The sequence below is a fragment of the Tundrisphaera macrotermitis genome, from assembly GCF_051175315.1.
Taxonomy (GTDB): Bacteria; Planctomycetota; Planctomycetia; order Isosphaerales; family Isosphaeraceae; genus Tundrisphaera.
On sequence record NZ_CP195100.1, the window covers coordinates 1896385 to 2011727 of the forward strand.

A 115343-nucleotide genomic window follows, 5' to 3' on the forward strand; every position below is an offset into this window, starting at 1 on the left:
CCTGGGCGGGACAGCCGACCGGGTCGGTCCAGTTCCTCGTCGATGGCCAGCCCCTCGGCAGCCCGGTGGCGATCGCCGACGGGGTGGCGACCTCGCCGGCCATCGCGACCCTGGCCGCGGGCCTCCACTCGGTCGCCGCACGCTTCGCCGGCACGGGTCGGTTCCTGGCCAGCGAGGCGGGCCCGGCCGAGGCCTCGGTGGTCCGCTCGCTGGTCACCGCGTCGGTCGTGCCGCTGCCGGCCGAGGTCCGCGACAACCCGTTCGAGGTCCGCTGGACCGGCCAGTCCGACTCGGGCATCGCCGGGTACGACGTCTTCGTCTCGGTCGACGGCGGGCCGCTCGCCCCGTGGTTCGTCGCGACCCCCGGCACCGCCGCCACCTATCCCGGGGTCGAAGGTCACACCTACGGGTTCGCCGTCGTCGCGATCAACGGGCTCGGCGAACGCTCCGCCACGCCGCCCGGCCCGCAGTCCTCCACCCTGGTCCGGACGCGGGCGGCGACCGCGACGGCGGTCCTGCTCGGGTCGGGCAGGATCGCCTCGGGGGTGCCCTCGGGCATCGCCGCGATGGTGACCACGCCGGATGGGGCCTGGGCCGGGGTGCCGACCGGGACGGTCCAGTTCACCGTCGACGGCCAGCCCCTCGGCGGCCCGGTCGCGGTGGACGGCTCGGGCCTGGCGGCCCTGCCGGCCGGCGTGCCGATCCCGCCGGGCTTCCACTTCTTCGGTGCGTCGTTCTCCGGGACCGGCCGGTTCCTGCCGAGCCTGGCGACCGACCAGGCGCAGTCGATCAGCCTGGAACGGCCCACCGCGTTCGTGGATCCGCTCCCGGCCGTGTCGAACAGCCCCGCCATCCTGGTGTCCTGGGGCGGGGAGTCGCCCGCGGGGATCGCGGGGTATGACGTCTTCGTCTCGGTCGATGGCGGGCCGCTCACCCCCTGGCTGTCCGGGACGGCCGAGCGTCAGGCCGTCTATCCGGGCGAGGCTGGCCGTTCCTACGGCTTCGCGGCCGTGGCGATCGGCGGCGACGGCCAGGCGTCGATCGAGCCGACCGCGCCCATGGCCGCGACCCGGATCCAGATCGAGGCGGCCACCTCGATCATGGTCGAGGTCGCGTCGCCCCGCGTCGTCGCCGGCCAGCCGTTCGTCTTCACCGCCAGGGTCACCGCGGCGGTCGCCGGGGCCGGGACCCCCGGGGGCCTGGTCCAGTTCTATCTGGACGGCGCGCCGCTGGGCGGCCCGGTGCCGCTGGATGGCGGCGGGGTGGCGGCCTCACCGGTCACGACGCTGGCGGCCGGGCCCCACACGATCGCCGCCGGGTTCGTCGGCGGCGGTGCCTTCCTGTCCAGCGGCTCCGCCCCGATCGGCGTGACGGCGGAGTCGCCGATCCCGGTGCCGACGGTGCGGGCGGTGCGGGCGACGGCGGCGCGGAAGAAGGGGAAGCTCCTGGGCATCCAGGTGGGCTTCGATGGCGCCCTGGACCCGGCCTCGGCCGGCTCGACGGCGAACTATGTCCTGACGATGATGTCGGGGAAGAAAGGGAAGACGAGATCCGTCGCGGTGAGGTTGAAGGGGGTGACCTATGCCCCCGGGTCGACGACGGTCACGCTGACGCTGGGCAAGAAACCGAAGGCGGGCCGATACCAGTTGCAGGTCGCGTCCACCGCGGCGGGCGGGCTGCGCGGGGTGGCGGGGGCCCCGCTGGTCGGCGGCACCGCGACCTTGTCGCTGAAGCTCTGATGCCAGGCCGGCCCGGCCCTCACATGGCGGCTCCCCGCCGGGCCATCGGCTTGATATCCTGGGGTGCCCCGGCCCGCGAATCCGGGTCCGGGAACCCCCTCCTCGTCGCGGGTCCAGCCCGCGGCGAAGGGCTACTTCGGCGCCGGGGCCTGCGAGACGGGCGGTCACATCATGGGATCGAGCGACGAATTCACCAGCCCCTTCGACCGGCCCTGGGGAAGCCCGGATTGGGCCCCGCACGTCCCCGGTGAGGGCAGGCCGGCCCCGGCCGACCCGTTCCCGACCCGGACGTCTGCCGAGTTCGGCCCCGGTGCCGCCGATGCCCCGCCGACCGCCGCGGATCAGGCGAGGCCGAGCACGGGCCCCGGAGGCGCCTCGTCGCAACGAGATGCTCTCACACCGATCGGCCCGCTGGCCCCCGGGCAGGTGATCTTCGGCCGCTATCAGATCGAGAAAAAGCTGGGCGAGGGGGGCATGGGTTCGGTGTGGCTGGTCCGCCACCTGGCGCTGGACACCCACAGGGCCATCAAGCTGATCGTGCCCAGGCATGCCTTCGACCAGAACGCGCTGTCCCGGTTCCGGCGCGAGGCGCGGGTCATGGCCCGCCTCTCCCATCCCAACGCCGTGGCGGTCCACGATGCCCACGTCGCCCCGGATGCCGCCTTCATCGAGATGGCCTATGTCCAGGGGGAGAGCCTCGACCGCATCCTCAAGCCCGGCGTCCCCCAGGCGTTGGACTGGATCGCCCGGATCCTCGCGCAGCTCTGCGACGTCCTGCAGGCGGCCCACGACCTCTCGATCATCCATCGCGACCTCAAGCCCTCCAACCTGATCCTGGTCGCCGGCCGGCCCCCCGGGCGCGAGATCCTCAAGGTCCTCGACTTCGGCATCGCGAAGATCCTCGACTCCCAGGACCGCGAGGAATTCCAGACCGGGACCGGCGGGGCCGGCTTCACGCCCACCTACGCGAGCCCCCAGCAGGTGCTCGGGGAGTCGGTGGATGGGCGGAGCGATCTCTATTCGATCGGGGTGATCCTCTACGAGTTCCTCACCGGGCATCGACCGTTCGGCGGCCCGATCATCCGGCTCTACCACGACCTGATCAACACGCCCCCGCCCCCGTTCGCCGCCAAGGCGCCCGGCCTGGACCTGCCCAAGGGGCTGGAAGCGGTCGTCCTCCGCTGCCTGGCCAAGTCGCCCGAGGATCGGCCCCAATCCCCCCGCGCATTGTGGGAGGCATTCCTGGCCGCACTCCCCGCCTCGTTCGCGCCGACCGAGTCCTATGCGGCCTTGTCCGGGCTCGCCGCTCCCCCCGCATTCACGCCGCCGGAGACCGTGGACTCCCCGCCTCCCCGGCTGGAGACCACCCAAGGCGACGAGCCCGGCCGCCGGGACCCCTCGCCGACGACCCGGCCCGCGGAGGATCCGTCGACGGCGGTGCCCCCGACGCGGCCCGTGGAAGCCAAGCGGCATCGAAAACTCGTCCTGGGGCTGGCCTGCCTGGCGGCGCTCTTGATCTACCCCGTCTGGGTGATGTTCGGCCCGGGTTCCGGGGCGAAGCGGCCGAACGAAGCCAACACGACGATCAGCCCAGATGTGCTTTCCCCGCCCATCGAGATCACGTCGATCGATGGTCGTCCCGGCCCGGTCGGGCCCGCGGCCCCGGCACGCCCGGGCCCGGCCCGCGTCCGATACCGATCCGAAGACCGGGGGTTGATGCTCGCGAGCGAGGCCGGGAACGGGCTTCGCGAACCGGGATCGATCCGGCTGGCGCGGATCGAGGGCGGCGAGTTCGTCATGGGCGACTTCGCGGATTCCGGGCCGGACACCCGCGACGATCGCCCGGCGCACCGGGTCCGGCTGTCGCCGTTCTACTTGCAGACCACCGAGGTCACCTACGGACAGATGACGGCCTTCTTCCGCGAGCGGGGGATCGGCCCCGGCGACCAGCCCCCGGCCTGGCGCGACGGGTGGGCCGAGTTGACCGACAGGTCGCACCTGCCCGAATCGGAGGCCATGGAATACCCCGCCGTCGGGATCGACCGCCGGCTCGCCGAGGAATTCGCGGCCTGGGCGGGGGGCCGACTGCCGACCGAGGCCGAGTGGGAATACGCCGCCCGCTCGCTCGGGCAGGAGCGACGCTTCGTCTGGGGGGACGACGGTGCGGGGATCACCAGCCTGGCCCGGGTCGACAGCCTCGACGAGCCGGTCCCCACGGCGAAGCCGGGCAGCTATCGCGACGACCGCACGGCACAGGGGATCTTCGACCTGGCGGGCAACGTCCGCGAGTGGTGCTCGGACGCGTGGGGGCCTTACCTGGCCACTTCGAGCCGGGTCGACGACCCGAAAGGGCCGCGATGCGACGATTCCAACTGCCTGGGCGTCGTCCGCGGCGGCTCGTTCAAATCGGGCCAGGATCAGGCCGGCACGACCTTCCGCGCGTCCGAGCCCGCCGCGACGGCGGCCAATGACCTGGGGTTCCGGATCGTCGTGGATGCCCCGGCGGGCACGGCCTCCGGGCCCGGACTCCCCGATCGTCAAGATTGACCGACCCGACCGATACGCGGGAGGCTGGCTCGTGATGACGCCGTTCGCCCGGAACTCCGCACTCCCCCGGCTCATCTCGGCCCTGGCGGCTCTGGCCCTCCTGGCCGGGCCGACTCCGGCTAAGGGCCAGGAACCGCGCCCGCCCGAAGCCTGGGCGGTCCTGGTCGGGATCGACCGATATGAAGATCCGGCGATCCCCGGGTGCAACGCCGCGGTCCGCGACGCCCGCGAGGTCCGCCGATGGTTCCTGGAGGCGGGGTGGGGCGCCCGGAATCTTCTCCTGCTCCAGGATCAAGGTGTCGCCACGCCGGGCCGGGCCGAGGATCAGGTCGCCGACCTGGCCCCGACGGGGTCGAACCTGGCCTGGGCGACCCGGGACTGGCTGGGCGCGCGGGCACGCCCCGGCGACCTCGTGGTGATCTATTTCGCCGGGCAGGCGATCGGCGTCCCCCCGCCGCCCGGGGCCGCCCCGGGCACGCCCGGGCGCGAGTACCTCCTCCCGAGCGACGCCAGGCTCGCGAATCTCGACCGGACCGGATGGTCGATCGAGTCGACCATCGATGCCCTCGCGTCGGGCGGCCGGAACCCCGTCGTCTGCTGGCTCGACACGTCGCTCCAGGGCCGGACCGCCGACGAGCCCGACCGGAAGCGGGCCTCGGGGGCGGCTCCGACGGGCCGCACCCCGGGCAAGACGATGCTGGGCAAGCTGGCCCGATGGCCCGACGTGACGGCCTGGCTGGCCGCCGACGGGTCGCCCGCGAGCGAGGGGACCCCGGCCGGCGGCCGGAGCCGGTTCGTCGATGCCCTGATCCGCGGCCTGGGACGGCCCGACCGCCCCCGGAACCTGCTCGCCTGCCTGGACGCGATGAATCGGGACCCGGCGCTGGCCCGCCAGGGATTCCGGACGCTCGGCAACATCCCGCCGGATCGGACCCTGTGGGCCCGCGAGGTCCGGGTCCGCGCGGACCCGCCCGATCGATGGCTCCTCCCCACGGGGCACGGCGACCGGGTGACGGCCGCCGCGTTCACGGCCGACGGCGGGCGGCTGGCCACCGCCAGCATGGACTCGACCGTCAAGATCTGGCGGGCCGGGGACCGGACCCTCCTCCGGGGCCTGCCCGACTCGTCGCACATCCAGGGGATCGACTGCCTGGCCCTCGGCCCCGATGGCCGCTGGCTTGCGACCGGCGACGGCCGGGGCCAGGTCCGGTTCTGGGACCTCGCCGCCGGCGACGCGGCCGAGAAGCCCAGGGACGGCCCGCATCCGCACCGCAGCCGGATCACGTCCCTCACGCCGCTCCCCGACGCACGGCACTTCGTCTCGGCGGACAAGGACGGCCAGGCCTGGCTCTGGGAGATCGGCCCGCGGCCCCTCGCGCCCCGGCCCCTGGCCGCGGAGGTCACATCGGTCGCCGCCTGCGCCGGCGCGGAGGCCCGCGTCGTGCTGGCGGTCGCCGCGGAGCAGGAGCCGATCCGGCTCTTCGGGCCGTCGGGCGAGCCGGTCCGGGAACTCGAACCGCCCGGGGGCACCGCCATCCGGCTCGCGCTCTCTCCCGACGGGAACTGGTTGGCCGCGGGCATCGACGGCGGCGACCTCGCCGTCTGGGACCTAGCCCGGGAGGCCGACGCCCGCCGGGTTCGTTTGGGCGGTGAGGCCGACCGGCTCGCGATCTCGGCCTCGGGACGGCTCGCGGCGGCGGTCGGGGAGTCCGTCCTTCTCGTCGATCTCGGCCGCGAAGGGCCTCCGACGCCCCTCGCCGTCGCGGGCCGCCCCGAGCAGATGGGATTCTCCGCCGACGGGCGATACCTCGGCCTCTGCGACCGGGCGAGGGGGCGGGTCCAGATCTGGCGGATGGGCGACGGCCCCGGGGCCGTGCCGGTGACGCTGGAGGGGGCCGAGAGCGGCGGGCAGGCGACCTCGCTGGCCTTCGCCCCGGATGGGACGACGCTGGCGGCCGGCGACCAGGACGGCGGGATCCGGGCCTGGGATCTCCCGGCCGGGGACCTGCGGGGCCGGATCCCGGCGCGTCGCGGGCGGCTCGCGGGGGTCGGCCTGTCGGATGACTCCCGCATCATGCTCACGATCACCCGGGACCTCGACGCCCGGGTGTGGGACCTCAGGGACGGGGGCGGGTACGCCCCGATCGCGGGGCGATGGACCTCGGGGGCGATCGCGCCGGACGCCTCCTTCCTGGCCCTGGCGCGGTCCCCGGATGGCGAGGTCGTCGTGGTCGATCGCGCGAGCGGCCGGGCCCGGCCCACGCCGCTGGCCCGCCCCCTGGCCCGGGGCGGATCGGGGCCCGTGAGCTGGCAGTTCGGCGCCAGCACCGCGCTCGACGGCGACCAGATGGTCGCCATCTCCCCGGACGGCCGGCTGATCGCCGCGTGCAGTTCGGAAGGGCCTTTGGCCTGCGTGTGGGAGGCCGAGACCGGCCGCCTTCGGTTCACGATCGCGGCCCCGGACCACGAGGACAAGATGTCGGCGGTCGCGTTCTCGGCCGACAGCCGGTCCCTGGCCACGTCCGACGCCGGGGGGACGACCCGATTATGGGGCCTCGACGCGGCGGGGGAGCGTCCGCGGCCGTTGGCCTCGTTCGCCTCGCCGGGGGCGATGGTCACCGCCGTGCGGTTCGACCCCGGCGACCGGCGTCGCGTCGCGATCGGGTCGAGGGACGGCCGGATCCTGATCCGGGAAGAAGGCCGGGACGCCCCGGCGGATCGGCTCCGCGAATCCGGCCCGCCGGTCCGCGCGATCGTCTTCAGCCGGGATCGGTCCTGGATCGCCGCGTCCGGGGAGGACAAGTCGATCTGGGCCTGGCCGACGAGCAACCTTCGCAGGCCGATTCGGCTGGAGCCGGGCCACGGCGAGCAGGTCACCGCCCTCGCGGCGATGGGGGCCGGGCTGATCGCCAGCGGGAGCGACGACGCGACCGTGCGGTTCTGGAACCTGGCCGGGACGCCGCCCCGCCTTCTCGGCACCCTGGCCGCACTGCCGGCGATCGCTCCGCCTCCCGGGCCGCCCCGGGCCGCGTCGGAAGGCGGGTCCTGGGTGGTCTACACGCCCGAGGGCCTGTTCGATGGCTCGCCCGGCTCGGCGGACCGGGTGACCCTGCTCCGTCGCGATGAGGTCCTGCCCCTGGGGAACTTCTACGAGACCCACCACGCCCCCGGCCTGTCGGACCAGATCCGCCGGGGCCAGGCCCCCGGCCTGCCCAGGCCGGCGGCAAGCCGGGCGCCGCTCGTCGCCATCGATCCCCCGGCCCGGCCGGTCCAGCGGGGCCAGGACCGGGACGTCGTCCTGACGATCTCGCTCGGCGAGGCGGATGCCCGCGACGTCCGGCTCTACCAGAACGGGGTGCCGGTCCGCGACGAGTCGGGGCTCGATTTCGAGCCGGGGCGGCGGAGGATCCGCGCAACGGTCCGACTCCGGGGCGGGCCGAACCGGTTCTACCTGATGGCCGGCCGGCCGGGCTCGTCGGACGGCCGGTCCAATGAGGTCGAGGTCCGCTACGACGGGCCGGACAATCCCGGCCAGATGCACGTCCTGGCCATCGGCGTGAGCCGCTATCGGTCCAGCCCGCTCCGGTTCGCCCGCCGGGATGCCGAGGAGGTCGCCGCCCACCTGGGCCGCCACGGCTTCGCGGGCTCTGGGGCGGAGGGGGAGCGGATCGTCCTGGCGGATGGCGAGGTGAGTCAGGAGCGCGTCGAGGCGGCCTTCGGCCGGCTCAAGGAGCGTGCCCGCGGGCGGCCCCAGGACACCATCGTGGTCTTCCTCGCCGGGCATACCGGCATCATCGGGGATCGGTTCTGCCTGCTCCTGCCCGAGTATCCCTTCCCCGGCGGCCGGCCCGCCGCGACGACCCAGCTGGCGACCAGGGGCCCCCTTGCCGACGGCCCGGCCGCCCCCCCGGCCGATGCGGCCGGGCACGTGCTCCCCTATTCCCGGGTGTACGGCAACCTCGCCCGCATCGACGCCCTGAATCGCCTGGTCATCGTCGATGCCTGCCAGGCGGGGGCCCTGCTCGACGACGAGGGCGTCCTGATGGTGCGGAGGCGCCTGGACGACGGGGCACACCGCTCCCGGACGACCTATCTGCTGGCCGCCCGGCGGGGCGAGCCCGCCGGCGAGTCGGCCGCGCTGCAACATGGCCTGTTGACCTACGCGTTGCTGAAGGGCATGGGCGCCCCCGGCCTCGAACCGCTGCCGGGGGCCTCGCCCCTGGATCGCGCGGCCGGCGCGGACGCCGACCGGGACGGCGTGATCACCACGGCCGAGTTGCAGGCGTTCGCCGGGCTGGCCCTCCCCGAACTGGCCTCGCGGTTCCCGGCCCTGGCCCGCCGCGAGGGGCCCGGGCCGAACGCGGCCGATCCGCCCCCGCGGGTCCTCGCCGTCCCGGGCGACTCGTTCCCGCTCGTCGAGGTGCCGGGCGGGGAGCGGTGAGCCCGGGGGCCGGGCCCGCCGCCGGTCAGGGGCGGGTCGGGGGCGGTCCCGGGGCCGCCCCATCGCCGGCCCCCTCGGGCGGGGCCAGGATCGGCAGCCGGCTCGGGATCGTCTCCGGGATGTAGCAGGAGGCGACCTGGCGGCGGCTCGTCAGTTCGAGGACGCGCCCGACGACGACCTCCTGGAATTCACGCAGGCTGACGGGCCCATGCGGATCCGCGCCGGACCGGGACCGGGCCGCCAGATCGAACGAGTCCAGGATCGCCTGGGCGAACGCCCCGTGCCGGCCGTCCATGTCCCGTTCCCCGGGCCCCGAATTCGAAGCCACGAACGCGATCACGTCGCGCTTCCAGAGGTCGCGGACCCAGCCATCGGCCCGGCCCCGCCACTCCTTCGGGGCCGACGGGTGGACCCCGTCCAGCAGCAGCATGACGCGGCATCCGTCGTTGGCCAGCCCGGCGAGGCACTCCGTCACCCTCGACGCCGGGAGCGAGTCGGACGGCGGGAGGCCGTCCCCCGAGTCGGCCCCGACCAGGACCGGTTCGCCGTCGCCGCCCGCGATGTGGGCCTCCAGGGCCAGGATCACCACGTCGCCCCGGCCGATCTTGCCCGCTTCCCGATCCGAGTCCAGCCCGACCAGCAGTTCTCCCAGTTGCTTCGCCGTCGCCGCCTCGCCGACCAGGGGTTCCGGCCGGTCGATCCGGTCGAACCAACGCTTGCCGCCGGGCTCGGCGAAGAAGGCCGACAGGTCGCGGGCATCGCGGTCGGCGTAGCGGATCGATCGATCGGGGAGCCTGGCGAGGCGGTTGGTCCCGAACGCCCGGATGACCAGCCCCGGGGGCGCCGTCCGGGGCCGGTCGTAGGTCACGTCGAAGCCTTCCGACCGCTCCTTCCCGCGATCGTTGGCCGCCGTCACCGTCACCCGGTGGGGCCCCGGCGCGAGGGCGACCCGGATCGGCTCGGCCGCCTCGGCGCGGGGCGGGTCGAAGACGATCGGCGGCTCGCGACGGCCGTCGACCTGCACCCGGAGCGAGCGGATCGATGGCCCCCCGTCCGCCGCCACCCGGGCCAGGAAGGGCAACTCCCCGTCGCCGACCGCCAGGGGCCGATCGGCCCTCCGGCCCGGCACGTCGAGGCGGATCGTCGGCGGCCGGGCCTCGCCCACGACCGCCGCCCCGTCCCGATCCGGGGCGGCCACCAACGCGAGGGCCTGCGCCGGGTCGGCGGTCTCCAAGAGCCGGTCCAGGAGGGCCGGCCGGCGCAACTCGGCCTCGAATCGGTCGGCGGCGAAGTAGTCGGTCGGCTCGTCGGGCCGGGCCCGGTTCCGGTGCCATCCCAGGTGCCGCCGATCCCCCGCGATCGAGGTCTGGTAGTAGCCCTCGGGCATCCAGAGGATCCACTCCCGGTCCCGGCCCAGGAACAGGCTGAGCGCCGGCCCGTCGCGGCGGGTCGTGCCGACATTGACCAGCTCGGCCCCCCTGCGGACGCGGAACTGGACGGGGACGCCCGGCGGTGCCGAGCCGACCCGCCCGAGGAACGCCTCCGGGGCGAGGAACTCCTCCCCGATGACGAATCGGTCGATCAGGTCCCCCTCCCGGAGCCCGGCCGCCTCGGCGAAGCCTCGCGACTCGATCCCAGCGGCCTTCCAGCCCCCTTCCGGCGTCCGTTCGAACCGGGCGCCGAGGGGGGGCAGGGCATCGCACCCGGCCAGCCGCCAGAGCCGGACGGTCTGGTCGGACGACCCGGTGGCCAGCCAACGCCCGTCGGGAGAGGCGGCCAGGGAGTAGACCGGCCCTTCGTGCCCGGCGAAGATCCGCGTCCGCTCGCCGGTGTCGGCGCGGAAGAAGACGACGCCCGCCTCGCAGCCGATCGCCACCGTCCGGCGGGGATGCCCGGGGCCCGGGGGGATCAGCCCATACGACCACCACCGGCGATCCTGCGACGCATCGAGCCGGAGCCGGTGGCCCCGGCCCTGGGCATCGACCACGTCGAGTTCGTAAGGCCCGACCGGCCGGATCGTCAGCCCGCCGTCGGAGGCCAGCGCGCGGACGAGCCCGTCCCGGGGCAGCGTCGCCACGGCCCGGGTTCGGAAGTCGAACGAGGTGTACCGGTCGGGGGCATCGGCCCGGTCGGGCCGCCGATCCGACAGCCCGACCGTCGGGCCGTCGCCGCCGAAACCGACATCCCAGATGCTCGCGCCCACGCCGGCAAGCTCGACGGGGGCCGCCCGGTCGTCCCGGAGGTCCTTCAGGAAGACCGGCTGCGCGTCCCCCCCGGCGTAGGCCAGGGTCGAGCCATCGGGGCCGAACCGGAGGGCCTGGGCCAGGTCCGTCGTGGCGGCGACGAGCGACCGGACCGTGCCGAGGGGCATGTCGCGGAGTTCGATGTCGCAGCCGACTTCGGGGAGGTCCGAGGGGCGGCCGATCCGCCGGCTCACCAGGCTCGCGGCGAGCCGACTCCCGTCCGGGCTGAACGCCAGGGCCTCGACCGGGCCCTGCCGGGCGGTCGTGGGCAGGGCCTGCTCGCCCCCCAGGGTGGCCGCGTCGTAGCGGAACAGCCGGCCATCCTCCCGGCCGGCCACGACCCAACGCCCGTCGGGGCTGTGGGCCATCGCCAGCAGCACGCGGCCGCCGGGATCGCGGGCGTCCCAGGCCGGCGTGGCCCGGCCGATCGGGTTCCCGGTGGTCGCGTCCCAGAGGCGGATGACGCCATCAGCCCCGCCGGTCGCGATCCGTCCCCCGTCCGGGCTGAATGACAGGACGTTGACCGCATCGGCGTGCCCGCGGAGGATCGCCAGGGTCCGCACGGGCCTCGCCCCGACATCCCAGATCCGGGCGGTTTCGTCCAGGCCGGCGGTCGCCAATCGCTTCCCGTCGGGCGAGAAGGCCAGGCACATCACCGTGTCGGTGTGGCCTTGCGGGGCCGGATCCCCCCGCTGCCCGCTCGGGAGGAAGGCATCGACGTCGCCGGTGGCCTCGGGATGCGTCCCCGGGAAGCGGAACAGGGTGATGCCGCCGCCCCGACTCTCCACGCCGAGCCCGGCGACCGCCAGCATCCTCTGGCCGGCCGCATCCGCCGCCGGGGCGAGGTCCATCGCGTAGATCCGGCCCCGGGCCCCGCGCCAGATCGGCGGCCGGATCGTCCGCGCGAGTTGCGGCCGGCCCTCGCGGAGATTCCAGACGTGGATGACCTTGTCGAATCCGGCCGTCAGGAGTTGCGAGCCGTCCGGCGTGAAGGCGATGGCCCGGACCGGCGCGTGATGCCCCCCGGAGTTGAAGACCGGGATCGGCCGGGTGAAATCGCGGATCTCCGCCTGCCCTCGCGCCGCGACCGCGGCGATCCCCAGCCACCAGGCCACGGCCGCGAGGGAAACGATCGGGAGTCGCCCCGGTCCACGCCGCGAGGGATCGCCCGTCGCCCACGCCTCCGGCGATCCCTGCCGGGCCGAACGCGGGGGGGAACCGGGCGGGCGTGATCGGGGGGCCATCGTCGCATCCCTTCGCTTCGGAGGGCCCGACCTCCCCCGGAACCGGCGGTTCATGCCGATCCGCGCCGGCGGGTCGGGGGCGGGGCCGCGGCGTCATTGCTCCCCGGCCGGGCGATCGCGCCCGGCCGATCAGGACAAGTTATAGCGATCCCGCCCGCATGTTCACAGGGGGGAGGAGCACCGGCCCGGCCGGCGGCGGGACGCGAATCCCGATCGCCCCCTGAGCCCCGGCGGTGCGCCCCGCGAGCGGGGAATCCGCCGGGGTCGCGAGCCGACTCCCGAAGGCCAGCTCGATCAGGTCGCAGGCGACTTCGAGGCCGTTCGCCGCTTCGATCGCCGCCCGGAAGGACCGGGCCCGGTCGCGGTAGGCCGGGTCGCCGAGCACCTTGCGGATCACGGCGGCGAGGCCCTCCGGCGTGAGATCCTCCGGCTCGACGAACTCGCCCACGCGATGGTAGGCGATCCGGGCCGCGACGCCCGGCTGGTCGTAGCCGATCGGGATGGCGACCAGCGGGACCCCCTGGCCCAGGGCTTCGAGCGTCGTGTTCATCCCGGCGTGGGTGATGCAGAGCGCGGCCTTCTTGAGCAGGTCGATCTGGGGGGCGACCGGGACGACGATCGCGTCCGGCGGGATCGGGCCGAGATCGCCGGGGTCCGCGTTCTTGCCGACCGAGAAGACGAGCTGGACATCGTGCATCCCCGCCGTCGCGTCGAGGATGGCCCGGTGGATCGCATCCCGGCCGTTGACCAGCGTCCCCAGCGAGGCGTAGATGATCGGCCTGCCGTCCAGACGTCCCCAGGGGAACGGCACCGGCTCCCGGCCCTCGCCATCGTGGAACGGCCCGGCGAAGTAGAACTGGGCGGGCCATCCCACGCCCGGATAGTCGAATGCCTCGGGCGTCTGGACGATCTCGGCCAGCCGGGAGAACGTCGCGGTCGGATCCGACCAGTCGATGTCCAGGCCCACCGCCTCGGCGTAGGGGCGGGCGATGGCGGCCAGCGGTTCGAGCTGCGCCCCGAAGGCGGCCATCCCCTCGGCGTTCCTCGCGAGGGCCTCCGGGGTCGTGTCGTGCGGCCAGCTGACGAAGGCGGGCGGGGTGGCCGCGGCCGGGTGGATCGGCAGGATCGCCCAGGCCCTGACGAAGGGGATGCCCAGGCCCATCGGCACGAGCTGGGCGAAGAAGTAGACGCTGTCGATCACCATCGCATCGATGCCCGATCCCGCCAGCAACCCCGGCAGGTCCCGCAAGGCCACCTCCAAGAGGCCGGGGCTGATCGTCCGCAGCGTGTGGTCGAGCACCTCCATCCCGGCCATCCGCGAGACGGGCTCGAAGATCCGGGGGATCGAGCCCGGCGGGTAGCGATCCTCGCCGTAGGGGAGGAAGGCGAGCCCGGCGGCGCGGACGGCCGGCTCGGCGTCCGGCACGCCGAGGTAGATCACCTCGTGCCCGCGGGATTGGAGCCGGCGGGCGAGCGCGGTCATCGGGTTCAGGTGTCCCGAGGCGGGCAGGCTCAAGAAGCCAATCTTCATCGGAGTTCCCTTGTGATATCGAGGGGTGATGACGAATCAGGTTCAAGTCGGGCGCGCGGTCCCGCCGGCACGACGGGGGCCGTCGCGCATCACGGGCACATCGCGGCGAGTCGGGGTCAGTACGAGTCCGCGGAGATCGCCTCATTTCCCGCGCGGGTCGAGAGCATCTGATACACCCCCAGCCGGGTGCCTGGCTTCAGGTGGAAGGTCCCCTGGTCGTCCTCGGAGACGCCCAGCGGGTAGCCGGTGGCGTCGGTCGCCCACGAGTCGATCGAGTCCTTGAGGAACCGGACCGAGCCGTCGGCGAAGGCGAAGTAGGCCCCGTTGGCGTGGAAGCTCGACGCCGACGACGTGTAGGCGCTGCTGCGGGGCTCGGCGGTGTCGGGGATCCTGGAGAACGGATTCATCGGGAAGATGGTCCAGTAGAGGGTGTCCATCGACACGGAGTCGGCCCACCAGTGCCAGAACCGGAGGTCGTCCCCGGTCAGGAGCCCGTGCGCCCGCTCGCCCAGGAGCATCGTCTGGCCGGCCCCGTCGCTGATCTCCGCGAAGGAGACGCCCCGGTTCGTGATGAACATCCCGTTGATCTGCGCGGCCTGTTTGCAGGGGATGTGGCCGGGGGCGATGGACCGGTCGGCGTGCCATGTCCCCGTGCATCCGGCGTAGCTGGCGAACCGGATCGTCTCCTTGAGCGGGTCCTCGTACAGCGGGTACTCGACCGTCATCCGGATCGACGGGTCGCTGGGGCACCACAGGACCTCCAGGCCGGTGGCGTAGATGGTGGAGTTGGCCGAGGCGAAGATGCTCCGGCTGAAATTGGCCGAGTTGAAGAGCGATTGCTGGTCGAGCTGGGCCAGCATCGAGACGAACAGGCTTTGCGCCTCGCCGTAGAAGTTGAGCGCCGGATCGGGATCGAACATCATCGACTTGCCGATGGGGAACGCCCCATGAACGTCGGCATAATGGTGGCAGGCCAGCGCGAGTTGCTTGAGGTTCGCGGAGCAGCGCAGCCGGCGCGACGACTCGCGGGCCGCCTGGACCGCCGGGAGGAGCAGGGCGATCATGACGCCGATGATGGCCAGCGCGACCAACGCCTCGATCAACGTGAATCCGCCGCGTCCCGGGCCGGCCCCGGGGGGATGCCGTATCGTCATGGATGTGACCTCCGTCGGATCTGGTTGAATGTCGATCGTCATGAATGATCGGCCCGCGGATCACCGGCGGGCGGGGTCCGTCGGCCGGGCCGCCCGCCGCCTCGGGTCGCCGGTGCCCCGCAGGGCCCGCATCTCCTTGAGGCGGTCGCGGGCGACGCCCTTCCGGGCCGGGGCCCGCCCGGCCGGCGAGCAGCCCGTCGCCGCGGCCGCGAGGAGGGCCGCGGGGATCAGCCCCAGGGCGGCGCGTCGCGTGACGGCCGCGCATCGTTCGGGTCGGTCCATATTCGGCTCCTGATCAAGGGGGAAAATCGTCGAAATCGGCCCTCGCGCGGGGCCGCTCAAGGCCGCGGCCCTCCGCCCAGGATGCGGAGCCGGTCCCGCTTGGCATCCCAGGCCGGGGCGTCCAGGGCGCGGACCGTCCCGTTGGCGTCGATCTCGGCGCCGATGGCGACCTCGGCCCAGAGGGCGAACCGCTCGTCAGATCCCGTCACCTCCGCCGGCACGTCCCAGCGCCGGACCTGGCCATCCTCGGCCTTCGTCAGGGCGGACCGGCCGGCCGGGTCGAAGGCCACGGCCACCACCTCGGCGTCGTGGGCCAGGGGCTTCCCGATCGGCCTGGCCGTGCCGGCGTCCCAGAACCTCGCGACCCTGTCCCCGCCCGTCAGCAGGGTCCGGCCGTCGGGGCTGAACGCCACGGAGCGGACCGGCCCCCGATGGGGCAGGGGGCGGCCCAGCGGCTTGCGGGTGCGGGACGACCAGAGGACGGCGGTCCCGTCGACGCACCCGGTCAAAAGCCGGTCGCCGTCGGGGCTGATGGCCACCGAGAGGATGGCGTAGTCCTGCCGGAGCGGCGGCCCGACCGCCTGCCGGGTGGCCGCGTCCCGGACCTGGGCGGTCCCGTCGCCGTGCCCCATCAGGATCGTCGATCCGTCGGGCGAGCGGGCGATGTTCGGGAGTTCCGCGAGGTCGACCCCGGCCGCCGGCTCCCCGGCCGGCTCGGGGTCGGAAAACGTCCAGAGCCGGGCGTTGCCGTCCTCGCAGCCGGTGAGGGCCGCTCGGCCGTCGGGGCGGAAGGCCACGGACGTGACATGGTCCGGGTGATGCAAGGGATCGCCCACCGGCTCGCCGCCGGGCACCCTCCAGATCCGGGCGGTCCGGTCCTCGCTGCCGGTCAGCACGAGCGTGGCCGCCGGGTTCAGGGCCACGGCCAGCACCTGGCCCTGGTGCCGCAGGGGGCCGCAGAGGGGCCGGCCCTGCCGGGGGTCCCAGAGCCGGGCCGTGCGGTCGTTGCTCCCGGTCGCGGCGATGGAGCCGTCGCGGCTCAGGGCGAGGTCCCGGATGTCGCCGTCGTGGTACAGGGCGGGGCCCTGCGGCCGGCCGTCGGCCGCGTCCCACACCTGGGCGGACTTCCGGCGCCGCGGCCCCGACGAACCCGTGGACAGGACCGATCGGCCGTCGCCGGAGCAGACGAAGGTCCGGACCTCGCGATTGTCCCGTCGCCCCAGCTGGTACCTGATCGGCCGGCCGACGACCCGCCCGGTCGCCAGGTCCCAGAGCCGGATCTCGCCCTCGACCTGGCCGGTCGTGATCGCGACCTTCCCGTCGGGCCGGAAGGCCACCTGCTCGACCCAGCCCCCGTGGCGCAGGGGCTCGCCGAGCGGCTTCCGGGTGGCGACCTCCCAGACCTGGGCCACGCCGTCCTTGCTCCCGACCAGGACCGTCGCCCCGTCGGGGCTGAAGGCGACCGACCGGACCGGCCCGCGGTGCCGCAGCGGCGAGCCCACGGGCCGGCCGCCCTCGACCTCCCAGAGCCGGGCCGTCCAGTCCAGGCCGGCGGTGATCACCAGGCGGCTGTCGGGGCTGAAGGCCGCCTGCATGATGCCGCCGTCGTGGCGGAGCGGGGCGCCGCGGGGATCCCCCGTCGCGGCGTCCCAGAGCCGGGCCGTCCCGTCGGGGCTCGCCGTCACGGCGGAACGCCCGTCCGGGCTGAAGGCGACGAACTGGATCCGGTCCTCGTGGCGGAGCAGGTTGGTCAATCGCGTCTGGTGCCGCGACCACGCCGCGATGTTGGCGCGGATGGCCCGCTTCAGGTCGCCGGCACCGGCCGGGCCCGCCTTCAGGGCCTCGGCCAGCCGGAGCACCCCACGGCCGACATCCCCCTGGTCGCAGATGGCCAGGGCGTGGTCGATCGCCTGGCCGCCGGCCTCGCGCCGGGCCTGCAGGAGCAGGCCCTCGGCCCTCCACCACTGCCAGGTCGTCCCCAGGGCGAGCAGGACCATCGCCGCCAGCAGTCCGGAGACGATCGGGTTGCGGCGCGACCACATCCAGGCCCGACCCGCCGCGCCGACCGGCCGCGCCTCGATCGGCTCGCCGTCCAGCCAGCGCCGGAGGTCGTCGGCCACCGCCCCGGCCGACGCGTAGCGCCGCCAGGGGTCCTTCTCCAGGCACTTCAGGCAGATCGTCTCCAGGTCCCGGCCGACCCGGGGATTGGCCCGGGAAGGCGGCGCCGGCGACCGCGTCCTCACCGCCTCGATCGTCTCGATGATCGAGCCCGCGACGAACGGGGGACGGCCGCTGAGCAGGGCATAGAGCACCGCCCCCAGGCCATAGACGTCGGTCTGGGCCGTGATCTCGGCCGTCTGGCCCGAGGCCTGCTCCGGGGCCATGTAGCTCGGCGTCCCCACGATCGCGCCCGACTGGGTCAACCCGCTGTCGTCGCCCGACCGCTTCGCCAGGCCGAAGTCCGTCACCAGCGGCCGCCCCTCCTCGTCGAGGAGGATGTTGGACGGCTTCAGGTCGCGGTGGAGGATGCCCCGCTCGTGGGCGTGCTGGATTGCCCGGGCCACCTCGGCCGCCAGCCGGGCCGCGGCGCGGGGAGCGGCCGTGTATTCGGGCAGGCGGCGCTCCAGGCTCCCGCCGGGGATCAGCTTCATGCCGAAGTAATGGCAGCCATCGTGCTCCCAGACCCCATAGATCGGCACGATCCGGGGGTGATCCAGGTGCGCGACCGCCTCGGCCTCGAGGCGGAACCGCCGGAGGTCGGCCTCGCCCTGGAACAGCCCGGCGCGGGTCATCTTGATCGCGACCGTCCGGTTCAGGCTCAGCTGCCTCGCTTCGTAGACGATCCCCATCGCCCCCTCGCCCAGGCGCCGGATCAGCTCGAAATCGCCGAGGCGCGCCGGGGCCAGGCCGGACATCCCGTCGGGCGATCGCGGTGCCGCTCGGCCCATGGTCGATGCCGGATCGGTCGTCACGTCCACCGCCGTCGATCGCGGGGGGAGACCGGGGCGGCCCTCCCCCCGGATCGTCGCGGGCCTTTCGAGGAAGCTGCCGGCCCGTTCGACCGCGGCGAGCAGGGCCTCGACCCGAGCCCGGGCCGATGGCGATCCGGCGCACGCCCCGTCCAGGTAGGCCGCCCGACCGGCGTCGTCGGCCAGGTCCAGGGCTCCGGCGAAGATCGTCTTGATATCGAGTTCGGTGTCGGGCACGAGAGCGTCCTCGATTCGGGGCCTCAACCTCCCCATGCTCCGCCTCGGCCCGGGCTGCGCCAGCCCGGGGAAGATGTTTCAGGGTCGGGCATCGTGGGCCGAATCGCCGCGACGGAGGCGATCGTAGAGCCAGGCCCGAGCGTAGGCCCAGTGCCGGTCGGCGGTCCGACGGGCCAGGCCGAGGATCTCGGCCACCTCCCCCTGCGTGAGCCCGGCGAAATAGCGCAGGGCGACCAGGCGGGCGCAGAGGGGGTCCTCCCGGCCGAGTTCTTCGAGCGCCTCGTCGAGGTCGCTCAATTCCTCGCCCGGGGCGTCGATCGCCACGGAGCCGAGGTCGAGGTCGACGCGCCTCCGCCCCCCGCCTCGCTTGAGCCGGCGACGGTCCCGGGCGCGATCGACCAGGATGCGGCGCATCGCCTCGGCCGCGGCGGCGAAGAAGTGCCCCCGGCCGTCCCAGCGCCGGCCCGGATCCCCGCCGATCAGCCGCAGGTACGCCTCGTGCACCAGGCCCGTCGCCTGGAGCGACTGGCCGGGCGCCTCGCGCCCGAGCCTTTGGGCCGCCAGCCGGCGCAGCTCGTCGTAGACCAGCGGGAGCAGCCGGTCGGAGGGCAGGGGGCCAACCGTGCCTTGTCGGGCCGCCGGTTCCCATTCGAGCGTTTCATCCGTCGGGCCAACCGGGTCGAAACCCGGCCGCCTCGCGCTTGCTCCATGAGCCGACATGAAGGTCCATCCTCCCCGGAATGGAACGGGTCCCCGCCGGCCGCCGGCACGATCCGGGCAGGCCGCCGGGGACAATGCGACGGATCGGCCCGAAACCCCTCAGCCCTCCCGAAATTTTTCCCGGGCCGGGCGGGCATGTCTGGGCGTGGGCGTGCGATCGTCGCCCCGCGTCGCGCGAGGGACGGACGATCCAACTCGGCCGATCACCGCCCCGGCGGCCGGAGCCCCGTCCGCTCCTGGACGATCCGCTCGATCTGGCCGAGGTCGCCTTCCATCGGGGCGGAGGGGACGGGCCACTGCCAGACCGTCCCGTCCCTCGCGCCGGTCGCGACGCTCTGGCCGTCGGGGTGGAAGGCGACGCAGAGCACCGCGTCGGAGTGGCGCAGGGGCGGCCCGAGCTGGCGGCCCGTCGCGACGTCCCAGAACCGCGCCGCGGCGTCGACGCTCGCCGTGAGCAGGGTCGAGCCGTCGGGGCTGAAGGCGATGGCGGTGACCTCCCCCGCGTTGCCCCGCACGTCGCACAGCATGGCGCCGCTCGCGCTGTCCCAGAGGCGCACCGTGCCCGCATGGCAGCCGGTCACCAATCGCGGGGTCTTGGGATCGAACCCGACGGCCGTGATCGGGAAGGCGTGGAACGGGAGCGCGTCGGTCGAGACCTCGACGTCGCGGGCCACGTCCCAGAGCCTCGCCTTGCCGTCGCGGCAGCCGAGCAGGAGGGTCGTCCCGTCGGGGCTGAAGGCGGCGTTGAGGACGGCCGCCCCGAGCGATCGGGCGAGCGGGCGGGCCTCCGCCCCGGTCTCGACGCCCCGGAGCGAGACGGAACCGGGCTCGTTTCCCCAGGTCAGGATGGTCCGGGAGTCGGGGCTGAAGCAGAGGCCCGCCGGCGTCCCCGGCCATCCGGCCCGCGTCCCCAGGACCGCGCCGGTCTCGGCGTCCAGGAGGATGAGCCGCGCCCCCACCGGGCGGCCGTCGCCACCCGCGGACGCCGCGGCGATCAGCCGGCCGTCGGGGCTGACCGCCGTGACCCCGATGGGCTCGCCCCGGAAGGCGGGCAGGCGCCGGGGGCCGCAGGCCGAGCCGGGGCATCGCCGGCAGGGCCCGTCCGGACGCACGGCGCACCAACGCTCCGGCCCCCCGCCGCCCACCGCGACGAGGTCCGACCCGTCGCGGCTGAAACCGACGACCCGGACCGGCCCCGGGATCGCCTTCGGCGGGGCGATCGGGCCGGGCGGGGGGATCTCCCAGATCGGGATCGAGCCGTCCTCCAGCCCGACGGCCAGGGCCCGGCCGTCGGGCCGGAACGACAGCGACCTCACCGCCACGTCGAACTTGGAGGTCGGGCCTTCCTGGTGGAGCGTGGCGGAATCCCAGAGGCGGACGGTGCCGCCCTCGCTGCCGGTGGCGAACCACTCCCCACCGGGGGCGACGGCCAGGCCGACGACGGCCGACCCCTCGGAGGGGAGGGCGGAGACCCGCGAGGCCCGGTCCCACACGCGGACCCGGCCCTCTCCGGTGAGCACCGCGATCCTCCGGCCATCCCCGAGGAAAACGACCTGCCGGACGGCCGAGCCGTGAGGCAGGGCCGGGCCGATGGGCTGCCCCGTCAGGATGTCCCGTTCCGTCACGACCCCGTCCTCGCCCCCGGTGACCAGCCGCGAGCCGTCGGGGCTGACGGCGATCGCGGCGATGTCCCGCCCGACCGGCCCAGCCCGGCCGTCGGCCGGGAGCCCGGTGCCGGTGTCCCACCAGCGGAGGGCGCCATCGGATCCGCAGGTCACCAGCCGCCGGCCCCCTTCGAGATGGGCCGCCCCCCGGATCGGGGCTCGGATGGGGTGGGCCACGGCGGCCCCGCCGGTGAGGCCCCGGGCCGGGTCCCGGAATGCCCCCCGGCCCGCGCGGTCGAAGGCCACGAACGCCCCGTCCCCCCGAGGGTCGAACGCGATGGGCCCGGCGAGGCCGGCCTCCGCATCGGCGGGCGCGGGCGACAGATCCTGCCAGGATCGGGAGTCCCAGCCCCGCAAGACCCCATCTTCGCCCAGGACGACCAGGCCCCGGCCATCGGGCCGGAAGGCGACCTGGAGGGGCGGGGATGGTGCCACGAGCCGCGCCAGCCTGCGGCCGAGGCGGGCCGACCAATCGACCAGGTCGATGCGGGCGGCCCGGGCCAGGGGCGCATCGGACGCCTCGCCGGCCAGCCCCAGGCTCCGCGTCAGCCAGCCCATCCCCTGGGCGATCTCCCCCTGCTCGCAGAGGGCCTGCCCGTGGCCCATCGCCAGCTCGGCCTGCCCCCGGGCGGCCTCCCGACGGGCCTGCGCCGCCTCGTCCGCCCGTGCGGCCTCCGCCATCCGGGCCCGCCGCTCGTCCAGGGTGGCCCGGACCGCCCGGGCCCGCTCCGCGTCGGCCCGCAGCAGCCCCCAGCTCGTGCCGATGACGCCCACCAGGAGGGCCAGGAGCGTCAGGCCCCCCGCCAGGATCGGCCCGCGGTGGCGGTGGAATCGCTTCCGCAGCCGGTATCCGAGGTCCGGCGGTGCCGCCAGGACCGGCTCGCCGGCCAGGTGGCGCCGGATGTCGGCCGCCAGGTGGCCGACCGACTCGAACCGGCGATCCCGGTCCTTCTCAAGGGCCTTCATCACGATCCAGTCGAGTTCGCCGCGCACCGAGGCCGCCAGCCGCCTCGGCTCCGCCCCCCGGGCCGCGGCCAGGGACGGCAGGGCCGCCGACGCGCCGAGCTTCTGGCTCGGCCTGGGCGGCTCATCCTCCCGGACGGCCCTCAGCAACTCCAGCATCCCGCCCCGCCGCGATGCGTCGCGGGCGATCGGCGTGCTGCCGGTCAGGAGCTCGTACAGGAGCACTCCGAGGGAGTAGACGTCCGACCGGGTGTCCACATCCAGGTTGTCCAGGTCGGCCTGCTCCGGGCTCATGTATTCCGGGGTGCCGACCACGTCGCCGAACTCGGTGATCAGCGTCGTGCCGCCGAGCGACGGCCCGGTCGCCTTGGCGATGCCGAAGTCGATCACCTTCGGGACAGGGTGCCCGTCGTGGACCTCGATCAGGACGTTCCTGGGCTTGATGTCGCGGTGGATCACGCCCTTCTGGTGGGCGTGCTGGATCGCCCAGCAGACCGGGACGAAGAGTTCGAGACGCTCGCGCAGGGTCAGCTTCTGCCGGTCGCAGTACTCCGTGATCGGGACGCCATCGACCAGCTCCATGACGAAGAACGGACGGCCGTCGGGCGCCTCGCCGCCGTCGAAGACGCGGGCGATGTGCGAGTGGTCCATCAGGGCGAGCGCCTGCCGCTCGGCCTCGAAGCGGGCCAGGACGCGGCGGCCGTCCATGCCGGCCCTGATCAGCTTCACGGCGACGACCCGCCGGACCGGCTCGACCTGGCGGGCGGACCAGACCGCCCCCATCCCGCCCTCGCCGATGACCTCGATCAACTCGTACCGGCCGGCCAGGAGGGCCCCCGGGCCGAGGCCGGGCGTGCCCGCCGCCCCGGCCGACGCATCCTCGGTCGGCGCGACCGGATCGAGGAAGTCGCCCAGGTCCGCGTGCGCGGCCAGCAGCCGATCGACGGCGTCCCGCAGGGTCGCATCCCCGCGGCAGGCCCGGTCCAGGAAGGCCTCCCGCTCATCGGGATCGGCCAGGCGGAGGGCGGCGGTGAAGGCCGCTTCTGCGGCGGACAGGTCGAACATGGGATCCTCGCCGGCGGGGGTCGCTGGGTCGATGCGACGGGCGGTCGGCGGCCCGCTCACGCCGGCCGAGGGTCCGCCCCGGCCGGGCCGTTGATCTCGGCGTGCAGCCAGGCGCGGGAGAAGGCCCAACGCCGCTCGGCGGTGGCGACCGAGATGTCCAGGGCCGCCGCCGCCTGGGCGGTGGTCAGGCCGGCGAAGTAGCGGAGCTTGACCAGCGCGGCCTTGCCCGCGTCCCGCTCCTCCAGACGGGCCAACGCCTCGTCCAGTGCCAGCAGATCGTCATCCGGGATGGCGTCGGGGACGTCGTCCAGCTCGACCCGCCTGCGATCGCCGCCGTGGCGCAGGCGGCCCTTGCGGCGGGCGGCCTCGATCAGGATGCGGCGCATCGCCTCGGCCGCGGCGGCGAAGAAATGGCCCCGATCCTCCCATCGACGCCCGTCGGCCGGGCCGATCAGGCGGAGGTAGGCCTCGTGGACCAGGGCGGTCGGCTGGAGGGTCCGCCCCGGCGGCTCGACGGCCAGCCGCGCGGAGGCGAGCTTGCGCAGCTCCTCGTAGACCAGGGGCAGCAGATCGCCGGCGGCCTTCGGGACGTCGCGACGCCCGGGCGACTCGCCCGCGCCGGGGACGGCCGCGGTCGCATCGCCGCCGATCGCGGCAACCGAGGTGCGATCGGCCGATGCCACCCCGTTCGGAGACCCCATTTCCTGCGTCATCCGGTCGCCCCTCCCCGCCGACACGCCCCGGGGACCGCCGGCATCGAGGTCGCCGGGGCGATCCCTCGATCCTCGGGCGGGCGGGGCTGCGGCCCGAAACCTCGCCCCTCGGCGAAGGCCCGCGACGGGCGAACGGCCGGGGACGTCGCTCGCGGCGAGCCGCCCGGATCGATGCTCGACGCCCTCGGGCCCCGGCTGCGATCCGCCTGTCCTAATGTAAGAGGCATGTCAATGACGCCGGGTGCTTCACGTCCCGCTTCCTCGGCCGTTCCTGGGAACGCCCGGAGAAGTCACGGTTCGACGGACGTGGGGCGGGCAACGCATCCGTCAGGGCCCGCAACGTCGAAACGGGGGCAGGCCCTTCCTGGGCCGATTCAGGGGCGAGGAGATGCGGGCGATGATCTCGGGGTCGCGGCGGCTCGCCGCCCGGGCGGATCGGACGCGGGCGAAATACCCGTGAACGGCGATGTTCCCCCGGCTCCCGGTGGCCGCCAAAACTCCCACGCGGGCGTGAGGAATCTGAAGGTGGCCGGGACAAAGGTGGTCATCTCCCCGTCGACGATCGTCCCCCGCGATAGATAGAGTAACGCGTGCGATATGGAACCACGCTCCCTCATCTCCGGGTGGGGATGCGGGCAAACCCAGAGTGATGGAGCAACTTTCTTGGGATCGGCCGTTCCACAAAACTCCTCGGTGACGTACGACCTCGCCACCCTGACCTACAAGGAAATCCTCCGGGCAACCCTGCGTTTCCGCCACCCCAAACCCCGAAACCCGGTCGCAGTCTGGGTAGCCTCCGTCATTTACGTCCTGTTCGCCTGCGCCGTGATGGGTTTCTTCGTCGGCATGGCGACATGGCCCCGATTCAAGCCCGAGCCGCTTGCCGCCATCTTCGCCATGCTGGGGTTGGCGATGCCCTACCGCGTCCTCACGCAAGTCTCGCGTGCGGGCAAGGGCATCAGGGGCGAGGGGCTCTGCACGACGGAGTTCACCCCCGAAGGCGTGCTCCGAAGGACTTCGATCGTCGAGATCCGGTATCGCTGGGTGCCGGGCCAGCGATTCAGCCTCGTCGGCGACGACCTGCTCATCTTCGCCCACAAGGACCAGATGCTCTGGCTTCCACTCCGCGTCTTTTCATCGCCGAGTGAGGCGGAGGCGTTCCTGGAATCCGGCAGGATATTCCACGCGAAGGCGATGGCCGATGCGATGATCAAGCCCACCCGGTCACCCGCACAACCATGACGCTACCGCGACCGACCGTCCGACGCCTGATGCTCCTCATCGCGCTGGTCGCGATCACCTACACGGCGGCGCGACGCCTGATCGTCGGTGACGGGGGCGTCGACGTCGAGATCGTCAATGGCATGGGAGCTCACATCCACGACGTGAGGCTGATTTGCCGGGGACGGGAATCGGCGGCGAGATCCCTCGCCCCCGGAGCCTCGACGCGTTCGAGGCTCTGGCCGGGGGTCTATCGGAAGGGCGGCTCGATGGATGGATCCTTCGGGCTGGCGTACACGGCGGGCGGATCCGACCATCGTTGGAACCCGGGCTTCACCTTCGACCTGCTCAGGAACGAACCCGCGGTGCGGGTCGTCATCGCGGAGAGGGATGGCCAGGAGGCCTGGAACCTCACCTTCCCCGGAGCCAAGGTCTCCGACGGGAAGAGGAAGCTGCGGGAATGGTGGTTCTGGCTGCTCCCGCCGGGCCAGTGACCTCCAGGCGGCCGGAGGGCCTTCCGAAGGCCATGCCGGGGCCTGCCCGGATCGATGAGGGGATCGAGGCGGCGGGCCCAATCGCTGCACCGCCATCGGTCCCCAAGGAGGTGAACTCGATGGAACTCACACCGCCGTCGTCCGGGCCAACGCCGATCGGGCCGGAGCCTGACGGCGTGGTCAGGGTCGCCCTGGAGAGGCGATGGCTCGTTTCAGCAGGTTATCGGTGATTCGCTGCACGCGCCCGTCGGGCCCGTGCGGGCGTAGCCCTGCACGCCGAGGCCCAACCTGCGGGAGATCGATCCGCCACCGCGGAGCCTGGAGTGCGGGGGTGAGCAGGGGGGGCGGACGACCGCCCCCATCACTTCCGCCTCAGCCCCTCGCACTCGTCCCTCAAGACCTCGCCGATCACCTCCGGTGCCGGACGCCAGCCGTCGAGCGCCGGGTCGGTCAGGATCGGGTGAACCGAGGTGACGGCCCCGATGACCGGCGTCTCCTTGCCGTAGACGACCAGGCTGATGCGGAGTTGGCGAATCGCGTAGCCGCACATGAAGCACGGCTCGGCCGTGGTGTAGATCACCGCCCCGACGAGATCTTTCCGCCCCGTCGCGTCGAGCGCCGCCTGGCAGGCGAGCGTCTCGGAATGGCCGGTGATGGATCCGGTCTCGACTCCCTCCCCGATGATCACGCCGTCGAGCACGACGACGCTGCCGACCGGGGTGTCGCCCTGCTCCCGGGCCATGGCGGCGAGATCGAGGCACCGCCGCATGAAATGCTCGTGGTCGTCATGATCCGGCATACGGTGCTCCTGGCCGTCATCCCCCGACCGGCGACAGCGCATTCGCATCGCGGGCCAGAAGCCAGCGGCCGTCGGGCTGTTTGCGGTAGATCGTCAGGCGATCACCGGCGAGTCGGCTTTCTTCCCCGCCGGCACGCGGCGATACGGTGAGCGAGTCCCGGGCCCGCGTGTAGGCAACCTCGCCGACGACCACGACCTCCTCCAACTCGCTGACGCAGTGGATCCGGAACTGTTCTTGAGCCCCCGAGAACTTGGCGGCGTATTCATCCCGCCCGATGACCACCTCGCCCGGAATGATGAGCGCGACGTCGTCCGTCGTCATGGTGAGCAACGGGGCCAGGTCGCCCGCGTTGACGGCGTCGATCCACATCGAATGAATCTCGCGGATGGCCTGCTCATCAGATCGCATCGGTCACCTCCTGGGCCGCCCCAAACTGCCCGTCGAGCCCGACGATGATGCCCTCGGTCCCGCAGACCTCCGGCCCTTTGACCGTCGCTTCGCCCTTGATCGTGAGCCCCAGTGCGAGGAAGATCGCCCTGGCCGCATCGAAGCCTTCGACAACGAGCAGGACGTCGTCCATCCGCTTGTCAGACATGGTGTTCTCCCCTCAGCCTTGCTTCACGATCCGGTAATGCACGGCCGCATCCGAAGCTTCGAAGCCCGTCACCTCATAGCCCTCGATCCCGCCCAGCAGCCGCTCACCTTCGCCTACGAACACCGGGGCCATGGCCAGGTGGAGCTCGTCGATGAGGCGTGCCTGCCAGAAGGCCCGGACCGTGGCCGTACCGCCGTTGATCTTGACGTCCTTATCCCCGGCGGCGGCCTGGGCCTGCTTCAAGATTTCCTCCGGCGAGCCGCCGACGAAGTGGAAGGAGGTGCCGTTCCCGAACGCCAGGGTGGGCCGGGGATGGTGCGTCATCACGAAGACCGGATGCTTGAAGGGAGGGTTGTCCCCCCACCAGCCCTTCCAGTCCTCGTTCTCCCAAGGGCCTCGCAGCGGGCTAAACATGTTGCGGCCCATGATCGAGGCGCCGATGCCGTCGAAGGCCCTGGACGCGTAAGCATCGTCCAGCCCCGTGGTGCCGCCCTCACGCCCGATCATGGACTGGAAAGTTCGAGTGGGCTTGAACCAGTTCATGATCTGGAAGGCGTTCCTGCCGAAGGGTTCCTCGGCGGTTTGCCGGAGGCCAGCTCCGAAGCCATCCAGGGAGCAGGCAAAGCTGCGAACGACGACTTTGGGCATTCGGGTGTCTCCAGAGATCGACGAGCCGGGATCGGGGGATCAAACCAGTTATCGGCACGAAGTCAACGGACGTACAGTCCGTTTTGGCCGATCCCTTCGGGTCGGGCACGACTCGCTTCTCGCCTGGAGACCCTTCGGGCCTCCGCCATGCGGTGACAATTCTTGTCGAGGGCATACGGCCTGCCGGCCATGAGGCTCGCCTGCTGGCCCGCCTCCCATTCAGGGGATGGGTGGGTGTGTTTCCTAGGGAAACTGGGGGATCGGGGGTGGGGCAATTTCATTCCATGGAGCGTATTGATTCGCTTGACCGAAGATCGAAGCCGCTCCACGCGAGGCGGGCAAACGACGAAGAAAACCACGAGGCACAACCGACAAAATTACTATTTATCACATTACAATCATGATCAAACACGATTAGCAAATTTCCAGGCCAGCCAATCGGCCGGCAGCATGGCCCCGTACAACTACGATCGGCGCCCATTGGGCCGCCGTGCTGGCATTGCCACGAGGCCGCCCGGCCCTCCCAAGAGCGGCAACGTCGATGCCTCGCCTGCCGTCGCAAGTGGAGCTTCGAGCGGCGGCGTATCCGCTGGGAGTTGCTCAAGGCGTTCCACCTGTCGGCCGCCGCCCACCATGCCGCCCGCACCGTCGGCTGCTCCTACCCGGACTTCATGGGGTATCGCCTGGCGATGGCCGTCCTGGCCGCCGAGGAGAAGCGGCCCCTGCTCGGCGAGTTGGAGCCGGACGTGTCATATTTCGGCGGCAAGCGAGGGCAGGGTGGGGCGGGGACGGGCTCGTTGACGGGTGGGCAGGTCGCGGCCGGGGGATCGGATGCAAAAGACCGGCGAACCTCATCGGCTCGCCGGTCCCGGTGTCATCGCTCGCGAATCAACGATCGCCGCGGTTCGGTCAGTTGTCCTTCTTCTTGACGACCGCCTCGATCTTCGAGGCGACCTTGTCCTCGTGCGTCACCTTGTACATCGCGCCCTTCTTGCCGGCCTCCTTGTTCTTCTGAACGTTCTTGGCCAGCTTCTCCAGGTCGATCTTCGAGCTCTTCTTGGGCGTGATGAAGTCGGTATCGTCGGTGACGGTCACCTCGACATCCTTGTCCGTCCCCTTCTCGGCGACGGTGATCTTCTTGGCCGAGACGTCGACGCTCTTGATGGTGCCCAGCAGCTCGGCGGCGAGTGCCGGGCCGACCACCACGGCCATCCCGACCAACGCCGCTCCGAATGCCACGATGAGTTCACGGCGGTTCTTCATGCGATTCGCTCCCCCGAAGATATTCCCTGGCATGGCGACAGGCCCGGGGCGGCCCTCATCCCCGGATCGGGGATGAAGCCGCAGCCCAGGGTCGGCCGATGGTGCCGCGACTGCCCAAGTCGAACTGTCGAGATCGGGCATAGTCTACGATGCGCGGGGCTCCTCCGTTATTTCACCCCGGGAGACCATCTCCCGACGTGGGACGCGCGGGCCAAGTTGAGATCGGATCTCAGTGAGAATTGGTACACCACTTGCCACCGGTACCCATCCATGAGTTAATCCCCAACCCTGCTCATGCGAGGTGGATCATGTCGAACCAGAACTGGGGCGAGTGCAAGAGCTGTCGGCATTTCGAGATCGAGCCTGCCGCCTCGGCCGCCGCCAACACCATGGGCCTTTGCATCGTCCACGAGCACGAGATGCAACACCTCCGCGTCTCCGGCTCGTGTGGCTGCGACCTGCATGCGGACGGCCAGGCGGCCCACGCCAAGGGCGCAAGTCGCGTGCCCCCGGGCGATTCGCGTTGATTGGGGCCGCCGAGGCGAGTGCGATTCGTCTGATCCCGGGTTCACGCCAATCGTCATCGCCCAGATATGCGTCTGGGCGATGACGGCTCCTGAACCTCAGCGGCGAGCGCCTTGACCAACACCGACTCTCGGGAACGGCGAGACGGCTCGGGTCACTCGCCGACGATCCGGATGTCGTCGATCATCGAGGTGCTGTCGCCGCCGTTGGTGTTCAGGCCCTCGAAGGTGATCGTGTGCGCCCCGGCGCCGACCTCGAAGGCCGCCGTCGCGTACGCCCTGTAGCCCGAGGAGTCGGGCCGGAACCGGCCCACCTCCACGCCGTCCACCAGGACCCGGAAGTCCTGCTCGCCGGCGTACGACCGCTTGGCCGCCGAGAACGCGATGGTGTAGCGGCCGGCCGCCCAGCCGGCCACCGACTGGCTGAACGACCCCCGGTCCTGCAGGAAGGCGGCCTGGCCGCCGGAGGGCGTCGGCGACCCCGCGGAGATCGGCCCGCCCGAGGCCGACAGCCCGGCCGAGCCGGCGAAGGCCCAGGCGGTGCCGGCCGGCTGGTAGGCGTAGCCATTGGGCCCGGCCGGCGTCGCGTCGAAGCCCCCGTCCGACAGCGTCGGCGTCGTGCCGGCGGGCGGGGGCGGGGGCGTCGCGGCGACGACGGAGATCGAGTCGATCATCGAGGTGCTGTCGCCGCCGTTGGTGTTCAGGCCCTCGAAGGTGATCGTGTGCGCCCCGGCGCCGACCTCGAAGGCCGCCGTCGCGTACGCCCTGTAGCCCGAGGAGTCGGGCCGGAACCGGCCCACCTCCACGCCGTCCACCAGGACCCGGAAGTCCTGCTCGCCGGCGTACGACCGCTTGGCCGCCGAGAACGCGATGGTGTAGCGGCCGGCCGCCCAGCCGGCCACCGACTGGCTGAACGACCCCCGGTCCTGCAGGAAGGCGGCCTGGCCGCCGGAGGGCGTCGGCGACCCCGCGGAGATCGGCCCGCCCGAGGCCGACAGCCCGGCCGAGCCGGCGAAGGCCCAGGCGGTGCCGGCCGGCTGGTAGGCGTAGCCATTGGGCCCGGCCGGCGTCGCGTCGAAGCCCCAGTCCGACAGCGTCGGCGTCGTGCCGGCGGGCGGGGGCGGGGGCGTCGCGGCGACGACGGAGATCGAGTCGATCATCGAGGTGCTGTCGCCGCCGTTGGTGTTCAGGCCCTCGAAGGTGATCGTGTGCGCCCCGGCGCCGACCTCGAAGGCCGCCGTCGCGTACGCCCTGTAGCCCGAGGAGTCGGGCCGGAACCGGCCCACCTCCACGCCGTCCACCAGGACCCGGAAGTCCTGCTCGCCGGCGTACGACCGCTTGGCCGCCGAGAACGCGATGGTGTAGCGGCCGGCCGCCCAGCCGGCCACCGACTGGCTGAACGACCCCCGGTCCTGCAGGAAGGCGGCCTGGCCGCCGGAGGGCGTCGGCGACCCCGCGGAGATCGGCCCGCCCGAGGCCGACAGCCCGGCCGAGCCGGCGAAGGCCCAGGCGGTGCCGGCCGGCTGGTAGGCGTAGCCATTGGGCCCGGCCGGCGTCGCGTCGAAGCCCCAGTCCGACAGCGTCGGCGGGGCGCCGTCGGCGCGGTCCACCGTCACCGTGAAGGTGCGTTCAAAGAAGCCGACGCTCCAGGAGGCCGAGCCGGCGTTGTCGGTGACCCGGACGGTGATCGTCGCCGATCCGGTCGCACCGGCGGCCGGCGTGAAGGAGAGTGTCCCGACCGACGACCGCTCCGCGTAGACCACGATCGGGTTCGGGATCAGGCCGGGGTTGCTGGACGTCGCCGTGATCGTCACCGTTTGGGATGCGTCCTCGCCGGGTCCGGCCGAGATGCCCGTCAGGTCGATCGTCCTGGTCGGGTCGTTCTCCTTGAGGAGGACGTCGCCGATCGGGGCAAGCGTCGGCGCGTCGTTGACGTTGGTCACGGTGATGGTGAACACCCGCGGGGCCGACCGATCGACGCCCCCGTTCTCCGTCCCGCCGTCGTCGATCAGCGTCACGGAGATGATCGCCGATCCGAAGCTGTCGGGGGAGGTGGTGAAGGTCAGGGTCCCGGCCGGGCTGATCGCCGGGGCCTGGGAGAAGGTCAGGCCGTTCGAGTTGGCGATGGTCACCACGAAGGAGAGGGACTGTCCCGCCTCATCCGTGGAGTTGTAGGCGCCGGGCTGGATGTTCGTGGCGAAGGCGGTGCGGGTTTGGGCCCCGGCATCCTCGGCCAGGCTGACGTTCGTCGTCGGGAGGGTGAAGGAGGGGGCATCGTTGACCGGCGAGACCGTGATCGTCACCGTGGCCACGCCGATGGCCCCCCGGCTGTCGGCGACCCGATAGGTGAAGCTATCCGTGCCGACGTAGTTCGCGGCGGGCGTGTAGATGAGCACGCCGGCGGAATTCAGCGAGACGGTGCCGTGGGACGGCGCGGTGAAGGTGAGGATCTTGACCGCGCCCCCGTCCGGGTCCGAGTCGTTGGCGGCGGCGTCGATCGTCACCGGCTTGTCTTCCAGGGTCGTCGCGGCGTCGTCGGACGCGACGGGGCGCAGATTCGGCGTGCCGATGGCGAACGCCCGGACGAAGGAGTAGCTGCTCAGCAGGAGGTGGTCGCCGCCCAGCGCCATCCCCATGTAGCTGGCCCCCGAGGTGACGGCATTCGTGAAGCTCCAGACTTCCTGACCGGTGGCCAGGTCGATGGCGTGGACCCGGGCGACGTTGGTGGCGGTGGATTCCACGAACGCGAAGTCCGGGGTCAGCACGATCTCGCCCGCGAGCGAGGACGGGGCCTTCCAGCTTCGAATGCGCGCCCCGGTCGCCTCATCGAGCAGGAACAACTCGGTCCCGGAGGCGACGGCGACGATCCCGTTGCCGACGGCCTTGGCGGCCGGGGCGGCCGGCATCCGCGTCGACCAGAGGAGGGCGTGCGTGGTCCCATCGTAGGCCGCGACCGCGTCGTACCCGACGCCCGAATCCACCCCGACCACGTCGAACAGGACCCGCCCCGAGCCCGAGACCATCGCGGCGTTGACCGCCAACCCTTGCGGGTAGGTCATGTTGGGGAGCCGCAACCCGTCCGACCGGCGATAAACCTCGGAATTGTACGCATAGACGTAGTCTTTGCTGAGGGTCGAGTAGGGGGGATCGTAGGCCGCGGATCGCCCCTGGAACCACTGCCGGCTCAAGGTCGAGGCGGTGTACAGGCTGAGGCCCCCGTAGTAGCCGTCCTCGATCACGAGCTGGTTCGCGTCGATCACGGGCCGCTCATTCGACCCCCATTGGGCCGCGTACCGCTGCTCCAGCACGGTCGCCCCGGTCCTGGCGTCGAAGCCGTAGATGCGGGGCTTGTCGCTGTCGGGGCCGCTCGTGCCCGAGTGCCCCGCCGCGTTGACGTAGACGATTCCTCCCCAGACGGAGGGCTCGCCCACGCCCTCGTGGGAGATCGAGGTGAGGGTCCGCTGCCAGTCGATCCGGCCAGTTTGCAGGTCGAACGCGATCACACGGTAGGTGCTCGAATTGCCGGAGTCATCCTGGACCGTGGTGTAGACGTGCGTGGCATCGATGGCGGCCCCCCGCTCATACCACGACCCGGTCCCGCCTTGCGGTATAGTGACCGGGGTATTCCAGGCCTGGATCAGGGCGGCCGGGTCGAATTTGACGTTGATGTAGCCGGTGTGCCCGGCGTCGCCCCCTCGTTGCGTCCAGAGATTGGCCGCGATGCCGCTCGGCGAGACGAAGAGGGTCACCGTGGCGACGTCCGACGTCAGCTTCCCGTCGGAGATGCGATACGAGAAGCTGTCCGCGCCGCTGTAGTCCGCCGCGGGGGTGTAGGTGAACGAGCCGTTGGGCGAGAGGCTCAGGGTGCCGCGCTGCGGGCCGCCGACCAGGGTCGCGGTGAGCGGGTCGCCATCGGGGTCGGTGTCGTTGGCCAGCAACCCCGGCGCGGCGACCACCAGCGGGACGCCTTGGGGGGTGGAGTAGCTGTCCGCCCAGGCGACGGGGGGGTCATTGACGGGCGTGACGGTGATCGTGACGGTGGCGACGCTCGAGGTCGATTTGCCGTCGGAGGCGCGATACGAGAAGCTGTCCGCGCCGCTGTAGTCCGCCGCGGGGGTGTAGACGAACGAGCCATCGGGGAGCAGCCTCACGGTGCCATACCGCGGGCTGCCGACCAGGGTCGCGGTGAGCGGGTCGCCATCGGGGTCGGTGTCGTTGGCCAGCACCCCAGGCGCGGCGATCACCAGCGGGGTATCCTCGATCGTGGAGTAGGCGTCGGCCTTCGGTGCGGGCGGGTCGTTGACCGGATTGACGGTGATCATGACCGTGGCGATCGCCGAGTTCAGCTTCCCGTCATTGGCCTGGTAGGTGAAGCTGTCGGGCCCGTAATAGTTCGCGGCCGGGGTGTAGGTGAACGACCCGTTCGCGTTCAGGGTGACCGTGCCGTGGGCCGGCCACGAGGCGAGCACCGCATTGAGGGGGTCGCCCTCCGGGTCGGTGTCGTTGGCCAGCAGCCCCGGCGCGGCGACGACGAGGTTGGTGTCCTCATTGACCGAGTAGGCGTCCCCACCGGCCGTCGGCGCGGTGTTGACGATCTCGACCTCGGTCACCGTGAGCGAGGCGGAACCGGAGATCCTGGAGAAGGCCTGGTAGGATCGGAGGTAATTGGGCGACCCGGTGGACATGTTGGCGCCGGTCACGTAGAGGATCCCGTCGGATCGCACCGCGATGGCGGTGTTGCTCATGCCCGCGGGGCCGGTGACCGACGTGTCGAGCGTCCCGTCCGGGAGGTATCGGGCGACGATCGCGTTGGCCCCGGACCCGGCCTGGCCGACGAAGACGATCCGGCCGTCGGGCTGGACCGCCACGCCCGCCTCCTTGGCGCTGCCGTACTGGCTCGCGTTGCCGCCAAAGTCGTTGCGATAGACGACCCCGCCGCTCCCGAAGCTGGAGTCCAGGATGCCGGACGTCGTGTAGCGGGCCATCGCGATCCCGAATGCGACCGACGGGGACGACGCGACGCTCGTATATCCGGCGACGATCAGCTTGCCGTCGGGCTGGATCGCCAGGGCTTGCGCGGTCTCGTAGAAGCCGAAGATGTTGGTCTGCACCTTGCCAGCCACGCCGAACGTCGCGTCGAGCTGCCCGTCTGCCGTGAGCCGCATGACGGCGAATTGCGACGCGTCGTTGCCCCCGAAGCTCTCGCCGGCCAGGAGGATCTTCCCGTCCGGCTGGAGTTCCATCGCGAACCCGCGGTCGCTCCCCTGGCTGAAGCTGGTCGAGGCGACCCCGTTGGTGCCGAAGCCGGCATCGATCGAGCCGTCGGCGTTGAACCTCGCCACGGCGAAATCGCCATAAGTGGGTCCGCTGTTGGCGATATTGCCGCCGGCCAGGATCTTCCCGTCCGGCTGGATCTTCACCGACCAGATCTCGTTGTAGAATCCAGGCTGGGCCAGCAGGACCTTGCCGCCGGTGCCGAACGTCGCGTCCAGGGTGCCGTCGACCTTGTATCGCGTGAGGGCGAACTGCTGGGACGAGCCGGTATACTGGTAGCCGCCGACGACGGTCTTCCCGTCCGGCTGGACGGCGACACCCTGCGCATAGTAGCCGTTGGCGACGGAACCACTGCCCCCGAAGGTGGGGTCGGCGGCCGCGCTGGCGGTATGGCGGGTGATGAAATTCCCGGCCGTGGTCACCTTGCCGTCGGGGCCCAGGGCAACCGCGAATGAAATCCCCGGGTCGGAGACCTGGCCCAGCAGGGAGAGGGGCGTCGAGTCGACGGCGGATGCCGAGATCGTCACCGAGTGCGGCCCGGTGATGACGCCGTCGTTGACCGCGGCGACGACGAAACTTGCCGCCGTCTTCCCGGCGGGGATGACCACCGAGGCGGGCACGGTGGCATGCGCCGGGTTGCTGCTCGCCAGCGCGACCGTCAGCGGCATCTTGGTGTCCGTACCCAGCCGGGTGACCGTGCCGATGCCGGTGGTCGTGGCGCCGACCTCGGACAAGGTGCGCGAGAGCAAGGCCACCGACAGCGACGGGCCCGAATCCGCCAGCAGCGTGCGTTCTTCCAGGTATTCCAACCTCGGTCGTCGCCTCGCGACCCGACGGCTATTCCCGACCGGGCCCCGCGAGATCGACAGATTCCTTTGAATACCCATCGCTTGTGAAATCCTGGAAGGAGGGCGATCATGCCCGGGTTGACGAGCAAGCAGGTCGGCGTGCTCGCGGTGCGAGAGGAGGCAGTCGGCGAAATTTCGAGCGAACCGATCGGCATCGAAGGCGATGCGATCACGTCCGCACGCGTCGTGGATTGGATGGGAGATGCCGGCGGGCAACCCTCCGAGATCGAGAAATCTCCCGCGACAAGGCGGCTCGGCCAGATGGGTTTGCGATGCCCCTGGGAGATGACTCGAATCGGCGCGGTACCCCGCATTCCATCGGCGGAAAACCGCCCGGCCCGCAGCGTCATCGCCAATGGGCAGCCGCGATCGTCACCGTCTCGGGTGGTCCCGGCCCGGGCCTGGTCGGCGGAGATGCCAAGGGTAGACACCCCGGCTCGACTCGTCAAGCATTGACCATAAAAGTACGGAATGCCTGAAAGGATGATTGCCTTTTCGCGCCTTCGGCACGACTGATGCAGCAACCCAGGATCCGGGCTGCCGGGACCGTCGCGTGGAGAAAGATCGCCGGAGCGGCGCCGGAACCCGACGCGGCGGCACGCGCCGAGCATGAAGAACGGGGCGAGCATGCGCGGCCTGACGTCGGCGTGATTGCCCGGGGATGTTGACGGAGAGCCACGCGAGTCAACGATCGGTGATGTGTTGGCCCTTGCTTTCGGATCGGGCACGCACCAGAATCGGTCGGACATGCCCGCCGCACCACCCATCGGCGGAACGATCGCTTCGACTTCCCGGGAGCACCTCATGGCGAATTCCGGCTCGACCGGGGCGAACGATCCGGGCGGGAGATGGCCGCCCCGCCGCCGGCCACGCCCCGCGTGGCATCGCGACCGGGCGGGAGGCGTCGGCGGGCGATCGCGGCGGGCCGCGGGCCTCGCCGCTTCGGCCTCGGGGCATCCGCGCCGCGGGCCCGAAGCTGGCCCGGCGGCCGGCCCGGCATCCAGGCCCCCGGCCTCGCCCGCGGAGAGGTGGGCGAACCCCGGGGGGTGAGGGCCTCGACGCGGGCACGCCCCCCGAGTCCTCCCGGGCCAGGGCCGGGCGGGCCGGCGCGGGGGCGTGCCCGGTGGCGAGATCGACGAGGACGGGGCGATATACGCCGATTGGGGCGGTCGGATCGGCCGTCGCCGGGCCGTCTCGATGAGGCGGGTCGATCCGGGGGCGCGGGGGGGGTCATTTTCAACGATGTGGTCATTCGCGTGGAAGAATCTCGTGACCCGGCCGATGCGCACCGGCCTGGCGGTCGTCGGCCTGACGATCCCGGTCCTCGCGTTCCTCGGCCTCTTCAGCCTCTCGCGGGGCGTCCGCGACCTGATGGGCAGCACGCTCGGCTCGATGCAAAGCCTGATCGTGATGAGCGAGAACGCCCCGACCCCGATCTTCAGCGACCTGCCCGCCGACATGGAGGAGTCCTTGCGGGCGATCCCGGGCGTGGCGGTCGTGGGGCCGGAAGTCTGGAGGATCGCGCCGCCGATCGACGGCAAGGGCGGGCTCGCAGCCACCGCGCTCGGGGCGTTGGCACGGCCCCGGGCCAAGGGGCGCGGGGGCCTCTCGGGCATGGTCGTGATCGAGGGGCAGGACCTCCCCGAGCACCTCAAGCTGAAGGGCGCGATCTTCGACCTCGCGCTGCTCCCCCCCGAGCGGGGCGGCGGGCGGTTCCTCAACCTCGGCGACATCGGCAAGCCGAACGTCGTCATCTCGACCAAGATCGCCGGCGACTTCCCCAACGCCGACGGCACCCCCAGGCGGGTCGGGCAGGCGATGCGCATCGGCGACCGGGAATTCACCGTGGTCGGCCTCTACGAGACCGGCTCGCTCGTCACCGACGTGACCATCGTCATGGACATCGGCGTCGCCCGGCAGCTCTTCGGCGTGCCGGAGCACACGGTCTCGACCTTCGCCGTCGAGCCGACGAGGGTCGAGGACACCGACGCGATGATCCAGCGGATCGAGGAGGCCCTGCCGGGGGTCCGGGCGCAGCGGATCAGCCAGTTCAACCTCACCCTGGGGGCGGTCATGGGGAAGCTGGAGATCTTCCTCCTCCTGGCGGTCGCCCTGGCGACCCTGGTCGGGGGCGTCGGCATCGCCAACACGATGCTGATGAGCACGTCGGAGCGCTACGTCGACTTCGGGGTGATGCGGACCACCGGCTGGACGAGGAGGGACATCCTCGCCCTCGTCACGGCCGAGAGCTCGCTCCTGGGGCTGATCTCGGGCTCGATCGGGCTCGTCATGGCGATCGCCTCGGGCTTCATGGTGAACCGGTTCCTGGAGGGGTTCCGGCTGGAAATGGGCCTGCCCCTGATGGCGGCCGCGCTCGCCGGGGCGGTCACCATCTCGACCCTGTCCGGGCTCTATCCCGCCTGGCGGGCTTCGAAGATGACGCCGATGGACGCCATCCGCCGGGGGGGGACGACCTGAGATGGCCGACATCGAACGCCCCGCGGGGGACTCCATGATCGAAGGGGTCGACATCCACAAGAGGTTCGGCACCGGCGAAGAGTCGGTCGAGGCGCTGCGAGGCGTGACCTTCCGGGTCCCGCGCGGGGCCCATACGTTCATCGTCGGGCCTTCCGGCTCGGGCAAGAGCACGCTGCTCTACCTCCTCGGGGCCCTGGATCGGCCGACCTCGGGCAGGATCCGCGTCGACGGCGAGGACCTCACCGCGATGGGCGACGCCGAGTTGGACCGCTATCGGCGCGCGAAGGTCGGGTTCGTCTACCAATCATATAACCTGATCTCCAACCTCACCTGCGTGGAGAACGTGCTCCTCCCCTTCTTCCCGATCGGGGTCACACCCGCCCTGAAGGCGAAGGCGGAGGACCTGCTGCGCCAGCTGGGGATCGGGGGGCGGCTGGGGCATCGCCCGCGCCAGCTCTCCGGCGGCCAGCAGCAGCGGGTCGCGATCGCGAGGGCCCTGATCAACGACCCGGTCCTGATCCTGGCCGACGAGCCGACCGGCAACCTCGACCGGGCCGGCGGCGACGAGATCATCGGCCTCCTGCGGGAGCGGGGGAGCACCCTGGTCATCGTGACCCACGACCGCCGCTTCATCACCTCCGAGGACTTCGTCCTCGAGATCGAGGACGGCCGGATCAAGAATGGGCAGGAGGCCCCGGCGTCGTAGCGGTGGGGGCTTCGCACCGGCCGGGCGGATCGGCCTCCCGGCCGGTGCCGAATCGTGGCCCGACAACGCGTTCCGCACCGTGATGCCCCCGGGGCGTCACGCCGGGACCCGGCCGGGCCGAGGCCGATCGACGGGCTTCTTGCAGGGCGAGGACGCCCGGGGGCATCCCCCCCACTCAAGCCAACCCCCCGATCGGCACGCCCTGGTAGACCTGGTGAGGCCGTTCGAGTTCGTCCTGCCAGGTGGCCAGGGCCGGGATCCCCAGCGAGCGGTAGATCGTCGCCGCCAGGTTTTCCGGCGTCTGCGGATCGGACGCCGGATGGCCGCCGATCCGGTCGGACGAGCCGATCACCCGGCCGCCGACCACGCCGCCTCCCGCCAGGAACACCGTCTGCACCCGGCCCCAGTGGTCCCGGCCGGGCAGCTTATAGGCCGAGGGGAGCGTGGAGATCCGGGGCGTACGGCCGAACTCGCCGGCCATCACCACCAGGGTCGAGTCCAGCAGTCCGCTGCCGTGCAGGTCGTCCAGCAGGGCCGAGACCGCCCGGTCGGTCGGGGGCAGGAGCTTATCCTTCAGGTGCGGGAAGGCATTGCCGTGGGTGTCCCAGGTCTCATCGTTCCCCAGGTTCACCTGGACCAGGGAGACCCCCGCCTCGACCAGGCGCCGGGCCATGAGGAGCGACCACCCGAACGAGTTCCGCCCGTACTGGTCGAGCAGCCTGGGGTCGGCACCCGACACGTCGAAGGCCCGGCGGATACGCCCGTCCGTGAGCAGCGAGACGGCCGCCTGGCGCCGGGCGTCGAATCGCCCGACGATCGCCGCCCGGTCCAGGCCCGCCCTTTGGCGGTCGAGGTGGGCGAGCAGGTCGAGGCGGCCCGAGAGCCGGGAGTCGCCGAGCCCTTCGGGCAGGGTGAGGTCGGGGGCCTGGAACCCGGACCGCTTGGGCGCCCTGGGGCGTTGCTGATGGTCGAACTCGAACTCGGGGAAGGCGCCGTAGGCGGTGGGGTCGTAGGGGGACGCCTCGACGAACCAAGGATCCCGGTGCGCCCCCATCACCCCGGCGAACTGCCCGGGGATGACCCGCCCCGTCGAGTGGATCAGCCGCTCGGGCAGGACGATCGCGGGGGGGAGGTTGTTCCGGGACGCGGCCATCGCCCCGGCCACGGCGGCGATCGAGGGCCAGTCGGCCGGCCTCGGCCGGTTCGGGTCGAAGCCCGGGGGCAGGTCCGACCTCCCGGTGAGCATGATATGGTGCCCCGCCGAGTGGTCATTCGACGCGTGGGTCAGCGAGCGGACCATCGACCACAGGTGGCTGCGCGCGGCCAGGAGCGGGAGGTGCTCGCAGATGTGGACGCCCGGCGTCCGGGTGGCGATCGGCCGAAACTCCCCCCGGATGCCCTCCGGGGCGTCGGGCTTCGGGTCGAAGCTGTCGTGCTGGGCCAGCCCGCCCGACAGGAAGATGAAGATCACCGACCGGGCGGGGGCATCGCCGAAGGAGGCGGAGGCCGTCCGCAGGGCCGCCAAGTGTTCGGTCGCCAGCCCGAGCAGGCCGACCGCGCCGGCCTGGAGGGCGAAGCGGCGGGTGAACGCGGGATGGCGGGGCGTCCCGGAAGCCGGGCGATCGTGAGGATGGGGCACGGCAGCCCTCGGGATCGGGTAGGGCATCGGGCTGGGCCGACGCCGGGATGATAGCAGTGCAGGGACCTTGATTCCACCGCCGCGGCCCGGAGACCGGCAGGGCCCTTCGAGGACGCCAGGGCCTTCCGCGGCGGGGGGCCTCCGGGCCGGGCCTGGGCGTCGGGACTCAGGGCTTGCCGCCGATGGCCCGGCGGAGCAGGTTTTCGGTGATCCGCCGGACCCGGTCGTCGGGCCCGTGGGGGCGGGACCAGTGCGACCAGGGCAGGGTGTGGCCGGGCGGGGAGGAGAGCCCCTGGGCCCAGAAGATGGTCGATGCGTTGAAGACGAAGTTCCCCCTCGGCCCCGGGAAGACCGTGGCGGTCCAGGTCTGCGGGTTCACGCCGCCCTGGAAGGCGGTGCCGGTGGCGACGACGTCGAGGCCGGGGATCTTCGGCGGGTCGCCGTGGTATTCCCAACCGACCAGGCCGGGGATCCGGTCGCCGGCCTTGACGCCCGTCCCTTCGAAGATCCAGTGGTCGGGCTTGGAGATCACCCAGTCGCCGCCGCCGTTGACCGGGTGGATGTTCCTCGCCCCCATGAGCAGCCCCTCGTCGGGCCCACGCTCGGGGAACGGGCCGTTCTTCTCGTGCCGGTAGACCGCATAGTCGTTGTCGGCCCCGTAGGGACCGCCCCGGAAGATGATCCGGTTCGGCCGGCCGTCGTGGGAGGCCCGGAAGGGGGTGACCCAGCACATCGTGTTGCCCGACAGGAACAGGAGGTTCACCCCCGCGTCGCGCATGGCCTCGACGCTGCGGAACTGGCGGATGTCCCAGTATTCGTCATGGCCCACGCTGATGAACGCCTTGCACTTGAGCCCGCGGTCGGGCGTCAGCATGTCGCTGTTGGAACAGTACGAGACGTCGTAGCCGTGCTGCTCCAGCCAGTAGGCGAGCGGGAACTCGAACGGGAGGAACTCGCCCGAGCCCATGGTGAGCGGGTCGTTCACGATCCCGGTGTACTGGGACTCGCGCCCATACGGCCGGTCGAAGCTCACGTCGGCCCACGGTCCCTCGGTCCCCTTGGGGTGGGTGTAGACCGAGTAGTGGCTCGGCCAGCGGTTGTACGCCTGCCAGGTGTTGTCGGAGCACTGGAACAGGATGTCGGCCGGGCGGTCGTCGCGGACGATGAACACGACGTAGCTCTGCCAGTACGCCTCGCGTGCGGGGTCGTCGGGCAGGGTGGTGAGCCGGCCGAGGTAGACCCCGCTCACCCACTCGTCCGGGATCGTCAGGGTGGCCGAGGTCTCCCACCGGCATTCGTGGAGGTCCTTCGCCCCCGGCGTCGGGATGGGCTGGGCCTTGCCCTGCAGGGGGCCGAGCTTCGTCATCAGGCGGGCGCCCCGGCCCCCGTAGTAGCCCATCCGGAAAATCTCGACCTCGAACCGGCGGGCGGGGTCGGTGGAGACGTGGAGGTCGATCGACTCGCCCGCCTTCACGCTCTGCTTCGAGCAATACCCCTCGATCCACGGGGAGCGGAACCCGGCCGCGTCCGCCCGGACCCGGGTGAGCTGCCAGTCGGTCGCCCCCGGCTTTGCGTTCTCGGCGCGGATCGTGTCGTCGGCGCGGGATCCGACGGCCGCGAGCAGGACCAGGCAGGAGGCGAGGGCGAGGGCGGGATTCGTGGTTGGCGATCTCATGCGACGCATGACCTCGGTTCTGCCGGGGAGACCGGCGAGCGGGAAGGTTCAGGCCAGGAGCCCCTCGACCACGCGGGCCGGCTGGCCGTCGACGAGCGAGCCGTCGCCGCCCGGCCGCGTGAAGCTGAGCGTCTGGTGGTCGAGCCCGAAGAGTTTGAGCAGGGTCGCGTGGTAATCGCTGTGGGAGACCACGTCCTCGACCGCGCGGTGGCCCAGCTCGTCGGTGGCGCCGTGGGCGTGGCCGGCCTTGAAGCCGCCGCCGGCCATCCACATGCTGAAGCCGTAGGTGTTGTGGTCGCGGCCGACGTTCTTCTCGTTCTGGACGACCGGCAGCCGGCCCATCTCGCCGCCCCAGGCGACCACCGTGGAGTCGAGCAGGCCGATCCGTTTGAGGTCGGCGACCAGGGCGGCCGAGGGGCGGTCCACCTTGCGGCACATCTTCGGCAGCCCCTTGGCGATTCCTCCGTGGTGGTCCCATTCCTGGTTGCCGGTGCAGACCTGGACGAACCGCACCCCGCGTTCGACCAGGCGGCGGGCGATCAGGCAGCGGGTGCCGAACTCGCGGGTGTCGTCCTCGTCCAGCCCGTAGAGCGTGCGGACCTCATCGCTCTCGGACGCGATGTCGAGCGCCTCGCGGGCCGCGTGCTGCATCCGGGCGGCCAGCTCGTAGCTGGCGATCCGGGCGGCCAGGTCGTGCTCGCCGGGGTGCTCGGCCAGGTGATCGCGGTTGATCCGGTCGAGCAGGCGGAGCGAGCGGGCCTGGACCGCGCCGCCGAGCCCGGGGGGCGGGTCGAGGTTGAGGATGCGCGGCTCGCGGGGGCGGATCACCGTCCCCTGATAGAGCCCCGGGAGCCAGCCGCTCGACCAGTTGTCCACCCCCATCACGGGCACGCCGCCGGGGTCGCTCAGGACGCAATAGGCCGGCAGGTCGTCGCTCTCCGACCCGAGCGCGTAGGTGAGCCACGAGCCGACGACCGGCCGCCCGGAGACGATCCGCCCGGTGTTCAGGGCGTTGATCGACTGGCCGTGGTTGTTCACGCCGGTCTGCATGGAGCGGACCAGGCAGATGTCGTCGGCCACCGAGGCGAGGCCGGGCAGCAGCTCGCTCAATTCCAGGCCGCACGAGCCGTGCTTGCCGAACTTCCAGGGCGAGGCCAGCAGGCGGGCGCTGGCCTCCCCGGCGTTGTCGCGCTTGATCTCGCCGTCGTAGGTCTTGCCGTCGAGCTTCTGCAACACGGGCTTGGGGTCGAACAGGTCGTGATGGCTGGGCCCGCCCTGCATGAACAGCGAGATCATCGCCTTGGCCCGCGGCGCGTGCGGCGGGGCCTTGGGCTTGAGGTCGTAGACCGGCCGTTCCAGGGTTGGCTTGCGCGGGCCGGCCTTGTCGTCGGCCAGGGCCAGCCCGTCGCGGTGCAGCAGCCAGGCCAGGGCCAGGCCGCCCAGGCTCATCCCCTGCTGGGCGAGGAAGTGCCGGCGGCTAGCGTGCGAGCGCGGGTCGTGAGGGTGGGCCACGGCGAAGGACTCCGGGATCGGGCGCGGCGGATTCAATCGACGTAGAGGAACGCGTTCGAGCCGAACAGGGCCTGCCCCAGCGTCGCCAGCGCGGCGAGGTCGGGGTCGGGCCTGGGGGGGCTCGGCTTGCCCTTGGGCGCGGGCGGGGGAGCCGGCCGGTTGGCGAGTTCGGCCCGCTGCTCGGCCAGGAAGGCCACGGCGTCGGCCTTCTGCTCGGCCGAAGGCCCGCGACCGAGGGCGATCCGCCAGGCCAGGTCGGCCCGGGCCGCGGGGTCCGCGCCGGCGATCCGGATCACGCGGTCGGCGAAGGCCAGGGACTGCTCGACGACGAACTCGTTGTTCATCAGGGCCAGGGACTGGGTCGCCACGGTCGAGCTGGCGCGACGCTCGCAGTTGGGCGTCAGGGTGGGGGCGTCGAACGACTCCGAGAAGCTCAGCGGGAGGCTGCGTCGGGCCTGGATGTAGAGGCTGCGGCGGTTCTCCGCGCCGCCGAGCGAGCCCGGCTTGCCGCGCTGGCGGCCGGCGGTGTCGCGGGTGTCCATGCCGATCAGGACCTGCCCGGCCTCGTCGAGCGCGACCGGCAGCGGCGGGCCGAACATGGTCCGATCCAGCTTGCCCGAGGCTTCGAGGATCGCGTCCCGCACCGCCTCGGCCTCCAGGCGACGCACCGACATCCGGCCGACGAGGCGATTCTCCGGGTCGACCGCGTCGTACGCCGGGTCGCGCCGCGAGGACTGGCGATAGGCCGTCGAGGTCATGATCCGCCGGTGCAGCCGCTTGAGCCGCCAGCCCCCGGCGACGAAGTCGTCGGCCAGCCAGTCGAGCAATTCGGGGTGGGTGGGGCGCTCGCCCAGGGCGCCGAAGTCGGCCGGCGAGGCCACGATCCCCCGGCCGAAGTGGTGCATCCAGGCCCGATTGACCAGGACGCGGGCCACCAGCGGGTGCGTGCCGTCGGTGAGCCGGCGGGCATAGGCCAGGCGTCGGCCGGTGGTGGGCAGGCCCGGGTCGTCGACGGGGATTTCTCCCGGGCCGGCGGAGGAAGCCAGCACGGTCAGCTCGCCGGGCTTGACCTCGTGCGCCGGCTGCTTCGGGTCGCCCCGGACGTGCAGCCGGGTGGGCCGGGGCGGCCCGGGGACCTCGGTCGTCGCGTGGGCGAAGTCCTCGTCCGGGCGTCCGGCGCGGGCGTCGGCGGCCTTCTTGTCGAATTCGGTGGTGATCGCCTGGAACGACTTGCGGTCGTACAGGCTCACGTTGCCCGGGTTGACGATCAGCCTCGGGTACTGCTTCAAGAGGGCCTTCTGCTCGTCGGTCCGCTTGCCGGCCGGCGTGTCGAGCGCCTCGCGGGCCTTGGGACGCAGGTCTTCGGGCAGCGCCTCCATCTCGCGTTCGAGGGTGCTGGCGACCAGCTCCGCGACCTTCGCTTTCCTCTGGTCCGCGACCTCCTTGACCCGGGCGTCGACCTCGGCGGCCTTCGCCCGCTCGGCGGCCGTCCACAGGGAGACCAGGCGCGCCGCCGGGGACCGCCAGCGGGCGACGTCAAAGGCCGGGTCGAAGATCGCCCGGAACCGGAAGTAGTCGTCCTGGCTGATCGGGTCGTAGCGGTGGGCGTGGCACTGGGCGCAGCCGACGGTCAGCCCGAGCAACGAGGAGGAGACCACCTTGACCGCGTCGGCCACGACCTCGTTGCGGGCGATGTCGGCGTCCACGCCCGGCTCGGCGGTGGTGTCGGGCACCATGCGGAGGAAGCCGGTCGCGAACAGGCGGTCGCGGTCCTCGGGCGAGAGGTCCTGATACGGCGGCTTCACCATCTCGTCGCCGGCCAACTGCTCGCGGATCAGGGCATCCCAGGGCCGGTCGGCGTTCAGGGCCCGGATCACATAGTCGCGATAGTGATAGGCGTAGGGCCGGACGGTGTCCTTGCTAGGCTCGCCGTCGCTGTCGGCGTAGCCCACGACGTCCAGCCAGTGCCTCGCCCAACGCTCCCCGTACCGGGGGCTCGCCAGCAGGCGGTCTACCAGCCGGTCGTAGGCGTCGGGGGCGGTGTCGGCGAGGAACGCGTCGACTTCCTCCGGCGTGGGGGGCAGCCCGGTCAGGTCGAACGTGGCGCGGCGGATCAGGGTGGTTTTGTCGGCCTCGGGCGCGAATCCCAGCCCGTCCTGCTCCAATCGGGCCAGGAGGAAGGCGTCGATCGGGTCGCGGACGGCCTCGGGGCGGGCGACCCTGGGCACCTCGGGGCGGGCGACCGGGCGGAACGACCAGAAGGATCGTTCCTCGTCGGTCAGGACCGGGCCGGGGGGCGGGATCGTCTCGGGCTCGGGCCGGGCGGTGGGGGCCCCGGCGTCGATCCATTCGGCGAGGGCGGCCTTCTCGCGATCCGACAGCTTCTTGTCGCCCGGGGGCATGTCGCCGGCCTCGATGCGCTCCCAGAGAAGGCTCTGGTCGCGGTGTCCGGGCTCGACCGCCGGGCCGGACTCGCCCCCGGCGACCATCGCCCGGACCATGCGCAGGTCGAGCCCGCCCTTCGGCCCGGGGTTCTCGCCGTGGCAGTGGAAGCAGTGGGCCTTGAGGATCGGCCGGGCCGTGGCCTCGAATGACGGGGCCGCGGCCGTGGGCTCGGCGGCTTCGGATCGGGCCAGGCCGGATGCCAGGAGGGCGATCAGGGCGGCCAGGGGCACGGGGCGGGGCGGCACCATGGCAGGCTCACTCGGGCGGGGCGGGCGGGGCGGGGCGGGCCGCTCGTCGTCCGGCCCGATGTTGAACATATCGGGAATCCGACCCGGGGGCAACCGCGGTCAGGCCGACAGACCAAAAAGTTCGGACTCGGCCCGGCCGCGATCGTCGGCGGGTCGCCGTCCAGGGGGACGAGTTGTTGAGGGCGAACTGGAGCGGGCTGCGGACTTGACGCCTCGAAGATCGGGGCGGCCTGATGGGCCATTGGCATGAGGCGACGGGAGCATCCTTCGACGCCGGGCTGGGCCCGCTTCCGATCGGCGGTCCACCGGGGCTCGCGAACCGGGAGGTCGTCCGTCGTCACGCCGTTCATGCCCCCTTACAATCAAGGCCGGCGCCTCGTCGGCCCTTCCTCGGGAGGCGCTTCGCGGGGCATCACGGCGGACGCTCCGGGCCCACCGGCGAGAATCGAACCCCGGCTGTTTCTCCTTGCCATGAAACCGACATTCCTCACGACTGCCACGGCCCTGTTATTGTTGTTCCACCCCTCGCCCGCAGAGATCGTCGCGGCCGAGGACGGCTTGCTGCTCACGCGGACGATCCCGCCGAGGGGCGGGGACCGTTTCCAGCAGGCCGAATTCTCCTGCTGGATCCCCGATGCAAGCAGGCCGGTGCGTGGCGTGCTCGTCCACCAGCACGGGTGCACGAACGCCGCGCCCGAGCAGCATCCTCCGGTGACCGGGGATTTCCACTGGCGTGCGTTGGCGAGGAAGCACCAGTTCGCCATCGTGGTGCCCATGTACCGCGTCGCGGGAGGCTGCGACGAGTGGAACGATCCGGACAGCGGGTCGGAGCGAGCATTGCTGGCCGCACTCTCGGCCTTCTCCCGGGATGCGGGGCGAGCCGAACTGGCGGACGTGCCCTGGGCGTTCTGGGGGCACTCCGGCGGATCGAGTTGGTCCGCCCAGATGATCCTGCGGCATCCCGGCCGCGTGCTGGCGGCGTCGTTCCGCGGCGGCTGCCACAAGCAGTTCGGCTCGCCCGAGTTCCGAGCGAGGTTCCTCGCGACGGCGAGCGAACTGCCGCTGCTCTTCGTGTGGGGCAGGCGCGAGGCCGTGCCGAGTTCCAGCCACTTCGTCTCCTGGGGGCCGATGAACACGATGTACCGGGCACTCCGCTCCCAGGGAAGTCCCGTGGGGCGGGTGATCGACCCCCGCTCCGAGCACAACTGCGACGACTCGCGGCTGATCATCATCCCGTTCTTCGACGCGGTGCTCTCGGCCCGGGCCGCCGGCGAGAAGCCCGCCGGAGCCCTCGTCGACACCGCCACCCGCGAGCGCCGCGACGCCACCCCCGAGGCCCGATGCGACCCCGACCTGGCGTGGCTCCCCACCCCCGGCCTCGTGGAGCACTGGCGCGAGTTCTCGGAGCATGGCACGCTACGCCCGGTGGCCCCCAGGCTCGAACCGCCCGGGCTTTTCGTCGAACGGTCCATCGGGAAGCCGTCGCGGCTGGTCTGGCGGATCAGCCCGGCGCCCGATGGCGGCCTCCGCGTCGTCCGTCTCCATCGCGACGGCCGGCCCTGGAAGGAGTTCGGCCTCAAGCCATCGGACTTCCTCGCGACGGGCCGCGACTCCACGCCGGTGCCCTTGCGGGCCCACGGCCTCGAAGTCGACCCTGGCGAGCCTCACACCTATACGCTGACCTTCCTGGACACGGCCGGTAACGAGTCGCCCCCCAGCGAGGAGGTGCACGTCGGGCCGTAGCATGCATCGCCGGCTGTCCTCCGCGGGACCTGGCCCTTGATTTCGCTCATCATGATTGGGCCTCCGCCGGCTGTCGTTGCCCATCGTCCGCGCCACCCCGGCATGGCGACTGGATGCCCGACCTCGCCGCCCGGATGAAGGACCTCTGAGCCGCGTGATATCCCGAGGCCGAGACGGTCCGGGCGGTGCTGGGCAACCTGGACCCCACACCCTCGGGCCGCTGTTCTCCACCGAACCGCCCGAGGAGGCGAGACGGAAACGGCCGGGCGTACAGCCGGAAAAGGAGCTTCCGGGTGGCCGATGCCCTCCGAAAGCTCGATCATCTCCCCGACCCCAAACTTCGTCCGCGGTGGATCACTCGTCAGGTGATGCGTCGCCGGACCGACCCCGCTGCGCTTCCCGCCAATCCGGCGATGCCGGGCAGGCCCCGCAAGTCACCACCGGGGGCTTTCGTCCTTCGGGACCAGGAACGTCCGCTGACTGGTGACGCCATCGACGGTCGCCCCGGCATGGCTATAGGACGGTGCATGCGTGAGGAAGTCGGCGGGAAAGTTGAGTACCGGCTTCGAGACCTCGTCGAGCGAGGCCATCTGGTCGGGCGTGAGCGTCAGGTCGAGCGCACGGAGATTGGCGTCCAGTTGCTGAAGGGTTCGGGCGCCGATGATGGTGGAACCCACCCCCGGCTTGGCCTTCAGCCACGCGAGCGCCACGGTCGACGGATCCGCGCTGCATTCGGCGGCGACCCTGCCGACCGCATCGATGATGTCGTATTGCTTCTCGGAGAGGTCTCCGAGCCGCTGGCCCCGCAGCCCTTGCATCTTCACCCCGTTGGCTCGCGTGTACTTGCCCGTCAAGGCGCCGCTCTTGAGCGGCGACCAGGGCAGGACGCCGAGGCCGAGCTCGGAGGCCATGGGTGTCAGCTCGCCTTCGACCGTCCGTTCCATGAGGGAATATTCGATCTGGAGAGCGATCAGGGGGGCCCAGCCGCGGAAGTGGGCCATCACCTGCGCTTGGGCGACCTTCCACGCCGGGGCGTCGGAGATGCCGATGTAACGCACCTTCCCGGACCGGACCAGGTCGTCGAGCGCGCTCATCGTCTCCTCGATGGGCGTGAAGCGGTCCCAGTTGTGGAGGTAGTACAGGTCGATATAGTCGGTCTGCAGGCGTCGCAGCGACTCCTCGCACTGCGCCATGATGGCCTTCCTCCCGGCGCCGCCCCCGTTGGGGTCGCCCGCGAAGAGATTCATGAAGAACTTGGTCGCGATCACCACGCGGTCGCGCCGGCCCTTGCCCTGCCGGAAGAAGTCGCCGATGATCTTCTCGGAGTGCCCCCGGGTGTATCCGTTCGCCGTGTCGATGAAGTTCCCGCCCCGTTCCAGATAATGGGCGAGGATCGCTTCGGAGTCTTCCACGCTCGAGCCGAAGCCGGGCCCCCCGGGGCCGAAGTCCTCGCCGAAGGTCATGGCTCCGAGGCAGAATGGGCTGACGCGGAGCCCGGAGCGTCCGAGCGTGAGGTATGAGTTCAGCGACATTGGCTGGTCCTTTTCCTGATGGGAGTTTGCAGGCGTCGGCATCGTCCGGTCGTTCCGGGATCCATCACCACGGCAGCGGACCGGCCGAATTCGAGAACGTGCCCGTCGGGCCGTCCGGGCCGATCAGGGCCAATCTCACCGGCTCGCGGGCGCCTTCCTCGAGGGTCTGGGTGCCCGAATAGTTGTTGAGGTTCGTCCTGGTGTAGCCCGGGCAGGCGGCGTTGACCTTGATCCCGGTCGATTCCAGCTCGATGGCCATCGCGACGGTCATCGCGTTGAGGGCCGTCTTGGACGCCGCGTAGCCGGGTCCGAAGATCGCGCGGTACGGGTAGTCCGGTTCCGAAGTCCTGGTCAGCGAGCCGACGCCGCTCGACACGTTGACGATGCGGGCCGCCCGCGACTGGCGCAAGAGCGGGAGCATCGCTTGATAGACGGCGAGCGGGCCGTACACGTTGGTCTCCCAGATCGCGCGCACCTCATCGAGGGCGACGTTGCTCGCCGCGCTCGTCCTGGCGTACTCCTCGACGGTCATCCCGGTCGCCCGGCCCATGTTCGAGATGGCCGCGTTATTGACCAGCACATCGAGGCGGCCGAACTCCTCCCGGATCGACTCCGCCGCGGCCGCGATCGAAGCCTGGTCCGTCACGTCGAGCTGGATCGCGCGGGCGTCCGGGCCGATCTCCCTGGCCGCCTCCTCCCCGCGCTCGTGGTCGCGCGAGCCGACCAGCACCGTGAAACCGTGGCCCACGAGATCCTTCGCGATCTGGAAACCGATCCCCTGGTTGGCCCCGGTGACCAATGCGACGCGCCTGTCCGGCATGATCGTGCTCCCCTCGTGCGAGATGTGGCCATCGCCGCCGGTCTGTGCTAAAACAGAATCCAGGCGGAACCTTGTTCCGGTAATATTCGGAACGGCGTTCCACTTGTCAAGGGGGCCATCGTGAGCGGGAAGGCCGAAGGTCCGGGGTCGACCGGCCGATCGGAGCGACGGCTGCGTGCCGACGCCCGGCGTAACGTCGATGCGTTGCTCGAGGCGGCCAAGGCCGTGTTCCTCGCCTCGGGCGTGGACGCCCCGGTGCGCGAGATCGCCGAGAGGGCCGGCGTCGGCATCGGCACGATCTACCGGCATTTCCCGAGGCGATCCGACCTGATCGTGGCGGTCTTCCGACGCGAGGTCGACGCCTGCGCGGACGCCGCCCCGGCCCTGGCCGCCGAGCATGGGCCCGAGGAGGCGATGGTCCGATGGATCCGGCGATTCGTCGAGTTCATCTCCGCGAAACGCGGTCTCGCCGCGGCCTTGCACTCGGGGGACCCCGCTTACTGCGCCTTGCCGGCCTATTTCCAGGAGCGGCTGGTGCCTGCATTCCAGGGGTTGCTGGAAGCGGCGGCCGCGGCGGGCAAGATCCGAAGCGGCGTCGAGCCCTACGATTTCCTGCGGGCGGTCGCCAGCCTGAGCACGCCGGGCGCCGACGTGGGGCCCGACCACGCACGCCGCATGGTCGACCTGCTCATCGACGGCCTGCGATACGGGGCGTCGGCGCGGTGAGCCGGCGATCGCCGATCGGCCTGGAGAGGTTCGGCGATGGATCGAGCACGTCCTGGACTTCACCGGAGACGCAGGAAATGCCGCTGACCGGAGAACTGGCACGGATCGACGACGAACTCCGCCGCGCCTATGACGGCGAGTGCTGGCACGGGCCGCCCCTTCGGGCCGCGCTCGAGGGCGTGACGGCTCCGGTCGCCGCCACCCGGCACCCGCCCCTGGTCCACTCCGTCTGGGCGATGGTGAACCACCTCGCCGCGTGGGTCGAAGTCGTCGCCATCCGGATCACCGAGCGCAGGGCGGCCATCGAGCCCGAAGCCGGTGACTTTCCGCCCGCGACCGACACGTCCGAGGCGGCATGGGCGGCGGCACTCGACAACCTCGACCGGCAGCACCGGAAGTTGCTCGACGTGGTCGCGGGCCTGGATGCGGCCCGGCTGGACGAGATCGTGCCGGAGAAGCCCTACCCGGTCGCGGTCATGCTCCATGGGACGGCCCAGCACTACGCCTATCACGCCGGGCAGATCGCCCTTCACAAGAAGTTGGTGGGGTGAGCCGAGCGAGTCGAACCCCGTTGGGATGTAGCGTATTGCCCCAAGCCCCGGTTTCAGCCGGGGTCTTCCATTGGGTCATCCTTTCGGGCTGTCTGGGGCTCAGCCATGCCGATTCTTTCGCTTATCCTGACCGATGCAGGCCCGTCCCAAATCCGGGATCGCTCGCGTCCCAGGGGGACCGCATCAGCCCCGGCGATCGCAAATCGCCAGGATGCCCCTCCATTCGGATCGCGGTCGGCCCGGCTGGGATTCCCCGCGGTCCCGCTGCCTTCGAGGCGTTTTGCCCGCCGACGTGGGGCCCGAAGCTCCATGATGGGCAGGGGTGAAGAATGGGTCGGCTCGCCTCGGAAATCCGCCCTCATGATCGCTTCGCCCCAGCGTCGGGCCTGGTCTTTCGCCTTGAAAGGCAGCCCGGTGGCCTCCTCGGAAGAAGATCCGGATCCGGCCGAAACGTCGAAGTCTCGCAGGCAGCAGGCCGAACGGGATGAGGCCGATCGTCCTTGAGGGCAGACCACCGGTGTGGAAGCTAGGCAGATTCACGAAGGACTCCCGGCGCAACTTGCGACGTGGCCGGCCATGGTGGCAGTCTCGGTGACCACCCGCTACGCTTGGGACTCATGGCGGGCCGATCGGGATGACAGGGGCCCGGATCAGCGATCACCGCCCACTTCGAGCGAGCATCGACCTCGGCTCTTCACAGGAATCGTCCCATGAGCCTCCAGCGAGATGCGTCCGATCCTCACGGCGGCACGATCCGGGCCTCGGGCCGCACCGAGACGTCCGCCTTGATCCTGCTCCATGGGCGGGGGGCGTCCGCCGAGGACATCCCGGGACCTGGGCATGAGCGACGCATCGACGGGCTTGGACTGCTCGCGCCGCAGGCGGCCGGGGGCACGTGGTACCCTTCCTCGTTCCTCGCGCCGTTCGCGGACAACCAGCCCCATCTCGATTCCGCCCTGGCAGGGATCAAAACGATCGTCGCTTCCCTGATCGCCTGCGGCCTCGGCGCCGGGGTCGTCCACCACGTCGCCTCCCGCACGCCCGACGCCCAGCAGAAAGCATGGCGGAGCCAGATCGCGGGACGCGGCCTCGATGTCTCGCCGGTGATGGATCGGAACGACTTCCACTCGATCTACTTCCGCGAGCCGGGGGGCGTCCTGTTCGAGGTCGCCACCGCCCCCCCGGGATTTTCCTCCGACGAGTCGCCGGGGCAGATGGGGGCCCGGCTCATGCTCCCGGCCGAACTCGAAGCGAGGCGGTCGGAGCTGGAACAAGTCCCGCCCCGTCTTCGACTCCCGACCTGAATCGAAGGCCTCGCGGCCACGCTCACGCGACGCAACGAACCCGAGGTATGCCGGGCCTCCCGAGGGCCGCGCCGATCCCTCGGCCGAGGCAAGATTGCAGGAATCGTCGACTCCAGGGGCAACCGCGATGGATATCAAGAAGGCTCTCTCCTCGACGATCGGGACCAACTCCATCGAATCGCCGTTCGATGGCCATCTCCTCCTGGAACGCCCCCTGTTGAACAAGGGGACGGCCTTCACCCAGGAGGAACGGCGAGACTTCAAGCTGCTGGGCCTCCTCCCTCCCCATGTGGAGACGCTGGAGGAGCAGGTCGGGCGCGCCTACGAGGCCTACGGCGATAAGGCCACCGACCTGGAACGGCACATCTACCTGCGTGCGTTGCAGGACACCAACGAGACCCTCTTCTACAGGCTCGTCCTCGACCACCTGCCCGAGATGATGCCGATCATCTACACGCCGACGGTCGGCCTGGCCTGCGAACGGTTCAGCCACATCCTGAGGCGTCCCCGCGGCCTGTTCATCTCGTACCCCGAGCGCGATCGGATCGATACCATCCTGGAGAACGCCGCGTCGCCCCGGGTCGAGGTCATCGTCGTCACCGACGGCGAGCGCATCCTGGGCCTCGGCGATCAGGGGGCGGGGGGCATGGGGATCCCCATCGGCAAGCTTTCGCTCTACATCGCCTGCGGGGGCATCCACCCGGCCACGACCCTCCCCATCACCCTCGACGTCGGCACCAACAACCAGGAACGGCTCGACGACCCGATGTACCTCGGGTGGCGCAACCCCCGCATCGACGGGCCCGAGTACGACGCGTTCCTCGAGCGCTTCGTCCAGGCGGTCAAGCGGAGATTCCCGAACGTGCTGCTCCAGTGGGAGGATTTCGCGCAGTCGCACGCCGGCCCCTTGCTCGAACGCTACCGCGACCAACTCTGCACGTTCAACGACGACATCCAGGGGACGGCGGCCGTCACCACGGGGGCGTTGCTCGCCGGCATCCGGGGGAGCGGCGGGTCGTTGCAGGACCAGAGGGTGGCCATCTTCGGCGCCGGGTCGGCCGGTTGCGGAATCGCCGAGCAACTCGTCGCCGCGATGAAGGCGGAGGGGATGTCGGACCGCGACGCACGGGACCGCTTCTTCCTGATCGACCGCGCCGGCCTGCTCCACGACGGGATGTCCGGGCTCCGGGACTTCCAGCGGAACCTCGTGCAGCCCCGCGACCGCGTCGCGGCCTGGGGCACGGGGCAGGGGGGGGCGATCGGCCTGCTCAACGTCGTGAAGAACGCCCGGCCGACGATCCTCCTCGGCGTCTCGGGGCAGCCGGGGACCTTCACCGAGGAGATCATCCGGACGATGGCCGCCGCCTGCCCGAGGCCGATCATCTTCCCCCTCTCGAACCCGACCTCGCGCGTCGAGGCCACCCCGGCCGACCTGATCGCCTGGACCGAAGGCCGGGCCCTGATCGCCACCGGCAGCCCGTTCGCGGATGTCGAGCACGGCGGGGGGCGATTCCCGATCGCCCAGTGCAATAATTCCTACATCTTCCCGGGCATGGGGCTGGGCATCCTGGCCTCCGGTGCGAGGCGCGTGAGCGATGGGATGTTCATGGCGGCGGCGAAGGCCCTGGCGGAGTGCTCCCCGGCCTCGCGCGACCCGCACGGGGCCATCCTGCCCACGCTCGCGGATTCGCGCAGGGTTTCTCGATCCATCGCCCGCGCGGTCGCCCTCGCGGCTCGCGACGAGGGGCTCGCACCCGGCTTCCACCCCGAAGATCTTGAGCAGAGGCTCGACGCCAAGACCTGGGAACCCCGCTACTTGCCGATGACCCGTCGTTCCGACTGACGCACGAGCCACGCGACCCCCGACGAGGAACCCCCGCGATGACCCGACCCGCCCCTTCCGGCCAGGACGCACCATCCACGGTCGGACGCTACCTGGCGTCCCGGTTCGAGCAGCTCGGCCTGAGGCACTACTTCGCGGTGCCCGGGGACTTCAACCTGATCCTGCTCGACGAACTGCTCACGAATCCTCGCGTGGCGATGATCGGATGCTGCAACGAGCTGAATGCCGGCTACGCGGCCGACGGATATGCGCGGGCCAACGGGCTCGCCGCCGTCGTCCTGACCTTCGGCGTGGGCGGGCTGAGCGCGCTCAACGCCGTGGCCTGCGCCTACGCCGAGGACCTGCCGATCCTGGTGGTGGTCGGGGGCATCAACAGCGGCTCGGCGGCTCAAGGCCATCTGATCCACCACACCCTGGGGGAGATCCGCTACGACTACCACAGGAAGATCTTCGCGGAGGTGACGGCCGGGGTCTTCCCCGTCGATCGGCCCGAGGACGCCCCCGCGCAGATCGATCGCGCGATCGAGACCGCCCTCCGGCGTCGCAAGCCCGTCCTGCTGGAGATCGCCTGCAACGTGGCCGGCCTCCCCGTCCCCGCGCCGCAGGCAAGGTCGTTCGAATCGGCGGGCTCCGGCGATCCTTCGGCGCTGGCCGATGCGGTCGCGCACGTCGCCGCGATCCTCGACGGGGCCGACCGCCCCGTCCTGGTCGGGGGCTCGAAGCTGCGGCTGCCGGGCGTCTCCGGGGCATTCCGGGCCCTTGCCGATGCCTCCGGCTACGGCGTGTCGGTCATGCCGGGCGGCAAGGGGATGTTCCCGGAGGATCATCCGGGCTTCCTCGGCCTCTACTGGGGTTCGGTGGGTTGGCCGGGGGTGGCCGAGGCCGTCGAATCGAGCGGCGCGGCGCTGCTCGTCGGGACCCTGCTGTCCGACTATGCCACGGTCGGCTTCACGGCCGACCTCGATCCCGGCCGGACCATCCTCGCGATGCCCGACGAGATCCGGACGCGAGACGCCGTCTTCACCGGGGTCAACCTCGCCGACTTCCTCGCCGCCCTGGGCACGAAGGTCCGGCGAAACGAGGCCTCACGCCGACGATCCGGGGAGCTTGGGTTCGTTTCGCCTTCCCCGGAGCCCGCCCCAACGAATGAACAACTGAGCATATCCGATGTGGCTCGGCAGGTCAAGTCGGCCCTCGACGCAAACTCCGCGCTCCTGGTGGAGACCGGGGATTCCTGGTTCCACGGGCTGGAGACCCGGCTGCCCGCCGGGTGTCGGTTCGAGATCCAGTTCCAGGCCGGGTCGATCGGCTGGTCCGTCCCGGCGGCCCTGGGCTACGAACTGGGCTCGTCCGGCTCGCGCCGCGTCATCACGATGGTCGGCGACGGCTCGTTCCAGCTCACCGCGCAGGAAGTCTCGACGATGATCCGGTACGGGATGAGGCCGATCCTGATCCTGGTCAACAATCACGGCTACATCATCGAAGATGCCATCCACAAGGGACCATACAACAAGATCAAGAACTGGGATTACGCCGGGTTGATGGCCATCTTCACGAACGGCGAAGGTGCGGGCCTGGGACTGCGTGCGAAAACCCCCGGCGAGCTTTCCTCGGCGCTGGGAAGGGCGAGAGATCACGCGGGCCCTTGCCTGATCGAGGTCGAGATCGCCCCGGACGATTGCAGCCCGACGATGAAGGAATGGGGGGTGCGGGTCGCCGCCGCCAACCGCCGGCCGGCCCCGGCATGATCGGCCGCCCCCGCATCGCCGATCCCTTTCGGGTCGAGATCACCGGGCGGGACGGCGACGGTCCCGCCCGGTGGCGAACATCCCGCGATTCAAGGACGATCGCCTGCGTCGGTCACTTGCCGGACGATCGTGCGAGGTCGAAACGATCCAGGTTCATCACCTTGGTCCAGGCGGCGACGAAATCCTGGACGAACTTCTTCTCCCCGTCCGCACTCCCATAGACTTCCGCCAGGGCGCGGAGCACGGCGTTGGAGCCGAAGACGAGGTCGGCCCGGGTGGCGGTCCACTTCGGTTCGCCGGTCTTGCGGTCCGAGCCCGCGAACGCGTTGCCGCAGGGTGAAACCTGCTTCCAGGCGATGCCCATGTCGAGCAGGTTCACGAAGAAGTCGTTGGTCAACGTCTCGGGCCGGGCGGTGAAGACCCCGTGCTCGGTCGATCCGGCGTTGGTCTTCAGCACCCGCATCCCGCCGATCAGGGCGGTCATCTCGGGCGCCGTCAGGGTGAGCAGCTGGGCCTTGTCGACCAGCAGGGCCTCGGCCGGGATGGAGTACTTCCCCTTGAGATAGTTGCGGAAGCCGTCCGCGATCGGTTCGAGCACCGCGATGGAGACTTCGTCGGTCTGCTCCGCGGAAGCATCGGTGCGGCCCGGCGTGAAGGGGACCGTCACCTCGTGCCCGGCCTTCTTCGCCGCCTCCTCGACGCCCGCCGATCCCGCCAGCACGATCAGGTCGGCCAGCGAGACCTTCTTGCCGCCGGACGCGGAGGCGTTGAAGTCGGCCTGGATGGCTTCCAGGGCCTTCAACACCTTCGCGAGCTGGGCGGGCTGATTGACCTCCCAATCCTTCTGCGGGGCCAGGCGGATCCTCGCCCCATTCGCGCCGCCTCGCTTGTCCGAGCCGCGGAAGGTGGACGCCGACGCCCAGGCGGTCGAGACCATCTCCGAGACGGAGAGGCCGGAGGCCAGGATCTTGCCCTTCAGCGTGGCGACGTCGGCCTCATCGATCAGGGGGTGGTCCACCGCCGGGATGGGATCTTGCCAGATCAGGTCCTCGGCCGGCACCTCGGGGCCGAGATAGCGGGACTTCGGGCCCATGTCGCGGTGGGTCAGCTTGAACCACGCGCGGGCGAAGGCATCCGCCAGCTGGTCGGGGTTCTCCAGGAACCGCCGCGAGATCTTCTCGTAGGCGGGGTCGACCCGCAGGGCGATGTCGGAGGTCAGCATGGACGGCGCGATGCGCTTCGACGGGTCGAAGGCGTGGGGGACGGTGCCCGCCCCGGCCCCATCCTTGGGCTTCCACTGGTGGGCGCCGGCCGGGCTCCGGGTCAGCTCCCACTCGTATCCGAACAGGTTCTGGAAGTAGCCGTTGCCCCACTTCGTGGGCGTGCTCGTCCAGGTCACTTCCAGGCCGCTGGTGATCGTGTCGGGGCCGGCGCCGGTGCCGTAGTCGTTGTGCCATCCCAGGCCCTGGGCCTCCAAACCGCAGGCTTCCGGCTCCGGCCCGACGTGGGAGGCCGGCGCGGCCCCGTGGGTCTTGCCGAACGTGTGGCCGCCGGCGATCAGGGCGACGGTCTCCTCGTCATCCATCGCCATCCGCCCGAAGGTGTCGCGGATGTCGCGGGCCGAGAGCAACGGGTCGGGATTGCCGTCCGGGCCCTCGGGGTTGACGTAGATCAGCCCCATCTGCACGGCGGCGAGGGGGTTCTCCAGGTCCCGGGTGTGGATGTCCCCGTCGGCATCGTCGTCGCTCGAGACCACCCCGCCGGGCTTTTCGACCCCGTCCGATCCGTGCGAATAGCGGACGTCTCCGCCGAGCCAGGTCTTCTCGGCACCCCAGTAGACGTCCTGGTCCGGCTCCCAGACGTCCTCGCGTCCGCCGGCGAAGCCGAACGTCTTGAGCCCCATCGTTTCCAGGGCGACGTTCCCCGTGAGGACCAGCAGGTCGGCCCAGGAGATCTTCCGGCCGTACTTCTGCTTGATGGGCCAGAGCAGCCGGCGGGCCTTGTCGAGGCTCACGTTGTCCGGCCAGCTATTGAGCGGCGCGAATCGCTGCTGCCCCCGCCCGGCGCCCCCCCGGCCGTCGCCGGTCCGGTAGGTGCCGGCGCTGTGCCAGGCCATGCGGACGAACAACGGCCCGTAGTGGCCGAAATCCGCCGGCCACCAGTCCTGCGAGTCGGTCATCAGGGCGGCGAGGTCGCGCTTCACCGCGGCCAGGTCGAGGCTCTTGAACTCCTCGGCATAGTCGAAGTCTCCGCCCATCGGGTCGGATTTCTCGGAATGCTGGCTCAGGAGGTCGAGCCTCAACTGGTTCGGCCACCAGTCGCGATTGGTCGTGCCGCCGCCGGCGGTATGCCTGGGGGCGGAGCCGGCGACCGGACACTTCGTGACGCTATCCTCGGACATCAGATCTCTCCGGTATGTGGTTCGACTCGTCGTCGGGTGGGAGCCGTGGGCGGCCAGCGTTCAGGGCCCTGATGGCGTTCGCGGCGCCGCGAGACACTCGGGACACTTGCCCCAGAAGACGACCTCGGCCTCGTCGATCTGGAAGCCCGCGCCATCGGACGCGGCAAGGCATGGGGCCTCCCCGACCACGCAATCGACGTCCACCGTCTTCCCGCAGGTGCGGCAGATCAGATGATGGTGGTTGTCGCCGACGCGGCACTCGTAGCGTGCCGGGGACCCCGGGGGTTCGATCCGGCGGAGGACGCCATGTTCCGCCAGGATCCCGAGGGCGTCATAGACCGCCTGGCGCGAGATCGCCCCGATCTCAGAACGGGCATGATCCGCCACCGCGTCCGCGGTGCAGTGAGGGTGGCTCGACACGGCGCGGAGGACCGCCAACCGCTGGGCCGTGACGTTCAGACCGTACTGGCGGAGCAGAGCGGGAAAGTCTGTCAGCATGGACTGATTCTAATCGGAATCCGGACAAAGTCCAGACTTTGAATCGTTCCAGGATCGCTTTCCCGACTCAGTTCTCCGCTTGGCCGTCGTCCGTTCGCGCACGGCCGCCCTTGCTCCCGGCAGGTCGAGCCGGGCGCGGCCGTCCCGGACGAGCCGGGTGTCTTCAGGCCAGGATGCCCCGGACGACCTCGCCGTGGACGTCGGTCAGGCGGAAGTCCCGGCCGCTGTAGCGATAGGTCAGGCGCTCGTGGTCGATCCCCATCAGGTGCAGGATGGTGGCGTGGAGGTCGTGGACGTGGACGCGATCCTCGACGGCGTTCCAGCCGAACTCGTCGGTGCTGCCGTGGACGTGGCCGCCCTTCACGCCGCCCCCCGCCAGCCACATCGTGAACCCGGTATTGTGGTGGTCGCGTCCCTTGGACCCCTGCGAGGTCGGGGTCCGGCCGAACTCGCCGCCCCAGACCACCAGGGTCTCGTCGAGCAGGCCCCGGGCCTTGAGGTCGGCCAGCAGCGCCGCGATGGGGGCATCGCTCTTCTGGGCGTGGTCGCGGTGGTTGGCCATGTCGGCATGGTCGTCCCACGGCTGGCCGTCGCCGTAGTAGACCTGCGTAATCCGGACGCCCCGCTCGGCGAGGCGGCGGGCGATCAGGCAGGCATCGGCGAACTTCCCCTCGCCGTACAGGGCTCGGGTGGCGGGGGATTCCTTGCCGAGATCGAAGGCGTCCTGCGCCTCGAACTGCATCCGGAAGGCCATCTCCAGCGACTGGATCCGGCCTTCGAGTTGCGCGTCGGCCCCGCGTGACTCAAGATGCTGCGCGTTCAGGGATTGGAGCAGGTCGAGCTGGTCGCGCTGGGCCTCGCGTCCCAGGCTCTTGTTGGCGACGTGGGCGATGATCGACCGGGGGTCGACCGCCTTGTTGTTGATGTGCGTCCCCTGGAAGATCCCCGGCAGGAACGAGTTGCTCCAGAGTTGCGGGCCGACCACCGGCTTCCCGGGGCAGAGGACCACGAAGCCGGGCAGGTCCTGGTTGTCCGACCCCAGCCCGTAGGTCAGCCAAGAGCCCAGGCTGGGCCGGGTGGGCTGGATCACGCCCGAGTTCATCATCAGGAGCGCGGGCTCGTGGTTCGGGACGTCGGTGTACATCGAGCGGATGACGCACAGGTCGTCGGCCCGCTCGGCGAGCTTCGGGTAGAGTTCGCTGATGTCGATCCCGGCGGAGCCGTGCCTGGCGAACCCGAAGTTCGACGGCATCAGTTTGCCGCCCGTCTTCCGGCCCTTCAGGACCGAGTCGGGCGGGGCCTCCCCGGCGCGGGCGGCGAGCATCGGCTTGGGGTCGAAGGTGTCGACGTGCGACGGCCCGCCGTTCATGAACAGGAAGATCACCCGCTTTGCCCTCGGGGCGAAGTGCGGCGCCTTCGGGGATAGCGGGCTCTCCCCCTTCGCCTCCGAGGCCAGCACGCCCGCCAGGCCGAGGGCCCCGAATCCGCCCCCCATGCGCCGGAGCCAGTCGCGTCGATTCGTCCCCGGGGCCCGTCTCGCGTCGGTCATGCTCGATCCTTTCCGGACGGTCGATCAATCGACGAAGAGGAACTCGTTGGCCGCCAGCAACGCCTGGGCATACCGCTCCCAGCGGCCCAGGGACGCGCCGGGCTCGTCGGGCCGGGACAGGAAGGCGACCCCGAGGGCAACCTCGCGGTCGGTGGCCGGCCGGGCGTAGAGGAGCGGGTAGGCGTGGCGGACCTTGTCCGCGGCGTCGCCGGGGCCTGCGTTCAGGCGGGTGGCCAGGGCTTCGGCCTGGCGCTCCATGAACCCGCTGTTGAGGGCGAACAGCTGCTGGAGCGGGACGGCGGTCACGGCCCTTTTGTCGGCGGTGATGTTCGGGTCGGGGAAGTCGAACAGGCGGAGCAGGCCGTCGAGGTCGTGGCGGCTCACCTTGCCGTAGAACGTCCGCCGCCGGTTGTCGGGGGCCTTGAGGTCCGACGAGGGGCCGCCGACGGTCGCGTCGAGCTGGCCCGCGACGGCGAGCATCGCGTCGCGCCAGGGCTCGACCTCCAGCCTCCGGCGGTTGGCCCGCCAGAGGTAGACGTTGGCCGGGTCGACCTGCGCGTTGCTCGGGTCCTCGACCGCCGCGAGTTGATAGGTCGCGGAGAGCAGGATCTCGCGATGCAGCGCCTTGAGCGACCAGCCCGAGGCGACGAACCGGCGGGCCAGGTGGTCGAGCAACGCCGGATGGCTGGGGCGTTCCCCCATCCGGCCGAAGTTGCTCGGCGTGGCGACCAGGCCCCGGCCAAAGTGGTGCTCCCAGACCCGGTTGACCATCACGCGGGCCGTCAGGGGATTCTCCGGGCTGGCGATCGCGCGGGCCAGTTCCAGGCGTCCGCTGCCCCTGGGCAGGTCCCAGCCGGGCCCTTCGGGGGAGAGGACCGACAGGAAGCGCCGTGGGGCCTCGGGGCCGGGCGTGGCCGGGTTGCCCCGGAGCAAGACCTTCATGTTCCCCGGCGACGGCCCGTCGGACAGAGCGTGGATGACCGGATACTTGGCCGGGGCATCGGCCTTCAGCTTCGCCAGTTCCGCCTTCTTCGCCTTGAGAGCGGCCTTCGCCCCGGCCGGGAGGGACTTCTCGGCCTGATCCTTGGGCAGGGCGAACAGGCCGTCGGGGCCGAGGATCGCGCGGAGGGACTCGGTTTCGGCCCGAGGCAGGCCGAACGCCTCGCCCACGATCCGGCTGGCCCGGACGCGATCCCCGAAGGCCGCGGCGACCCGGCCGGCCTCGGCCTTCGCGGCAGGGTCGCCCGAAAGGTCAACCTGGGGATCCTGCCCCGCCACGAAGGCCCGCCAACCGGCCAGGCCGGGGCGGCGGTCGTCGGGCCTGGGTTCGAGGTACTTGGCCCAGCGGTCCAGGAGGGACGCTTCGAGCCCTTGCTCCCCGGCGACCGCCGCGGCGGCCAGGCCGGGGTTCGTCTTGCGGCGGTTGGCCAGGGTCCAGGCCCCGACCATGTATCGGGGGATCTCCGGGGTCGCATTCGCCGCCCATCGGGCCGACTCGGCCTTCACGAAGGCGGCGATCTCGGCCGTCTTCGCCTTGATCGCGGACTGGGCCGAGGCATAGGCGGCGACCACCTCGGTCGGGGCCTCCGGGATCTCCTTGTAGGCGGTGCTCTGGAAGATCCCGGCGAGGGCGTAGTAATCCGACGTGGGGATCGGGTCGAACTTGTGGTCGTGGCACCGGGCGCAGGCCACGGTCAGGCCCAGGAAGCCCCGGGTCAGGGTATCGACCCGGTCGTCGAGTTCGTCGTAGACCGCCCCCCCGTAATAGACCGGGCCGAGGGCGAAGAAGCCCAGGGCGGCGTGGCGTCCTTCTCTCCCCGGCCCTTCGATCAGGTCGCCGGCGACCTGTTCCACGACGAAGCGGTCGTAGGGCATGTCGTCGTTGAGGGCCTTGGCCACCCAGTCGCGATACTTGTAGCCCTGCGGGTAGAGGCGGGCCTCGAAGGTGTGGGCCTGGTCCTCGCCGTATCGGGCCACGTCCAGCCAGTGGCGTCCCCATCGCTCCCCGTAGTGGGGGCTGGCGAGCAGGCGATCGACGACCTTCGCGAACGCCTCGGGCGCGTCGTCGGCGACGAACGCCTCGACCTCCTCGGGGGCCGGCGGCAGGCCGATCAGGTCGAACGAGACGCGGCGGATCAGGGCCCGGCGGTCGGCCGGGGGGACGGGCCGGAGGCCCCGGGCCTCCATCTCGGCGAGGACGAAGCGGTCGAGGGGCGAAGTCGGCCAGGAGGCGTCGGCGACCTTCGGCACCGGCGGGTCCTCGACCGGCCGGAACGACCAGAAGGCGCGATCCTCGGCCGTGATGCCGACGGCGGCGGCCGGGCGGGCCGCGACGTTCGGCTCGGGCCAGGCGGCGCCGTCCCGGACCCACCGGGTCAGGTCGGCGACCTCGCCGTCCTTGAGCTTCCCTTTGGGCGGCATCTGGAGGTCGGCCGAATGGTTGACCGCCTCGATCAGCCGGCTCCCCTCCGGGCGGCCCGGCTCGACGGCCGCCCCGGTGTCGCCGCCCCGCATCAGCGCATCGCGCGAGTCGAGCCGGAGCCCCGCCTTCTGCTTGGTCGCCCCGTGGCAGTTGATGCAGTGCACCTCCAGGACCGGGCGAACCTTCGCCTCGAAGAATTCGAGCTTCGCCGCGTCGAACGCCGGGGCCATCGGCTCGTCCGCCCTCGCGAGGGAAGCGGCCATCAGTGTCGCCAGGGCGAGGCGGGACATCGATCGAAGCATGAAGCGAAATCCTCGCGCGAGTCGTGGGACGATCGGGAGGTCGGCGGCGGAGGAGAGCGGGATCGCCTGATCCTAAGCGGTCGGCGGGCCGCCGGGCAATCGAAATTCAGCCGATGTTTAACCGGCATGCTCGTCGAGGGTCGACTGGGGAAGGATGAGGTTCCTTCCGTGTCGGGATTCCCAACTCCCCGACCCGATCGATGACGCCCGGGAGCACTCAGGGCCGCCCATCGGCGGCGGCGGCGGGTCGCAATCGGATCGTGCGCAGGTCGAACAACGCGGTGCGGATGGGTCCGGCCGGCCGGACCTCCAGCCGGTGGGTACCGGAGGCGAGGTCCAGCCCCCCGACCTTCTGCCATCGATAGGCATCCCACGAGCCCGTGCCCGCGACCTTGCCGGCGATGCGCGAGGCCCCGAAATCCAGGAGATAGGCATTGTTCGCCGACGAGTCGTCGCAGGCCCATTCGAGTTCGACCTCGTAGCGGCCCGGCCGCTCGACCTGGAACTCCCAGGCGGCCCGATCCTCCGCGGAGGTCCAGTAGCCGAGGTTGTGGTAGGTCGGCTCCAGGGTCAGGTTCGGCCCGCGGATCTCGGCGGCTTGCGCCTTCAGGAGGATCGCACCATCGGGTCCGGGGCCGACCCGCTCGGGCCGATTCCCGGGGATCGTCCTGGGGGGTGGCCCGGCGGCCCGGAGGGCGGCGAAGAGGTCGGCGAGGTCGCGCGGCGGGATCGTTTCTTCCAGCCCTTCGGGCATGAGGGACTTGCCCGAGCTGGTCATCTCGGCGATCTCGGAGCGCGGCACGATGTCCCCCTGGCCGTCCTGCCGGAGCAGCGTGATGCTGGCGGCCGTCTCGGACGCCACGATGCCGGAGAGGGTCCGGCCGTCGGCGGTCGCGATCAGGAAGGTCGTGAATCGGGCCTCGAAGGCCCGGTTGGGATCGAGGACCGCCGTCAGCAGGACCTCGTCCGATCGGTCCGTGATGGTGGACAGGTCCGGCCCGACCTCGGCCCCCTCGCCGCCGAGCCTGTGGCACGCGGCACAGTTCTTCCGGAAGACGGCCATCCCCGCCTTCGGATCGCCCTCCCTCGGCATCGCGTCGCGATACCTCGCGATGACATCGGCCCGGGGCCCCCTGGCCCCGACGAACAGCGCCGCCGCCCGATCCCGCGACGGGGCCGACCGCGCCCGGAGCAACCGTTCCCGGTCTCCGGGGCCGATGTCGCCCGGCGCGATGGCGCCGGCCTCCGCCGCGGCGAGCAGGGCCTCGCCCCAGGCCTCCCGGCTCAGGAGCGTGTCGAGGATCGCGGCCCGGAGCGAGGGCGAATGCCCCGCCCAACCGGCGAGCAGGAGGCGCGGGACGTCCGCCCCCCCGGCGTGCGCGAGCGCCCGGACGCCCTCCGCCTGGAGGCTCGGCGGGGCCTGCGGGCGGAGCAGCGAGGCGAGGGCGTCGCGGTCTTCGGGCCCGATCGGCCCGCGTCGCCCCAGGAAGCGGGCGGCGGAGTGCCGCAACTCGGCATCGGCCCGATCGTCGGCCAGCGAGCGCCTCGCGGCCGCGGGCAGGGCCTCGATCCGCTGCGCATCCGGCCCGGCGACGTCCGCCCAGGACTTTCCCGCCCGCGCGGCCGCGTCGAGCAGGCCGCCGACGGCCGCGAATTGCCACGCGGAGAACCGGCCGCCGACCGGCTCGGTCGCCGACCGGATCAGGGGTGCGAGCCCTCCCGGGCCGTCGGCCAAAGCCTGGGCGAAGAGGGGCTCGACGACCGACGCGGCGGGGCGGCCGGCGGGTTCGGAGAACAGGCTCGCGAGGATCGTCGCGGCGTGCCCCTTCGCGGAGATGAGCGCGGCCGGGCGCACCCACGGGTCGCCCGCGTCGCGGAGGAGGATGCGGGCCAGGGCCTTCCCCGCCTCGGGGTCCGGCCACCGGCCGAGGCTCAACGCCGCCTGCATCCTCACCCGGATCTCCGCATCGTCGGTCAGGCGGGCGATCGCCGCCCCGATCCCGGGCGACCCCGCCATCATCTCCTCGCCCGCCCGCGCGGCCGCCCGGCGTACCTCCGGATGGGCGTGGGCCAGGCAGGCCTCGACCACGCCGGCATCAACGCCCCCGAGCGCCTGCAATGTCCCCAGGGCCTGGACCCGCGTCTGGGGGCGGTCGCTCGTGGTGGCGAGGGTGCGCAGGGGCCCGATCGCCGACGCGTCGGCCGAATGGAGCAGCAGCCGCTGGGCCGTGTCGCGGCGCCAGCCGTTCGGGCTGTCGAGGGCCGCGACCAGCCCCGCGACATCGAGGCGGTCCAGGCGGTCGATCGGGCGGGGTGGCTGGTGGACGGGCACCACGCGGTAGATCCGCCCGAGGTCATGGCCGGCGCGGAGGTCAATCCGGGCCTCCCAATCATCGGGGATCCACTCGGGATGCTCGATCACGGCGCGGTACATGTCCGCGATCCAGAGCGCCCCGTCGGGCCCGGTCTTCAGCATCGCGGGGCGGAACCAGTTGTCGGTGGAGGCCAGGAACTCGCGGCCGGCCTCGTCGTCCGCCAGGCGGCCCCGGAAGGCCACCCCGTCGGGCTCCAGGCGGATCCGCCGGACGAGGTTGTGGACCGGCTCGCTCACGAACAGGGCGTCCGCGAACGCGGGGCCGAACAGGGAGTCCCGATACGGCGTCGGGCTGTTCGCCGAGGTCACCTGGCCTTCGGTGCCCGGGAAGTTGAACCGGGGGAGCGTCCGACTGATCGGGTAGAGCCGGCCGTCGACGCCGAGCGGGGCCTTCGCCTGGCCGATGGCGACGGCCGGGTTGCGGGCGAGGTCGCGGTCGGACAGGGCGTAGTACCAGCCCCAGACGCTGTTGTTGTTGCCGAACCAGTGGCCCCAGTCGTCGCGATGCCGGCCGAACTGCGTCTGCCCGCTCTCGGCCTCGAACCGGCCGTCGTCGGGCCGGAACCGGAAGTCGCGGCCGGAGATGTTCACCGTCTTTCCGGTCCGGGTCGAGCGGATCCGGCCGCCGCTATCCCCATTGGCCCCGTAGACCCAGCCGTCGAGCCCCAGCTCGAAGCCGTTCATCCGGTGCTGGGGGTTGCCCGGCACGAAGCCGGTGAACAGGACCTCGCGCACGTCGGCCCTCCCGTCGCCGTCGCGGTCCTCGGCGTAGAGGATGTCCGGCGCGCAGGCGATGAGGACCCCCTTGCTCCAGGGCATGACGCCGGTCGGGAACGAGAGCCCGTCGAGGAAGACCGTCGCCCGGTCGTACGACCCGTCGCCGTCGGCATCCTCCAGCCGCTTCACGACCCCGACCGGCTTCCCCTTGCCGTCCCCGCCGAGCGGGTAGTCCCCCATCTCGACGACCCAGAGGCGGCCGTCGGCCCCCCAGTCGAAGGCGACCGGGTCGCGGACCAGGGGCTCGCTCGCGACCAGCTCCACGCGGAAGCCGGGATGGACCCGGATCGAGGCCCGCGACGCCTCGGGCGTGCGGGCCCGGGGCTCCACCTCCTTGAGCAGCTCGTTGATCGAGCGGCGATCGACGAACTCGGGCAAGCCGGCCGTCTCCTCGTTCTGCCACCACAGGTGCCGCGAATGGGCCCAGAATCCGTTGTCCTCGCCGCCACGCACGATCTTCGGCAACGGGTCGGCCGGGACGCGACGCGACCAGCCCTTCTCGGGGGAGTCGAACAGGTGGATGCTCGATCCCTCGTCGTTCGAGGAGACCACGTCGAGCCGCCCGTCCTCGTCGAGGTCGAGGAACCGGAGGCCCGCGTCACGCCCTTCCCGGACGAGGCTCGTCCCGCCCGGCAACCCGAAGGGCCGCCTCGACCACGCCCCCCGATCGTCCGACCAGGAGAACACCGCCCCCTTCCCATCGGCGCCCACGATGAGTTCGCACCGGCCGTCGCCGTCGATGTCGCGCAGCCGCACGCCTCCGTCGCGACCTTCGATCGCCGTGCGGACCACCCCGCCGTCGATGTCGAGCCCACGCAGCAGGGAGGGGTCGCTCGCCCATCGCCGGCCGTCGAACGTCCAGGCCCCCTCCTCCCCGTCCCTGACGATGACGGACGGCCGCCCGCCGCCCCGGACCACGCCGAACCGGACGCCGGGGCGGGTCGACGGGGCTCGATCTTGCTGGACGAGCGCGAGGGGGAAATCCGCGGTCTCCCAGCGCCCGTCCTTCGGGAGCCAGACGCGGGTCTCGCGCCGGACCGCGTTGCCGACGGTCACATCCATGAAGCCGTCGCCATCGACGTCGAGCAAACGGACCCCGTTATCCCCCCCGTCCTCGGCCCGGAGCGGCTGGCCGTCGAGGAGGTTCCGGTCGATCCGCTCCTGGGCCTCGCGGAAGTTCAGGAACTTGACCTTCCTGCCATGCGTCTTCGCGGCGTGGTCGATCAGTTCGACCACCTGCTCGCTCTTGATCCAGCCGTGGGGGTGGAAGACCAGGTTGAACACGCCCTTCTTCAGCACGGTGGCATCGATGGCCGTCTTCATGTCCTCGACCGAGAGCGGATGGTTCGGCTTGCGGAGGTTCTGGGCCTCCCAGTCGCTCGGCACGGCGCAGGGGAACTCCCAGCAGGCCCCGCCGATCACGTAGGGATAGGGATAGTCCTCGATCGTGTTGACGAACGACGGGAAGGGGAGATAGGCCCGGAATCGCTCCCCGCCCTTGGCATCGAGGACCAGGCTGCGGGGCAGGTCGGGGTCGTTGGCGGTGGTGATGTTGAAGACGGACGAGTCGATCGAGAGGAAGTGCCCCCCGGGGCTCCTCCGATTGAAGATCTCGGCGAAGAATCGCGGGCTGACGGTGTTCTGCGAGTCGCAGCAGGGCATCCGGAAGGCGACGGGCCGGTTCCCGGGGATCTCGTGGAGCCGATCGACGCAGCCGTGATAATCACGCCGGGGGACTTCCGGGTCGGCTCCCCGGAGCAGGGGGCAGGGATGGGACAGCGTGTGGACGTCGAGGTTGACGCCCTCGGCCAGCCAGCGCCGAAGCTCGGGGGCCCGGGGATCCGCCCGGCAGGTCATGATGCTCACCGGGGCCCGGCCGTCGATCGCCTTGAGGCGATCCAGGATCGGGCGGAGGAAGGCTTCGTACCTGGCGGCATTCTCGCCCATGTCGTCCACGGCCAGGACGACCACCGCCTCGACGCCCTCCTCGCCGACCCACTGCGGCGTGACAAGCTTCGGGAACCCCCGGCCGACGTGATACGGGCTGCCCTCCTCCAGATAGGCCAGGCGATTGCCGACATCGGCGGCGTCCGCGTTCGCCATGGGGAGAGCGAGGGCAAGGAGCAGGCAGGCGGCACGCATCTGGAAGTCCTCGGTGTGAATCGTCCGGGCATCCTCCGGTCGTCTTCATTCGCCCTGGCTCGCGACGGGATACCCTCGCCTCATCCTCGACCAGCCCCGCACCCGGCGGCGAACCCGCTCGCGGATTCTACTCGCCGCGGCCCACCAAATCATCCGTTCGAGCGGATCGAATCCGCCCGCCCGGAAGGCAATCAGATTCATAAAATGTTAGCACATCGATATCATTTCACCGGACTTGCAAACTCGCCCGAAGTCATTTCGGCACAGCGGGAGGCATCCGCTCGATCCACTCGGTCAGGAGCCGGACCGCCGCTTCATCGACGACCGAGGAGGCCAGGGGGGGCATCTGGCCCGGGGCTCGACGCCGGACCCGTTCCAGGAGGGTCGAGCGTCCGGGATGCCCCGGGGCGATGATCCTGGGGTCGGGGATCCCGAATGACTCCTGCATCGGGGCGACGTCGATGACGCGCATCCCCTCCGACGAGGCGCCGAGGGTCAGGTCGACGGCCGCGTTGCCGCCGCCCGCCTCGACGTGGCAGTTCGCGCAATTGGCATGGAGGTAGGACCGGGCCCGCCGGGTGAGGTCGGCCTGGCGGTCGTGGGGATCGACCAGGCGATCGATTTCCTCCGGACGCTTCGGGAGTCGTTCGGCGAACAGGCCGATGTGCTCCAGGGTCCGGAGCTGGTTGGCGACGACCCCGCCGTAGTCGTGGTCCCGGTTCATCTGGAGATCCGACAGACCCAGGACGAAGTTGGCGGCCCGGGAGTGGCAGACCATGCACTCGGCCCGGCTCGGGTAGCGGTAGGACTGGGTCCGCCGGCCCCCCGGCGCGGCCGGGTCGCGGACGATCAGGGTGCGGTCCAGCCCTCCCTTGCCGACGAGCTTCGCGTCCTCGCCGGCGTCGTCCCAGAGGTAGGAATAGCCGACCCATTCCCCCTGCTGGCGGGTCATGAGGCGGGTCTCGATCGGCCGCGCGGGGGCAGGATCCCCGCCGGCGAGGTCCGCGAGGAAGGTCTTGACCAGGACGGTCCCCTCGGGGAAGTCCCAGCCCTTGCCGCCCCCCTGGAAGCCGACCTTGCCTTCCCCCGGCACGGCGATGAACCGCTCCTTCCCGGTCCCGTCCGACCAGAGCGGGGCGATCACCGAGTAGGGGATCAGCCCGGGCGCAGGGGATCGGTCGCGGGTCGAGGCGAACAGGCCGGTCTGGCTGAGGCGGTCGGGGAAGGGGGGGCGGTCGGCGGTCGAGGCCTCGGGGACGAGGCGGTAGAAGCCGGAGCCGTGGTCGATCACCACCAGCTCGCCGTCGTGGCCGAGGCCGAACCCGGTGATCTGGAACGGGGTGTCGGCGATCTCGCGATGCCAGGCCACCTTCGACCCGTCGTGGCGGACCGCCCAGACCTTGCCGGTGGACCAGTCGCCGTAGACGTAGGCCCCCTTGAGTTCGGGCAGGCGATCGCCGTGGTACACGACCCCGCCCGAGAGGGACCGGGCCTCGGAGTGGTGATGCTCCACGGTGGGCGGGACCGGCGGGGTCGGGCCGGCGGCGCGGCCGGGTTGGAACGGGTGGCTGCCTTCGAACAGGCTCCAGCCGTAGTTCTTCCCCTTTTCGATCAGGATGGCGAACTCCCACAGGTCCTGGCCGTTGACCCCGGCCCAGAGCTGCCCGGTCCTGCGGTCGTAGGACAGCCGCCACGGGTTGCGCAGGCCGTAGGCCCAGGTCTCGGGCGCGACGCCCTCCCGGCCGACGAACGGGTTGTCCCGGGGGACCGAGTAGCCCCGCCCCGCGTCGGGGCGGTCCACGTCGATCCGGAGGATCTTGGCGGTCAGGTGGGACAGATCCTGGCCGCGGAGGTCGCGGTCGGAGTCGGACGAGCCGTCGCCCGACGAGACGTAGAGCATGCCGTCGTTGCCGAACGCGACGTCGCCGCCGTTGTGCCCGTTGGAGTTCCACTCGATCACGACGAACTCGCTGGCCGGGTCGATCGTCCCGGTTTCCCGGTCCACGGTGAACCGAGAGACCCGCGTCCTGGCCTCCTTGCCGACGTTGCGATTCTGGCCGACGAACAGGTGGCCGTTGCGGGCGTAGTCGGGGTGGAAGTCGAGCCCGTAGGCGATCCCTTCCAGTTCCAGGATCACCTCGGCGTCTTCGGCCTCGGGATCGTCGCGGAGCCGGAGGATGCGGCCGGGCGGGGCCCAGCCACCGAGGTGCTGGATGATCAGATGATCGCGCGTGCCGGGCTCGGCCTCGAAGGCGAGCGGCTGGACGACCCTGAGCCTGGGGTAGATCCGCTCGCCCCGATAGGGCGGGGGCGGCTCGGGCGACCCGACCACCCGCGAGGTCGTCCAGGGGACGCGATGGTCGAGCCCGGGGCGGGACGAATCCGCGGGCTCCGCGGCCCGGGGCGGCCGGGGCTGCAGGATTCCGAACGCGAGGACCGAGGCGACGACGAGAAACGCCGGCGTTGATGCGATGCGCAACGGGTGACCTCCCAATCCGGGGGCAGCCAGGCCGGGGGCGGTACGGCCAGGCCCCGGCCCAGCGATCGATGATACCGCAGGTCAGTCCTTCGGCTCGACATCGATTGCCTGGGGCTGTGCCTTCCCTCCCTTCTCGAAGTCGGGAATCGGCGCCATCCGGCGCTTCCCGGGCAGGTTCCCCCCAGCGTGCTTCATGGCCCTGGCCTGGCCGGTGCTCGCCCGGCAATGCCTGGACCGCCGGCTGACCAGCAAGGAAGCGGGGGCGGCGGAGGTCGCCCCGCGGGAGGCGGGACACGACCGCCCGGGCGTCCAGCTGGTTGGGAGCATCCGGGTGGCCGATGCCCATCGAAAGATCGCGGACCCTGCCGGCTGAACAAAAAGCATCGAACCTGTTCGCGCGACTTTGCAGCCCATTGCGCCGTGTTCTATTAGTTGATTAATCGAGTTATGAACCTGTCACCGGGGCCATCACCGCCCGGGCGGACCTGGCATGCGCATACGTGGCTGGATGTCACGGCAGGCGCGATGCCGACGAGCCCGGGCATGGTCATCCGTTCTGGTGTCGAGGGATTCCGCCCTCCTCCGACATCGGGCCAACACGCGAAACGAGAGTCATCGAGATGAATCGGGGATCTCGGAAGGGCACCCGGGACGGCCTGCGGTCGCCGAGGAAGGTCATCCCTTTCGCGGCACGCGTCACCGACCTGGAACGACGCTTGCTGCCGGCGGTGATCACGCCATTCGCCCCGCGCTTCAGCACCAATGCCAGCGGCGACATCCTGTTCGTCGCGAACACGCTGATGACGGCCCCGGCGTCGGACGCCGCCGCGACGGCCGCGCAGGCGGGCACGGGGACGAGCCTCAATAACAACAATTTCAGCATGGTCTATGTCGACGTCGACGGGGTCGCGTCGACGTTCAATTCGAGCCAGGCCAATCTCTCGCTCCCGGCCGGGGGTTCGGTGCTGTTCGCCGGGCTGTACTGGGGCGCCAATTCGGCGTCCCCCAGCCGGAACACCGCCCTGTTCCGCGCCCCGGGGGCGAGCGGATATACCACCCTGAATGGCCTCTCGTTCGGGGCCGACTCGACGAACAACTACCAGGCCTTCGCCGACGTGACCAACCTGGTGCGCGCGGCCGGGGTGGGAACCTACACGGTCGCCAACGTGCAGGCGAACACCGGGGCCGATAAGGACGCCGGCTGGTCGATCGTGGTCGTCTACGGCGACCCGGCCGCCCCGCCCAGGAACCTGAGCGTCTTCGACGGCCTGGCGGCGGTCAACTCGTCGACGCCCAACATCACGCTCACGATCAACGGGTTCACGGCCCCGCCCACCGGGGCGGTCAACGCCCGCATCGGGTTCGTCGCCTACGAGGGGGATCTCGGGTCGACGGGCGATGCGGTCAAGCTGAACAATACGACCCTGTCCGACGCGCTGAATCCGGCGAACAATTTCTTCAACAGCACGGTCTCCAACAGGGGAGCGAGGGTCTCGACCAAGAACCCCGATTACGTCAACCAGCTGGGCTTCGACGCCGACATCGTGAACACGACCGGCGTCATCCCCAACGGAGCCACCTCGGCCACGATCGCGCTGACCACCGGGGGCGAGACCTACCTGCCGGGCGTGGTGACCACGGCCATCGACCTGTACGCCCCGGTCGTGGTCGGGACCAAAGGGGTGGTGGACCTCAACGGCGGCAACGTCGAGCCGGGCGACATCCTGGAGTACACCGACACGGTCTCGGTCGCTTCGGGCGAGGCGGCCACGAGATTCATCCTGCTCGATCCGATCCCGGCGAACACCTCCTACGTCCCGGGTTCATTGCAGGTCCTCTCGGGCGCGAATGCCGGGGCCAAGACCGACGCCGCCGGGGACGACCAGGCCGAGTTCGACCTTGCGAACAATCGCGTCGTCTTCCGCCTGGGGTCCGGGGCGAACGGGACGACGGGCGGGACGGCGGACGTCGGGACCACGACCACGGTCCGATTCCGCGTCCGGGTCGACTCGACGGTCCCGAACGGCACGGCCATCAACAGCCAGGCGACCGCCACCTTCACCGGGCAGAACACCGGGGCGAGCCTGGCGGCGGCCGGCGCCGCGACCTCGGCGATCGTCGTCCGCAATGCCGACCTGGCCCTGTCCCAGGCGGTCGACAACCCGAGGCCCAACGTCGGCGACTTCGTGGTCATCACCACCACGATCAGCAACGGCGGGCCGTTCGACGGCACCGGGATCCAGGTCAATGACCTGCTCCCGTCGGGCCTGCAGTTCGTCTCGGCCACGCCCTCGCAGGGGGCCTACAATCCGGGCACGGGCCTCTGGACGGCGGGCACCGTGGCCGTGGGGGGGCAGGCAACCCTGGCCCTGCGGGCGCGCGTCGTCCTGCCGTCGACGATCACGGCGACCGCTTCCATCGGCGTCGCGGACCTGCCCGACCCGGTCTCCACCAACAACAGCGCCTCGGCGGTGGTGGTGCCGCTCCGGGCCGACCTGTCGCTGACGCAGGCGGTCGACAACCCGAGGCCCAACGTCGGCGGCCGGGTCGTGTTCACCACGACGCTCGCCAATCGCGGGCCCGACGCCGCCACCGGCGTGACCATCGCCGCCGCCCTGCCGGCCGGGTTCAGCCTGGTGTCGGCCACGCCGGGCCTGGGGTCGTACGACCCGGCCACCGGCAACTGGACGGTCGGGACGATCGCCTCCGGCGCGACCGCGACGTTGACGCTCACGGCCGACGTCACGTCCCCCGCGGCCTCCGTGGCCACGGCATCGGTCGCCTCGTCCGCCCAGTACGACCCGGTCGGCGGCAACAACGTCGCCTCGGCGGCCGTCACTCCCCAGCAATCCGACCTCGGGGTGGCCACGGGCATCGACAACCCGGCGCCCAACGTGGGCGACATCATCACCTACACCGTGACGGTGTCGAACAACGGTCCCGACGCCGCCACCAGCGTCCGCCTGGGCACCGCCGGCTTCCCGGCGGGCGTCGAGATCCTTTCGGTGACCCTGAGCCAGGGGGCCTTCGACCCGGCCACCACCACCTGGACGGTCGGCGGCGTCGGGGTCGGGGCCACCCAGACGCTGGTGGCCCGGGCCAGGGTGATCAATCCCACCATCACGCCGGTCACGGTGTCGGTGCTCGCCAGCGACCAGTTCGACCCCAACTCGGCCAACAACTCGTCCAGGACGGCGGTCACCCCCCAGGAAGCCTCGCTGTCCCTCACCAACATCGCGAGCAATACCCGGCCCGATGCCAACGAATTGGTGACGTTCACCGTCACCCTGCGCAACGCCGGACCGTCGTCGGCCACCGGGGTGGTGGTCGGCGACCTGCTCCCGGCGGGCCTCTCGTTCGTATCGGCCTCGCCGGGCCGGGGGGCCTACGACCCCGCCACCGGATCCTGGACGGTGGGCGGCGTCGGCGCGACCGAGGCCGTCGCCCTGACCCTGGTCGCCCGCGCGACCTCCCCCTCGCCGACCACCAGCACGGCGTCGATCGTCGCCTCCGACCAGTTCGACCCCAATAACACCGACAACAGCTCATCGATCGCCATCACGCCCAAGCGGTCCGACCTCCTGCTGACGCTGAGCGGCGACGACCCCCGGCCCAACGTCGGCGATGTCGTGACGCTGGTCTTCACCCTCAGCAACCAGGGGCCGGATACCGCGACCGGCGTCCGGGCCGCCGGCACCCTCCCCGCGGGCGTGTCCATCCTGTCCTCCACGCCGAGCCAGGGGACCTTCGACCCGGCGACCGGGATCTGGGCCGTGGGGACGGTCGACACCCTGGCCCCGCGCACGCTCACGCTCCGGGTTCGGGTCGACTCGGCGGACCCCCTGGTCGGCACGGCGTCGATCGTCGGCTCCGACCAGTTCGATCCCGACGCCTCGAACAACGGCCTGACCGTGACGGCGGTCCCCCAGCGATCCGGCCTGGGCCTGGCCCTCGCGGCGGACAACCCCACGCCCAACGTGGGCGACGTCGTGACCTTGGCCGTGACGCTCTCCAACGCCGGCCCCGACGCGGCCACCGGGGTCCGGGTGAACAACGTCCTGCCGGCCGGCCTGAGCTTCGTCTCGGCCGAGCCGGGGCAGGGGACCTATGATGCGACGGCCGGGACCTGGATCGTCGGCACGCTCGGCGGCTCGGCCCAGCAGACCCTCCTGATCCGCGCCCGGGTGACGGCCCCCGGCACGGCGACGGCCTCGGCGGCGATCGCGGCCGTCGCCCAGTTCGACCCCAACGCGGCCGACAACGTCGCCGTCGCGACGATCACGCCCCGCCAGGCCGACCTGTCCCTGAACGCCGCCATCTCCAACGCCACGCCGAACGTGGGCGACCTCGTCACCCTCACGGTCACGCTCTCGAATATCGGGCCGGACGCCGCCACCGGCGTGGTCGTCCGCGACCTGCTCGCCCCCGGCCTCGTCTTCCAATCGGCCGCGCCGAGCCAGGGGGCCTACGACCCGATCGCCGGGATCTGGTCGGTCGGGACGGTCAACCCGGGCGGGCCGGCCACGCTGGTCCTGGTGGCCCGGGTCGCCTCGTCCGCCCCCTTCAACCACACGGCGACGGTGGTCGCCGCCGACCAGTTCGACCCCACCGCGGGCAACAATTCCTCGACCGCCTCGGCGACGCCGCAGACCATCGACCTCGGGGTGACCAAGTCCGTCGACGTCGCCCGCCCGAACGTGGGCGATGTCATCACCCTGACGACCACCCTGACCAACGCCGGGCCCTCGGCGGCCACCGGCGTGCTGGTCCGTTCCTCGGCCGGTCTCGGCCTGACCGTCCTGTCGTTCCAGCCGAGCCAGGGGATCTACAACCCGACCACGGGGATCTGGGATGTCGGGACCGTGGATGCCCTGGGCACTCAGGTGCTCCGGCTGATGGTGCGGGTGGACGCACCGGGCGCCATCACGAGCGTGGCGAGCGTGGCCGACGCCGTCCAGTTCGATGCCGTCGCCGGCAATAATTCGTCCACGGCCGTCGTCGTGCCCCAGCGGTCCGACCTCGCCCTCGGCCAATCGGTGGACGTGTCGACCCCAAACGTCGGCCAGTTCGTCACCTACACGATCACGGTGAACAGCATCGGCCCCGACCCGGCGTCCGGCGTGATCGTGCGGGACGCCCTGCCCGCCGGCCTCCAGTTCATCTCGTCCACCCAGACCCGGGGCGGTTACGACCCGGCCACCGGCCTCTGGACGATCGGCAGCATCGCCCCGGGATCGCCCCAGGTGCTCCGGATCGTCGCCCTGGTCACGGCCCCCGGGGCCACGACCAACATCGCCACGATCGCGGCGGCCGACCAGTTCGACCCCGACCCGTCGAACAACACGGCCATCGCCGCCAGCAACCCGCTCCAGGCCGACCTGGGCCTGGCGGTGGCCTTCGACACCTCCCGGCCCAACGTGGGCGACCTGATCTCCTACTTCATCGCCGTGAGCGATGCCGGGCCCGCCTCGGCGACCGGGGTCGGCATCTCGGCGGCCCTGCCGGCCGGGCTCGATTTCGTCTCGGCGACGCCCACCCAGGGCACCTACGACCCGATCTCCGGCACCTGGACCGTCGGCACGGTCGCGGCGGGCTCCTCCCAGGCGTTGCGGATCACGGCCCGGGTGACCGCGACGACGGCGACCACCGCCTCCGCGTCGATCTCGGCGGCCGATCAGTTCGACCCGTCGGCGAGCAACAACGCCGCCTCCGCCTCCTTCACCCCGCAGCGATCCGACCTCTCGCTCACCACCTCGGCGAGCGCGGCCCGGCCGAACGTGGGGGACGTGGTCACGCTCTCCGTAACGCTCGCCAATGCGGGCCCCGATGCCGCCTCGGGCGTGGTCGTCTCCGACCTCCTCCCGGCCGGCCTCGTCTTCGTCGACGCCGCGGGCCCGGGGGCCTACGACCCGGCCACCGGGGCCTGGGTCGTTGGCCCGCTCGCGTCGGGGGCCAAGGCGCTCCTCCAGATCCGGGCCCGGGTAGCGAGCCCGGCCCCCCTGACGACTACCGCCTCGATCGCGTCGGCCGACCAGTTCGACCCCTCCTCGCTGAACGATTCCTCGTCGATCACCTTCGTCCCGACCCAGGCCGACCTGGCCCTGGGCATGAACGTCGACCGGCTAGCCCCGAACGTGGGGGACCTGGTCACCTTCACGATCACGGTGGCCAACTCCGGCCCGGACGGGGCGTCGGGCGTCCGGATCGGCGACCTCCTCCCGGCCGGCCTCTCGCTGGTCGCGGCTTCCCCCTCGCAGGGCATCTACTCCCAGACCTCGGGCATCTGGGAGGCGGGACCCGTGGCCCCGGGCGCCTCGGCCACCCTGATCATCCAGGCGAGGGTGGTCGGGTCCGCGTCCGCGACCAACGCCGCCGCGATCCTGGCCTCCGACCAGTTCGACCCCAACGCCGCCAACAATGCGGCCTCCGCGACGACGGTCCCCCAGCGGGCCGACCTGTCGCTGGTGGCCGTCGCCAGCACGACGGCCCCGAACGTGGGCGATGTCTTCTCGCTCACGCTGACCCTGGCGAACGCGGGGCCCGACGCCGCCACCGCGGTCCGCGTCGCCGACTTCATCCCGGCCGGGCTCGCCCTGATCTCGGCAACCCCCAGCTCCGGCATCTATGACCCGTCGACCGGGGCCTGGAGCCTCGCCAACGTCGGTTCCGGCGCGTCCCCGACGCTCACCCTGGTGCTCCGCGCCCTCTCGCCCTCGCCGACGACCAACGTGGCCTCGATCGTCGCGGTCGACCAGTTCGACCCCGACCAGGATGACCGCACCGCCAGCATCTCCTTCGTGCCGCAGCGTGCCGACCTGGCCCTCTCCGCGACCGCGAGCGACCCCACGCCCAATGTGGGCGACTTCGTCACCTTCACCTTCTCGGTCGTGGATAACGGCCCCGACGCCGCCACCGGGGTGTCCGTGGCGGCGCCCCTCCCCTTCGGATATACGTTCGCCTCCGCGACGACCGGCCAGGGGACGTACGACCCGGGCACCGGCCTGTGGACGATCGGGACCCTCGCGGCGAACGCCCCGACCTCGCTGACGATCGTGGCCCGCGTGGCGGATGCCAGCCCGCTCGGGTTCGCCGCGGCCGTCGCGTCCGTCGACCAGTTCGACCCGTCCACGGGCAACAACGGGGCCTCGGTTTCGATCGCCCCCCGGCGGGCCGAGCTCGGGGTCGCCGTGATCGTCAGCAACCCGACGCCCAACGTCGGCGACACGATCAGCTACACGATCTTCCTCGAAAACTCCGGGCCCGACGCCGCCACCGGGATCCTGGTCGAGGATCTGCTGCCGAGCGGCGTCACCTTCGTCTCCGCCACCCCGGGCCAGGGCACCTACGCCCCCGGCACCGGATTATGGACGGTCGGAACCCTCGCCCCCGGCGGGGAAGTCGTGCTGATCATCACCGCGACCGTCGACGACCCCGCCACCACGGTGAATCGGGCCTCGATCACCGCGGTCGACCAGTTCGACCCGTTCCCGGCGAACAACGCGGCGCAAACTTCGACCGAGCCGCAACAGGCCGAGTTGCGGCTGATCGGCCAGGTGGACAGGCCGAGGCCCAACGTCGGGGAGTCGGTGACCTTCACCTTCAGCCTCGCCAACCTCGGCCCCGACGATGCGACGGGCATCACCATCGACGCCGCCTTGCCGGCGGGCTTCTCCCTGGCGTCCAGCACGGTCGGCCTCGGGGCCTATGACCCGAGCAGCGGCACCTGGACCGTCGCCGGCCTCGCTTCCGGGTCGACGGCCACGCTGACCCTCGTGGCCGTGGCCACGGCGCCGGGGGTCACGACCTCGGTCGCGACGATCCGCCAGTCCGACCAGTTCGACCCGAATCTCTCGAACAACCGCGCCGAGGTCCGGGTCCAGCCGCAGCAGGCGAACCTCAGCCTTTCGGCTTCGGTCGACGTGGCCCGCCCGAACGTCGGGGACGTCGTCAACTTCACCGTGACCGTCGCCAACGCGGGGCCCGAAGCCGCCACCGGCGTGACCATCTCCGGCCCCCTCCCGCCGGGCCTCGCCTTCGTCGCGAGCCTGCCGGGCCTGGGGGCCTACGACCCGACGACGGGCACCTGGACGATCGGGACCTTGCCCTCGGGGGCCTCGGCGACCCTGACCCTCTCGGCGCTGGTCGTCGCGGCCGACGCCGTCTCCGGCACGGCCTCGATCGCCACCGTCGACCAGTTCGACCCCGACGGGACGAATGATTCGGTCAGCGTCTCCGTGTCGCCGCAGAGTTCCGGGCTCTCCCTCTCGGCGGCCGTGGACCGGCCGACGCCCAACGTGGGCGACGTGATCACCGTCACGATCACGCTGGGCAACCTCGGGCCCGACCCCGCGACGGGCGTGAACATCGCCAACGCGCTCCCGGCCGGGCTGACGCTGGTGGGGGCCACGCCGAGCCGGGGGACATTCGACCCCGCCACCGGCCTCTGGGTCGTGGACTCGATCAACCCGGGCACCACCGGCGTCCTGATCCTCCGCGCCATCGTCGCCTCGCCCGCCGCCGGCGCGGCCACGGCGGCCGTGGTCGGGGCCGTCCAGTTCGACCCCAACCCGGCCGACAACGCGGCCTCGGCCTCGTTCGTGCCCCGGCAGTCGGACCTGAGGGCGGGCCTGACCGTCGACCAGGCGAGCCCCAACGTCGGCGACGTGATCACCCTCACCGCCACGCTCACCAACACCGGCCCGGATGCCTCCGGCGGCATCGTCGTGCTCGGCTCGCTCCCGGCCGGCTACGTCTTCGAGGGGGCCGACCCCGACCAGGGGGGATTCTCGCCGGCCGGCGGGATCTGGTCCGTGGGCGAGGTCGCCCCGGGCGAAACCCTGAGCCTCCGCCTCCGCGTCCGCGTCGTTTCGCCCAGCCCCCAGACCACCAGCATCACCGTCCTCTCGGCCGACCAGTTCGACCCCGATCCGACCGATAATTCGGCCTCGATCACGATCGCCCCCAGGCAGTCCGACCTGTCGCTCACCTCGACCGTGGACGTGGCCCGGCCCAATGTGGGCGACCTCGTCACGATCGTGGTCACGCTCGCGGACGCCGGACCGGACGCGGCGACCGGCGTCCGGGTCGCGAATGCGCTGCCGGCCGGTCTTGCACTCGTCTCGGCCACCCCGAGTTCCGGGGCCTTCGACCCGTCCACCGGCCTCTGGGACGTCGGCACGGTCGCCCCGGGCGGCCCGCGCACGCTCGTCCTGATCGCCCGTGTCACGGACCCCGCGGCCCTGTCGGTCACCAGCGCGATCGCGACCTCCGACCAGTTCGATCCCGACCCCGCCGACGACGCGGCCTCGGTGACAATCGCCGCCCAGAGGGCGGAACTGACCCTGAACGCCACGGTCGACGACCTGACGCCCATCGCCGGCCAGGTCATCACCTTCACAGTGACCCTGACGAACCGAGGGCCCGACGCGGCCACCGGAGTCCGTGCCGGCGGCATCTTCCCGCCCGGGCTTGAGATCCTCTCGGCGACCGCCGACGGGGGGGCCTACGACCCGCTCGCGGCGATCTGGAACGTGGGGACGCTGGCCCCCGGCGCCACGGCGACGCTCCGGGTGAGCGCGCGGGCCGTCTCCGCCAACCCGTCGCTGGCCACCGTCGCGGTGGTCGCGGCCGACCAATTCGGCGCCGCCTCGGGCGTCCAGGGCTCGATCGCCATCCTCCCGGAACGGTCCGACCTGGGCCTGGCCATCGCGAGCGACATCGCCCGCCCGAACGTCGGGGATGTCGTCACCTTCACCGTCACCCTGGCCAACATCGGCCCGGACCCCGCGACGGGCGTGTCGGCCTCGATCCCCCTCCCCCCGGGCCTGGAGTTCGTCGCGGCCGAGCCGGGGCAGGGGACCTACGACCCCGCCACCGGGCGGTGGCTTGCGGGCACCGTCTCCTCCTCCGGGGCCATCACCCTCGTGATCCGGGCCCGGGTCGCATCGCCGCGACCGGCGACGGTCTCGGCCACGCTCGACTCGGTCGACCAATTCGACCCCGACCCGAGCGGCAACTCCGCCTCGACGGCGGTGATCCCGAGGGCCGTCGACCTGGCCCTGGGGGCGGCGAATCCGCCCGCCGCCGCGACCGTCGGCCAGGTGGTCGCGATCCGCCTGGTGGTCTCCAATGGCGGGCCCGATGGCGCGACCGGGGTGGCGGTGCCCATCGCCCTGCCCCCCGGGTTCCGGCTCCTCGCCTCCTCGCCCGACCTGGGGACATACGACCCGTCGACCGGCCTCTGGACGGTCGGGGCCATCCCGGGCGGCGGATCGGCGACCCTGCTGCTCTCGCTCGAAGCCATCGCGGCCGGGGACGCCACCGTGGCCGCCGGCACGGTCCGATCCGACCAGTTCGACCTCGAACCCGCAAATAACTCGTTCGCGACCACCGTGGCCGTCACGGCCGTCGTCCCGCCGGTCGAGCCTCCGCCGCCGGTCGAGCCTCCGCCGCCGGTCGATCCTGGCCCTCCCGTCGAGCCCCCGCCGCCCGTGAGCCCGCCGCCCATCGCCCCGTCGGCGACCATTGCGGGGTCGGTGTTCGTCGACACGAACGGCGATGGAATCCAAGGCGCCGGGGAGTCGGGGCTGGGCGGCCTGATGGTGATCGTCGATGGGATTGACGCGGCTGGTCGCGCGGTCCGATTCGCCGCATTCACCTCCCCGGATGGCTCCTATCGTTTCGACGACCTCCCGGCGGGCATCTACACGCTGACCGTCCCGGATGCGAGTTCCCGGCTCGTCGGCGTGCCAGGGAATCTCGGGGGTGTGGCGAGGGGCGGGCGGGTGGAAGGGATCGTCCTCGGGGCCGGGGCCGTCGCCAGCGGGTATTCGTTCGCGGCCTCGACGCTCGGGAGGATCGTCGGCAGGGTTTATCTCGACCTCTACCGCGATCACTCCTTCGGCCAGGGCGACTTCGGCGTGGCCACGGTCCGGGTCATCCTGACCGGCATCGATGAAAACGGCATGCCGGTGAAGCTCACGACGACCACCGGGCCCGACGGCTCCTTCGCCTTCGAGGGCCTCCGGCCGGGGGTCTACTCGCTCCGCGAGGTCCTCCCCCGATTCCTCCGCAATGAACGAGCGACGGCCGGGACGACGGGCGGGGCGGCCGGGAGCGGTCGCATCCGGGCCATCACCCTGGAAGCGGGCGAGTCCGCCACGGGCTACGACTTCGCGACACTGCCCAGGCCGAATTGCCGGCTCTCTGAGTTGATTGTCCGCCCCGGGAGTGCCCCGAGCGATCTGGATTCCAAGATCATCCGGGGTGCCAGGGCCCTGCCCAAAGGCCCGCTCCTCGCTCGCTTCTTGCCCGACTTGCGTCGAACCTTGCTCGCACCGGCGAGGCGATCCAGGGACGTCGAACTCGTCGCAAGGGAATCGACCCGGATCAAACTCCAACCGAAGCGGACGGCGTCAGACCATGTCACAAACCTTTGATCCTGACAGCACCGATGATCGGGCATGACATCACCGCGCGGGGCCCACGACATCGACATCAGCGATGGCGAGCGGGCCCCCGTCGCCCCCGCCCTCGACGCGGCCTCGCGGTGCAGGAGACTGGAGGGCGAAGCGAGCGGGTGGCCTGGGCCGGGATCCTCGGGTGCAGGGTGTGTGGTGCTTGGGATGGTGGCGATGCCGAAGGATCACCCGTCCCCATCGCCGGCCCACCGCCGCCAGGCCGCGAACGCCACCACGCCGGCGACCAGCGAACCCAACCCATAAAGGATCGACTCGGTCGAGGTCGTGCCGAAGACGTACAGCCAGGCCACCAGCGCGACCAGCGCCGGCAGGGGGAACAGCGGCATGACGAACAGCAGGCGCGACCGCAGGTCGGCCCGGGACCGGAGGTAGAAGCACGTCGCGACCTGCCCCACGAACTGGACCAGGATCCGCGAGGTCAGCAAGGCCGCGATCACCCGGTCCAGGGGGAACAGGCACGCCACGGCCGAGGCGGTGCCGACCAGCAGGAGCGACCGGTGGGGGAACCCGCCCTTCGGGTGGATGGCGGCCAGGGACCGGAAGAAGTGGCCCGAGCGGGCGGCGGCGTACGGCACCCGGCTGTAGCCGAGGATCCCGGCGAAGACCGACGTCGCCCCGGTCCACAGGATCATCCAGGTGATGGCCCGCGCCGCCCCCGGCCCGAACCGGGCGAGCATGAAGTCGCTGGCCACGTGCCGCGTCCCGATCACCTCCCGCCAGGGCAGGACACCCAGGATCGACAGGTTCATCGTCAGGTAGATCGATGCCACCGCAACGGTCGAGATCAGGATCGCCCGGGGGAGCGTCCGGGCCGGGTCGGCCACCTCGTCGCCGAGGTAGCAGACCTGGTAGTAGCCGAGGTAGTCGTACATGGCGATGCCGAGCGCCACGCCCAGCCCGGAGGCGAACCGGCCGTCGAGCCGCCAGGCGTCGGGCGGGAAGTCGAAGGCGAGCCGGGGGTCGAACCGGGTCACGCCGGCGGCGATCATCGCGGCGACCGTGACCAGCATCCCGGCCCAGAGCACGACCATCAGCCGGCCGGCGACCTCGACCCGCCGGTAGGCCAGGCCCACGATCGCCATCATCGCCCCGGCCGCCCCGACCTGGCCCCAGGTGACGGCCCACGCCGATCCGCCCCCGGTCGGCCATCGCCAGGCGACCCCCTCCAGCGGCGCCCAGAGGAACCCGGCGTAGTTGCCCAGGCCGATCGCCCCGCTGGCCAGTTCCAGGGGCCCGCTGAAGAGGAACTGCCAGACGAACAGGAATTTGAGCGCCCGCCCGACGGTCGACCGGCCGTAGACGGCGTCGTAGAAGTGGAAGGTGCCGCCGGGGCCCGGGAAGGCCGCGGCCAGCTCGCACCAGACCAGGCCGTCGGCGAAGGCCACGACCAGGCCGAGCAGCCAGCCGACCATCGCCTGGGGCCCGCCCATGGCGGCGAGGAACGGGGGGATGGTGATGAACGGCCCGACGCCGACCATCATCCCCATGTTCAGGCTGACCGCCTGCAGCAACGAGAGTTTGCGCGTCGTCATCGCCAATCCGCCCCCCGCCGCCGGCCCGCGGTCGGGCGATTATAATTCGAGGCCGCGGGGCCCGGAAGCGGCGAGGATCCGCGACTTTCGCGCTGAGGAGGGCCGAGAGTGGGTCGCCTCGCCGTTCCTGGAGGGGAGAGCGGCCCGGGCACGATCCGAGGCCTCCCCAACCCGCGAGCGGGGTGAGGATCGATCCGGCGGGATTGATGTCAGGTCGCGGGACTCGGGCTGGCGGGTTCGGGGCAAGCCCCGACCGATCGGCCACCCGACACGCCGGACCTCCGAGCTTGCCGCCCGCCGCCGTGGTCGGATTGTCCCGTCTCCGAGCATGCGGCCACGACCATCCGAGGGGTGTCGCCTCCCGCCCGTCGATCTCCGCTAGGAATCCCGAAGCGGGCGGATAGAATACGACGCGATTCGTTGATGGCCCCGATTGCCGCCTCGAAGGCCCCGACCCGCCCCGGCCCTGCCGACGAGATCAACGGGACTCGCCCCTCCCCGGAACCCAAGCAGGCGGCCCGCGACCATCCAGGCAGAGGATCAGGTGTTCATGAGCGATCCCGTCCACATCCTGCTCGTTGGCGATCGGCACGAGGGATGGATCGCTCTGGAGGCCGCCCTCGCCGGCCTGGGCATCACGTCCGTCCGCGCCACCGGCGGGGAGGATGCGCTCCGGCGGGTCTCCGAGGCCGACTACGCCGCGGTGCTCCTCGAATCCGGCATGGCCGGCCCCTCGGCGCTGGATCTGGCGAGGCTCATCCGGAGGGATGGCCGCCGCACGCCCATCCTCTTCCTCGGGGTGGGCGGCGATTTCCCGGTCGAGGATGCCTACGCGCTCGGGGCGGTGGACCACCTGGGCGGCCCCCCCGCCCCCGTCGCCTTGAGGGCCAAGGTGGCGGCGTTCGTCGAGCGGTTCCGGAGCGGCCTCACCCCCGGCCGGCCGCAGGGCCGGGCGGACGCCCGGGGGTCGCAAGAGCTTTGGCGGACGACGCTTTCGAGCATCGGCGACGCCGTGATCGCCACCGACGTCGACGGCCGGGTCACCTTCCTCAACCCGGTCGCCGAGCAGCTCACCGGCTGGCCGCTGGCGGACGCGCTCGGGGTGCCCCTCGCCGAGGTCTTCCGAATCATCAACGAGACGACCCGGAAGCCGGTCGACAATCCCGCGCTCCGGGCGCTCCAGGACGGGGTGATCGTCGGGCTGGCGAACCACACGCTCCTGATCGCCCGCGACGGCACCGAGCGGCCGATCGACGACTCCGCCGCCCCCATCCGCGACGACTCGGGGGCCGTCTCCGGCGCGGTGCTGGTGTTCCGCGACATCGCCGAGCGCAAGAAGGCCGAGGTCGCCCAGGCCCGCCTGGCGGCCATCGTCGAGTCGTCGCACGACGCCATCATCGGCAAGGACCTGGATGGCACCATCCGGACCTGGAACGGCGGCGCCGAGCGGATCTTCGGCTACACCGCCGCCGAGACCATCGGGCGGTCGATCACCCTGATCGTCCCGCCGGACCGGCTCGACGAGGAGCGGGACATCCTGGGGCGACTGGGCCGGGGCGAGCGGATCGAGCACTTCGAGACGAAGCGAGTCCGGAAGGATGGCGGCCTGGTCGAGCTGTCGTTGTCGATCTCGCCGATCCGCGATGCCGAGGGGCACATCACGGGGGCGTCCAAGGTCGCCCGCGACGTGACCGACGCCAAGCGGGCCGAGCGGGCCCAATCCTCGGCCCTCCAGGCCGGCGAGGTCGGCACCTATTATTGGGACATCAAGGCCGATCGGGTCTCGGGGGACCGCAACTTCGCCGCCATCTTCGGGGTCCTCGCCGACGAGCGCGACTCGGCCCCGGTGGGCGACTTCCTGGCCGCGATCCACCCGGACGATCGGGGGCGGGTGGCGGAGGAGATCGGCCTGACGCTCGGATCCGGGTCGGTGTTCCGCAGCGAGTATCGGGTGATCGGGCCGGCCGGCGAGCGGTGGCTGCTCGCCCGCGGGGCCGTCGAGCGGGCCCCGGGCGGCGAGCCCGTCGAGTGGGCCGGGGTGATCGTCGACATCACCGAGCGCAAGCGGATCGAGGAGGATCTGGCCGCGAGCCGCTCCCGCCTCGACTACTCGGTCCGGGCGTCCGGCATCGGGTTCTGGTACTGCGACCTGCCGTTCGACGTCCTGGAATGGGACGAGCGGGTGAAGGCCCACTTCTGGCTGCCCCCCGATGCCCGCATCACGATCGATACGTTCTACGACCGGATCCATCCCGACGACCGCGAGCCCACCCGCTCCGCCATCGGGCGGAGCGTGGCCGAGCGTGGCGGATACGACGTCCACTACCGGACCGTCGACCCGGCGACGGGGGCCGAGAAATGGATCCGGGCGATCGGGGGGACCTACTACGACGAGGCCGGCTCGCCCAGGCGGTTCGACGGGGTGACGCTGGACGTCACCGAGCAGAGGCGGGCCGAGGCCGCCCTTCGCGAGAGCGACGACCGGTTCCGCATCGTGGCCCGCGCCACCAACGACGCGGTCTGGGACTGGGACATGCGGACCGATGCGGTGTGGTGGAACGAGGGGGTCACCACCCTGTTCGGGTATCGCCGTGAGGACGTCGGCCCGGACGCGGCGTGGTGGTACGATCAGATCCACCCGGACGATCGCGATCGCGTCGTCTCCAGCATCCACGCGGTCATCGACCACGGCGGCGCGAACTGGTCGGGCGAGTACCGGTTCCGCAAGGACGACGGCTCCTATGCCTCGGTCCTCGACCGCGCCTACGCCATCCACGAGGGGGGAGAGACCATCCGCCTGGTCGGGGCGATGCAGGACGTGACCGAGCGTCGGAGGGCGGAAGAGCGTCTGCGGGAGAGCGAGCAACGCTTCCGCTCCCTGTTCGAGTCGATGGACGAGGGGTACTGCGTGGTCGAGCCGATCCTCGACGCCGAGGGCCGGCCGGCCGACTACCGCTACCTGATGGCCAACCCGGCCCTGGAGGAGCAGACCGGGATGGGCGGCATCGTCGGCAAGACCGCCCGCGAGGTGATGCCGGCCCACGAAAGCCACTGGATCGAGGCCTACGCCCGGGTGGCCGCGACGGGCGAGCGGGTCCGCCGGACCGACTGGGTGGCCGACCTCGGCCGGTGGTTCGACGTGTCCGCGTTCCCGATCGGCTCGCCGGGCGGCCGGAAGGTGGGCGTGCTGTTCAACGACATCACCGACCGCAAGCGGGCCGAATCGCTGATCCGGGAGAAGGACGAGCGGCTCAAGCTCCTGGTCGACCGGGCGCGGGACTACGCCGTGGCGGTCACCGACCGGGACGGACTGGTGGTCGAGTGGTCCGGGGGGGCCGAGGGGATCACCCACTTCGCCCCCGGGGAGATCCTCGGCCGGGCGGTCGACGTGATCTACACGCCCGAGGACCGGGATGCCGGGGTCCCCGCGAAGGAGATGGAGCAGGCGGCCCGCGAGGGCCGGGCCGAGGACAAGCGGTGGCACGTGCGCAAGGATGGGAACCAGTTCTTCGCCGACGGGGTGACGGTGCCCCTGCGGGGGGACGACGGCTCGCTCCGCGGCTTCGGCAAGGTCTTCCGGGACGTCACCCACCGGAAGAGGGCCGAGGAATCGGTCCAGTTCCTGGCCGACGCCAGCGCCTCGCTGGCCGAGCTGGTGGACTATCAGAGCACCCTCAACCGGATCGCCAACCTGGCCGTCGGCGGGTTCGCCGACTGGTGCGTCGTGGACATGATCGGCGAGGACGGCACGCGCGAGCGGCTGGCCGTGTCCGCGGCCGACGCCGAAGCCGAGCCCGCCCCACGCGACGCGGGCCTGATGCTCCGCCCGGCCGACGTCGACGCGGGCGTGGTGCCGCACGTGCTGCGGACCGGCGAGCCGGAGGTGATGTATGACCTGGCGGAGGCCGACCCGGCCACCGCACCCCAGGGGCCGGAGCGGCTGGCCCGCCTCAGGGGGCTCGGCATCCGCTCCTACCTTTGCGTCCCGCTCCTCTCGCGCGGCCGGGTGATCGGCGGGATGACGTTCCTCAGCTCGTCCGTCCGCCGCCGGTTCGGCCCGGAGGAGCAGCGGGTCGCCCAGAACCTGGCCGAGCGGGTGACGGTGGCCATCGAGAACGCCCAGCTCTATCGCACGCTCCAGGAGCAGGATCGGCGCAAGGACGAGTTCCTGGCGACCCTCGCCCACGAGCTGCGCAACCCGCTCGCCCCGATCCGCAGCGGCCTGCAGATCCTGAGGATGGACCAGGCCGGCGAGGATCCCGCCCAGACCCTGTCCATGATGGACCGGCAGCTCAGGCACGTCACCCACCTGGTCGACGACCTGATGGACGTGGCCCGGGTGTCGAGCGGCAAGGTGGCTTTGCGGCTGGAGCGGGTGCCGCTCCGGGCGATCGTGGACGCCGCGGTGGAGACCAGCCGCCAGGCGATCGAGGCGGGCGACCACGAGTTCGCCCTGAAGATGTCGCGCGAGGAACTGGCCGTCGATGCCGATCGGACGCGGATGGTCCAGGTGCTGGCGAACCTGCTGAACAACGCCGCCAAGTACACGCCGCCGGGGGGGCGGATCGTCCTGGGCGTCGGGCGGGACGGCGGGCACGCGGTGATCCGGGTCGCCGACACCGGCCTGGGGATCCCGCAGGAGATGCTCCCCAAGGTCTTCGACATGTTCACCCAGGTGGGCACGTCCCTGGAGCGTTCGCAGGGCGGGCTGGGCATCGGCCTGACGCTGGTCAGGCGGCTGGTCGACATGCACGGCGGCACGGTGGCGGCGGAGAGCGCCGGGCCCGGCCAGGGCAGCACGTTCACGATCCGGCTCCCCCTGGCCGCGGAGGCCGCCCCGGCCGCGGGGGCCGCCCCCGTCGCGGCGGCCGGCCCGGCCGGGCACGTGCTCGACATCCTGGTGGTCGACGACAACCGGGACTCGGCGGTCACCCTGGCCCGGCTCCTCAAGCTCCAGGGCCACCGGCTCAGGACCGCCCACGACGGGCCCGAGGCGTTGCGGCAGCTCGCCACCCACCGGCCGGATCTCATCCTGCTCGACCTGGGGCTCCCGGGGATGAGCGGCTACGAAGTCGCCCGCCGCATCCGCGAGAGCACGGAGCTGCGGGGCGTGACGCTGGCGGCGCTCACCGGCTGGGGCCAGGAGGAGGACCGGCGGCGGACCCGCGAGGCCGGCTTCGACCACCACCTGGTCAAGCCGGCCGACCCGGACGAGCTGGAACGGATCGTCCGCGGCGTCAAGGCCAGGGGATGAGATGAGGTGGGCATCGAACCTTCGCACGGCGATGCCCATCTCGACAGGCGGCGCCGGCCCTCTCCGGGCCCATCTCCGAACCCATCCACAAATGGATCACCGAGGGTTCATCTCCCATCGGCGAGGGGATTCCCCGCCGTCCCGACCTTGCCGACGCGGCGCCAGCCGGCGGCGACGGCCGAGACGAGCTGGCCCATCTTGGGATGCTCCGGCTCGATGTCGACCGGGAGGCCCAGGTCGCGGAGTCGCCCGGAGGTGGATGGGCCGATCGAGCCGACCACGGCGACCCGCCCGAGCGCGGCGCGGAGGTCCGCCTCCCGGCCCATCTCGGCCGCGACCTGGATCAGGTGCGTCGCCTGCTGGGCCGACGTGAACAGGGCGGCCCCGACCCGCCCGGCGACGATCTCGGCGATCGCCCGGCGGAGCGGCCCGGTGTCCTCGGGCAGGGCATAGCGGTAGATCGGCACCCTCGTGACGAGGGCGCCGCGCCTCCGGAGTCCCTCGATCTCGGCGAGGTTCGGCTGGCCGTACTCCTGGACCGCCACGCCCAGCCCGTCGACCGGCAGGTGGGCGTCGAGCAGGGCGAGGGTCTCGCGCCAGGTGTTGGGCTCGGGGACCTGGAGGTCGACGCGGGCCCCCAGGCCGCGCAGGGCCGCAGCCGGCTTGGGCCCACGGGCGACGACCTTCACGCGCCCCAGCGCCGCCAGCCAGGCATCGCCTTCGCCCCGGGACGCGATCGCCTCGGCCAGCAGGCGGACCCCGACCCCGGTCTCGAACAGGACGACGTCGAAGTCGCCCGCGATCAGGCGTCCGGCGAAGGCGGCGACCCCCGGGTCGTCGCCGAGCGGGACCTCGCGGAGGGCGGGGGCCTCGACCGGGACGCCGCCGTGCTTGGCGATCAGGGCGGCCATCGGCCCCGCCATCCGGGCCTCGAAGGCGGCCACGCGGAGGCCGGCGAACGCGGTGGCGTCGGGGTCGCTCATCATGACGGGGACTCCTCGCGGATCCCGGGCTCGGGACGGCTCATCGAAGGCCCCCTGCGCGCCCGATCCGGGTCGTGGACGTCCGGATCCTGGCGGCGCGATCCGTGGACCACCGGGGGCGTCGGGCTGGTGTCGACGACCAGCCGGAAGATATCCGGCCTGGCATAGTGCCCGACCACATCGAAGTCGAACTTCCCCCGGGCGATCTCGTCGAGATCGAGGTCGGCCACCAGGATTCCCGCCTCGCCGAACAGAGGGCCGGCCAGGACCCGGCCCAGGGGATCGACGATCACGCTCCCGCCGCGCGACATCACGGTGTCGGGGTCGTCCCCCTGGATCGCGGGATAGTCCGCCGGGTAGTCGGAGCGGAGGGCGAACTGGTTGCTCGCCAGGACGAAGCACCGCCCCTCCAGCGCCACATGCCGCATCGTCGCCTGCCAGGCGTCCCGGTCGTCGGCCGTGGGGGCGCAGTAGAGTTGCACGCCCCTGGAGTACAGGTGCATCCGGAGGAGCGGCATGTAGTTCTCCCAGCAGATCGCCGCCCCCAGCCGCCCGATCGGCGTGTCGAGAACGGGCAGCGTCGAGCCGTCGCCGAAGCCCCAGATCAGGCGCTCGGCGGCGGTGGGCATCAGCTTGCGATGCTTGCCCAGCAGGGAACCGTCGGGGCCGAGGAACAGGGCCGTGCAATACAACGTCCCGCCGTCGCGCTCGATCACGCCGATGACGAGGTGCGCGCCGGCCTCCCGGGCGACGGAGCCCAGGGCCTCGGTGGCCGGCCCGGGGACGTCGACGGAGCCGGCATGATAGCGTCGAAACCACTCGCGCCCCCCGTCCGTGCGGGAGCCGACCCGGGCGCCGAAGTCGAGGCCGCGTGGGTAGCCGGGCACGAACGCCTCGGGGAAGACGAAGAGCTTCGCCCCCCGCCCGGCGGCCTCACGGGCGAGGTCGCCGACCCGCGCCAGGGTCGCGTCGCGGTCGAACGCGACGGGGGCCGCCTGCACCACGGCGGCGCGGACGATGGTCATGGCCTCCCCCGCTCGCCGAGTGCCGCCCCGGTCGCGGGGATCGTCCCGCCGGAACGCCGGAATTCGCTGAAGCCCCGGCCGCGAAGGATCCAGACGAAGACGCCGGCCACCCCGAAGATCATGATCAGGGACAGGTAGATGAATACCAGGGCGAGCATGGCGATTTCTCCGATTTGGGCGGTCGACGGATGACCCGGCATTGGGGCCGGGGACGAAGCTCAAGCCCCGTCGCCTTTCGGGTCGAGGAAGCGGTCGAAGTGGATGAACAGGACGCGCGAATAGCGGAACACGGCCGGGACCAGCGGCAGGAAGGCGACCCACGCCGCCAGCAGCACCCGATGGAGCGGCCAGGAGGGCACCAGCCAGAGCTTGCCGGCGATCACCGCGGCGGCGAGGATCGGGATGCCCAGGGCGTAGCTGAAATACATGGCCCCGGTGAAATAGCCGGGCTCGGGCTCGAATCGGTATCCGCAAGCCGGACACCGCTCATTCATCCGGGTCGGGCCCCGGAAAACCTTCCCATCGCCACATTCGGGGCACCTGAGGCGGAGGACGGCGCGAGGCCGGAGCCGGTGCGTCGCCACGATCATCGCGCCACCCTCCCGATCCATGAGTCTTGCCCCGACTTGCCCGGCCCGCCGCTCACAGGGTCTTCTACGATCCATAGCAGACAGTGCGCCAAACCCCACGCACCTTGCATAAGTTGACGCTCTCAAACAATTTGAGCAATCAGCATCAAGAGATGGCGACACGCGAAATTGTCGAGATCAACGAGAAATCGTAGAATGAATGATGAAATTTCGTCAGTCGCAGTCCTGCCGAGCGCCCACACCATGCCACCACGGCCCGAGCCAGCCCCCGGCCTTGGCCCATACCGTTCGTTGCTTCTGGATATGGCCCAGGAGCGGTCGGTGGAGGCCCTGCAGCGGATGATCGTCGGCCGCCTGGCCGGGCTCCCCGACGTCGCCCTGGCGCGGATCTGGCTCATGGGACCGGGCGACATCTGCCCCGAATGCCCGATGCTCGCCGCTTGCCCCGACCACGCCGCGTGCCTGCACCTGGTCGCCGGCGCCGGCACGCCGCTCGGAGGTGGGGGCGACTGGGCCGGCCTGGCAGGCCGATTCCGACGTTTCCCGGTGGGCGTCTACAAGGTCGGGCGGATCGCCGCGAAGGCCGAGGCGATCGAGGTCCCCGACCTGCAGGAAGACCCGACCTGGCTGGCCGACCCCGCGTGGGCCCGACGCGAGGGGATCCGGGGATTCGCCGGCCAGCCGCTCCTGCATCGCGGCCAGATCCTGGGCGTCCTGGGCGTCTTCCTCCGGGCCCGCCTCGACGGCGAGTTCCTGATCTGGCTCCGCATGATCGCCGACCACGCCGCGGCCGCCATCGCCAACGCCCAAGCCTTCGACGAGATCGAGCGGCTGCGGGCCCGGCTGGAGTTGGAGAACGTCTATCTCCGCGACGAGGTCAGGGCGGCCAGCTCGTTCGGCGAGATCGTCGGCACGAGCCCCGCCCTGGGGGCGGTCCTGGAGCAGGTCGAGCTGGTCGGCCCGACCGAGGCCAACGTGCTGGTCCTGGGCGAGTCGGGCGTCGGCAAGGAGCTGGTCGCGCGGGCCATCCACGAGCGGAGCCGGCGTCGCGACGGGCCGATGATCAAGGTCAACTGCGCCTCGATCCCCCGGGGCCTGTTCGAAAGCGAGTTCTTCGGCCACGCCCGGGGTGCGTTCACCGGCGCCGTACGCGACCGCGCCGGCCGGTTCGAGCTGGCCGCAGGCGGGACCCTGTTCCTGGACGAGGTGGGGGAGATCCCCACGGACATGCAGGGCAAGCTGCTGCGAGTGATCCAGGAACGGACGTTCGAGCGGGTCGGCGAGGACCGGCCCCGCGCGGCGGACGTGCGCCTGATCGCCGCGACCAACCGCGACCTGAAGGCGGAGGCGGAGTCCGGCCGGTTCCGCCCGGACCTCTACTATCGGCTCGGCGTCTTCCCGATCGAGATCCCCCCGTTGCGTGCCCGCCCGGAGGACATCCCCCCGCTGGCGGACCACTTCATGAAGCAGTGCTGCCGGAACCTGGGCATCGCCGAGCGCCCCCTGACCCGGCACCACATCTCCCAGCTCCAGGCGTATTCGTGGCCGGGCAACATCCGGGAGCTTCAGAACGTGGTCGAGCGGGCGGCCATCGTCTCCCGCTCGGGGCCGCTGCGGTTCGACATCCCGACCTCGCCGGTTCACAGGCCCCTCGCGAAATCAAACATCCCGCCCGGACCGGGCCCGCCCGATCTTCCCGCGGGCCGCGACCTGCTCAGTTACGCGGAGCTGGAGGAGTTGGAGCGCGAGAACCTCCTGGCGGCGCTCCGCAGTACCAACTGGAAGGTCTCGGGCTCCGGGGGGGCGGCGGAGATCCTCGGGGTCAAGGCGACGACGCTCGCCTCGCGGATCAAGGCGATGGGGATCCGCCGGCCGATCTGATGATGGCGACCGCTTGAACGATCGCCGCGGTGGCGGCCGTCCGCAGGACCGGGGCCGAGCCGATCGACCGCCTGGACGAGAGCAACGAGCACGCGACCGTCGAGCGATTCGTCCACTCGCCCGCCGATCCCGAAAAATGGGCCGCCATCTGCCTCGGCAACATCCGGCACGCCAACGAAGGCTGGGCGGATGGGTTTGGCTTCGACATCCTCTTTGGCACTGCGACACGGCGGACCCGGCCGGACTCGTCGCACGGTCCCGCGGCTGCCGGACGAGAAGGGCTTCGACGAGATCGAGAACCACCTCGACGAGTGGAATGACCTACCCGGGACCTCATGGGAGCCGCCCGGCAAGGCGGCCACGCCCGCCGAGCGGCGACGATTCGACGGCGAGATGGGCGGGGCGAAGGGGGCGACGTTCGTCGCCGCGGTGCTGCCGGAAGTGGAGGACGCCCCGGTCGACGCCTGCAATTTCTCCCAAGGCGACCCGGGCGGAGAGGTGGGGCAGGGTGGCACGGACGCCATCCTCGGGCACAGGCCCGATCGGTTCGGTCTCCCGTGCCTCGGAGCGACCCTGTCCCAGCGCGGCGACCGCCCACATGGCCTGGTAGGCCATCACGGGCAGCAGCTCGTGCTCGACGGCCCAATGGAACATCGCCCGGACCCGGTTGAGGTCATTGCTGACCAGGCCACGGCATCGGCCCGCGTCGACCATGGATTGGCGGCGGAGGAACCACAACGCCTGTCGGACGTCGTCGACCTCGCTGGTGGGGCGCCGCTCTTGGCACACTCGGGGACGACGTGCTTGTCCCAATCGGCGACCATCCGCCCGTCGACGGATAGGTTGACACCGAAATTCACTTGCAGCGCGATAGTGGAAATGGTCGGGACTGGCGATGTGTCCCGCTCGGCAATCAGCCGCAGATAGGCTTCGTGGCTAGCGCCGATGCCGTGCTCGTCCAGATGATGGTCGTATCGATCCGGACGACAGCTGGGCCTGGACTTGCGGAGGCGGGAGGCAGGGTTTGCGAGGCACGGTGAGACCCATAAAAAAAGTCGCAAGATGGTAGAATACCACCTTGCGACGATTTTTAGGTCACGCTGCCGAACCCCGGCAGTCAAACTTAAGGAGTCTTCATCAAGCGGGTTAAGAAAAGTCGGGGCGAGAGGATTTGAACCTCCGACCTCACGGACCCGAACCGTGCGCTCTAGCCAAGCTGAGCTACGCCCCGTCGTTTCAGATGACGAGGCTTTTTTACCGGATTGCTCCCATCCTGTCAACCTGGGCCTGGAAATTCTTGGAGCTGAGAACGTCGCTCGCCTTCGATGCCGGACCTCCCGCGGCCGGACTCGACCAGAGGTCGGCCCACCTCGAAGCGTCGACCTTCGGGATCTGAGCCTCCATCTCCTCGATGTGGCCGGCGTATCGGACTCGGCCCGGGACCTTCCGCCGTCGGCCGAGTCGCCTGGACCCCGCCACGCCGCCGATCGATCGGCAGGCGCGGGGCCGTGGGCCCGGAGAAGCAGCCGATCATCCCGGCCGATGCCCACGGCCTGCGGTCGTCCTCCATCCGCGGGCGTCCGCCCCATCGCCCCGCCTTGCCGGTGCGTCGAAGTCGCCCGGTCGGGGCAGGGGGCGGCCCGGGCCTCCGGGATCGAGAGCGACACGCATCGTCGCCCCATCGATTGACGCCCCGGCCGCCCGCCCTTTACCATCGGGGCGCGGTGCGGCCGGTCGGGCGTTCAGCGGCGATGGAAGGGACGGAGTCGGATGGATCTTCCCCTGGTGGCTCGGGTGCGGCAAAACTTCCCCCGACCCCGCGTGGACGACGTCCCGGCGACGGTCCGGGGCCTGATCGAAGCCAGCCGCCTTCGCGATCGCGTCAAGCCCGGGGGGCGGGTGGCCATCGCCGTCGGCAGCCGCGGGATCGCGGAGATCGCGACCATCGCCCGCGCCGCCGTCGATGCGGTCGCCGCTCTCGGGTTCCGCCCGTTCCTGGTCGCCGCGATGGGCAGCCACGGCGGCGCCACCGCCGAGGGCCAGCGCGAGATCCTGGCGGGCTACGGCATCACCCCCGAGGCGATGGGGGTCGAGGTCCGCACCGACATGGACACGGTGGTCGTGGGGACCAGCCCGATCGGCGTGCCGATCCCCTTCGACCGCAACGCCTTCGAGGCCGACGGCATCGTCGCGATCAACCGCGTGAAGCCGCACACCGACTTCACCGGCCGGTACGAGTCGGGCCTGGTCAAGATGCTCGCCGTGGGGCTGGGCAAGCGGGAAGGGGCCTACGGGCTCCACACGCTGGGCGTCCGCGGCCTGCGCGACATGCTCCCGCGGGTCGCCGCCACGATCATCGAGAAGACCCCCTTCGCTCTCGGCCTGGCGATCCTGGAGAACGCCTCCGACGAGCCCGCCGAGATCGTCGCCGTCGAGCCCGAGGCGCTGCTGGAGGCCGAGCCCGCCCTCCTGGACCGGGCCCGGTCGATGATGGGCCGGCTCCCGTTCCACCAGATCGACGTGCTGGTCATCGGCGAGCTGGGCAAGAATTACTCGGGGGCGGGCATCGACCCCAACGTCACCGGGCGGCTCCTGGTCGAGACCATGCCCGACCTGCCCACGCCGGTCGTCACCCGGTTGGCGGTCCTGGACGCGTCGGAGGAGACCCACGGCAACCTCGTCGGGATCGGCTTCGCCGACCTCACGACGGAACGCCTGGTGGCCCGGCTCGACCCCGAATCGTTCCGGATCAACACCCTCACCTCGCGCTGCCTGGAGCGGTCGCGGATCCCGATCACCCTGCCCACCGACCGCGACGTGGCCCGCGAGGCGGTCTCCACCTGCTGGCAGGACCGGCCCGAACGGGCCCGCGTCGTCATCATCCCCAACACCCGCGAATTGACGACCCTCTGGGTCTCGCAGCCCTTCGCCGACGAGGTCGCGGCCCACCCCGGGCTGACGCCGGAGACCGACTTCGGCCCGTGGCCGTTCCGCGAGGACGGGACGCTCGACCAGGAAGCGATGTTCCCGGACAGCCTCCGCGCCCGCCGCGGGACGCCGGCCCATCGATGACCCGGCTCACGGCGACGGCACGGGGCGGGCGTCCGGGCCCGGCACGGGCCGGCCCGCGGCCTCGCCGCCGCCGTACAGCCCCCGGTTGAACGGGGTGGCGACGACGACCACCCGGCCGCCCGCGTCGCCCCCGGCCCGGCCCACGGCGACCCGCACCGCCTCGCGGGCCAGGACGTCGAGCCGCCCCTCCACGAACCCGGAGATGTCCCGGAGCGTGTGGGGGTTGGTCTGCCCCCGGAACCCCATGTAGCCGGCGACCAGGATCGGTTTCGGGGTCGTCGCCTCGGCGCGGTATCGGTCGGCGGCGGCCAGCGATTCGTCCCCCTCGGCCAGCACGATCGCCGTTTCGGGGTGCGTTTCCATCCAGGCGGCCAGCACCTTCAGCGCCTCGGTCCGCCCCTCGCCCACCCCGGCGATCTCGTAGCCGAGCGGTTCGAGGTGGGTCAGCCCCGCCTTGGCGGCCGCATCCTGCAACGCCTTGACCCGATCGGCGGCGAACCGATCCCCCTTGCGGTCGAACAGGAGGGCGGCGGGCGGGTCGGCCGGGAGGCCCCGCCGGCCGGCGTCCTCGACCACGGCCCGGACCAGCTTCGCCGCGGACTCCGCGAACGGCTCGGGCACCACCGCCGTGCCCGGCAGGGGCGGGTCCGCCTCGGCCGCCGCCCCCAGCGTGACCACGGCGATCCCCCGGCCCTCGGCCTCGGCCAGCGCCTTCGGCACGCCCGGGTCGGCGGCGGGCACGACGACCAGCATCGAGGCCCCCTCGGCGACCGCGCGGCGGATCGCCTCGACCTGCGCCGAGGGCGGGGAGCCGGGCGGGGGCCCGGTGGGGCGGAAGATCACCCTGTGGGCCGCGGCCTCGGACTCGGCCTGGGGGATCCAGGTCAGGAACTCGGCCTCGGCATCGGCGGTCGACGGCAGGATCAGGTAGAGCGAACGGGCCTGGGCCGATCCCACCGTGTTCGGGGCCACGATCAGCTCGGGCCGGGGCGCGGACGGGTCCGGGCCGCATCCCGACACCAGGGCCATCCCGCCCACCAGCACCGCCAGGCACGCCAACGGACAACGCATCGTCACCGACCTCCGATCCGAGGGGTCCGGGCGAAGCCGGGGCGGCTCGCCGGGCTCCCCCCATCCTAGCCTCCCGCCCCCGATCCCTCCACCGCCGGGCCCGGTTTGAGGCCGGCAGGGTGTGCCTCCTGATTTTGGCCTCCGGTTCGGCGGACCTGGGTGGCCGTGGTTGGCTTGCCAACCACGGCGCCGGTGACACGATCCTGGGTGGATCGCCATCGGGCACCGGGCCGAGGATCATCGACGCCGGCCAGCGATCGCCGGGCGGGCTCGCCGGCGCCGTGGTTGGCAAGCCAACCACAGCCACCCGGGAAAGCCCAGGCGATCGCCAAAATCAAAGGGGGACACCAAGCACGGATCGATCGATTTCGGGATTCCGGCGCGAGCCGGGCAAAAACTGTGATAAGCGGCGTCCGAAAATTTGAATATATCGGGTGCAGGCCCCCGCTCGCGCCGGGCCCGGGATCGTCCCCCATCGCAGAGCCCACACCGATGACGTGCAGCCCCGCCCGACTGGCCGCGAACCGGGCCAACGCCCTGAAAAGCACCGGGCCGACCAGCCCCGAAGGCCGGCGGATCTCCTCCCGCAACGCCCTCAAGCACGGGCTGGCCGGCGCCGGCGACGTGCTGCCCGAAGGGGACGAGGCCGAGGTCGACGCCGTGGCCGCCCAGCTCGTCGCCGAGATGAAGCCTTCGGGCCTGATGGGCCGGATCCTCCTGAAGCGGATCGCCGTCTTCTCCCACCGCCTCGACAAGTGCGGCCGGCACGACGCGGCCATGACCGCCCGGCGGGTCCGCGACGCCCAGAAGCAGCGCGACGCGGCCCGCCGCGCCGAGGTCAACGAACTCGGCGTCATCCTGGACATCGACCCCGATCGGGCGGTCACCCGCATGCTGGAGACGCCCGAGGGGATCGACGGGCTGACCGAGGCCTGGCTGGTGCTGCGCGGCAAGCTGGCCCAGCCCGGCAAGCTCGCCTGGAACGAGCACGACGACCGACAACTCGACCGCCTCCTCGGCCGGCACCCCGGCATGCACCCGCCGACCCAGTTCGACCCGATCCTGCGGGCCCTGCGGGGCGAATTCTCCGGCCTGACCGCCGACCAGGGGGCCGGGCTGTCTCGCAACGCCCGCATGCGGTGGGCCCGCGAGCAGCTGGCCGCGCTGATCGATGCCGAGGTCGAGGCCCTGCGCGAGCTTCGCCCCCTGATCGACGACGAAAACGAGGCCGCCGACCGCGCCGAGGCGGGCGACCGCGCCCTTTTCGACCCGTCCAAGGAGGCGCAGCTGGCGCGTCGGTACGAGGCCGCCGCCGAGCGCGGGCTGTTCCGGGCCCTGCGCGAGTTCCACGAGGTCGAGGCGCGAAACGAACCCAACGCCGCCCCGCCGGCCCCGGCCCCGGCCCCCAAGGCGAAGTCCGCCCCGGTCACGCGACCCGTGCCGATCCGCCGCCGACCCGCGACCGCTCCCCCGCCGGCGCCCCGGCCCGCGTCGTTCGGCCCGCCCGCCCCGCCGACGCCGCGCGAAACGAACCCATCCCCCGGCCCCCGGACGCTCGCGGACGGGGGGCCGGGATGAGCCGTCCGACGCCCCCGCCCGGCCGGATCGAGATGCCATCCGGCCCCACGCGGGGTCAGGGCTGGGGGGCCGCCGTCACGGCGTTCAGGGCGTCGCGGAGCCGGTCCTCGAACTTGGGGCCGCCGCCGACGAACAGCCGGACGAGCTTGCCGTCGCGGTCGACGATCACGGTCTGGGGGATGGCGTCGGCCGCGTACTTGCCGGCCACGATCCCGTCGCGGTCCAGCGCCACGGTCGGGGAGAGTTTGATGCGTTCCAGCAGGGCCGTGATCTTGGCCGGTGGCTCCTGGAGGTTCACGGCGACCAGCTTGACCCCCTTGGCCTCGAACTCATGGGCCACCTTGTCGATCTGGGGCATGGCCTGGAGGCAGGGGCCGCACCAGGTGGCCCAGAAGTCGAGGATGACGACCTGCCCCCTGGCGTCGGCCAGGTGGAAATCCCCGCCGCCCAGGAGCTTGAGGGTGAAGTCCGGGGCCGGCTGGCCGACCAGCGGGGACTCGGTGCCGTCGTTGCCCAGGGGGGCGGCGTCGGCTTGGGCCGATCGGGGCTCGGGGGCGTCCTGGAGCTTCCATTGCTGGTACGCCAGCTGGGTGGCCTCCTTCTCGACGGCCCCGCCGATCAGGAGCTGGTCGAGGTCCTGGACCTTCACCTCGCACGGGCCCAGCACGTCGCTGCGGCCGATCACGGCGTCGTCGGCCACCCGCTCGGCCACGAAGGTCAGGCGGATGCCGTCGGCCCGAACCGCCTGGACCCGGGTCGGCGGCGCGGCGGCGGGGGGCTCGGTGGCCTTCTTCGACGGGTCGGTCTCGTCGGCGTGGAACCAGATGATCCGCGACACCCGGTCGCGGGGCACCTCGCGCTCCTCCTGCCGGACCTCGACCCGGATCGTCTCGTCGTCCATGGCGACGATCCGGCCCCGGAGGACGTCGCCGGTCTTGGAACGGATCAGGTGGGTCGGCGGGCTCCCCTTCTGCATCCGGGGCAGGGTCAGCAGCCGTTCGCGGCGGACCTTGCCGATCTGCATCACCGGGCCGACCTCGGCGGCCAGCTCCACCGCCTTGACCCGGTCGTTGGGCACGAAGGTGGCCTTGGCATACTCGGTCTTGAAGGTGACCCCGTCCTCGTCGATCCGCGCGACCTCGCACGGGATGATGTCGCCGGTCCGGAGGTACAGCGAGCGGCGGGCCGCCATCGAGCCCCCCCGGGTCGCCGATTGCGGGAGCTGGATCACGTCGCGCGGGACCGCCCGGACCGGGGCGGCCTGGCCCATGATGAACCCCTGGACCGCGACCGGGGCAGGGGCCGGGGCCGGGGCCGGGGCGATGACCCGGGTCTTGCCCCCGGCGCCCGCCACCGCCTTGCGCGGCTCGTCGGCCGCTTTCGGGGCCGGGGCCTCGGGCCGGGCCGGGGCCGGGGGTTCGGCCCGGACCTCGACGGCCGCGATCGCGATCGCCTTCGGCGGCTGGGCGGCCTGGGCCGGGATGGGGTTGCCGAACGCGACCCAGGGCGCGAGGCCTCGGGTCGACACGCCGACCCGGGCCGGGGCCGGCGGGGGGGGCGTGCCGTTGTACAGGATCCGCCCCGAGGCCCCGGGGCGGATCGGGCTGGGCGACCCGGCGCCGATGGGCTGCCAGGCGAGCACGCCCGCCTCGGGCGGGCCGCCGGACCCCACCAGCCGGCCGCGGAGCCGGACCCCCTCCATGTCCAGGGTGCCGACCCGGGCGTCCTTCGGGGCCTCGGCCCGGTCGTGCCGCCGGGTCTCGATCACCTGCATCGCTTCCAGGGGGAGCCGGAGGGGTTCGGCGAAGCCGGGGGCGGCCAGCAGGAGGTTGGGTCCGTCGATGCCCAGCCAGTCGCCGCCCAGCCGGGTGCCGTCCTTGTGGATGGCCAGGACGGTCCAGGAGGACTCGGCGGCGGGGACGCCCAGCCGGATGTCGGCCACGCGATCCTCGGGGATCCTCGTCTCGCCCGAATCGTCGCGGGCCACGAACTCGCGGGACCCGGCGTCGAACCGCTCGATCGCCCGGCGGGACGAAGTGCCGTCGGCCAGCTCGACCCGGGTGGCGGCGTCGATGACGGGGGCCGGGGTCTCGCCGTCCCATTGGCCGATCCGGAGCTTCTCCAGCCGGAGGCCGCCCCGGAGGCTGGTCAGCCGGAGGCCGCCCAGCCCGGCGCCGGGGGTGCCCCCGAGGGTGAGCTCGGCCCGGGGCCGGCCGTCCTCGGCGACGACCACGAACCGGCCGGCCGGCTGGTCCACGAGCCCGCGCAGGTGGGCGCGGCCGGCCCCCTCGGGCACGGGCTGGATGGCGACCAGGTCGGCCGCCTGCTCGGTCTCGCGGAGGAGGACGAGGCGGCCGTCCCAGACCTCGAAGCGGAAGGCGCGGGCGGCCGAGGCCGCGTCGTCGGCGGCGAAGGCCACGACGAAGTCGGGCGTCCCGGACCAGGACAGCTCGATGTCGAAGCTGAAGCGGGCGGGCAGGCCGAGGTCCCCCTGGAGGGTCGCCCCGTCGGCGGTCGCGACCGGGTGGCCCGCCTCGTCGCGCCAGGCCGGCGGCGTCGGTGGGCCCGCCGGGGCGGGGGGCTCGAACGGCCGGGCCGGCGCGGCGGCCCGGAACAGGCCCTGGATCACGTTCACCCCGACCACGGCCCGCTGGGCCGGTTCGGGGCGGTTGGTCCGGACGGGGGGGATCTCGCGCCAGCCGGCCAGCCCCCGCGGGCCGTCGTAGATCAGGCCGGATCCGCCGCCCCAGCGGAAGATCCGGGCCAGCCGCGACCGCTCCACGCGGACCTTGCCGATCCGCCCCGCGTCCAGCTCGGCGGCCTTGTCGTCCAGCGCGACCAGCGAGCCGTAGAGGACATCCCCCCCGGTCAGTTCGAACCCGAACGCGCCGGCGGCCGGGCGGAGGCCCGTCGGCGGGGCCGGGAACCGGATCGCCTGGGCCTCGGCGACGGGGAACTCCAGGGGCTCCGCGAAGGCCGCGGACTGCCAGCGGATCACGCCGGGCCGGTCGGAGGGGGCCAGGCCGCCCGCCGCGAACCCGCCATCGGTGAGGTACAGGGTCGGGGCCTCGGCCGGGGCCGGAGTCGGGGCCTTCGGAGGCTCCTCGGCCCGGGCCGGCGACGGGGCGAGGGCGGCCAGGAGCAGCCAGGCGGGGGCGAGTCGGGCGGGGTGCTGGTTCATGGGGGCCACGGCCTACCGTTCGTAGATGGGCAGGAAGCGGTAATTCAGCGCCAGGGACAGCAGCGACAGCGAGGTGGCGATGGTCGGGCCGAACTGGCCCTTGAAGCTCCCGTCGGGCAGCTGCGACTCCTTGAGCTGGCGGACCGTCAGCTTGTTCCACCGGCCCCAGGCGTCCAGGTCCCCCTGGAACAGGGCCTGGGCCTCGTAATACCGGGTGTATTCCAGGTAGTTGTGGTTGGGCTGGTCGATCCGCTGGCGGAGGTATTCGAGGGTCGCCTTGAACTCGGGCAGGTCCTTGCGGCGGGCCACGGCGTAGGCGAGCGTGGCGATCGAGCTGCGGGCCACCGACTCGCCGAACCCGCCCAGGCCGCCGGTGTAGGCGACCTCCCCGGCGCCGGAGGTCATCGACTTGAAGTAGGCGACCGCCTTGTCGATCGCCTCGTCGGGCACCTCGATGCCGGCGTTGCGGGCGGCGAGCAGGCCGACCAGCACCGCCCCGCTGACCGAGGTGTCGGCGTCCATCCCGCTGGGGGAGTAGCGCCAGGCCCCGGTCGGGTTCCGCTTCTGCGAGGTGATCGCCGACCGGACGGCCAGCTCCAGCGCCTGGCCGATCGACCGGGGCCCCTTGCCGTCGGGCCAGAGGTCGCGCTCGTCCACCGCCCCGTACGCCTCGGCCAGCGCCAGCATGGCGAAGCCGTGGTGGTACATGCTCCCGCCGAAGAAGCCGGTGGAGCCGTCCTGGGCGGAGATCAGGCTCCGCAGGGCCTTGCGGATGTGGTTGCTGTAGAGGCCGAAGTTGGGGTCCTCGCCGGAGGCCAGCAGGGCCATGATGGCCATGCCGGTGACGCCCGCCCCCTGCTCGCCGCCGCCGGCCCAGCCACCCTGCTCGGTCTGCGAATTGGCCAGGAATTGCAGGCCCCGGTCGTACATCTCGCGGACGTCGCGCGGGACGACCTCGCCGGTCTTCAGCTCGATGGCCTGGGCCCCGGCCCGGCCGGTCGCGCCCAGGGCGCAGGCCAGCGCCAGGAGGCCGGCGGCGATCCACGGGCGGGCGGCGGGTCTCGTCGGTGGATGTGGATGCATCACGGTCATCGCGCCCCTTCGCCCGAGGACGGCCCGGCGGGCGGCTCTTCGTCGAGGAAGCCCTGGGCCTTGAGGAACCGCTCCATCTGGTTGGCCTGGGCGATCTGCCGATTCAGCTCGGCCCACCGGGCGTCGTCGAACAGGGGCCGGACCTTGTCGTTCGGGATCCGGCCCAGCTTGATCAGGACGATTTGCCGGTCGTTCTGGGACCCCGCCCACTTCCGGGGGGGGGCGGTCGTCTCGATGAGCAGGTCGACCAGGCGCCGGTATTGCTCCTCGGTGAACCGGACGGTCGCGTCGACGGCCAGGAGCGACGCCTCGACCTTGGCCCGATACCGGAACGCCTCGCGGAGCCGGAGGTCGGCCCGATATTGCTCGACCTGGGCCGGGTCCAGGGTCGTGCGGATGGCCTTGGCGAAGAACGACCCGTCGCCGAACAGGCCGTTCTGGATCAGGGCGGCGAGGGGGACGGTCTCCTGATGGATCTCGCCGATCTTGTTCTGGTCCGCCTTGAACTGGTCGAAGAACCGCTTGGCCACGAGGACCCGATCCTGGAAGTGCTTGATGTCGCCCCGGCCGGCCAGCGCGAGCTTGGCCTTCTGGGCCTCGGTGAGGTGGCACGAGCGGTCGATGTCGTCGAGGCTGATCTGGAGCAGGCTGGCGAGCCGGGCGGCGTAGCGGTCCGGGCCGGTGCCGTCGACCAGCTGGTTGCTGCCGTAGACCCACATATAAAAGTTGTTTTCCGACAGGATGAAGCCGTTGTTCATCCCCGCCCCGGCCGCGGCGGGCGCGGGCTCGGGGTCGTCGAGGTCCTGCCCCCGGGCCGCCGGCGCGAGCAGGAGCATCGGGAGGAGCCAGGCCGCCCCGGCCCGTCGGGCGGCGATCGCGATCGGCTTCACTTCTGCTCCTCCTCGGCGAAGGCCGCGGCGACGTCGGGATCCTCGGCCGGGGCGTTGCCCATGCCATTCATCGCGCCCAGGTTGCGGAACGAGATCGTCCCGACGTTGATCTTCGAGGCGTCGCCCCAGACCTTCTTCTGCACGTCGGTCAGGATCGGGAGGATGCGATCATCGGGGAAATAAGGCGTGTGCGAGTCGTAGATCACCATGGCGTCGATGGGCGGGCACGGCTCGGCCTCGTAGTACGCCCGCATCGCCGCGACGAGCCGGTCGCGCTGGTCCGGGGCCAGGTAGAGGAGTCGGTCGAGGTTGGCCACCTGGGCGAGGATCACGGCGTGCTTCTCCAGCTCGTCGCGGCGGGCCATCTCCTTCCGGTAGCGGTCGTGGACCTCGGCCGGGAGCCGGGCCTTCACCTCCTCGGCCATCGCGGCCTGGATCATCTTCCGGGGATCGCTCTGCTCGATCACCCGGCGTCCATTCCGGTCCACGATGACCTGCCGCCCCACCATCATCCGGGTGGCGGCCTCCTTGGCCGCGCGGCCGCCCGCCATCGCGATCGCCCGCCTTTGCTCGGGCGTCGGCGAGGCCATCTCGGTGAGCATGCGCAGCTCGGCCTGGAGCACCGGGCGGAGCTGCTGGGTCATCTGGCGGATCATCGGCTCGCGTGCCTTGATCTGCTGGGCCTCCATCTGGGCCCGGGCGGCGGCGCGTCGCTCCTCGATCTGCTTCACCTCGGCCTTCCGCTTGGCCAGGTCGGCGGCGGCCTCCGCCGGGCCGTACCGCTGGGGGAGGAACTCCGACACGAACTTCTTGACCTCGGGCGACATCGCCGGCTTGGCGGGCTCGGCGGGCAAAGCGGGCTCGGCCGGCTTGAAGTATTTCACACGCGCCCCGGCGGGAGGCCCGGCCTCCGCCTTCTCGTCCTCCTTCTTCGCCGGGACCGCGACCTTCGCCTCGGGGGGCGCCGGCTTCGCGGCCGGGTCGTCCCCCTTCCGGACCGCCGGGACCTCGACCTGCACCTCGTCGATCACGAAGCCGTTGAGCTGGCCGTTCAGGATCACCTGGGCCGGCGCGGGGCCGGGGGCCATCGCCGCGAGGGCGAGGCCGGCGGCGACCGCGAGCATTGCGAACATCTTCATCGGAGGGACCTCATCCCGCGTCGTCATCGATCACCGGCCGGCGGGGGGCCGTTCCAGCTTGTTGAAGTACTGATCCAGGCCGGAGCGGAACTCCTCGGGCAGGGCCGGGCCGGAGTCGCCGGTGGCCTGCGAGACGCCGCGGTCCTCGCGGACCTCCTTCTGGTTGATGCCGGTGCCGATCAGGGCCAGGGCCGAGTCGGTGGTGGTCCCGCTCCCCCCGCCGCCCGGCGACGGCCCGCCGCCGCCCCCGCCCCTGGGGTTGATCCGCTTCGACTGGAGCAGCAGCTCGATGGCGTCGGTCTCGGCCGCGATGGCCGGGGCGCCGGTGTCGGGCTTGCCCAGGATGTTGGTGGCGTCGTCCATGACCAGGGTGACCTCGGCCAGCAGGCTCAGCTCGCGGCCGAACTCGGCCTCGGCATCGGGCAGCTCGCGGATCCGGTCGGCAACCTTCATCACCCGGTAGCGGAGCTTGTCCTGGTCCCGGCTCAGGCCGTTGGCCTGCTTGCTGAACTCCTCGGCGGGCAGGGCGGGGCGGGCCTGCTCGGCCACGCGGGTCTGGTCGCGGAGGTTGACCTCGGCCTCCAGGATCTGGAGGACTTCCAGGACCACCGACGGCGGCAGGCTCCCCCTGGACTTGGAGCCCGGGCAGGTGCCGCCGTTGGCCGGGTCGACCAGGTCGTCGGCCCAGCGGTCGAGCGTGTCCGACCAGTACTCGCACTGGGCCATGGACAGGCCCTGGGCCGCCTTGAGGTCGTCGCCGAGCTGGCGGAGCGAGCCGATCACGTCCTTCTGCTTCATCTCGTCCAGGACCGCCTTGAACCGGGCGTAGCGGCGGCGTTCGAAGTAGGTGGCCAGGTCATCCATGATGACCGAGACGACCTGGCTCCCCTTGGCCTCCTGCTCGGCCAGGTCGGCGAGGATCGGCATGGCCGGGCCGCCCGCGCGGGTGGCGGGCAGGCCGAACGAGTCGGGCACGCGCTCGCCGAGCTTGCCGGCCACCATCCCCTGGACGCGGGACGCCGCCTTGAGCCGCTTGACCAGGGTGCTCCCCTCCAGGCTGGCCAGCACCTTGTTCAGCTCGTCGGACACCTTCTCGAACTCGGCCAGGAGGTCGCGTTGCTGGACGATGGCCTCGTCCACCTGGGCGGCGGCCGGGGGCGCCTCGCCGGGCGGGGCGGACTTGCCCCCGTCCAGGGTCGTCTGGGCCAGCGTAAGCCGGGGCGTCTTGGGAGGCGAGCCGGGGCCCGGCGGCGTTTCCTTCTGGTCGGGCGGCTGCTGGGTCGACTCGCGGTCGACGACCGACGGCACGGCGGTGGGCGGCTTCGGTGCGCCCGGGGCGGGCTCCGTGGGCTTGCCGTCCCCGCCCGCCCGATTGGTGCCGGCGGACGGGGCGTTGTTCCCCTTGGGGCCGGCCTGGGCGACCTTGGGGGCGTCGGCCGCCTGCTTCAGGAGGTCGGCCACCGACGGCATCCGGTTGCCGGAGATGTCCTTGAGGATCGCCAGCATCTCGGCCCAGCGCTCCAGGTGGCCGACGCCGAACTCGGGGTTCCGCATCGCCTGCTTGACCAGGTCCTCGCCGTTGGTGACCAGGGCCGTCAGCCGCCGGCCATTGGCCCGCTCGGCCTGGGCCTGGGCCTCGACCTTGCGGCGGTTCTCGGGGCGGTCGAGTTCCTCGGCCGACAGGGCGCGGAGCTGCTTGTTGGCCTCGTGGAGCTGCATCTCGCGGTCGCGGACCTCCAACGACTGGCGGTGCCACTTGCTCAGCTGCTCGGTGACCCAGATCGCGTGCTGCTCGGCGCTCAGGACGAACAGGGTGTAGGGGGGCGACAGGACCCGCGGCCGGCCCGGCAGGTAGTCCTCGACGAAGGCCCGGAGGGCGATCGGTTGGGGCTCGATGCCGAACGACCGGGCCGAGAACGCCGCGGCCACCTCCAGCATCTCCCGATCCGGCCCGCCGGCCATCAGCACGCGGTCGCCGGCCGCCGGGGAAGCGAACCCCTTCTTGTCGATCCCCTCCCACACCAGGCCGACGCGGCGGACGCCGAAGTCGTCGCGGGCGTGGATCGTGAAGTTGAGCAGTTCCGTGTCCAGGACGACCTTCTGCCGGGCCAGCCCGTCCACGGCGAGCGTCGGCGCCTCGTCGTCCCGGCCGGAGAGCTTGATCGTGAACGGCTCCTTGCCGGCCAGCCCGTGGCGGTCCTCCCAGCGGATCGCGATGTCGCGCGGGGCGTCGGCCATGAAGGCGGGGGTCCGGACGGTTGCCCCGGCCGGGGCCAGCGCCTTGAGGTCGACCGAGGCGTAGGACAGCTCGCGGCCGGCGGTCGCCGTGAACCGGGCCTGGCTGCCGCGGACCAGGGTGATCGACCCGCCCCGGACGTCCTTGCGCTCGGCGGCCGGGCGTTCCAGGTAGGCGGGCAGGGTGACCTCGGCCTCGACCCCGGTCAATTCGGGGCGGAGCATCGGCCGGATCGCCACGACCCGCGAGGCGTCGCCGACGCGGACTTCCAATCGGGCGTCGGCGACCTGCGCGGGAAGGTCGAACTCATACCGGCCGCCGGCGAGCCGGGCGACCACCGGGGGCCGCCCGCCGATCCTCGTATCGGCATCGACCGGGTGCCAGGCGGAGCCGGGGGCCAGGGCCACGGCGAACCGGAACGGCTCGCCGTGGGGCACGACCAGCGACTCCGGCACCGGCTGCAGGGCCGCGAACGTGTACCGGGGGGTGTCGCGCCACGGGGCGATCAGCCGGGCCCAGGCGTTCGACGCGGCGGCCGGGCAGAGGGCGAACAGCGCGACCGTCGCCAGGGCCGGGACGAGCAGCAGGCCCGCCCACAACCGATGGCGGGAGTCCGGCGCGGCGGCCCGAAAGTCCCGCTTCCGGGCGTCCTCGGCCACCTGCGCGATGGCCGCCGCGACCAGCCGGGGGGACCGCGCCTGCTCCGAGTCGTCGCGGGCCAGCTCGATCACGCCCAGGAGCTGGTCGCCGATCCGGGGCATCTTGCGGCTGAGGAGCCGGGCGAGCTGGTCGGGCCGGCGGTTCCGCCAGACCCAACGATGCAGGGCCAGGGGGACCAGGGCCAGGGCCGCGACCGCCGCGACGAACAGGCCCAGCCGGGGCCCGGCCGGGGTGTCCCACGCCCGGTCGAGCCCGAACATCGCCAGGAACGCGAACAGCACGCCGAGGCCGGCCAGCGCCAGGGCCTCCAGGGTCTTGACCGTCCAGACCCGGCGACGGAAGTCGTCCAACTGGGTCCGGAGCGTCTCGGGGATCTGCAACCGCTCGCGCGCCTGGGCCAGGCTCATGTCCACCCCCGGGGGAAAGGGATCCGTCCGACGCCGACGCAATGGGATCGTTTGATATGAATTACAGCAGGAGCGGCACGGCGTGCCGCACGAACAGGGCCGCCATCAAGGCGGTATGGGCGATGCACAGGGAGGCCCCCGCCACGGCCAGCCGGCGCGTCCGCCCGGAGGTGCCCCGGGTCGTCGCGACGGCCCCGATGGCCACCAGCGGGGAGAACGGCAGGATCCAGAAACCGAGGACGCTCAGCACGGACAACAGCCCGGCGATTCGCGAAGGCACCGCGTTGACGGCTTCGGCGTTCATGGCGAGATCTCCCCGGCCCGAGACGAATTCCCCGGATATCGTTGGCATCGGATACGACACCTGTCAACTCGTTTCATCGTCGGAAGCCCGCGGACCATCAGATCAGCCCGATCGCCTTGCGGCCCGCCCAGAAGATCCCCAGCAGCCCGACCAGAGATCCCGCCACGGCCGGGTGGCACCAGAGCTGGACCCGCCGCACCGAGGGGGGCGGCTCCGGGAGGTCGGCCAGGGACCGGGCGATCTCGTCGGCCTGGTCGGCGCGGACGACGCGGCCTTTCGTCACGCGGGCGACTTCTTCCAGCACCTCGGGCCGGGCCGGCCGGCCGACCCGCTCGGCGGCCACGCCCTGCACGTTGAAGGTGGCCTCCAGGGTGGCCTTGGTCTGGGCGCAGCTCAGCGTGATCCGGTGCTTGCCAGGCTCGCCGGGCTCGTAGCGGCCGGTGAAGGTCCCCCACTCCTCGCCGTCGGTGCGGAACCGGACGGTCTCCGCCTTGCCGGATGGGGCGGTGATCCGCGCCGAGACGTCCCCCTGGCGGACCGGCTCGCCGCTGGGCTCCATCACGTTGGCGTGGAGCGTGAGGGACTGGTCCATGCGGGGCTGGTCGGGGACGTAGTAGAGCCGCATCGTCTCCCCCTTGGCCATGTTGCGCTGGTAGGCCATCCACCGGACCACCTGGCCCCAGAAGCGGTAGTGGTACAGGTCCTCGACCCCCTTGCGCCACCGCCAGGCGCCGTCGGTGCCCATGAACAGGACCTTGCCGGCGCCGAAGGTCCGGGTGACCAGCAAAGGCAATCGGCCCGACTCGTTGGAGGCGTCCTTGTGGACGCACAGGACCTCGCTGCCCGCCTTGGCCCGCAGCACCGGGGCGTACCACTGGAAGCCGGGAAGCCCTTCCCAGACCTGGGCGTTGTCGTCGGCGGAGTCGGCCAGCTTGGTCAGCAGGCTGCGGCGGCCGGTCTCGGTCAGCTCGAAGTGGTTGGGCGTCCGCGATCCCCAGCCCCCCGGCTGCGACGAGTCCATGACCACCGGGCAGAGGTCGCCCAGCTCGGTCTCCAGCAGCGAGAATTCCCGCCCGCCCCCGCCCGGCATGAACACCAGCCCGCTGGCCTGGTGCTCCACCAGCCCCTTGAGCTGGCGGCAGTCCTCGGCCGTGAGTTGGCCGTCCTCGACCCCCACGTCCCCCAGGAACACCACGTCGAACTTGCCCAGCTCCTCGATCCCCTTGGGGAACGCCTTGATGTAGTCCTTGTTCCCGCCCCCCGGCTTGCCCAGCCCGGGGTGGAACAGCAGGCACGACAGCTCGATGCCCGGGTCGCGCGACAGGGCGTTGCGGAGGTAGCGATACTCCCAGCGCGGGACCGACTCGACCACCAGGACCCGGAGCTTCTCCTCGCGGATCGCGATCGGCACGGTCAGGCGGTTGTTGTCCACCAGCGTCTCGTCGGGGTGCCTGGGCACGTCCACCGTCAGGGTGTAGTCTCCGGTCCCCTTCGGCTTCCAGGTGAGGTCGCCGACCGTCCGGCCCATCGGCTCGACTCGGACCTCGCGGGAGACCTCGTCGCCGTCCGAGGCCCGGAGGGTGACCGTGGTGACATACGGCCGGGGCATGGCGCTATCGATGGTGAACGGCACCCGGACCGCCTTGCCGGCCACGCCGAAGGTGGGGGCGTCCACCCCCAGCAGCTCAACGTCGGGCAGGCGGGTGGGGCTGCCCACCGGCACGGCGAAGACCGGGATGCCCCGGGTCCGCAGCCGGGTCGCGGCCAGGACCGGCGGCTGCCCCTCGTTCCAGTCGCCGTCGGAGGCCAGCACCACGCCCCGGAGGTTGGGGATCGCGTCCGGGGCCTTGCCCAGGGGGTCGCCCAGGTCGGTCCCGCGACCGGCTCCCCCGGAGGTGATCGGCTGGATGATGATCTTCATCGTCTCCGCCAGCTTCTTCCAGGCCTCCGGCCGGGCCAGCGGCGCGACCGCCTCCCGGCGGGTGGTCGGCGGTGCGGCGGCGGCCCCAGCCCTGGCCACGTCGCGCGTCTCCATGCTGCCGGATCCGTCCCAGAGGACCAGGATCGACGGCCGTTCGTCGGGGCGGAACGACTCGACCCATTCGGGCTGGTTCAGGAGCACGGCGCCCGCCGCGACCGCCGCGAACCGGATCGCCTCCAGCAGCCCGACCGATCGGCGGTAGCCGCTCCGCCGCCAGGCGACGAAGCACAGCGCCCCCGTCACCCCCAGGACCAGCACGGTGAGGGCGATCGACCACGGGGTCGCCACGAAGGTGAGCGAGCGGGTCACGTTCATGCTCACGGCCGGGCCTCCCGGGATCCTGCGATCGGTTTCTTCGGGAGGCACAGCGCCGCCTCGACGACCAGGGCCCCCATCATGGCGACCAGGAACAGCCGCCAGACCTCCTGGATCAGCGACCCGGCGTTGTCGGCGGTGTCGTCGACCCGGCTGAAGTCGAGCCCCTGGAACAGGGAGGCCACCCGGTCGGCGGCCACCACCGGCGCGGCGTCCTCGGCGATCGGCCGGTTGACCGCCAGCAGGCGATCCCCCGAGGCGTAGACCCCGGCCTGCGCGGCCAGGTCGGTGGAGATCGCCCCCTCGGCCCCGGCCAGCCGCTTCCACTGCCGGGGATCCTCGCCCGAGGGCGACCCGGCCGCCAGCAGCCGGGTATCCTCCAGGACCGCCGCCCCCTCGGCCATCGCCCTTTGGATCAGGACGTAGAGGACCACGCCGTTGCCGGCCAGGGTGGAGTCGGCCGGGGCGGCAGTCGTGGCGCAGAAGTAGGCCCCGCCCCGCGCCGTCGCGGCCCGGGCCAACAGCGGGGCGCCTCCCTTCAGGGTGGCCAGCACCGTCGTCTCCCCCTCCAGCCGGGCATAGCGCTTGATGCCCAGTTGCCCGACCGGCAAAGGGGCGCCGGCGTCGGTCTTGCTCAGCAGGTCTTGGTCGCTCCGCCAGCCGTCCACCGGCACGTCCTGGCCCCCTTCGACCCATCCGGCCCAGCGGACGCCGAGGAACTCGGCCGGCGTGGTGGTCCGGGGCGGGAGGAAGATCGCCCGGCCTCCGCGCTCGATGAACGCCCGGACGGCGGTCGCCGCCTCGCCTTCGGGCAGGGGGGCCTGCCAGATCAGGAGGGCGATCGCCTCCCACTCGACCGAGGCCAGATCGGCGGCCGACACCACCTCCGCCGAGCATTCGAGCGACGGGTCGGGCGCGATCGACGCGGCCAGGCGGAGCGGGGCGGCGGCGTCGGCATCATCGGCGACCACCACGGCCCGGCGGGGCCGGGGGCGATCGAAGGCGAACCAGAAGGCGTCGTCGGCCGGGTTGGCGTCGGCCGGGATCGACACCTTGCCCCAGCCCCGGCCTCGGCCCTTCTCCAGCACGATCCGATGATCCTTCAATTCCCCCTCCCGGCCCGACATCTCGACGCTCACCTGCGAGCGGACGCCGTCGATCTCGAACTGGACCGGCACCGGCCCGCGCCCCTCGCCGACGCCGTCGCGGACGACCCGGACCGAGACCAGCAGCTCGGCCGCGTCCCCCACGTCCTGCCGCCTGATCCCGGAGACTCGCACGGAGAGGTTGTCCGGCGCCGTCTGGGGGTAGGCCAGCAGGTGGAACCGGACCCGTTGGGCCACGTCGCGGAACGACTCCCGCACCGCCTGCCATCGGCCGCCGTCGGCGTCCCAGTCGTTGGCCCGGAGGTCGGAGCAGATCCAGACGTCGGCCTGGCCCGCCTTGTTGGCCCCCAGGTAGTCCCGCGCCGCCTGGAGCATCGCGGGCAGGTCGGCCGGCGCGTCCGACGGGCCGGCGTCCGGGGCCGAGAGCAGGGAGTCGACCGTCTCCAGCTCGCGCGGCGGACGGGCCCCGTCGATCAGGATCCAACGCGACGGGCCGAGCATCCGCAGGGTCTCGACCAGCTGACGGCGGCCGGCTTCGAGCTTGGTCGCGCCCGAGCCTTGCCCCGCCTGCTGCATGCTCGGCGAGCGGTCCAGGACCAGGATCGTCGCATCCACCCGGCCCCCGGCGGCCAGGCCCAGCCAGCCCCCGGCCAAAGGGCGGCTGATGGCGAACGCCAGGCCGGCGATCGCCGCCATCCGCATCCCCAGGATCAGCCACTGGCGGATCCGGGCATAGCCGCGAGACATCCGATTGGCCGCCAGCAGGAACATCATCGCGGCCCAGCGGACCGTCTGATAGCGCCGCTGGTTGACCAGGTGGATGATGATCGGCAGGGCCACCAGGGGCAGGCCCAGCAACAGCATCGGCTGGAGGAAGCTCACGCGCGGCCCCCCTTTGCATGCGCCCGCCCGACCAGGAATCGCATCAGCACCTGTTCGTAATCCTCGTCGATCGAGATCCGATGGTAGTCGACGGACGTTTCCAGGACCACCCGGCGGAGCCCGTCGAGATACCCGCCGAGCGCCTTGTGGTACCGCTCGGCGATCTCGCCGGGGTCGGTGAACAGGGCCGGCCCCCCCTCCATGTCGATGAACCGCGTCGGTCGGCGGAAGCCGAAGTCGAGTTCGCGGGGGTCGAGCAGGTGGAACGCGGCCACGTCGTGCTTGCGGAACCGGAGATGCTCGAAGCATCCCCGGAGCAGCTCGGGGTCGAGGAACAGGTCCGACAGGATCACGATCAACGCCCGTTGGCGGATCGTCTCGGCCAGCTCGTGGAGGACGTCGGCCAGATGCGTCTCCCCCTTGGGCTTCGCCTGCTCCAGCGCGTCGAAGATCGCCATCAGGTGCGCCGGGTTGCGGCGGGGCGGGATGTTGCGGACCACCCCATTGGCCACGCACGCCAGCCCGATCGCGTCCCCCTGCTGGAGCGCCAGCGTCCCCAGCACCCCGGCGATCCTCCGGGCATATTCGATCTTGGTCACCGCCCCGGAGCCGTAGTCCATCGACCCGCTCGTATCCACCACCAGGCAGCACCGGAGGTTGGTGTCGGCCTCGAACTCCTTGATGAAGTACCGATCCGACCGCCCATACGCCCGCCAATCCAGCCGCCGCAGGTCATCCCCCGGCACGTACTTGCGATACTCGGCGAACTCGACGCTCGACCCCCGGTGCGGGCTCGGGTGCCGCCCCGACACGTTCCCCTGCATCGGCCTCCGCGCGAACAGCGGCAACGCCGCCAGCCGCGACAGGACCATCGGATCGAGGAAGCTGCGGGACTTGCGTTCCGGGACCATGGGGCAGGCGCCGCCTTTGGTGGAGGTAATTCGTCGGTTGAGCTATGTAGGCCAGGTCTAGACCTTCAGCTTCCATGACTCCCTGTTCTTTCCTGGCGAACACCCAACGATCCGGGAGAAATGTCAATTCCGAGATCGGGCGTTTGTCTATTGAGATGAATGTTTTCACCTCAATACTTTCCAGGTTCATTGCGTCGAAACTGAACAGAATCTCTTCGATCTCCTCCCTGGCTTCTGGCAGGTCCTCATCGAGCACGATGTGAACTTCGAGCATGTCTGCATCGCTCTTGATGGCCACCACTCGAAATTGAGGAGTGATGCACCCGAGGAGCGCCTGGACCAGGTTTAGTACCCGCCGATTTTCCTCATCAGTGATCAATCTCACCAAGACTTCTCCCGGCGCACGGCCGGGTGGCAGGGGTCTCGGCGCCAGCCGATCCCGGCGTCCCACCACCGTTTGCTCTCTGCGGCCGGGTGGCTGTGGTTGGCTTGCCAACCACGGCGCCAACGAGCCGGGGCCACTGCGTTGATCCATCGATTCCTCGATCCGGGATCGGCCGGATCGGTGGCCGATCCCGCGTTCCACGCCCACCGGCCCCGTGGTTGGCTTGCCAACCACAGCCACCCGAGGCAATTCAGATTTTCTGCGTTCCCGAACCTCCGAACATGCCTTCGACGAA

At 71.7% G+C, this 115343-nt stretch carries 65 protein-coding genes and 1 tRNA gene (2 of these 66 only partly in view); 22 read left to right on the plus strand and 44 right to left on the minus strand.

What is annotated here, in order from left to right; all coding sequences use genetic code 11:
- From TA3x_RS07865 to TA3x_RS07875, 3 genes are all read left to right on the plus strand, one after another.
- A protein-coding gene (locus TA3x_RS07865) for an Ig-like domain repeat protein (protein WP_435019969.1) crosses the window boundary here: on the plus strand, positions 1-1739 show its 3' end. Its footprint begins 1948 nt before the window's first position; only the last 1739 of its 3687 coding nucleotides appear in the window; its start codon lies beyond the left edge, outside the window; it ends in the stop codon at positions 1737-1739.
- Between the two features lie 171 nt (positions 1740-1910).
- Positions 1911-4286 (plus strand): SUMF1/EgtB/PvdO family nonheme iron enzyme, encoded by a 2376-nt coding sequence (locus TA3x_RS07870; protein WP_435019971.1) that lies wholly within the window; start codon positions 1911-1913, stop codon positions 4284-4286.
- Between the two features lie 34 nt (positions 4287-4320).
- Positions 4321-8727, plus strand: coding sequence for a hypothetical protein (locus tag TA3x_RS07875; protein ID WP_435022313.1), 4407 nt, complete (start codon positions 4321-4323; stop codon positions 8725-8727).
- 25 nt (positions 8728-8752) lie between these two features.
- Here the strand turns inward: TA3x_RS07875 and TA3x_RS07880 are convergent, their stop codons facing one another.
- The 8 genes from TA3x_RS07880 to TA3x_RS07915 all read right to left on the minus strand — a co-directional run bounded on the left by TA3x_RS07880 (position 8753) and on the right by TA3x_RS07915 (position 23512).
- The gene (locus TA3x_RS07880) at positions 8753-12085 is read right to left on the minus strand and encodes a hypothetical protein (RefSeq protein ID WP_435019972.1); all 3333 of its coding nucleotides are present in this window, start codon (positions 12083-12085) and stop codon (positions 8753-8755) included.
- Positions 12086-12353: 268 nt separating this feature from the next.
- Positions 12354-13745 carry a nucleotide disphospho-sugar-binding domain-containing protein gene (locus TA3x_RS07885; protein WP_435019974.1) on the minus strand — a complete coding sequence of 464 codons (1392 nt, stop codon included), beginning with the start codon at positions 13743-13745 and terminating at the stop codon, positions 12354-12356.
- 116 nt (positions 13746-13861) lie between these two features.
- Entirely contained in the window at positions 13862-14899 is a 1038-nt protein-coding gene (locus TA3x_RS07890) for a DUF1559 domain-containing protein (protein WP_435019976.1), read from the minus strand.
- A gap of 60 nt (positions 14900-14959) precedes the next feature.
- The gene (locus TA3x_RS07895) at positions 14960-15181 is read right to left on the minus strand and encodes a hypothetical protein (protein ID WP_435019978.1); all 222 of its coding nucleotides are present in this window, start codon (positions 15179-15181) and stop codon (positions 14960-14962) included.
- Between the two features lie 56 nt (positions 15182-15237).
- A complete protein-coding gene (locus TA3x_RS07900; protein ID WP_435019980.1) occupies positions 15238-18387 on the minus strand; it encodes a protein kinase domain-containing protein in 3150 nt (1049 codons plus the stop codon).
- Between the two features lie 78 nt (positions 18388-18465).
- Positions 18466-19107: an ECF-type sigma factor gene (locus tag TA3x_RS07905; RefSeq protein ID WP_435019982.1), complete on the minus strand. Its 642-nt coding sequence runs from the start codon at positions 19105-19107 to the stop codon at positions 18466-18468.
- Positions 19108-19310: 203 nt separating this feature from the next.
- On the minus strand, positions 19311-22799 hold the full coding sequence (locus TA3x_RS07910; protein ID WP_435019984.1) for a WD40 repeat domain-containing serine/threonine protein kinase: 3489 nt from the start codon (positions 22797-22799) through the stop codon (positions 19311-19313).
- Positions 22800-22855: 56 nt separating this feature from the next.
- On the minus strand, positions 22856-23512 hold the full coding sequence (locus tag TA3x_RS07915; protein WP_435019985.1) for an ECF-type sigma factor: 657 nt from the start codon (positions 23510-23512) through the stop codon (positions 22856-22858).
- A gap of 693 nt (positions 23513-24205) precedes the next feature.
- Here TA3x_RS07915 and TA3x_RS07920 point away from each other — a divergent pair.
- Entirely contained in the window at positions 24206-24754 is a 549-nt protein-coding gene (locus TA3x_RS07920) for a hypothetical protein (RefSeq protein WP_435019986.1), read from the plus strand.
- A 29-nt stretch (positions 24755-24783) separates the two neighbouring features.
- Entirely contained in the window at positions 24784-25227 is a 444-nt protein-coding gene (locus TA3x_RS07925; protein WP_435019988.1) for a hypothetical protein, read from the plus strand.
- A gap of 361 nt (positions 25228-25588) precedes the next feature.
- Here TA3x_RS07925 and TA3x_RS07930 read toward each other — a convergent pair whose 3' ends face one another.
- The 5 genes from TA3x_RS07930 to TA3x_RS07950 all read right to left on the minus strand — a co-directional run bounded on the left by TA3x_RS07930 (position 25589) and on the right by TA3x_RS07950 (position 28533).
- Entirely contained in the window at positions 25589-26026 is a 438-nt protein-coding gene (locus TA3x_RS07930; protein ID WP_435019990.1) for a nucleoside deaminase, read from the minus strand.
- 16 nt (positions 26027-26042) lie between these two features.
- A complete protein-coding gene (locus TA3x_RS07935; protein ID WP_435019992.1) occupies positions 26043-26435 on the minus strand; it encodes a YybH family protein in 393 nt (130 codons plus the stop codon).
- On the minus strand, positions 26425-26607 hold the full coding sequence (locus TA3x_RS07940) for a hypothetical protein (protein ID WP_435019994.1): 183 nt from the start codon (positions 26605-26607) through the stop codon (positions 26425-26427). Before TA3x_RS07940 ends, TA3x_RS07935 begins: the two co-directional genes overlap by 11 nt.
- Before the next feature lie 27 nt (positions 26608-26634).
- Positions 26635-27270, minus strand: a complete 636-nt coding sequence (locus TA3x_RS07945) for a dihydrofolate reductase family protein (protein ID WP_435019996.1) — start codon at positions 27268-27270, stop codon at positions 26635-26637.
- A 909-nt stretch (positions 27271-28179) separates the two neighbouring features.
- Complete coding sequence (locus tag TA3x_RS07950; protein WP_435019998.1) at positions 28180-28533, minus strand: hypothetical protein; 354 nt, start codon at positions 28531-28533, stop codon at positions 28180-28182.
- A 308-nt stretch (positions 28534-28841) separates the two neighbouring features.
- Between TA3x_RS07950 and TA3x_RS07955 the strand changes: the two genes are divergently transcribed.
- Positions 28842-29060 (plus strand): hypothetical protein, encoded by a 219-nt coding sequence (locus TA3x_RS07955; RefSeq protein ID WP_435020000.1) that lies wholly within the window; start codon positions 28842-28844, stop codon positions 29058-29060.
- A 152-nt stretch (positions 29061-29212) separates the two neighbouring features.
- Here TA3x_RS07955 and TA3x_RS07960 read toward each other — a convergent pair whose 3' ends face one another.
- Entirely contained in the window at positions 29213-35140 is a 5928-nt protein-coding gene (locus tag TA3x_RS07960; protein WP_435020002.1) for an Ig-like domain-containing protein, read from the minus strand.
- Between the two features lie 108 nt (positions 35141-35248).
- Between TA3x_RS07960 and TA3x_RS07965 the strand changes: the two genes are divergently transcribed.
- The 3 genes from TA3x_RS07965 (at position 35249) to TA3x_RS07975 (ending at position 38363) form a co-directional block, all read left to right on the plus strand.
- A complete protein-coding gene (locus TA3x_RS07965) occupies positions 35249-35635 on the plus strand; it encodes a hypothetical protein (protein WP_435020004.1) in 387 nt (128 codons plus the stop codon).
- 813 nt (positions 35636-36448) lie between these two features.
- On the plus strand, positions 36449-37657 hold the full coding sequence (locus TA3x_RS07970; RefSeq protein ID WP_435020006.1) for an ABC transporter permease: 1209 nt from the start codon (positions 36449-36451) through the stop codon (positions 37655-37657).
- A 1-nt stretch (position 37658) separates the two neighbouring features.
- On the plus strand, positions 37659-38363 hold the full coding sequence (locus TA3x_RS07975; RefSeq protein ID WP_435020008.1) for an ABC transporter ATP-binding protein: 705 nt from the start codon (positions 37659-37661) through the stop codon (positions 38361-38363).
- 175 nt (positions 38364-38538) lie between these two features.
- On the opposite strand, the gene TA3x_RS07980 is transcribed toward TA3x_RS07975, so the two are convergent.
- The 4 genes from TA3x_RS07980 to TA3x_RS07995 all read right to left on the minus strand — a co-directional run bounded on the left by TA3x_RS07980 (position 38539) and on the right by TA3x_RS07995 (position 45882).
- Positions 38539-40002 carry a DUF1501 domain-containing protein gene (locus TA3x_RS07980; RefSeq protein WP_435020010.1) on the minus strand — a complete coding sequence of 488 codons (1464 nt, stop codon included), beginning with the start codon at positions 40000-40002 and terminating at the stop codon, positions 38539-38541.
- Between the two features lie 166 nt (positions 40003-40168).
- Complete coding sequence (locus tag TA3x_RS07985; protein WP_435020012.1) at positions 40169-41677, minus strand: N,N-dimethylformamidase beta subunit family domain-containing protein; 1509 nt, start codon at positions 41675-41677, stop codon at positions 40169-40171.
- A gap of 48 nt (positions 41678-41725) precedes the next feature.
- A complete protein-coding gene (locus TA3x_RS07990; protein ID WP_435022315.1) occupies positions 41726-43126 on the minus strand; it encodes a DUF1501 domain-containing protein in 1401 nt (466 codons plus the stop codon).
- Between the two features lie 95 nt (positions 43127-43221).
- On the minus strand, positions 43222-45882 hold the full coding sequence (locus TA3x_RS07995) for a PSD1 and planctomycete cytochrome C domain-containing protein (protein WP_435020014.1): 2661 nt from the start codon (positions 45880-45882) through the stop codon (positions 43222-43224).
- A 471-nt stretch (positions 45883-46353) separates the two neighbouring features.
- Here TA3x_RS07995 and TA3x_RS08000 point away from each other — a divergent pair, with 471 nt between their 5' ends.
- Positions 46354-47625 carry a hypothetical protein gene (locus TA3x_RS08000; protein WP_435020016.1) on the plus strand — a complete coding sequence of 424 codons (1272 nt, stop codon included), beginning with the start codon at positions 46354-46356 and terminating at the stop codon, positions 47623-47625.
- Positions 47626-48059: 434 nt separating this feature from the next.
- Here TA3x_RS08000 and TA3x_RS08005 read toward each other — a convergent pair whose 3' ends face one another.
- Both TA3x_RS08005 and TA3x_RS08010 read right to left on the minus strand, forming a co-directional pair.
- Positions 48060-49157 (minus strand): aldo/keto reductase, encoded by a 1098-nt coding sequence (locus tag TA3x_RS08005; protein ID WP_435020018.1) that lies wholly within the window; start codon positions 49155-49157, stop codon positions 48060-48062.
- Between the two features lie 64 nt (positions 49158-49221).
- Positions 49222-49977: an SDR family oxidoreductase gene (locus tag TA3x_RS08010; RefSeq protein WP_435020020.1), complete on the minus strand. Its 756-nt coding sequence runs from the start codon at positions 49975-49977 to the stop codon at positions 49222-49224.
- Positions 49978-50097: 120 nt separating this feature from the next.
- On the opposite strand from TA3x_RS08010, the gene TA3x_RS08015 reads away from it, so the two are divergent.
- The 5 genes from TA3x_RS08015 (at position 50098) to TA3x_RS08035 (ending at position 56149) form a co-directional block, all read left to right on the plus strand.
- Positions 50098-50703 (plus strand): TetR/AcrR family transcriptional regulator, encoded by a 606-nt coding sequence (locus TA3x_RS08015; protein WP_435020022.1) that lies wholly within the window; start codon positions 50098-50100, stop codon positions 50701-50703.
- 77 nt (positions 50704-50780) lie between these two features.
- A complete protein-coding gene (locus TA3x_RS08020; RefSeq protein WP_435020023.1) occupies positions 50781-51254 on the plus strand; it encodes a DinB family protein in 474 nt (157 codons plus the stop codon).
- Positions 51255-51964: 710 nt separating this feature from the next.
- Entirely contained in the window at positions 51965-52558 is a 594-nt protein-coding gene (locus TA3x_RS08025; RefSeq protein ID WP_435020025.1) for a hypothetical protein, read from the plus strand.
- 127 nt (positions 52559-52685) lie between these two features.
- On the plus strand, positions 52686-54401 hold the full coding sequence (locus TA3x_RS08030; RefSeq protein ID WP_435020027.1) for an NAD-dependent malic enzyme: 1716 nt from the start codon (positions 52686-52688) through the stop codon (positions 54399-54401).
- 38 nt (positions 54402-54439) lie between these two features.
- On the plus strand, positions 54440-56149 hold the full coding sequence (locus TA3x_RS08035) for an alpha-keto acid decarboxylase family protein (protein ID WP_435020029.1): 1710 nt from the start codon (positions 54440-54442) through the stop codon (positions 56147-56149).
- A 112-nt stretch (positions 56150-56261) separates the two neighbouring features.
- On the opposite strand, the gene katG is transcribed toward TA3x_RS08035, so the two are convergent.
- The 6 genes from katG to TA3x_RS08065 form a co-directional block, all read right to left on the minus strand.
- Entirely contained in the window at positions 56262-58550 is a 2289-nt protein-coding gene (gene katG, locus TA3x_RS08040; RefSeq protein ID WP_435020031.1) for a catalase/peroxidase HPI, read from the minus strand.
- 60 nt (positions 58551-58610) lie between these two features.
- Positions 58611-59048 (minus strand): Fur family transcriptional regulator, encoded by a 438-nt coding sequence (locus tag TA3x_RS08045; RefSeq protein WP_435020033.1) that lies wholly within the window; start codon positions 59046-59048, stop codon positions 58611-58613.
- A gap of 163 nt (positions 59049-59211) precedes the next feature.
- Positions 59212-60597 carry a DUF1501 domain-containing protein gene (locus TA3x_RS08050; protein WP_435020035.1) on the minus strand — a complete coding sequence of 462 codons (1386 nt, stop codon included), beginning with the start codon at positions 60595-60597 and terminating at the stop codon, positions 59212-59214.
- Positions 60598-60621: 24 nt separating this feature from the next.
- On the minus strand, positions 60622-63321 hold the full coding sequence (locus TA3x_RS08055; RefSeq protein ID WP_435020037.1) for a PSD1 and planctomycete cytochrome C domain-containing protein: 2700 nt from the start codon (positions 63319-63321) through the stop codon (positions 60622-60624).
- Positions 63322-63538: 217 nt separating this feature from the next.
- Entirely contained in the window at positions 63539-68614 is a 5076-nt protein-coding gene (locus TA3x_RS08060) for a PVC-type heme-binding CxxCH protein (protein WP_435020039.1), read from the minus strand.
- A gap of 253 nt (positions 68615-68867) precedes the next feature.
- Positions 68868-71093: a PQQ-dependent sugar dehydrogenase gene (locus TA3x_RS08065; RefSeq protein WP_435020041.1), complete on the minus strand. Its 2226-nt coding sequence runs from the start codon at positions 71091-71093 to the stop codon at positions 68868-68870.
- Between the two features lie 193 nt (positions 71094-71286).
- Between TA3x_RS08065 and TA3x_RS08070 the strand changes: the two genes are divergently transcribed.
- Both TA3x_RS08070 and TA3x_RS08075 read left to right on the plus strand, forming a co-directional pair.
- A complete protein-coding gene (locus TA3x_RS08070) occupies positions 71287-71466 on the plus strand; it encodes a hypothetical protein (RefSeq protein ID WP_435020043.1) in 180 nt (59 codons plus the stop codon).
- A gap of 247 nt (positions 71467-71713) precedes the next feature.
- Entirely contained in the window at positions 71714-82531 is a 10818-nt protein-coding gene (locus TA3x_RS08075; protein WP_435020045.1) for an SdrD B-like domain-containing protein, read from the plus strand.
- Between the two features lie 206 nt (positions 82532-82737).
- On the opposite strand, the gene TA3x_RS08080 is transcribed toward TA3x_RS08075, so the two are convergent.
- Complete coding sequence (locus tag TA3x_RS08080) at positions 82738-84105, minus strand: APC family permease (protein WP_435020047.1); 1368 nt, start codon at positions 84103-84105, stop codon at positions 82738-82740.
- Between the two features lie 550 nt (positions 84106-84655).
- Between TA3x_RS08080 and TA3x_RS08085 the strand changes: the two genes are divergently transcribed.
- Positions 84656-89359, plus strand: coding sequence for a PAS domain S-box protein (locus tag TA3x_RS08085; RefSeq protein WP_435020049.1), 4704 nt, complete (start codon positions 84656-84658; stop codon positions 89357-89359).
- Between the two features lie 107 nt (positions 89360-89466).
- On the opposite strand, the gene TA3x_RS08090 is transcribed toward TA3x_RS08085, so the two are convergent.
- The 4 genes from TA3x_RS08090 to TA3x_RS08105 are packed head-to-tail and all read right to left on the minus strand — an operon-like array spanning position 89467 to position 92032.
- Complete coding sequence (locus TA3x_RS08090) at positions 89467-90345, minus strand: uroporphyrinogen-III synthase (protein ID WP_435020051.1); 879 nt, start codon at positions 90343-90345, stop codon at positions 89467-89469.
- Positions 90342-91367 (minus strand): carbon-nitrogen hydrolase family protein, encoded by a 1026-nt coding sequence (locus tag TA3x_RS08095; RefSeq protein WP_435020052.1) that lies wholly within the window; start codon positions 91365-91367, stop codon positions 90342-90344. The genes TA3x_RS08090 and TA3x_RS08095 overlap by 4 nt, the downstream gene beginning before the upstream one ends.
- The gene (locus tag TA3x_RS08100) at positions 91364-91525 is read right to left on the minus strand and encodes a hypothetical protein (protein WP_435020054.1); all 162 of its coding nucleotides are present in this window, start codon (positions 91523-91525) and stop codon (positions 91364-91366) included. The genes TA3x_RS08095 and TA3x_RS08100 overlap by 4 nt, the downstream gene beginning before the upstream one ends.
- A gap of 60 nt (positions 91526-91585) precedes the next feature.
- Positions 91586-92032, minus strand: coding sequence for a DUF983 domain-containing protein (locus tag TA3x_RS08105; RefSeq protein WP_435020056.1), 447 nt, complete (start codon positions 92030-92032; stop codon positions 91586-91588).
- A gap of 168 nt (positions 92033-92200) precedes the next feature.
- Between TA3x_RS08105 and TA3x_RS08110 the strand changes: the two genes are divergently transcribed.
- The gene (locus TA3x_RS08110; protein WP_435020058.1) at positions 92201-93838 is read left to right on the plus strand and encodes a sigma 54-interacting transcriptional regulator; all 1638 of its coding nucleotides are present in this window, start codon (positions 92201-92203) and stop codon (positions 93836-93838) included.
- Between the two features lie 29 nt (positions 93839-93867).
- Positions 93868-94158 carry a hypothetical protein gene (locus TA3x_RS08115; protein WP_435020060.1) on the plus strand — a complete coding sequence of 97 codons (291 nt, stop codon included), beginning with the start codon at positions 93868-93870 and terminating at the stop codon, positions 94156-94158.
- A 13-nt stretch (positions 94159-94171) separates the two neighbouring features.
- Here TA3x_RS08115 and TA3x_RS08120 read toward each other — a convergent pair whose 3' ends face one another.
- Together TA3x_RS08120 and TA3x_RS08125 are read right to left on the minus strand one after the other, a co-directional pair.
- The gene (locus TA3x_RS08120) at positions 94172-94627 is read right to left on the minus strand and encodes a hypothetical protein (RefSeq protein ID WP_435020062.1); all 456 of its coding nucleotides are present in this window, start codon (positions 94625-94627) and stop codon (positions 94172-94174) included.
- A 367-nt stretch (positions 94628-94994) separates the two neighbouring features.
- A tRNA-Pro gene (locus tag TA3x_RS08125) sits at positions 94995-95069 on the minus strand.
- Positions 95070-95608: 539 nt separating this feature from the next.
- Between TA3x_RS08125 and TA3x_RS08130 the strand changes: the two genes are divergently transcribed.
- Positions 95609-96910: a lactate racemase domain-containing protein gene (locus TA3x_RS08130; protein WP_435020064.1), complete on the plus strand. Its 1302-nt coding sequence runs from the start codon at positions 95609-95611 to the stop codon at positions 96908-96910.
- Positions 96911-96916: 6 nt separating this feature from the next.
- Here TA3x_RS08130 and TA3x_RS08135 read toward each other — a convergent pair whose 3' ends face one another.
- Entirely contained in the window at positions 96917-97981 is a 1065-nt protein-coding gene (locus TA3x_RS08135) for a substrate-binding domain-containing protein (protein ID WP_435020066.1), read from the minus strand.
- 492 nt (positions 97982-98473) lie between these two features.
- On the opposite strand from TA3x_RS08135, the gene TA3x_RS08140 reads away from it, so the two are divergent.
- A complete protein-coding gene (locus TA3x_RS08140; protein ID WP_435020068.1) occupies positions 98474-99559 on the plus strand; it encodes a hypothetical protein in 1086 nt (361 codons plus the stop codon).
- A gap of 55 nt (positions 99560-99614) precedes the next feature.
- On the opposite strand, the gene TA3x_RS08145 is transcribed toward TA3x_RS08140, so the two are convergent.
- From TA3x_RS08145 to TA3x_RS08190, 10 genes are all read right to left on the minus strand, one after another.
- Positions 99615-102740 carry a redoxin domain-containing protein gene (locus tag TA3x_RS08145; protein WP_435020070.1) on the minus strand — a complete coding sequence of 1042 codons (3126 nt, stop codon included), beginning with the start codon at positions 102738-102740 and terminating at the stop codon, positions 99615-99617.
- Between the two features lie 12 nt (positions 102741-102752).
- Positions 102753-103823, minus strand: a complete 1071-nt coding sequence (locus TA3x_RS08150) for a prenyltransferase/squalene oxidase repeat-containing protein (RefSeq protein WP_435020071.1) — start codon at positions 103821-103823, stop codon at positions 102753-102755.
- A gap of 5 nt (positions 103824-103828) precedes the next feature.
- Positions 103829-104722 carry a hypothetical protein gene (locus TA3x_RS08155; RefSeq protein ID WP_435020073.1) on the minus strand — a complete coding sequence of 298 codons (894 nt, stop codon included), beginning with the start codon at positions 104720-104722 and terminating at the stop codon, positions 103829-103831.
- Positions 104719-105861 carry a hypothetical protein gene (locus TA3x_RS08160; RefSeq protein WP_435020075.1) on the minus strand — a complete coding sequence of 381 codons (1143 nt, stop codon included), beginning with the start codon at positions 105859-105861 and terminating at the stop codon, positions 104719-104721. Before TA3x_RS08160 ends, TA3x_RS08155 begins: the two co-directional genes overlap by 4 nt.
- 30 nt (positions 105862-105891) lie before the next feature.
- Positions 105892-109164, minus strand: coding sequence for a hypothetical protein (locus tag TA3x_RS08165; RefSeq protein WP_435020077.1), 3273 nt, complete (start codon positions 109162-109164; stop codon positions 105892-105894).
- Positions 109165-109225: 61 nt separating this feature from the next.
- Positions 109226-109468 (minus strand): hypothetical protein, encoded by a 243-nt coding sequence (locus TA3x_RS08170; RefSeq protein WP_435020078.1) that lies wholly within the window; start codon positions 109466-109468, stop codon positions 109226-109228.
- Positions 109469-109565: 97 nt separating this feature from the next.
- Positions 109566-111764: a hypothetical protein gene (locus tag TA3x_RS08175; protein WP_435022317.1), complete on the minus strand. Its 2199-nt coding sequence runs from the start codon at positions 111762-111764 to the stop codon at positions 109566-109568.
- Between the two features lie 2 nt (positions 111765-111766).
- Positions 111767-113752, minus strand: coding sequence for a BatA domain-containing protein (locus TA3x_RS08180; RefSeq protein WP_435020080.1), 1986 nt, complete (start codon positions 113750-113752; stop codon positions 111767-111769).
- Entirely contained in the window at positions 113749-114663 is a 915-nt protein-coding gene (locus tag TA3x_RS08185) for a DUF58 domain-containing protein (RefSeq protein ID WP_435020082.1), read from the minus strand. The genes TA3x_RS08180 and TA3x_RS08185 overlap by 4 nt, the downstream gene beginning before the upstream one ends.
- A 635-nt stretch (positions 114664-115298) precedes the next feature.
- On the minus strand, positions 115299-115343 hold the final stretch of the coding sequence (locus TA3x_RS08190) for a hypothetical protein (protein ID WP_435020084.1). It continues 279 nt past the right edge of the window; only the last 45 of its 324 coding nucleotides appear in the window; its start codon lies off the right edge, out of view; it ends in the stop codon at positions 115299-115301.

Excerpts from the sequence above, each read along its gene's own strand:
- TA3x_RS08030 (WP_435020027.1), top strand. The coding sequence starts at position 52,686 with ATGGATATCAAGAAGGCTCTCTCCTCGACGATCGGGACCAACTCCATC.
- TA3x_RS07905 (WP_435019982.1), bottom strand. The coding sequence starts at position 19,107 with ATGTCGGCTCATGGAGCAAGCGCGAGGCGGCCGGGTTTCGACCCGGTT.
- TA3x_RS08135 (WP_435020066.1), bottom strand. The coding sequence starts at position 97,981 with ATGCGTTGTCCGTTGGCGTGCCTGGCGGTGCTGGTGGGCGGGATGGCC.
- TA3x_RS08080 (WP_435020047.1), bottom strand. The coding sequence starts at position 84,105 with ATGACGACGCGCAAACTCTCGTTGCTGCAGGCGGTCAGCCTGAACATG.
- TA3x_RS07875 (WP_435022313.1), top strand. The coding sequence starts at position 4,321 with ATGACGCCGTTCGCCCGGAACTCCGCACTCCCCCGGCTCATCTCGGCC.
- TA3x_RS07870 (WP_435019971.1), top strand. The coding sequence starts at position 1,911 with ATGGGATCGAGCGACGAATTCACCAGCCCCTTCGACCGGCCCTGGGGA.
- TA3x_RS07895 (WP_435019978.1), bottom strand. The coding sequence starts at position 15,181 with ATGGACCGACCCGAACGATGCGCGGCCGTCACGCGACGCGCCGCCCTG.
- TA3x_RS08095 (WP_435020052.1), bottom strand. The coding sequence starts at position 91,367 with ATGACCATCGTCCGCGCCGCCGTGGTGCAGGCGGCCCCCGTCGCGTTC.
- TA3x_RS08060 (WP_435020039.1), bottom strand. The coding sequence starts at position 68,614 with ATGCGTGCCGCCTGCCTGCTCCTTGCCCTCGCTCTCCCCATGGCGAAC.
- TA3x_RS08170 (WP_435020078.1), bottom strand. The coding sequence starts at position 109,468 with ATGAACGCCGAAGCCGTCAACGCGGTGCCTTCGCGAATCGCCGGGCTG.
- TA3x_RS07955 (WP_435020000.1), top strand. The coding sequence starts at position 28,842 with ATGTCGAACCAGAACTGGGGCGAGTGCAAGAGCTGTCGGCATTTCGAG.
- TA3x_RS08050 (WP_435020035.1), bottom strand. The coding sequence starts at position 60,597 with ATGACCGACGCGAGACGGGCCCCGGGGACGAATCGACGCGACTGGCTC.
- TA3x_RS08075 (WP_435020045.1), top strand. The coding sequence starts at position 71,714 with ATGAATCGGGGATCTCGGAAGGGCACCCGGGACGGCCTGCGGTCGCCG.
- TA3x_RS08085 (WP_435020049.1), top strand. The coding sequence starts at position 84,656 with ATGAGCGATCCCGTCCACATCCTGCTCGTTGGCGATCGGCACGAGGGA.
- TA3x_RS07995 (WP_435020014.1), bottom strand. The coding sequence starts at position 45,882 with ATGGTGCCGCCCCGCCCCGTGCCCCTGGCCGCCCTGATCGCCCTCCTG.
- TA3x_RS08160 (WP_435020075.1), bottom strand. The coding sequence starts at position 105,861 with ATGAAGATGTTCGCAATGCTCGCGGTCGCCGCCGGCCTCGCCCTCGCG.
- TA3x_RS08130 (WP_435020064.1), top strand. The coding sequence starts at position 95,609 with ATGGATCTTCCCCTGGTGGCTCGGGTGCGGCAAAACTTCCCCCGACCC.
- TA3x_RS08045 (WP_435020033.1), bottom strand. The coding sequence starts at position 59,048 with ATGCTGACAGACTTTCCCGCTCTGCTCCGCCAGTACGGTCTGAACGTC.
- TA3x_RS07910 (WP_435019984.1), bottom strand. The coding sequence starts at position 22,799 with ATGTTCGACCTGTCCGCCGCAGAAGCGGCCTTCACCGCCGCCCTCCGC.
- TA3x_RS07885 (WP_435019974.1), bottom strand. The coding sequence starts at position 13,745 with ATGAAGATTGGCTTCTTGAGCCTGCCCGCCTCGGGACACCTGAACCCG.
- TA3x_RS07935 (WP_435019992.1), bottom strand. The coding sequence starts at position 26,435 with ATGCGATCTGATGAGCAGGCCATCCGCGAGATTCATTCGATGTGGATC.
- TA3x_RS08010 (WP_435020020.1), bottom strand. The coding sequence starts at position 49,977 with ATGCCGGACAGGCGCGTCGCATTGGTCACCGGGGCCAACCAGGGGATC.
- TA3x_RS07945 (WP_435019996.1), bottom strand. The coding sequence starts at position 27,270 with ATGCCCAAAGTCGTCGTTCGCAGCTTTGCCTGCTCCCTGGATGGCTTC.
- TA3x_RS08105 (WP_435020056.1), bottom strand. The coding sequence starts at position 92,032 with ATGGATCGTAGAAGACCCTGTGAGCGGCGGGCCGGGCAAGTCGGGGCA.
- TA3x_RS07990 (WP_435022315.1), bottom strand. The coding sequence starts at position 43,126 with ATGAGCCTGGGCGGCCTGGCCCTGGCCTGGCTGCTGCACCGCGACGGG.
- TA3x_RS07930 (WP_435019990.1), bottom strand. The coding sequence starts at position 26,026 with ATGCCGGATCATGACGACCACGAGCATTTCATGCGGCGGTGCCTCGAT.
- TA3x_RS07985 (WP_435020012.1), bottom strand. The coding sequence starts at position 41,677 with ATGAGATCGCCAACCACGAATCCCGCCCTCGCCCTCGCCTCCTGCCTG.
- TA3x_RS08140 (WP_435020068.1), top strand. The coding sequence starts at position 98,474 with ATGACGTGCAGCCCCGCCCGACTGGCCGCGAACCGGGCCAACGCCCTG.
- TA3x_RS08145 (WP_435020070.1), bottom strand. The coding sequence starts at position 102,740 with ATGAACCAGCACCCCGCCCGACTCGCCCCCGCCTGGCTGCTCCTGGCC.
- TA3x_RS07975 (WP_435020008.1), top strand. The coding sequence starts at position 37,659 with ATGGCCGACATCGAACGCCCCGCGGGGGACTCCATGATCGAAGGGGTC.
- TA3x_RS08185 (WP_435020082.1), bottom strand. The coding sequence starts at position 114,663 with ATGGTCCCGGAACGCAAGTCCCGCAGCTTCCTCGATCCGATGGTCCTG.
- TA3x_RS08025 (WP_435020025.1), top strand. The coding sequence starts at position 51,965 with ATGAGCCTCCAGCGAGATGCGTCCGATCCTCACGGCGGCACGATCCGG.
- TA3x_RS07890 (WP_435019976.1), bottom strand. The coding sequence starts at position 14,899 with ATGACGATACGGCATCCCCCCGGGGCCGGCCCGGGACGCGGCGGATTC.
- TA3x_RS08090 (WP_435020051.1), bottom strand. The coding sequence starts at position 90,345 with ATGATGAGCGACCCCGACGCCACCGCGTTCGCCGGCCTCCGCGTGGCC.
- TA3x_RS08100 (WP_435020054.1), bottom strand. The coding sequence starts at position 91,525 with ATGCTCGCCCTGGTATTCATCTACCTGTCCCTGATCATGATCTTCGGG.
- TA3x_RS08035 (WP_435020029.1), top strand. The coding sequence starts at position 54,440 with ATGACCCGACCCGCCCCTTCCGGCCAGGACGCACCATCCACGGTCGGA.
- TA3x_RS08020 (WP_435020023.1), top strand. The coding sequence starts at position 50,781 with ATGCCGCTGACCGGAGAACTGGCACGGATCGACGACGAACTCCGCCGC.
- TA3x_RS07950 (WP_435019998.1), bottom strand. The coding sequence starts at position 28,533 with ATGAAGAACCGCCGTGAACTCATCGTGGCATTCGGAGCGGCGTTGGTC.
- TA3x_RS08070 (WP_435020043.1), top strand. The coding sequence starts at position 71,287 with ATGGCCCTGGCCTGGCCGGTGCTCGCCCGGCAATGCCTGGACCGCCGG.
- TA3x_RS08165 (WP_435020077.1), bottom strand. The coding sequence starts at position 109,164 with ATGAGCCTGGCCCAGGCGCGCGAGCGGTTGCAGATCCCCGAGACGCTC.
- TA3x_RS08150 (WP_435020071.1), bottom strand. The coding sequence starts at position 103,823 with ATGCATCCACATCCACCGACGAGACCCGCCGCCCGCCCGTGGATCGCC.
- TA3x_RS08055 (WP_435020037.1), bottom strand. The coding sequence starts at position 63,321 with ATGCTTCGATCGATGTCCCGCCTCGCCCTGGCGACACTGATGGCCGCT.
- TA3x_RS07940 (WP_435019994.1), bottom strand. The coding sequence starts at position 26,607 with ATGGACGACGTCCTGCTCGTTGTCGAAGGCTTCGATGCGGCCAGGGCG.
- TA3x_RS08005 (WP_435020018.1), bottom strand. The coding sequence starts at position 49,157 with ATGTCGCTGAACTCATACCTCACGCTCGGACGCTCCGGGCTCCGCGTC.
- TA3x_RS07915 (WP_435019985.1), bottom strand. The coding sequence starts at position 23,512 with ATGACGCAGGAAATGGGGTCTCCGAACGGGGTGGCATCGGCCGATCGC.
- TA3x_RS07965 (WP_435020004.1), top strand. The coding sequence starts at position 35,249 with ATGCCCGGGTTGACGAGCAAGCAGGTCGGCGTGCTCGCGGTGCGAGAG.
- TA3x_RS07925 (WP_435019988.1), top strand. The coding sequence starts at position 24,784 with ATGCTCCTCATCGCGCTGGTCGCGATCACCTACACGGCGGCGCGACGC.
- TA3x_RS08110 (WP_435020058.1), top strand. The coding sequence starts at position 92,201 with ATGCCACCACGGCCCGAGCCAGCCCCCGGCCTTGGCCCATACCGTTCG.
- katG (WP_435020031.1), bottom strand. The coding sequence starts at position 58,550 with ATGTCCGAGGATAGCGTCACGAAGTGTCCGGTCGCCGGCTCCGCCCCC.
- TA3x_RS08175 (WP_435022317.1), bottom strand. The coding sequence starts at position 111,764 with ATGAACGTGACCCGCTCGCTCACCTTCGTGGCGACCCCGTGGTCGATC.
- TA3x_RS08000 (WP_435020016.1), top strand. The coding sequence starts at position 46,354 with ATGAAACCGACATTCCTCACGACTGCCACGGCCCTGTTATTGTTGTTC.